This is a genomic window from Wenzhouxiangella sp. YN9 (assembly GCF_056324165.1).
The window spans coordinates 1-112914 of record NZ_JBJNIP010000065.1 but is presented as its reverse complement, the minus strand read 5'-3'; the positions used below and the strand labels follow the sequence as shown (position 1 = coordinate 112914).

The 112914-nt window shown below is 63.2% G+C and carries 106 protein-coding genes (1 of these 106 only partly in view); 64 read left to right on the top strand and 42 right to left on the bottom strand.

Annotation, left to right across the window (positions count from 1 at the left end; all coding sequences use genetic code 11):
* From ACEWQ0_RS03895 to ACEWQ0_RS03885, 3 genes are all read left to right on the top strand, one after another.
* A protein-coding gene (locus tag ACEWQ0_RS03895) for a PepSY-associated TM helix domain-containing protein (RefSeq protein WP_476484571.1) crosses the window boundary here: on the top strand, positions 1-878 show its 3' portion. It extends 616 nt beyond the left edge of the window; only the last 878 of its 1494 coding nucleotides appear in the window; the start codon falls outside the window, past its left edge; the stop codon is at positions 876-878.
* Positions 879-905: 27 nt separating this feature from the next.
* On the top strand, positions 906-1910 hold the full coding sequence (locus ACEWQ0_RS03890) for a hypothetical protein (protein ID WP_476484570.1): 1005 nt from the start codon (positions 906-908) through the stop codon (positions 1908-1910).
* Between the two features lie 211 nt (positions 1911-2121).
* Positions 2122-3048 carry a paraquat-inducible protein A gene (locus ACEWQ0_RS03885; RefSeq protein WP_476484569.1) on the top strand — a complete coding sequence of 309 codons (927 nt, stop codon included), beginning with the start codon at positions 2122-2124 and terminating at the stop codon, positions 3046-3048.
* 6 nt (positions 3049-3054) lie between these two features.
* Here the strand turns inward: ACEWQ0_RS03885 and ACEWQ0_RS03880 are convergent, their stop codons facing one another.
* Together ACEWQ0_RS03880 and ACEWQ0_RS03875 are read right to left on the bottom strand one after the other, a co-directional pair.
* Complete coding sequence (locus tag ACEWQ0_RS03880) at positions 3055-4212, bottom strand: DUF819 family protein (RefSeq protein WP_476484568.1); 1158 nt, start codon at positions 4210-4212, stop codon at positions 3055-3057.
* A 71-nt stretch (positions 4213-4283) separates the two neighbouring features.
* The gene (locus ACEWQ0_RS03875) at positions 4284-6425 is read right to left on the bottom strand and encodes an alpha/beta hydrolase (protein WP_476481988.1); all 2142 of its coding nucleotides are present in this window, start codon (positions 6423-6425) and stop codon (positions 4284-4286) included.
* A 131-nt stretch (positions 6426-6556) separates the two neighbouring features.
* Between ACEWQ0_RS03875 and ACEWQ0_RS03870 the strand changes: the two genes are divergently transcribed.
* From ACEWQ0_RS03870 to ACEWQ0_RS03855, 4 genes are all read left to right on the top strand, one after another.
* Positions 6557-7000, top strand: a complete 444-nt coding sequence (locus ACEWQ0_RS03870) for a hypothetical protein (protein ID WP_476484567.1) — start codon at positions 6557-6559, stop codon at positions 6998-7000.
* A 131-nt stretch (positions 7001-7131) separates the two neighbouring features.
* Positions 7132-9882, top strand: a complete 2751-nt coding sequence (locus ACEWQ0_RS03865; protein WP_476484566.1) for a S9 family peptidase — start codon at positions 7132-7134, stop codon at positions 9880-9882.
* A 118-nt stretch (positions 9883-10000) separates the two neighbouring features.
* Positions 10001-10522 (top strand): hypothetical protein, encoded by a 522-nt coding sequence (locus tag ACEWQ0_RS03860; RefSeq protein WP_476484565.1) that lies wholly within the window; start codon positions 10001-10003, stop codon positions 10520-10522.
* A 52-nt stretch (positions 10523-10574) separates the two neighbouring features.
* A complete protein-coding gene (locus ACEWQ0_RS03855; RefSeq protein ID WP_476484564.1) occupies positions 10575-11216 on the top strand; it encodes a thymidine kinase in 642 nt (213 codons plus the stop codon).
* A 23-nt stretch (positions 11217-11239) separates the two neighbouring features.
* Here the strand turns inward: ACEWQ0_RS03855 and ACEWQ0_RS03850 are convergent, their stop codons facing one another.
* Positions 11240-12187: a LysR family transcriptional regulator gene (locus tag ACEWQ0_RS03850; protein ID WP_476481982.1), complete on the bottom strand. Its 948-nt coding sequence runs from the start codon at positions 12185-12187 to the stop codon at positions 11240-11242.
* A gap of 191 nt (positions 12188-12378) precedes the next feature.
* Between ACEWQ0_RS03850 and ACEWQ0_RS03845 the strand changes: the two genes are divergently transcribed.
* From ACEWQ0_RS03845 to ACEWQ0_RS03830, 4 genes are all read left to right on the top strand, one after another.
* A complete protein-coding gene (locus ACEWQ0_RS03845) occupies positions 12379-12798 on the top strand; it encodes a DUF2141 domain-containing protein (protein ID WP_476481981.1) in 420 nt (139 codons plus the stop codon).
* Between the two features lie 130 nt (positions 12799-12928).
* The gene (locus ACEWQ0_RS03840; RefSeq protein WP_476481980.1) at positions 12929-14074 is read left to right on the top strand and encodes a sensor histidine kinase; all 1146 of its coding nucleotides are present in this window, start codon (positions 12929-12931) and stop codon (positions 14072-14074) included.
* Positions 14074-14706 carry a response regulator gene (locus tag ACEWQ0_RS03835; protein WP_476484563.1) on the top strand — a complete coding sequence of 211 codons (633 nt, stop codon included), beginning with the start codon at positions 14074-14076 and terminating at the stop codon, positions 14704-14706. The genes ACEWQ0_RS03840 and ACEWQ0_RS03835 overlap by 1 nt, the downstream gene beginning before the upstream one ends.
* A gap of 134 nt (positions 14707-14840) precedes the next feature.
* Positions 14841-15860 carry a DMT family transporter gene (locus ACEWQ0_RS03830; protein WP_476484562.1) on the top strand — a complete coding sequence of 340 codons (1020 nt, stop codon included), beginning with the start codon at positions 14841-14843 and terminating at the stop codon, positions 15858-15860.
* On the opposite strand, the gene ACEWQ0_RS03825 is transcribed toward ACEWQ0_RS03830, so the two are convergent.
* The 15 genes from ACEWQ0_RS03825 to ACEWQ0_RS03755 form a co-directional block, all read right to left on the bottom strand.
* Positions 15778-16764: a glutathione S-transferase family protein gene (locus ACEWQ0_RS03825; RefSeq protein WP_476484561.1), complete on the bottom strand. Its 987-nt coding sequence runs from the start codon at positions 16762-16764 to the stop codon at positions 15778-15780. The two genes, ACEWQ0_RS03830 and ACEWQ0_RS03825, sit on opposite strands and share 83 nt — an antisense overlap.
* Positions 16765-16938: 174 nt before the next feature.
* Positions 16939-18150, bottom strand: coding sequence for a hypothetical protein (locus ACEWQ0_RS03820; protein ID WP_476484560.1), 1212 nt, complete (start codon positions 18148-18150; stop codon positions 16939-16941).
* A gap of 3 nt (positions 18151-18153) precedes the next feature.
* The gene (locus ACEWQ0_RS03815) at positions 18154-20139 is read right to left on the bottom strand and encodes a hypothetical protein (RefSeq protein WP_476484559.1); all 1986 of its coding nucleotides are present in this window, start codon (positions 20137-20139) and stop codon (positions 18154-18156) included.
* Complete coding sequence (locus ACEWQ0_RS03810; RefSeq protein ID WP_476484558.1) at positions 20136-25715, bottom strand: hypothetical protein; 5580 nt, start codon at positions 25713-25715, stop codon at positions 20136-20138. Before ACEWQ0_RS03810 ends, ACEWQ0_RS03815 begins: the two co-directional genes overlap by 4 nt.
* Positions 25716-25724: 9 nt before the next feature.
* Entirely contained in the window at positions 25725-25973 is a 249-nt protein-coding gene (locus ACEWQ0_RS03805; protein ID WP_476484557.1) for a hypothetical protein, read from the bottom strand.
* Between the two features lie 86 nt (positions 25974-26059).
* The gene (locus ACEWQ0_RS03800) at positions 26060-26497 is read right to left on the bottom strand and encodes a hypothetical protein (protein ID WP_476484556.1); all 438 of its coding nucleotides are present in this window, start codon (positions 26495-26497) and stop codon (positions 26060-26062) included.
* Positions 26498-26665: 168 nt separating this feature from the next.
* Positions 26666-27340: a hypothetical protein gene (locus ACEWQ0_RS03795; protein WP_476484555.1), complete on the bottom strand. Its 675-nt coding sequence runs from the start codon at positions 27338-27340 to the stop codon at positions 26666-26668.
* 3 nt (positions 27341-27343) lie between these two features.
* Positions 27344-28288, bottom strand: a complete 945-nt coding sequence (locus tag ACEWQ0_RS03790) for a phage tail tube protein (protein WP_476484554.1) — start codon at positions 28286-28288, stop codon at positions 27344-27346.
* A 3-nt stretch (positions 28289-28291) separates the two neighbouring features.
* The gene (locus ACEWQ0_RS03785) at positions 28292-28501 is read right to left on the bottom strand and encodes a hypothetical protein (protein WP_476484553.1); all 210 of its coding nucleotides are present in this window, start codon (positions 28499-28501) and stop codon (positions 28292-28294) included.
* A gap of 3 nt (positions 28502-28504) precedes the next feature.
* A complete protein-coding gene (locus tag ACEWQ0_RS03780; protein ID WP_476484552.1) occupies positions 28505-28927 on the bottom strand; it encodes a phage tail terminator protein in 423 nt (140 codons plus the stop codon).
* Positions 28924-29334 (bottom strand): gp436 family protein, encoded by a 411-nt coding sequence (locus ACEWQ0_RS03775; protein WP_476484551.1) that lies wholly within the window; start codon positions 29332-29334, stop codon positions 28924-28926. The genes ACEWQ0_RS03780 and ACEWQ0_RS03775 overlap by 4 nt, the downstream gene beginning before the upstream one ends.
* 4 nt (positions 29335-29338) lie before the next feature.
* Entirely contained in the window at positions 29339-29806 is a 468-nt protein-coding gene (locus tag ACEWQ0_RS03770) for a ComEA family DNA-binding protein (RefSeq protein ID WP_476484550.1), read from the bottom strand.
* A 101-nt stretch (positions 29807-29907) separates the two neighbouring features.
* Complete coding sequence (locus tag ACEWQ0_RS03765; protein WP_476484549.1) at positions 29908-30837, bottom strand: major capsid protein; 930 nt, start codon at positions 30835-30837, stop codon at positions 29908-29910.
* 19 nt (positions 30838-30856) lie between these two features.
* Positions 30857-31192, bottom strand: coding sequence for a capsid cement protein (locus tag ACEWQ0_RS03760; RefSeq protein ID WP_476484548.1), 336 nt, complete (start codon positions 31190-31192; stop codon positions 30857-30859).
* Positions 31193-31195: 3 nt separating this feature from the next.
* Entirely contained in the window at positions 31196-32383 is a 1188-nt protein-coding gene (locus ACEWQ0_RS03755) for a hypothetical protein (RefSeq protein ID WP_476484547.1), read from the bottom strand.
* A gap of 191 nt (positions 32384-32574) precedes the next feature.
* Here ACEWQ0_RS03755 and ACEWQ0_RS03750 point away from each other — a divergent pair, with 191 nt between their 5' ends.
* On the top strand, positions 32575-33096 hold the full coding sequence (locus tag ACEWQ0_RS03750; protein WP_476484546.1) for a hypothetical protein: 522 nt from the start codon (positions 32575-32577) through the stop codon (positions 33094-33096).
* Here ACEWQ0_RS03750 and ACEWQ0_RS03745 read toward each other — a convergent pair.
* The 5 genes from ACEWQ0_RS03745 to ACEWQ0_RS03725 all read right to left on the bottom strand — a co-directional run bounded on the left by ACEWQ0_RS03745 (position 33074) and on the right by ACEWQ0_RS03725 (position 36581).
* The gene (locus ACEWQ0_RS03745; RefSeq protein ID WP_476484586.1) at positions 33074-33208 is read right to left on the bottom strand and encodes a KTSC domain-containing protein; all 135 of its coding nucleotides are present in this window, start codon (positions 33206-33208) and stop codon (positions 33074-33076) included. The two genes, ACEWQ0_RS03750 and ACEWQ0_RS03745, sit on opposite strands and share 23 nt — an antisense overlap.
* A gap of 145 nt (positions 33209-33353) precedes the next feature.
* Positions 33354-33692, bottom strand: coding sequence for a hypothetical protein (locus ACEWQ0_RS03740; protein WP_476484545.1), 339 nt, complete (start codon positions 33690-33692; stop codon positions 33354-33356).
* Between the two features lie 28 nt (positions 33693-33720).
* On the bottom strand, positions 33721-34662 hold the full coding sequence (locus ACEWQ0_RS03735) for a hypothetical protein (protein ID WP_476484544.1): 942 nt from the start codon (positions 34660-34662) through the stop codon (positions 33721-33723).
* 250 nt (positions 34663-34912) lie between these two features.
* Positions 34913-35755: a BRO family protein gene (locus ACEWQ0_RS03730; protein ID WP_476484543.1), complete on the bottom strand. Its 843-nt coding sequence runs from the start codon at positions 35753-35755 to the stop codon at positions 34913-34915.
* A gap of 415 nt (positions 35756-36170) precedes the next feature.
* A complete protein-coding gene (locus ACEWQ0_RS03725; protein ID WP_476484542.1) occupies positions 36171-36581 on the bottom strand; it encodes a helix-turn-helix domain-containing protein in 411 nt (136 codons plus the stop codon).
* A 74-nt stretch (positions 36582-36655) separates the two neighbouring features.
* Between ACEWQ0_RS03725 and ACEWQ0_RS03720 the strand changes: the two genes are divergently transcribed.
* From ACEWQ0_RS03720 to ACEWQ0_RS03595, 26 genes are all read left to right on the top strand, one after another.
* Positions 36656-37012, top strand: a complete 357-nt coding sequence (locus ACEWQ0_RS03720; protein WP_476484541.1) for a helix-turn-helix domain-containing protein — start codon at positions 36656-36658, stop codon at positions 37010-37012.
* 23 nt (positions 37013-37035) lie between these two features.
* The gene (locus tag ACEWQ0_RS03715) at positions 37036-37278 is read left to right on the top strand and encodes a hypothetical protein (protein ID WP_476484540.1); all 243 of its coding nucleotides are present in this window, start codon (positions 37036-37038) and stop codon (positions 37276-37278) included.
* Complete coding sequence (locus ACEWQ0_RS03710) at positions 37275-37592, top strand: hypothetical protein (protein WP_476484539.1); 318 nt, start codon at positions 37275-37277, stop codon at positions 37590-37592. The genes ACEWQ0_RS03715 and ACEWQ0_RS03710 overlap by 4 nt, the downstream gene beginning before the upstream one ends.
* Entirely contained in the window at positions 37592-38236 is a 645-nt protein-coding gene (locus ACEWQ0_RS03705) for a hypothetical protein (protein WP_476484538.1), read from the top strand. Before ACEWQ0_RS03710 ends, ACEWQ0_RS03705 begins: the two co-directional genes overlap by 1 nt.
* Positions 38233-39306 carry a hypothetical protein gene (locus ACEWQ0_RS03700; protein WP_476484537.1) on the top strand — a complete coding sequence of 358 codons (1074 nt, stop codon included), beginning with the start codon at positions 38233-38235 and terminating at the stop codon, positions 39304-39306. Before ACEWQ0_RS03705 ends, ACEWQ0_RS03700 begins: the two co-directional genes overlap by 4 nt.
* A gap of 5 nt (positions 39307-39311) precedes the next feature.
* Positions 39312-40949 carry a transposase gene (locus ACEWQ0_RS03695; protein WP_476484536.1) on the top strand — a complete coding sequence of 546 codons (1638 nt, stop codon included), beginning with the start codon at positions 39312-39314 and terminating at the stop codon, positions 40947-40949.
* A 28-nt stretch (positions 40950-40977) separates the two neighbouring features.
* Positions 40978-42039, top strand: a complete 1062-nt coding sequence (locus ACEWQ0_RS03690; protein ID WP_476484535.1) for an AAA family ATPase — start codon at positions 40978-40980, stop codon at positions 42037-42039.
* A complete protein-coding gene (locus ACEWQ0_RS03685) occupies positions 42036-42257 on the top strand; it encodes a hypothetical protein (protein ID WP_476484534.1) in 222 nt (73 codons plus the stop codon). Before ACEWQ0_RS03690 ends, ACEWQ0_RS03685 begins: the two co-directional genes overlap by 4 nt.
* Complete coding sequence (locus ACEWQ0_RS03680; protein ID WP_476484533.1) at positions 42247-42702, top strand: hypothetical protein; 456 nt, start codon at positions 42247-42249, stop codon at positions 42700-42702. Before ACEWQ0_RS03685 ends, ACEWQ0_RS03680 begins: the two co-directional genes overlap by 11 nt.
* Positions 42686-42892 (top strand): hypothetical protein, encoded by a 207-nt coding sequence (locus tag ACEWQ0_RS03675; protein WP_476484532.1) that lies wholly within the window; start codon positions 42686-42688, stop codon positions 42890-42892. Before ACEWQ0_RS03680 ends, ACEWQ0_RS03675 begins: the two co-directional genes overlap by 17 nt.
* On the top strand, positions 42889-43434 hold the full coding sequence (locus ACEWQ0_RS03670; RefSeq protein WP_476484531.1) for a hypothetical protein: 546 nt from the start codon (positions 42889-42891) through the stop codon (positions 43432-43434). The genes ACEWQ0_RS03675 and ACEWQ0_RS03670 overlap by 4 nt, the downstream gene beginning before the upstream one ends.
* The gene (locus tag ACEWQ0_RS03665; RefSeq protein ID WP_476484530.1) at positions 43434-43700 is read left to right on the top strand and encodes a hypothetical protein; all 267 of its coding nucleotides are present in this window, start codon (positions 43434-43436) and stop codon (positions 43698-43700) included. Before ACEWQ0_RS03670 ends, ACEWQ0_RS03665 begins: the two co-directional genes overlap by 1 nt.
* A gap of 140 nt (positions 43701-43840) precedes the next feature.
* Positions 43841-44242 (top strand): regulatory protein GemA, encoded by a 402-nt coding sequence (locus ACEWQ0_RS03660; RefSeq protein WP_476484529.1) that lies wholly within the window; start codon positions 43841-43843, stop codon positions 44240-44242.
* Entirely contained in the window at positions 44239-44682 is a 444-nt protein-coding gene (locus ACEWQ0_RS03655; RefSeq protein WP_476484528.1) for a hypothetical protein, read from the top strand. Before ACEWQ0_RS03660 ends, ACEWQ0_RS03655 begins: the two co-directional genes overlap by 4 nt.
* The gene (locus tag ACEWQ0_RS03650; protein WP_476484527.1) at positions 44672-45034 is read left to right on the top strand and encodes a hypothetical protein; all 363 of its coding nucleotides are present in this window, start codon (positions 44672-44674) and stop codon (positions 45032-45034) included. Before ACEWQ0_RS03655 ends, ACEWQ0_RS03650 begins: the two co-directional genes overlap by 11 nt.
* Positions 45031-45468, top strand: coding sequence for a Mor transcription activator family protein (locus ACEWQ0_RS03645; protein WP_476484526.1), 438 nt, complete (start codon positions 45031-45033; stop codon positions 45466-45468). The genes ACEWQ0_RS03650 and ACEWQ0_RS03645 overlap by 4 nt, the downstream gene beginning before the upstream one ends.
* Positions 45469-45576: 108 nt before the next feature.
* Complete coding sequence (locus tag ACEWQ0_RS03640) at positions 45577-45870, top strand: hypothetical protein (RefSeq protein WP_476484525.1); 294 nt, start codon at positions 45577-45579, stop codon at positions 45868-45870.
* Positions 45867-46583 (top strand): transglycosylase SLT domain-containing protein, encoded by a 717-nt coding sequence (locus ACEWQ0_RS03635; RefSeq protein ID WP_476484524.1) that lies wholly within the window; start codon positions 45867-45869, stop codon positions 46581-46583. Before ACEWQ0_RS03640 ends, ACEWQ0_RS03635 begins: the two co-directional genes overlap by 4 nt.
* Complete coding sequence (locus tag ACEWQ0_RS03630) at positions 46568-47005, top strand: hypothetical protein (protein WP_476484587.1); 438 nt, start codon at positions 46568-46570, stop codon at positions 47003-47005. Before ACEWQ0_RS03635 ends, ACEWQ0_RS03630 begins: the two co-directional genes overlap by 16 nt.
* Entirely contained in the window at positions 46887-47174 is a 288-nt protein-coding gene (gene lysC / locus ACEWQ0_RS03625; protein WP_476484523.1) for an Rz1-like lysis system protein LysC, read from the top strand. The genes ACEWQ0_RS03630 and lysC overlap by 119 nt, the downstream gene beginning before the upstream one ends.
* Before the next feature lie 10 nt (positions 47175-47184).
* The gene (locus ACEWQ0_RS03620; RefSeq protein ID WP_476484522.1) at positions 47185-47415 is read left to right on the top strand and encodes a hypothetical protein; all 231 of its coding nucleotides are present in this window, start codon (positions 47185-47187) and stop codon (positions 47413-47415) included.
* Positions 47416-47418: 3 nt separating this feature from the next.
* Positions 47419-47916: a DUF1804 family protein gene (locus ACEWQ0_RS03615; protein WP_476484521.1), complete on the top strand. Its 498-nt coding sequence runs from the start codon at positions 47419-47421 to the stop codon at positions 47914-47916.
* Positions 47909-49522 carry a phage terminase large subunit gene (terL, locus tag ACEWQ0_RS03610; protein WP_476484520.1) on the top strand — a complete coding sequence of 538 codons (1614 nt, stop codon included), beginning with the start codon at positions 47909-47911 and terminating at the stop codon, positions 49520-49522. Before ACEWQ0_RS03615 ends, terL begins: the two co-directional genes overlap by 8 nt.
* Positions 49523-49536: 14 nt before the next feature.
* Positions 49537-51024, top strand: coding sequence for a DUF935 domain-containing protein (locus ACEWQ0_RS03605; protein WP_476484519.1), 1488 nt, complete (start codon positions 49537-49539; stop codon positions 51022-51024).
* Positions 50909-52345, top strand: coding sequence for a phage head morphogenesis protein (locus ACEWQ0_RS03600; RefSeq protein ID WP_476484518.1), 1437 nt, complete (start codon positions 50909-50911; stop codon positions 52343-52345). The genes ACEWQ0_RS03605 and ACEWQ0_RS03600 overlap by 116 nt, the downstream gene beginning before the upstream one ends.
* Before the next feature lie 122 nt (positions 52346-52467).
* The gene (locus tag ACEWQ0_RS03595; protein WP_476484517.1) at positions 52468-52950 is read left to right on the top strand and encodes a phage virion morphogenesis protein; all 483 of its coding nucleotides are present in this window, start codon (positions 52468-52470) and stop codon (positions 52948-52950) included.
* Positions 52951-53342: 392 nt separating this feature from the next.
* On the opposite strand, the gene ACEWQ0_RS03590 is transcribed toward ACEWQ0_RS03595, so the two are convergent.
* The 9 genes from ACEWQ0_RS03590 to rpmH form a co-directional block, all read right to left on the bottom strand.
* Entirely contained in the window at positions 53343-54230 is an 888-nt protein-coding gene (locus ACEWQ0_RS03590; protein ID WP_476484516.1) for a fructosamine kinase family protein, read from the bottom strand.
* A gap of 26 nt (positions 54231-54256) precedes the next feature.
* Entirely contained in the window at positions 54257-54685 is a 429-nt protein-coding gene (locus ACEWQ0_RS03585) for a CBS domain-containing protein (protein ID WP_476481975.1), read from the bottom strand.
* 75 nt (positions 54686-54760) lie between these two features.
* Complete coding sequence (mnmE, locus tag ACEWQ0_RS03580) at positions 54761-56089, bottom strand: tRNA uridine-5-carboxymethylaminomethyl(34) synthesis GTPase MnmE (RefSeq protein ID WP_476484515.1); 1329 nt, start codon at positions 56087-56089, stop codon at positions 54761-54763.
* A gap of 172 nt (positions 56090-56261) precedes the next feature.
* Positions 56262-56723: a hypothetical protein gene (locus ACEWQ0_RS03575; protein ID WP_476484514.1), complete on the bottom strand. Its 462-nt coding sequence runs from the start codon at positions 56721-56723 to the stop codon at positions 56262-56264.
* Between the two features lie 181 nt (positions 56724-56904).
* Positions 56905-58458: a leucyl aminopeptidase family protein gene (locus ACEWQ0_RS03570; RefSeq protein ID WP_476484513.1), complete on the bottom strand. Its 1554-nt coding sequence runs from the start codon at positions 58456-58458 to the stop codon at positions 56905-56907.
* 207 nt (positions 58459-58665) lie between these two features.
* Positions 58666-68544 (bottom strand): DUF7507 domain-containing protein, encoded by a 9879-nt coding sequence (locus ACEWQ0_RS03565; RefSeq protein WP_476484512.1) that lies wholly within the window; start codon positions 68542-68544, stop codon positions 58666-58668.
* 260 nt (positions 68545-68804) lie between these two features.
* Entirely contained in the window at positions 68805-70565 is a 1761-nt protein-coding gene (yidC, locus tag ACEWQ0_RS03560; protein WP_476484511.1) for a membrane protein insertase YidC, read from the bottom strand.
* Complete coding sequence (rnpA, locus tag ACEWQ0_RS03555; RefSeq protein ID WP_476481969.1) at positions 70562-70909, bottom strand: ribonuclease P protein component; 348 nt, start codon at positions 70907-70909, stop codon at positions 70562-70564. Before rnpA ends, yidC begins: the two co-directional genes overlap by 4 nt.
* An 11-nt stretch (positions 70910-70920) precedes the next feature.
* Complete coding sequence (gene rpmH / locus ACEWQ0_RS03550) at positions 70921-71067, bottom strand: 50S ribosomal protein L34 (protein ID WP_476481968.1); 147 nt, start codon at positions 71065-71067, stop codon at positions 70921-70923.
* A 250-nt stretch (positions 71068-71317) separates the two neighbouring features.
* On the opposite strand from rpmH, the gene dnaA reads away from it, so the two are divergent.
* The 4 genes from dnaA (at position 71318) to gyrB (ending at position 77553) form a co-directional block, all read left to right on the top strand.
* Entirely contained in the window at positions 71318-72643 is a 1326-nt protein-coding gene (dnaA, locus tag ACEWQ0_RS03545) for a chromosomal replication initiator protein DnaA (RefSeq protein ID WP_476484510.1), read from the top strand.
* Between the two features lie 265 nt (positions 72644-72908).
* On the top strand, positions 72909-74006 hold the full coding sequence (gene dnaN, locus ACEWQ0_RS03540; protein WP_476481966.1) for a DNA polymerase III subunit beta: 1098 nt from the start codon (positions 72909-72911) through the stop codon (positions 74004-74006).
* 32 nt (positions 74007-74038) lie between these two features.
* Positions 74039-75091 (top strand): DNA replication/repair protein RecF, encoded by a 1053-nt coding sequence (recF, locus tag ACEWQ0_RS03535; protein WP_476484509.1) that lies wholly within the window; start codon positions 74039-74041, stop codon positions 75089-75091.
* Positions 75092-75168: 77 nt separating this feature from the next.
* Positions 75169-77553 (top strand): DNA topoisomerase (ATP-hydrolyzing) subunit B, encoded by a 2385-nt coding sequence (gene gyrB / locus ACEWQ0_RS03530; protein WP_476484508.1) that lies wholly within the window; start codon positions 75169-75171, stop codon positions 77551-77553.
* A gap of 192 nt (positions 77554-77745) precedes the next feature.
* Here the strand turns inward: gyrB and ACEWQ0_RS03525 are convergent, their stop codons facing one another.
* Genes ACEWQ0_RS03525 through glyQ form a run of 3 tightly spaced genes read right to left on the bottom strand, consistent with a single transcriptional unit; the run spans position 77746 to position 81202 of the window.
* Positions 77746-78222, bottom strand: coding sequence for a hypothetical protein (locus tag ACEWQ0_RS03525; protein ID WP_476481963.1), 477 nt, complete (start codon positions 78220-78222; stop codon positions 77746-77748).
* Positions 78222-80303 carry a glycine--tRNA ligase subunit beta gene (gene glyS / locus ACEWQ0_RS03520; RefSeq protein ID WP_476484507.1) on the bottom strand — a complete coding sequence of 694 codons (2082 nt, stop codon included), beginning with the start codon at positions 80301-80303 and terminating at the stop codon, positions 78222-78224. Before glyS ends, ACEWQ0_RS03525 begins: the two co-directional genes overlap by 1 nt.
* On the bottom strand, positions 80300-81202 hold the full coding sequence (gene glyQ, locus ACEWQ0_RS03515; protein WP_476481961.1) for a glycine--tRNA ligase subunit alpha: 903 nt from the start codon (positions 81200-81202) through the stop codon (positions 80300-80302). Before glyQ ends, glyS begins: the two co-directional genes overlap by 4 nt.
* Before the next feature lie 131 nt (positions 81203-81333).
* Here glyQ and ACEWQ0_RS03510 point away from each other — a divergent pair, with 131 nt between their 5' ends.
* Entirely contained in the window at positions 81334-82086 is a 753-nt protein-coding gene (locus ACEWQ0_RS03510) for a glutamine amidotransferase (protein WP_476484506.1), read from the top strand.
* Between the two features lie 126 nt (positions 82087-82212).
* Here ACEWQ0_RS03510 and ACEWQ0_RS03505 read toward each other — a convergent pair whose 3' ends face one another.
* Positions 82213-83574, bottom strand: a complete 1362-nt coding sequence (locus ACEWQ0_RS03505) for a sodium-dependent transporter (protein WP_476481959.1) — start codon at positions 83572-83574, stop codon at positions 82213-82215.
* Positions 83575-83794: 220 nt separating this feature from the next.
* Here ACEWQ0_RS03505 and ACEWQ0_RS03500 point away from each other — a divergent pair, with 220 nt between their 5' ends.
* Positions 83795-85834, top strand: coding sequence for a prolyl oligopeptidase family serine peptidase (locus ACEWQ0_RS03500; RefSeq protein ID WP_476484505.1), 2040 nt, complete (start codon positions 83795-83797; stop codon positions 85832-85834).
* Between the two features lie 235 nt (positions 85835-86069).
* Positions 86070-87596: an amidase gene (locus ACEWQ0_RS03495; protein WP_476484504.1), complete on the top strand. Its 1527-nt coding sequence runs from the start codon at positions 86070-86072 to the stop codon at positions 87594-87596.
* 30 nt (positions 87597-87626) lie between these two features.
* Here ACEWQ0_RS03495 and ACEWQ0_RS03490 read toward each other — a convergent pair whose 3' ends face one another.
* The 4 genes from ACEWQ0_RS03490 to mutM form a co-directional block, all read right to left on the bottom strand.
* Entirely contained in the window at positions 87627-87830 is a 204-nt protein-coding gene (locus ACEWQ0_RS03490; protein ID WP_476481956.1) for a DUF3185 family protein, read from the bottom strand.
* An 86-nt stretch (positions 87831-87916) separates the two neighbouring features.
* Positions 87917-88525, bottom strand: a complete 609-nt coding sequence (locus ACEWQ0_RS03485) for a thioredoxin family protein (RefSeq protein ID WP_476484503.1) — start codon at positions 88523-88525, stop codon at positions 87917-87919.
* 63 nt (positions 88526-88588) lie between these two features.
* Positions 88589-90667, bottom strand: a complete 2079-nt coding sequence (locus ACEWQ0_RS03480) for a protein-disulfide reductase DsbD family protein (RefSeq protein ID WP_476484502.1) — start codon at positions 90665-90667, stop codon at positions 88589-88591.
* Positions 90668-90726: 59 nt separating this feature from the next.
* A complete protein-coding gene (mutM, locus tag ACEWQ0_RS03475; RefSeq protein WP_476484501.1) occupies positions 90727-91539 on the bottom strand; it encodes a bifunctional DNA-formamidopyrimidine glycosylase/DNA-(apurinic or apyrimidinic site) lyase in 813 nt (270 codons plus the stop codon).
* Positions 91540-91669: 130 nt separating this feature from the next.
* On the opposite strand from mutM, the gene ACEWQ0_RS03470 reads away from it, so the two are divergent.
* The 6 genes from ACEWQ0_RS03470 (at position 91670) to ACEWQ0_RS03445 (ending at position 99327) form a co-directional block, all read left to right on the top strand.
* On the top strand, positions 91670-92161 hold the full coding sequence (locus ACEWQ0_RS03470) for a macro domain-containing protein (protein WP_476484500.1): 492 nt from the start codon (positions 91670-91672) through the stop codon (positions 92159-92161).
* A gap of 1008 nt (positions 92162-93169) precedes the next feature.
* The gene (locus ACEWQ0_RS03465; RefSeq protein ID WP_476484499.1) at positions 93170-95164 is read left to right on the top strand and encodes an ATP-dependent helicase; all 1995 of its coding nucleotides are present in this window, start codon (positions 93170-93172) and stop codon (positions 95162-95164) included.
* A 168-nt stretch (positions 95165-95332) separates the two neighbouring features.
* The gene (locus ACEWQ0_RS03460) at positions 95333-97738 is read left to right on the top strand and encodes a S9 family peptidase (protein ID WP_476484498.1); all 2406 of its coding nucleotides are present in this window, start codon (positions 95333-95335) and stop codon (positions 97736-97738) included.
* Positions 97739-97795: 57 nt separating this feature from the next.
* The gene (locus ACEWQ0_RS03455) at positions 97796-98251 is read left to right on the top strand and encodes a DUF192 domain-containing protein (protein WP_476484497.1); all 456 of its coding nucleotides are present in this window, start codon (positions 97796-97798) and stop codon (positions 98249-98251) included.
* Between the two features lie 50 nt (positions 98252-98301).
* A complete protein-coding gene (locus ACEWQ0_RS03450) occupies positions 98302-98517 on the top strand; it encodes a DUF6116 family protein (RefSeq protein ID WP_476484496.1) in 216 nt (71 codons plus the stop codon).
* 99 nt (positions 98518-98616) lie between these two features.
* Positions 98617-99327: a metallophosphoesterase gene (locus ACEWQ0_RS03445; RefSeq protein ID WP_476481948.1), complete on the top strand. Its 711-nt coding sequence runs from the start codon at positions 98617-98619 to the stop codon at positions 99325-99327.
* Positions 99328-99330: 3 nt separating this feature from the next.
* Here the strand turns inward: ACEWQ0_RS03445 and ACEWQ0_RS03440 are convergent, their stop codons facing one another.
* Entirely contained in the window at positions 99331-99483 is a 153-nt protein-coding gene (locus ACEWQ0_RS03440) for a rubredoxin (RefSeq protein WP_476482101.1), read from the bottom strand.
* A gap of 306 nt (positions 99484-99789) precedes the next feature.
* Here ACEWQ0_RS03440 and hemL point away from each other — a divergent pair, with 306 nt between their 5' ends.
* The 3 genes from hemL (at position 99790) to ACEWQ0_RS03425 (ending at position 104191) form a co-directional block, all read left to right on the top strand.
* On the top strand, positions 99790-101076 hold the full coding sequence (gene hemL / locus ACEWQ0_RS03435) for a glutamate-1-semialdehyde 2,1-aminomutase (RefSeq protein ID WP_476481947.1): 1287 nt from the start codon (positions 99790-99792) through the stop codon (positions 101074-101076).
* A gap of 91 nt (positions 101077-101167) precedes the next feature.
* On the top strand, positions 101168-102742 hold the full coding sequence (locus ACEWQ0_RS03430; RefSeq protein ID WP_476484495.1) for a Re/Si-specific NAD(P)(+) transhydrogenase subunit alpha: 1575 nt from the start codon (positions 101168-101170) through the stop codon (positions 102740-102742).
* Between the two features lie 12 nt (positions 102743-102754).
* Positions 102755-104191, top strand: a complete 1437-nt coding sequence (locus ACEWQ0_RS03425) for an NAD(P)(+) transhydrogenase (Re/Si-specific) subunit beta (protein WP_476481945.1) — start codon at positions 102755-102757, stop codon at positions 104189-104191.
* Positions 104192-104487: 296 nt separating this feature from the next.
* Here ACEWQ0_RS03425 and ACEWQ0_RS03420 read toward each other — a convergent pair whose 3' ends face one another.
* The gene (locus tag ACEWQ0_RS03420) at positions 104488-105447 is read right to left on the bottom strand and encodes an integron integrase (RefSeq protein WP_476481944.1); all 960 of its coding nucleotides are present in this window, start codon (positions 105445-105447) and stop codon (positions 104488-104490) included.
* Positions 105448-105707: 260 nt separating this feature from the next.
* Here ACEWQ0_RS03420 and ACEWQ0_RS03415 point away from each other — a divergent pair, with 260 nt between their 5' ends.
* The 10 genes from ACEWQ0_RS03415 (at position 105708) to ACEWQ0_RS03370 (ending at position 112891) form a co-directional block, all read left to right on the top strand.
* Complete coding sequence (locus tag ACEWQ0_RS03415; protein WP_476484494.1) at positions 105708-106244, top strand: hypothetical protein; 537 nt, start codon at positions 105708-105710, stop codon at positions 106242-106244.
* A 577-nt stretch (positions 106245-106821) separates the two neighbouring features.
* On the top strand, positions 106822-107286 hold the full coding sequence (locus ACEWQ0_RS03410) for a hypothetical protein (protein WP_476484493.1): 465 nt from the start codon (positions 106822-106824) through the stop codon (positions 107284-107286).
* Between the two features lie 95 nt (positions 107287-107381).
* Positions 107382-107735 (top strand): hypothetical protein, encoded by a 354-nt coding sequence (locus ACEWQ0_RS03405; RefSeq protein ID WP_476484492.1) that lies wholly within the window; start codon positions 107382-107384, stop codon positions 107733-107735.
* A gap of 102 nt (positions 107736-107837) precedes the next feature.
* On the top strand, positions 107838-108437 hold the full coding sequence (locus ACEWQ0_RS03400) for a DUF6338 family protein (protein ID WP_476484491.1): 600 nt from the start codon (positions 107838-107840) through the stop codon (positions 108435-108437).
* Entirely contained in the window at positions 108434-108616 is a 183-nt protein-coding gene (locus tag ACEWQ0_RS03395) for a hypothetical protein (RefSeq protein WP_476484490.1), read from the top strand. The genes ACEWQ0_RS03400 and ACEWQ0_RS03395 overlap by 4 nt, the downstream gene beginning before the upstream one ends.
* Positions 108617-108710: 94 nt before the next feature.
* The gene (locus tag ACEWQ0_RS03390; RefSeq protein WP_476484489.1) at positions 108711-109136 is read left to right on the top strand and encodes a hypothetical protein; all 426 of its coding nucleotides are present in this window, start codon (positions 108711-108713) and stop codon (positions 109134-109136) included.
* Between the two features lie 607 nt (positions 109137-109743).
* Entirely contained in the window at positions 109744-110259 is a 516-nt protein-coding gene (locus ACEWQ0_RS03385; RefSeq protein ID WP_476484488.1) for a hypothetical protein, read from the top strand.
* Positions 110260-110858: 599 nt separating this feature from the next.
* Positions 110859-111482 (top strand): hypothetical protein, encoded by a 624-nt coding sequence (locus ACEWQ0_RS03380; protein ID WP_476484487.1) that lies wholly within the window; start codon positions 110859-110861, stop codon positions 111480-111482.
* 624 nt (positions 111483-112106) lie between these two features.
* On the top strand, positions 112107-112475 hold the full coding sequence (locus tag ACEWQ0_RS03375) for a hypothetical protein (protein ID WP_476484486.1): 369 nt from the start codon (positions 112107-112109) through the stop codon (positions 112473-112475).
* A gap of 146 nt (positions 112476-112621) precedes the next feature.
* Positions 112622-112891 (top strand): hypothetical protein, encoded by a 270-nt coding sequence (locus tag ACEWQ0_RS03370; RefSeq protein WP_476484485.1) that lies wholly within the window; start codon positions 112622-112624, stop codon positions 112889-112891.
* The last annotated feature ends 23 nt before the right edge of the window (positions 112892-112914 follow it).

The following is a 112914-nucleotide window of genomic DNA, read 5'->3' as shown; positions in this document are numbered from 1 at the left end:
TGGGCCTGGCGCTGGTAGTCGCCGCGGCTTTTGCGCCGGTGGTCAACCACGGCGACACCGCGACCTTTTTCGATCCCGTTTTCGGCTCGGAGATCGAGGGTCGGGCCACGCCGGCGCCGCTGGCCGATATCGAGTCGGCCCTGATCAACTTCTCGCGCGAACAGCCCGGAGCCCGCGCCTGGGTGGTCAGCTTTCATGATCCCGCCACCGCCGGGCAGAGCGCCGAAATTCTGGCCTACCATCCGCGCCGCCTGATCTTCGGCGACTATATCGGCTTCGATGCCGACGGCACGCTGGGCCGTTGGACCGGGCTGTCCAACGGCGAAGTCGGCCAGCAGGTGGTAGCCGCGCTCTACCCGCTGCATTTCGGTTCCTTCGGTGGCCTGCCGGTCAAGATCCTCTACGGCCTGCTGGGCCTGGCCGCCTGCGTGGTGATCGCCAGCGGGCTCAACATCTGGCTGGCCAAGCGCCGCCAGGCCGGCCGCGCCGTGCCCGCTTTGGAGCGGGCCTGGGTCGCGACCGTCTGGGGCGCGCCCGTGGCGCTGGCGGCGGTCGCTTTCGCCGATCTGGCCGTCACCGCCCGAATGGCCTGGCTGGTGGCACTTTTCTGGCTGATTCAGCTTGGCCTGATCGCGCTTGCGGCGGCCGTTCCCGGCCTGCTGGTTCGCAGCCGGCTACAGCTGGCAAGCGCCGCGCTCATCGTGCTGATCGTCGCCTGGCATGCCGCGTTGTGCGTCGGCGACCCGGTAAACGCGGCCGCCTGGGGTGTCAGCCTGGTGCTTCTTGTACTGGCCTTGTTCCTTGGAATCACGGGCCTGGCGGGCGCGCGAGCGACCGGCCGGAGTCGGCTGTCAGATTCTTACGCCCGATTGCGTTAGGGCAGGGAGAATTTCAAGGATCCCAGCATGCAACAGACTCTGCGCAAACCCGGCTTCGGCGAACGGCTCAAGCAGCTCGCCTATCTGCTCAAGCACACCTTTACCATCGTCGGCCGCGATCCGGGCATCATCCGGCCCTGGGTGCGCATGACGATCTACGGGCTGGTGCTGACCTGTCTGTTCTTCTCCGCCGTCACGGCATTCATCGTGGGCGCCGGCGGTACGGGCGCGCTACTGCTGCTGATTGCCATCATCGGCTTCGTCTATCGCTACTTCTTCGACACCCGACAGGAGCTGCGACAGGCCTGGTTGGTCAGCGGTGCGCTCAAGGGCGAGAAACGCAACGCCGTGCAGGCCGGTGCACGGGTGAAAGAGCTCGCCTGGACGGCCCGCAAGATCGCGCTGATCGACCTGCTGGTGGCCTGGTTGATGGCGCTGGCGAGATCGTCCGGCAAGGCCGGGGCGCTGGTGCGGCTGTTCATGAAGGGGCTCGAGGAAGTCTGGGACCTGCTCAACAACTACCTGCTGCCCTCAGCGGCGGTCGATGGCTACGGCATTCGCGAGTCGGTCTCGCGCATGGGCACGCTCAAGGACAACGTGCCCGAGACCCTGGCCGGCGTGTTCGGTATCGACATCGCCGCGCGCGCGGTCGGCAGCATCATGGCGCCGATCTATCTCGTCTTGTTCGTCGGCGCGCTGGCGCTCGGCCTGTGGGTGGGCGATACCTTCCCTGCGTTCTATGCCGGCGACCTGCGCGAACTGTTCGCCAGCGTGGAAGCCGGCTTCCTGCCCGACGAGCTGCACTTCTCCTGGCTGCCGGTGCTGGTGGCCATCTGGCTGGGCAAGCTCGGCGGCGTGGTGCTCGACCGGCTGACCAACTCGGTCAAGGTGATCTATTTCTCGATCTTCTACATGCGCATCACGCACGCCGAGGACATCATCCCCGAAATTCGTGACGAACTCGATGCCTACCTGCGCATGGAAGCCGACGATCCCGATCCAGTGGCCGATCCCGCAACCGATCGCTATTAACCCGGCATCAAAGCAGGTTGCACTCAGGGCTCCAGGAATGGCCCGAATCAAGGCGTCGCTCGCTGGGAAGGGTCATTCCCTTTCCAAGAGCGACAACGCCGAGTCGGGCCATTCTTGGAGCCCCTGACATATTGATATTGAACGACAGGCCGCGCCCGTGTCGAAAACATCGCCAAGCCCGCTTTTCCGCGAACACCCGCGCCGGATTGACGTGCCGCTGCTGATCGCCGCGGCGGCGATCACCCTGATCGTCGGTCTGTTCATGCCCATCGTGCGCATCGAATCGGCGCTGGCGGCGGATTCCTCGTACTCGATCCTCGGCGGCATCGCCGGCTATTTCGGCGACGGCAAGATTTTCATCGGATCGATCATCCTGCTGTTTTCCTGCATCTTTCCCGGCACCAAGCTGGTGGCGCTGGGCTGGCTGTGGTTTGCGCCGACGGTGCGCGAGAACCGGCGCCGCAGCCTGCGCATCATCGAGCCGCTGGGCAAGTGGTCGATGCTCGACGTGCTGGTGGTGATCCTGTTTGCCGGGGCAGTCAAGCTGGGCCTGATCGCCGACGCCTCGGTACTTGCCGGCGCCTACGTGTTCAGCGCCGCCATCCTGCTGTCGATGATCGTGGTGATGCTCATTGCCGCCCTCGCCGGCCCGGAGCATCGCTACCTGTCGTCACCGCGCAAGCGCTCGTTCCTGCTGCCACCGCTGGCCGTTGCCGGCCTGGGGCTGCTCGCGCTCGGTCTGCTGCTGCCGATGATGCGGGTCGAAAAGTGGCTGCTGTGGAAAGAAGACTACTCGGTGCTTGCCGGCGCGTTCAAGCTGGTCGCCGACGGCGAGTGGCTGCTGGCCGCGGGCTTTTTCCTGTTCGTGATCACGCTGCCGCTGCTGGTCGCCCTGGCCCTGGTCGTGCTCTCGTTCGCGCAGCTGTTCGGCAGCGGCAGCAAGCGCGCGATCGCCACTCTGATCGAGTTTCAGCGCTGGGCCATGGTCGACGTCTTCGCGCTGGCGCTGTGCATCGGGCTGATCCGCCTGGCCGACATGGCCACCCTCGAGCCGCGGATCGGACTCTACTGCTTTGCCGGTGCTGTTTTGCTGAGCCCGATCGTATCCTTCCGGCTGCGCGCCCTGCACAAGCGCTAACCACTCTCAAGCCCCGACCCAGTGGGCGAGTTGGGCGGTCACGATGGCCAGATAGTTGCCCAGGGCGTAGCCGATCAGGGCCATGAGAATGGCGACCGGCACGAGCGCCTTGCGATGATAGGCGGCGACCACCGGGGCCGAGGCCGCGCCGCCGACGTTGGCCGCCGAGGCGATGGCGGCCGAATGCACGTCGACCCGGAACAGCCAGGCACCGAACAGGCAGAAGGCACCGTGGATGAAGATCCAGATATAGGCGCCGAGTAAGAACAGCGGCGCCTGGTCGAAACCGGCCAATGAGGCGCGCGCACCCATGCCGGCGACAAAAACGTAGATGATTGCCATCGCCAGGGGATGCGATCCCGGCAGGTGCCGCACGGGCGTGGCCGAAAGCGCCAGGGCAAAGGTGGTCACCAGCAGTACCGTCCAGGTCGAGGTGGTGAGTACCTCGCCGACCTCGGGCAGCAGCGGCGCGAGGAACCGGGCGGCGCCGGCCACCAGCAGGGCCCAGAACAGCAGGTAGAGATAGTCCTGCATGCGCGGCACGACCTCCTCGCGGGCCTCGCGGGCGGCCGCGGTTTCCATCTGTTCGAGGCGCTCTTCGGGCACTTTCGCCCAGCGGTTGAAGCGATCGGCAAAGGCTTTGGAGCCGAGCAGGATGGGCAGCCAGACGACGTAGACCAGGTTGTCGGCCAGCACCGCCAGGCCGAGCATCTCCGGCGGCGTCTCCAGCGCGCCAGCGACGCCGGCCATGTTGCCGGTACCGCCGATCCAGCTGCCGGCAAGCGCACCGTAGCCGCGCCAGGCCTCCGCATCGAGCCCGGCATGGACGATGGCGTAGGAGACCACGCCGCCGACCACGATGCCGAGCGTGCCCAGCAGCATCACCAGCACGCCCTTGCCCATGATGCGCACCGCCGAGGGCACGTTGACGTTGAACAGCATCAGCGCGATGAATACCGGCAGGGCGTAGTCGCCCAGGCCCCCGTAGATCGGCGAGTCGGAGGGGATCACGCCGGCGTTGTTGAGCAGCACCGGCGTGGCGTAGATGAACAGAAGCGGCGGGAAGTAGTTGAAACCCTTCCAGCCAGTGCGCTGCTCGAGATAGAAGAACAGCGCGGCCACCCCGGCCAGCACGGTGAGCACCGCCATCGGTGATTCGATCATCGCTCCCTCTCCCGAAGAATGAGTCGGGCCAGTCTAACCGCCAGGCGCAAGCGCTCCCGGAACCCCGGCAGCTAGAACGGCCACAGATCCCAAACCAGACCGAAGATCGACAGGCTGATCGTGGCCAGCGCCGTCAGTATCAGGCCGATGCGGCTGGCCGGTGCGATTCGGCTGCGGTAACGCCAGGTCTGAATCAGGCCGAGCAGCCCCAGAAGCAGGCTGAGCGGGCCGAACCAGGCGATCAGGCTGGCCCACGACACCAGGCCGAACAGCATCAACGCCTCGTTGACTTCCACGGTGGCCTGCACAGCCGCGCCCAGACCGCCGGCGTAAACGGCAGTCGCAAGCGTGGCCAGCCAGACCATCAGGCGGGCCCCTCCGGCCGCTTCCAGACGCCGGCCATCCAGGCGGCGTGCCAGCCAGCCCAGCAGGATCACGAGCAGTCCGAGCGCAGACAGCGCTGTTGACACCCCGCCCCAGGCCATATGCGCCTTGAAGCGCTTTTCGTGTTCCTCGTTGAGCACCACGCCCTCGATAAGGGCGCGGGTGGCGTAGTGGGGCGCAACGTATGTGGCCGCCTCTTCACCCGCTTCCACGCACTCGGTGTCGAGTTCGGCAGACGGGTCATCGTAAAAGCTGTTGAGGAAATCGCCGGCGCAGTCCAGCGAGCGCGTCGGGCCATGGCCGGCATGCGGGAACACCGCCAGCCGGCCGTTGCTGAAGCCGGGCATGATCGCCTCGGCCAGGGGCACCGGCGTGATCGGATCCCAGGCGCCGTTGGCCACCACCACCGGCAGGTCGGTTTCTACCAGCTCGAACTGTGCCGGGTCGCGCGGGGCCAGCCCGGCGTCGCGGCAGCGCTCGGGCATTTCCTCGATCACTTCCAGGGCGCCGAATGCGCGCGCAATGGTCGGATAATCGCGAAAGTCGGCGGGCGCCGCTTCGGCCTGACGGTCGACGTAACCGTCCATGCAGCGCACCGCCGTGGACATGCCCATGCTGACCCCGGAGCCGCTGTCGAACTCGCCCAGGGCAAGCGCCCGGAAAAAGGTTTCGTCCTCGTCCTCGACCGCGCTTGTCAGCCCGGCGATGATGGCCGGAATGGCCGGGTGGTTGGACTGCTCGTAGAGCAGGCTGAAGGGCAGGCCGGCAATGACATCGCCAAAGAACCACGCCTCGCCGTTGGGATAGCGCTCGCCCGCGGGCACCTCGACGCGCACCGGGTTTTCGTTCATGTTGGCAATCGCAGCGCGATAGCGACGCTCCAGGCCCTCGAAGGCGGCGGCGCAGCCCGGCTGCTCCTTGCAGGCGGCAAACAGGCGATCCAGGTTCTGCTCGTGCCAGTGCGGAATACGCATCAGATCACGCAGATCCAGCGGCACGATGGCGTCAATGACGGCGGCGCGGATGCCCTCGGGATCGACCTTCATGTAGGCCTGCCCGAGCACCGAACCATAGGAAATGCCCCACACGTTCCAGTCCGTGAGACCCAGGGCCAGGCGCAGCGCCTTGACGTCGCGTGCGTTTTCGAACGTGTGATAGCCGGTCACGTCGACCCCGCTGGCGCGGGCGCTGTCCATGCAGGCGCGAACCTGTTCGAACATGGCGCGCTGACTGTCTACGAAGTTGTCGGCCTGAAGCTCGGCACGATTGCGATCGGCGAAGAACGGGCAGAAATCGCCCGAGTAGCCGACGCCGCGCTGCTCGAGAATGTAGAGGTCGCGGCCGTTGACCACGCTGTGGTCCTTGAGCCGCTGGACATAGCCCTCGACCACGACGCCGGGGCCGCCGGTCAGGTAGATCACGGGATCATCGCGCACCTCGACCTTGTTGCCGTCTGCGTCCTTGCCGCGCGCCGGAATGTGCACAAAGTGCAGCTCGATGGTGCGGCTGCCTTCGACCTCGCGGTTTTCCGGCACCTGGATCAGGCCACATTCGACCTCGCCGGGCTCGTAGTCGATACGGTCGCGAAAGGGACAAACCACGCTGTCGTGACCCGGCTGTCGCAGCCACTCGAATTCATCCGCCAGCTCCGGCGCCGCAGAAGTCTGATTCGCATCGGGCTCGAGCTCATCGGTTGCCGGTTCTCCGGGCTGCAGCTCTGCCGTCTCGCTGATCACCACCGGATCGACATCAACGGGTGGGGATTCGTCCTCACGGGCGACGGCGGGCAGCACGACCAGGCAGGCCAGCAGCAGGCTCAGATAGCGCATGGATGTTCCCTTTCTCGAGCGTTTGGCAAGATGGTAGCGTAGCCGCAACTGGCCAGCCAGTGCCAATAGTCAGGGGCTACAATGGCCTTGATGTGAATGATTGTTATTTACCGCTGATTCCGGAGCCACCCATGAAAGCACCGCTGTCCCTTTTTCTGATGCTCGCACTGAGCATCGCCGCCGGCCGCGCCCTGGCCGATGACGAGCCCGAACTGATCGACACCATGGGGCAGCTGCAGCTGTTCCTGCACAAGCTGAGCCTGTCGGTGGACGCCGGCAACATCGAGCTGGCCGACTTCTACGCCCACGAACTCGAGGAGGCCATCGAGGCCGCCGAGTCGATCGAGGCCTACCACGACATTCCCGTCGGCCGGCTGACCGGCTCGATTCTGACGCCGACCTTCGAACAGCTCAAACAGGCGCTCGACAGCGGCGACATGGAAACGATCGAGCCGCGGCTGCGGGGCGTGGTCTCCGCGTGCAACGGCTGCCACGAGGCCACCGGTTACGGCTTCATCTCGATTGCGCCCACCGCTGCCAACCCCTACATGCAGCGCTTCGAGCCCCGGCACTGAGCAGGTCGTGCGCGTGACCAACGGGCTATTGGCGCGCAAACTGCGACCAGTATAAAGTACTTGGCGGTTAATATTGAACTGCTCGCGCCGGCCTTCCCGGAGCGGCGGTATTCCCCAAGGAGCAATTGCCGATGAGTTTCCGACTGCTGAAATCCGCGCTGGCCAGCCTGGCCGCGCTCGTGGCGCTGTCTGCCGGCGCCGCCGAACAAACCGAGCCGCTGGACTATCTCGACGAGCTGCCGCCGCTGCTCGATCGCCAGCTATTCTTCGGCGACCCTGAAATTTCCGGCGCCCAGGTTTCGCCCGACGGCGGTTTCATGACCTTCATGCGGCCCTACCAGGGCGTGCGCAATATCTGGATCAAGGGCGTCGACGAGCCGTTCGACCAGGCGCGGCCCCTGACCGATGACGAACGTCCCGTGCCCGGGTACTTCTGGAGCCACGACAGCGAATACGTGCTCTATGTTCAGGACAAGGGCGGCAACGAGAACTATCACGTCTGGGCCGTTGAGGCCGACGCCGAACCCGCCGGCGACAACGGTGTGCCGGCTGCACGCAACCTGACCGATATCGACGGTGTGCGCGCCCAGATCTACAGCGTGCCCGAATCCACGCCCGGCGAGATCATCGTCGGCCTCAACGATCGCGACCCGGCCCTGCACGACGTCTATCGCGTCGATATCGAATCGGGCGAGCGCGAACTGTTGATCGAAAACCACCAGAACATCGTCGGCTGGGTGGTCGACCTGGAAGGCCAGGTCCGCCTGGCGGTGCGTCAGACAGAAGACGGCGGCACCGAAACCCTGCGCGTTGCCGGCGGCAAGGTCGGTGAAACGCTCTACACCTGTTCCTGGCGCGAAACCTGCGGCCCGACCCGCTTCCACGCGGACAACGAGCGCGTCTGGTTCCAGTCCAACAAGGGCGAAGACAACGACCTGGTCGGCCTCTATCTGATGGATGTCGCCAGCGGCGAGCTCGAGTTCGTCGAGCGCGACCCCAAAGGCGAAGTCGACTTCAGCGGCGCCATCTACGCCAACGCCAACGATGAGATCCTGGCCACCGTCTACGTCGGCGACAAGCCGCGCATTTATCCCAAAGACGAGAAATTCGAGAACGCCCTGGCCTTCTTGCGCGAGCAGCTGCCCGACGGCGAGATCAGCTTCCGGCCGCAGACCGCCGACGACCGTCTGGTGCTGGTCGGCCTGTCGCGCGACGTCGATCCCGGCACCACCTATCTGTTCAACTGGGAAGACATGGAAGTCAGCGAGCTCTACCGCTCGCGCCCGGAGCTGCCGGTCGAACACATGGCCGCAATGCAGCCGATCCGCTACCAAGCGCGCGACGGGCTGGAAATTCCTGCCTATCTGACCACACCCAAGGGCGTCGAGAACCAGGACCTGGCCCTGGTGGCGCTGATTCACGGCGGCCCCTGGGCGCGCGATACCTGGGGCTACAACGCGCTTGCCCAGTTTCTGGCCAACCGCGGCTACGCCGTGCTGCAGCCCAACTTCCGCGGCTCCACCGGCTACGGCAAGGCGTTTCTCAACGCCGGCAACAATGAGTGGGGCGACGCCATGCAGGACGACATCACCGACGGCGTCAAGCATCTGGTCAAAAAGGGCGTGGTCAACGCCGACCAGGTCTGCATCATGGGCGGTTCCTACGGCGGCTACGCCACGCTTGCCGGCATGACTTTCACACCCGATCTCTACGCCTGCGGCGTCGATATCGTCGGCCCGTCCAACCTGATTACCCTGCTCAACTCGATTCCGCCCTACTGGGGTCCGATCCGCAAGCTGTTCACGCTGCGCATGGGCGATCCGGGCACCGAAGAGGGCCGCGCCGAACTCGAGCGCAAGTCGCCGCTCAATCACGTTGCCAACATTGCCGCACCGCTGCTGGTCATCCAGGGCGCCAACGATCCGCGCGTCAAGCAAGCCGAATCCGACCAGATCGTGGTCGCCATGCGTGAAGCCGGCCTGCCGGTGGAGTACATCGTCGCCCCTGACGAGGGCCACGGCTTCCGCGGCCGCAGCAATCGCCTGGCCATGTTCGCCCGCACCGAAGAATTCCTGGCCACCCACCTTGGCGGGCGGCACCAGCAAGAAATGGAAGACGAGATCGCCGCAAGGCTCGGCGAGATCACCGTCGACGTCGACTCGGTCACGGTCGAGAACGTCGCCGATGAACTGGACGCTGCCAGAACCCGGCCGCTGCCCAACAGCGACCCGGCGAAAATCGCCAAAGGCCGCTTCGGCTACACCACCACCCTGAGCATGCAGGGCAACGAGATGGAGATGCAGGCCGTGCGCACGATCAGCATGGAGCAGAATGAAGACGGCCAGACTCTGGTGATTACCACCGACACCTCATCGACCATGGGCGCCGCCGGCGACCGCATCGTGCTCGACGGCGAAACCCTCCGGCCCATCAGCCGCAAGCTCGCTCAGGGCCCGGCAGCCATCGAGGTGGAATACGGGGCGCGCGCGGTCACCGGGACCATCAAGGCGCAGCAGGAAATCCCGATCGACATCGAGCTCGATGCACCGGTCTACGGCGGCGATGCCGCCCTCGAGGCCGTGATTCTTGGCCTGCCGCTGGACGCCGACTACAGTACGCCGATCCGGATTGCCGAAGTCGGCCTGCAGCAGCGAGTGCGCTTCTTCAGGCTGAGCGTGGCCGGCGAGGAAAGCGTCGCCGTGCCGGCTGGTGAATATCCGGCCTGGAAGGTGAACCTCGAAGCCCTGGATGGCGAAGGCGGCGACATGACGCTTTGGGCCTCGACTGAAACACCGCGCACCATGCTCAAGGTCGAAGGCAGGCTGCCCGCACAGATGGGCGGCGGCGACTACACCACCGTGCTGACCGAAGACAGCGAATAGGCATGGCGGACTCCGCGCCCGGCCCGCGATCACCGGGGCCGGGCGCGGAATCGTCGGATCGGCCTTTCTTTTGGCCTCCCGGACCGGTCACGGCCCCGGAAACGATATACTCTCGCCCATGCGACTCGTCCTTTGCTTCAGCTTTCTCCTGACCACCCTTGCGGTCGCCCCGCCGACGCTCGGCGCCAACGTCACCCGGGTGGAGCTGCACCAGCGCCAGGAAGTGCTTCTCAAGCACGAGCGCTTCGTCGGCAACCTGCGGGCACAGGCCAAGCGTGAAGGCATCATCCAGCACGTGCCGCAGCTTTATGCGTATTTCACCGACCTCAGCCCGGCCTGGCATCTGCACGGCTACCGGCGTGGCTTCAAACGCAAGCTGGCGCTGACCTACGAACACGGCCGGCGCGAGCGCTCGATGGTGGCCATCGACACCCTGCTCGAACGTACCATCACGCCCGAAGGCGGGGAATACGCCGTCGAAGACCTGCCGGCCGCCGACATCTACCTGTTGCTCTACCAGCAGGGCGACTGCGAAAAGTGTCAACAGGTCGAATCGACCCTCAGCGAGTGGCTGGAAGAATCGCCGGAACTCGACGCCGTCCGCTTCGACATCTGGATTGATCGCCACCAGGCCGAATAAGGCCGCCGGCCGCCGGCCCTGAAGCATTCGCGAGTGCGCACGGAGCGTGTTGATGGCCAAGCTCTATTTCTACTACTCGACCATGAACGCCGGCAAAACCACGCTGCTGCTGCAATCGGCGTGGAACTACCTTGAGCGCGGCATGCGCCCGCTGCTGCTCAGCCCCGGCATCGACGACCGCGCCGGCCGCGGGGTGATTCGCTCGCGCGTGGGCATCGAGCAGCCGGCCCTGGCCGTTGACGCTGGCGACGACCTGTTCGAGCTCGTACGCAACCGTCTCGAGGCGGGCAACATTCACTGCGTGCTCACCGACGAGTCGCAGTTCTTCACCCGCGAACAGGTCTACCAGTTAAGCGAGATTGTCGACCGTCTGGGTATTCCGGTGCTGGCGTTTGGTCTGCGCACGGACTTTCGCGGCGAGCTGTTCGCGGGCAGCCGCCATCTGCTGGCGTGGGCGGACGAGCTCAAGGAGCTCAAGACCATCTGCCACACCGGCAAAAAGGCGACCATGGTGGTGCGAGTGGATGAAAACGGCTACGCCGTCACCGCCGGCGAACAGGTGGAGATCGGCGGCAACGATCGCTACGTGCCGGTCTCCCGCGCAGAGTTCAAGCGGATGTTTTGCGGCGGCAGCAAGGTGCGCGACTTCCGCGCCGGGCTGGCCCGAAACGAACCCGACCTGCTCGACAACTGACCTCCCTGGGCGCCGCTACCGGATCAGTCGCCCCGCTCCCAGCCCGAGGCTTCAGCCTGCTTGACCAGCCATTGGCGCAGGTGGCGGACGCCTGGTTCATTGGCGCGCGCGGTTTTGCAGGCAAAGTGAAATTCATCGCCGGTGCGAAGCTCGTGCGCCGGCAGGCGAACCAGATCCGGATCGGTGGCGGTGTCGAGCATATAGTCGTTGGACAGCGCAATTCCCTGGTGGTGACGGGCGGCCTCGTGGGCCAGCAGCATGTGGGAAAAGTGCTGCACGTGGGCCTCGTCGGGGAGCACGGCGTCGCCGGTGGCAAACCAGCGTCGCCAGTCCTCGCCCGGGCGATTGAACACGCTGGCGGCCGAAAGCAGCGTAAAGCGTGCAAACCATTCCGGGCGCATATCCAGCCCGCTGCCGATCTTTCTCAGCCCAGCCTCGTCGAGGTCTTCTCGAATGCGGTTCCAGTACTGTCGCGAGCACACGGCGAACAGGCGCTCGACGTAGAGACGCTCGGTCAGGTAGCCGCGCTGATTGAAGCGAAACGTGATGAAGCAATCCGCCAGCCGCTCGGACATCAGCGGCATGTCGGCAACCATTTCCAGGTCCAGATCCAGCTCGGGGTGCTGGCGCTGCACATGCGGCAGGCGTGGAATCAGCCAGCCAACGGCAAATGAACTGGGCACGGCAAGGCGAATGCGCGAATCCTCCACGCCGCGCAGCTGCTGGCTGGCGCGCTCGATCTGCGCCAGTGCAGGGCCAATGGACTCCAGATAGCGCTCGCCCTGCTCGGTCAGCGCCACGCGGCGACCGCCTCGGTCGAACAGGGTCTCACCGAGATCATCCTCGAGCTGGCGAATCTGGTGCGAAACCGCCGACTGGGTGACGTGCAGCTCCACGGCGGCAGCGGAAAAACTCAGCGTTCGGGCCACGGCCTCGAAGACCGGGAGGGCCCTGAGCGGGGGCAGGCGCATTATTCAATTCGCTCATGGTCAATCTTGATGCATCAGCGCTGATATTAACCCGGCATCGGTGAAAGATGACTTTCGGCCGACGATTCGATGACAAATGGCACCTGTCGCGATGCCGCGTGGCTCCGAGAATGAATCCTGCCGGCACCCACTGACTTACCTGCCGGCATCCACTCACTTAACGGAGCAAACACATGAAAGCTATCTGCAAAGGACTGATCGTTTCCGCCCTGATCACTTGCTCGGCCGCGCACGCTGCCGACCTGACGGTCAACCTTTCCAACATCGACAACACCCGCGGCACCCTGCATATCGGCGTCGCCGACTCGCAACAAGCCTGGGAAGGCAAAAGCGACTTCGCGGCCGCAGCCTCGCGCAAGCCCTCGGGCAGCGAGGAAGCCGTCTCCTTTACCGACCTGGCCCCGGGCATCTATGCGATCAAGGTCATGCACGATGAAAATGACAACGGCAGGCTCGATGTAGGCCCCAGCGGCGTCCCGGTCGAAGGCTACGGCTTCAGCAACAATCCGCAGGTCATGCGCGAGGCCACGTTCGAAGAAGCCGCATTCGAAGTCGGCGAGAACGGTGCCGAAATCAGCATTCGGATGCGCTGAAAGCGCCAGTCGAACGGCGGACGGAAAGCCCCGCACCGGTCATGACCGGTGCGGGGTACACCAGGTGCCGAAAGTCATGACTTGCGCTTTGACAGTTGTCGTCGCCGCCCGGCACCGTTATACAGGGGGCATGAAGCAATTGTGGAAAGACGGCGCGCACGAGCTGCTGACCAATCCGCTGGCCTGGGCCTCGTATGCCGCCTGGGCGGCGGTCTGGCTGACGGTCACCGGTGTGTTCGGCTGGCGCGACATGAACTGGTGGGTCGACGGGCTGCTGCTGCTTTTTCTTGTCGCCTGGCTGGGCTGTCTGCTCGACGAGCTTGTCGGCCGGCGGATATTCGACCTCTTTCTGATCGCGCTCACGGGCCTGACCTTCATCATTCTGTGGTTCGTGCCCTCGGGTGCGACGCCCATCCTGATGATCCTGCTGGTGACCCAGTTCGCGCAGCGATTGCGCACGCCGATGCTGGCAGCCGCCCTGGTGGCGATCAATCTTGTCTTTGCCGGCATCCTGATCCTTGGCTGGAAAATCGGTCCGGCCGACGCCGGCTTCTCCCTGCTGAGCTTTATCGGTTTCCAGATGTTTGCCGTGCTGGTGATGCGCTATGCCATCCGCGCCGAGGACATGGCCGAGGATCTCCGGTCGGTCAACGCGCGCCTGCTGGCCACGCGCTCGCTATTGAGCGAGACAGCCCGCGACCAGGAGCGTCTGCGCCTGTCGCGCGAGCTCCACGACGTGGCCGGACACAAGCTCACCGCCCTCAAGCTCAACCTGCGCGGGCTGACGCAGCGGCTTGACGACGCCGCGGCCGCCATGGAAGTGGAGCGGGCGACCAGCCTGGCTGACGAGCTGCTGCAGGACCTGCGCTCGGTAGTCAAGCACCTGCGCCAGAGCGAGGGCATCGAGCTGGCGTCGAGCCTGCACGAACTGGCTCGGCCCTTTCCGCGGCCGAAGCTGAAGCTGCGCCTGGACCAAACCGCGCGCGTACCGCGGGCCGACCAGGCCGAGGCGCTGCTGCGGGTGGTCCAGGAGGCGCTGACCAACGCCGCGCGCCACGGCCCGGCCGAAACGCTGGGCGTGCAGCTTCGGCGCGAGTCCGATGACCTGATTCTCACCGTCGAAGACGACGGGCGCGTCAACGGCAAGGTCCGGCCAGGCCACGGCCTGACCGGCATGCACGAGCGCCTGGCCGAGCTGGACGGATCGCTGGCAATCTCGCAGTCGGATTCCGGCGGTCTGAAACTGACTGCCACCCTGCCCCTGGAGCTGCACTGATGCCCAGCCGCATCGCGCTGGCCGACGATCAGGCCCTGATTCGCGAGGGTCTTAAGTCCGTGCTTAACGACCTGCCGGGCGTGACCGTCGCCGTCGAAGCCGCATCCGGCGCGCCCCTGCTTGAGGCGCTGGATCACGACACGGTCGACCTGATCGTATCCGATATCCGCATGCCGGGCGTCGACGGCATCGAGCTGTGCCGACGCCTGAAGCACCGGGAAAACGCGCCGCCGGTACTGTTGCTGACCACTTTCGACGACAGCGAGCTGATGCTGGCCGCCGTGGATGCCGGCGCGCAGGGTTTTGCGCTCAAGGACATCTCGCCCGAAGACCTCGCCGGGCTGATCGCCGCCATCCTGCAGGGCAAGCGCCGGCTGCAGCCGATCGATACCACGGGGGTGGCCGAGCGCTACCCCTACCGCGATGATTCGCCGCCGGCGGACACCTTTTCCGGTCGGGAAGTCGAAATTCTGCGCCTCATCGCCGGCGGCTACTCCAATCGTGAAATCGCCCGCTCCATCCACCTGGCCGAAGGTACGGTTAAAAACTACGTTTCCGACATTCTCGACAAGCTCAACACCGGTGACCGCACGCGAGCCGTGCTGAAAGCCATCACCTTGCGAATCATCTGATTCCGGCATCCCGCCAGGCTGTTATTTAATTTTTTCATGGGGGATGAGCATTGATCATTTTACATAATGACGGTGCGCTTCCACAATGACAGGCTCGCGACACTGTCACTCAACCGTATTCGAAGGCGAAAGCGATGTCCGGACGCACCGTCAACAGCGCGATCTTTCTGCTGGTCGTCGGCAATCTGCTGGCGATCTTCTCCGATACGCTGATCAAGTGGGCCAGCGGCGACCTGGCCATATTTCAATTTGTGGCGGTGCGCTTCGTGTTCACGGTGCTGCTGCTGGTGCCTTTTCTGGGGCAGGTCGACTGGAAGAATTTCTGGGGCGGAACGCGCGTTCATCTGCTGCGCTCGCACGTCGGCCTGGGCGGCATCCTGTGCATGGTCGTCGCCCTGGGCGCCCTGCCGCTGGCCACCGCCAACGCCATTTTCTATGCCGCCCCGGTGCTGGTGATGATCATGGGCGTCTTGTTCTTCGGCGAGCGGCTCAATCGCAGCAGCGTATTCGCCGTAGTCGGCGGCCTGATCGGCGTGCTGATCATTCTGCGCCCGACCGAAATGACGACGGCCGGCTTCACGGCGCTGGGACTGGCCGTGGCGCTGGCGATCAACGCGCTGCTGGTGCGCAAGCTCCCGCAAAAACAGACCGTGGTGCACAGCCTGCTGCTGAACTACCTGTTTGCCCTGCCCGCAGCGACGGTGCTGGCCTTCATCGAGGGCGCGCCGCTGGATTATTCCTCGCTGGGGGCGGCGTTTGGTTCGGCGCTGTTCATTCTCGGCTACAACATGACCGTGATCCTGGCCTATCGCCATGTGGACGCCAATCAGGTCACGGCCTCCGAGTACACCGGAATCGTCTGGGCTTTCGTGATCGGCTGGCTGCTGTTTGCCGAAGTGCCGGACCTGTGGTTCTGGGTGGGCACCACCCTGATCGTGGTGCCGCTGCTGGTGCAGGCACTGATGTCAACCCGTCCGGCCGGGCGCCGCCGTCTGGCCACGCAGGTGGGCGGCTCGCGGCGCGCAACCGACCGACTGTCGGCCGCCGGCAGGCAGCATGAGATCAGGGCAATCAATCAGCCGGCAGACGCGCGCGATCGTGCGCCCGATGAAAGTCCAGCGCTGGCCCCAGCGGCACGATGCGGTTCGGATTGATGGTGTCGTGGCTGCCGTAGTAGTGCAGCTTGATGGCCTCGAACTCCACGGTTTCGGCGATACCCGGCATCTGGTAGAGCTCTGTCAGATAGTTGGACAGATTGGGGTAGTCGTCGATGCGTCGGATATTGCACTTGAAGTGGCCGTGATAGACGGCGTCGAAGCGCACCAGCGTGGTGAACAGGCGCCAGTCGGCCTCGGTCAGGCGTGAGCCGCACAGGTAGCGATTCTCGTCGAGCCGGGCCTCGAGCTCGTCCAGGGCTTCGAACAATGAGATTACGGCCTCTTCATATGCCTGCTGGCTGGTGGCAAAGCCTGCCTTGTAGACGCCATTGTTGACGTTGTCGTAGACAACTGCATTGATCGCGTTGATATCTTCGCGCAACGCTTCAGGATAATAGTCACCCGGCTTCGCGCCGGCCTCGTCGAAGGCCGAGTTGAACATGCGGATGATATCGGCCGACTCGTTGCTGACGATGGTGTTTTGCTGTTTGTCCCACAGCAGCGGCACCGTCACGCGGCCGGTGTAGTCACTCTTCGCGGCGGTATAGACCTGGTGCAGATAGCGGGCATCGTGAATCGGGTCGGGCGTGACCTTGTAGCCGTCCTCGAAGGTCCAGCCGTACTCGCGCATCAGCGGGTTGACCACGGAGACGGGGATGACCTCTTCGAGACCCTTGAGCTTGCGGAAAATCAGCGCCCGATTGGCCCAGGGGCAGGCGTAGGCAACGTAGAGATGATAGCGTCCGGGCTCGGCCTTGAAGCCGCCCTTGCCCTGCGGGCCGGGCGAACCATCGGTGGTGATCCAGTTGCGGAAGGCGGCCCGGTCGCGCTCGAAACGCCCGCCGGTCGACTCGGTGTCGTACCACTGGTCGCGCCATTCGCCGTCAACGAGAAGTCCCATTCCTCACTCCCAATTGGTTTCTGATGTAACCAGTTTAACAAGTGGTGATCGGCTCGTCCCGGATGCGCTCGATCAGTGGAGGAGTGATTCAGGATGGTCAGAACACTGGAAGCACGGAAAACTGTAACGCGCCACTTAGTTTGAGACAGTGCGCCCGTTGGTTTGAGACGCGGATTATAGGGCTTCCTCAATGCTCATTGAAAACCGGTAATAATCCGCGGTCTGATGTTGGATCCGCACGGGGTCAGTGATATACCCGTAGATTCCGGTCGCCTGGTTCATGGGCGGGTTCGACGGTCTAATCAAGACCACTACCGGCCTGGAGGTGCCGTGCCGTGCCGCAATGTTGCGGATGCACGGCAGGGAAGTGCCGTAATGCATCGGCCAGCCGCTTGAGTCTAGTTTATAGATGTCAAGAATCTTGATCCAAGCTTCGCCTGGACTATGCATACACGTAAATTGCAATTTTTGGTCCTGACCGAAGCCGTAAACTGAAGAAACGCCTGTGACGGCGCCGCCCTGTTGGTCCACCAGGCTCGAAATTGCAAACGACCATCTGGGATAGGCTGGCACTTCTGGCGGCATCACTGTCTGCACCTGCTGATAGTCAATTCGATAGAGCGCATCAAACTCCAGAACATTTCCGAGAAGGACGAAGCCCTGACTGTTCGGCCCGCACTTGTACCAGCCGTCCTCATAATACACATCGCCGGTCAACCTACTATCCACACCGTCAACATTGAGTTTGCTAGCGACGGGAACCACGCCCCACGCGGAGCTCTCGTTAACCACCGCGCCGCTAATCGACAATCGGCGCCCGATGTTCGTGGGGTCCTTGAAAACCTGCCCCCCAGCCGAGCGGATACCGGACGCTCGATCACCGAACTCCATAGACCAGCCACGATCAGCCAGTTCGGCGCCGCGCACCGCACGACCGAGAATCACGTGCCCCAGCGTTCCGCCCGCCGCGGAATCCCATCGGACCGTGATTATTCGGTGCCGCAAGGGCGCGTCAAACAGAATCACAAGCGTGCGCGGCGATCTCGGCGAGTTGATCTCTAGCACTTCATAACCTGATATTGGTATATTCTGCCCGGCGGTACAGGATATAGAGTAAATGTTGTCCGGCAGGTAAGGCCCGCCTAACTGAACCTGCCCGATGGTCGTGCCAACCAGAACAATCGCATTGTACGCGGTTGGTGGCGTTATGCTGGAATTAAAACTGATCCCAGTTTCCGGGTAACCGTCCCCGGAGTAAGACGCGCGGGGCTCAAGCTGCGGGCTTTTCAGGTTTTCGCCGCCAGTCCAGTCGCCGATCAGACCCAAGTGGCTAAACCAGCGCTCGTCCAACAAGTTCTCTCCGATGATGATCGCGCCTTCCTTCATGTCTCAGCCTCTCGCAATTATTTGTACGCGTCCGGAGACGGGGAGGAGTCTCAGGTCCAGGATCTGTACTTGCTTGCCTGCGGATAGCCCTAAGCGCTCGCTGTACAGGGTGACGTTTTTCATGGGTTCGATTTCGGCCTGTTCTTGCGTGGACAGCACGCCCTCGATGCGCCAGTGCTGGATGCGCTCGGCGTGGTCTTGCAGGCGGCGGTTGGCTCGGGCCGGCTGGGCGCCGCCGCCGGGGCCGACCAGGGCTGTTTCGTCCGGCTCGGCGCCGATGGCGTGGTGGTAATCGGGATGCAGGTTGTTGCGCACGTGCTGATATGCGGGCCTGGATGAGCGAAACTCACGAGCGCCGACGGCTTTGTTGGTCTCATTGACCGATGCCGCTGCTTCGCCTTCGGGCACGGGTTTGAAGTTTCTATTGTAGCGATACGCATCGGTGAGGCCCTTGGCTGGCGACGGCACGACCTCGATCCGGGTGGTGCGGTTAGTGTCGTCGAAGGTGGCGACAGAGGCGTCGGCGGTGAGCAGGAAGGGCGCGCAAGTTAAGTTGCCCAGGCGATTGATCCACCAGACCGAATCCGTGGACCGGAACAGCAAATCCAGCAGGTCGCGGTGGGTGCTGCCGTCCTGCCAGTAGTGCGCCAGCTCCAGGTGATCGGTGGCCGCTGTCGTGGCCTCGAGCGCGTCATGGTCGACGTCGGCATAGTCAAACGGGCCGGTTTCGTTGGTACCGTCTATTACGCCGCGCTCGCACACCAGATAGGGGACGATCTGGTCGAGGGTTTTGGCCGGCTCATCGAGCTTCTCGACCCAGAATGCATCAAACAGAGCCGATAGATATGGGCCTAGGCTATCTCTGTAAAATACCACCACCAGATGTTTGGCGGTGCCAAACGGCATCTGGAAATCGACCGACGTGATTGCCGAAAAATCGACACTCCCGAAGGACTGGATGAGCGACACTGCCCCGCTTATCGTCTCGCGGCTATGCAGCGACAGACGCAGCCAATTGTCGTGGCCTTCGGCGCTGATGGCGCGCCAGTGCAGCCGGTAGCCTCCACCACCCTTCAGTTTCACGGCGCTGGTCATGCGCACCCAGCCGGTCGTGCTATTGTTGACCAACACCTCCAGCGCATTGGCATTGCCCCAGCGCTGTGCGAATCTAATCCCAAGCTCATAGTTCTCAGGATAGGCCCAGCCCGTCGGCAGATCGAATTTCCCTGACCGGTACCAGCTCAGCAACCGCCCGGTCGCCACCCCCAGCGGCTGGTGACGAGGCCCCTCACCCTGCACGGTAATCGGTAAAGTGGGCTGGCTGTTGAGCTGAAAGCCATACGGCGGCCAGTTCTGGAACTGGCCGGGGCTGGTGCCTTCGTAGATGGGTGCCAGGCCTTCGCGCACCCAGCCGACGCCGGCCGGCACATGGAAGTTGTCGGCCACGTAGTAGTAGATTTCGCTGCTCGATACCTCGTCGTAGAGCAACGCGGGCAACTGCAGGCTCTTGCCGACCATCATGGGCTTGTGCTGGCCGTCCAGATCCGAATTCGGCGCACCGTCGAAGAAGTGCTTTTGCACCGCGCCTTCCAGGTCTTCGATGCGGTCGCGGAATTTCAGCCGGATCAGGCGCCCGTCGATGTATTCGGGATGCTCCATCCGGGCCACGCCCACAAGTGACATGTTCGACCAGCTCTGGCCCGGGGTGCCAACACGAATCTCGGCCTGCTGCCGCGTCCAGATGCCGTCCATCCAGTGATCCAGCGCGCCGTCCGGGTTGGCGACGTCGATCGAGCCGTAACTGGCGGTAATGCGCCCGCGCGACCACGGCGCCTGTACCGCCAGCCTGATCTCGGGGTCCGACCCGGCCACGATGCGCGGCAGCCACTGGTCGCTGCCGGAGCTATACGGCCGCGACGAGACACGCACGTCAACCAGTTCATCGGTCTGCGGGTCGAGATACCGGGCATGCACGCCGATCAGGATCATTGGCCCATCCCTGCTGTGGATCTGGCTTCGCGCGCGGCATCGTCCATCGATCGGGCGATGTCGACCGTGGCGTCGTGCTGGCGCCGGCCGAGCTCGTCTCGTTGCTCGATTGCCCGGCGCTCGATGTCTATCAGCTCTTCCAGACGCTCGACCACGCGCGGGTCGCCGCGGCCGGTGTTGACCGGCACGCCGGAGCGCTTAAAGAAGGTGCTCACATCGTGTGGCAGCACCAGCTCTGGCCCGCCGCCGTCGCCGGTCTGGATGATGCCGCTGGCCCAGCCGCCGGCGGCAAACTTTGGCGGTGGCGGCGTCGGGTCGGTCGGGATGGGCGGGTTGTCCGGCGGAATCTTTGGCGCAGGGGCGCCGGCCAGCGCGCGAGCGATGATGGCCAGATACGCCGCGCTCTCGTCGCCCACAGCGCGGATCTGGTCGAGCAGGCCGATCTCCGACAAGTGCAGGCTCGTGGGATCGATCTGATCGAAGAACGGCGCCAGCGCGTTCTGATAGTCGGCCGGCAGCTTCCTGGTCGCGCCAATCAGGTCGGCCAGCGCATCGTTTGCATCCGCATCGGTGGTTGCCTGCCATACCCGATCGAGCGGGCCCCACAGTTGCGACTGAATCTCCATCGGCATGCGCAGCACCGCCGCCTCGAGCGCCTGGCTCATCAGCGACTCCTGATCGGCCAGCGCGCCCACGTGCAGGCCGATGGCCTCGGCCACATTGCTCAGATCCATGCCCAGCGTGTTGGCTACCGCAATCAGCTGCTCGACGGTCTCGAGCGTGCCCTGCTCGGTCTCGCCGATCAGCGCCTCGATCACCTTGCCCAGGTCGACGCCCAGGCGCTCAGCAATGTCGGGAGCCTGGCCGCCGGAGATCTCGACCAGCGCCCCGACCTGCTCCAGAATGCGGCCGGCCAGCGCGGTCTGGTCACGCTGCCCGCTCGAAATCGAGTCCACGCCGCTGCCGATATAGCCCACCTGCGTACCGGTCACCGGGTCGTGCGCGGCCGGCACGTCGATGCCCATCACCTGCTGCATGGCCTCGACAATGCCGCTGCGGAACTCCTGAAACGGCTCGGTAGCGCTGCCGTGCACGCGCACGCCAAGCGCCTCGAGCTGATCGGCCAGCTGCGGCAGCGCGCTGATGGCGTCGGCACGCTCCTGGCCGCTGCCGGTCAGCGCCACGCTGATCAGGCGGTCGAACTCCGACTGCATGGCCTGCAGCCGGGCCACCGGGGTAAGGCTGGGGTCGGTAAACCCGGACCGGTTCAGCCAGTCTTCCACGCCCTCAAGCGCGCGGATGATGCTGTCGCGCACCTGGTCGGCCGCGCTGTCGATCGAGCGGGCAAACCCGCTGCCGAAACTGCCGCCGGCGCGCTCGCCACCGCCCTGGAACTGGTCCCAGAGCGAGCGGACGGATTCCTCGAGCTCGGCGGTCAACTGCCGAATCTGCAGCTGGTGGCGGTAGCGCAGTACCGCCAGCTGCTGCTCGCTCATGCCCAGCTCGTGGGCGCGGGCCATCAGCTGATCGTGAGCCACCTGCAGCTGGCGAAACTCGTTGACCAGCGGATCGAGGCTCAGGCTGGCGATCTCGTCGCGGGCGCTTCCCATGATGTCGGCAATTTCGTGCTCGCGCGCAATCTCTTCTTCCAGCGCCCAGATGCGCTCCTGCAACGCCCTGTTGCTCTCGTCGAGCTTGTTCAGCTCCATCTGGCGCAGCGCGGCCGAGTCGCCCTGCAGGTCGAGTAGCTGGCGCTGAAGACCCATGCGCTCGGACTCAACGGCCTCAAGATGGCTGTAGTAGGTGTCAGCTGCATCGGTGAGTTCGAGCAGCATGGCGATCTGGCGGCGGCCTGACTCGGTCGAGGCGTCGAGCGTGCCCATCAGCGCCCACATTTCATCTCGGGTACCAGGCACGGCGAGGCCGACTTGCTCGAGCGCTCGGCTCAGGTCGTCGGTGGCGATGGCCACCTGGTGGGATTGCGGGGCGAACTTGTCGACGAAGCTCTCCATACCGCTGATGAACTGCTCGATGCCGCCCACCGCTTCGACCAGGCCGACGCTGATCTGCGCCAGCCGCTCGGGATCGGTCTGGTCGATGGCCAGCCCGAGCCGGCTGATGGACTCCTGCACAACCTGCACGGAGGTCGCCACGCGCACCAATGTCTCCCCGAGCCCTTCGCCGACCTTCTGGAAGTCATCCACAAACGGGATCACGCTGGCCACCAGGTCGTCGAAGATTGCGCTGAAGACGGCCTCGAGCTCAGCCCGCTGCTCTTCCGGAGAGAGATCCTCGAGGCTGATCAGCTGCTCTTGAATCTCGAACTCGGCAATTGCGCGCTCGATCTGGTCGCGAGAGAGCCCGAGCGCCTCGGCCCCCGCGGCCACCGTGTCTGCGATGCTCTGGAAGATCAGTTGGAACTGTCGGGCGACATCGTCATCCAGCGCCTCGGTATAGAGCTTGATGTCGGTGTCGTCGAAGATGTGCTTTTTCTCGGCGACCTCCTGGAAGGCCTGCACCATCACCTCGTCGATCATCTGCTGGAAAGTGCCGGCCAGAATCCGCAGGCCCTCGTCGCGGACCTTCACGGAGCCGCCCAGCAGGTCGGCCAGCGGGCCGCCCAGCGGATCGAAGATGTCCTGCAAGGCCTTGCCGAATGCATTCGTGCCCATGCCGGACAGATCGACCTCGAACTCGCCGGCGCCGCGTGCCAGGAAATTGCTCGCGCCGGCAATGCCCGACTCGAGCTGCTGCAGGGCGCGAAGCATGCCGCGGTTGATGCCGACCAGCTCCCGCGTCGCATCGGCAGTGATCTTCGTGGCCTCGGCGATGGACTCCGACTTGGCTTCCGGGTCGCCCAGCACCGTGCCCGCGCCCTGTACCTCCTGCCGGCGCTCGGTCGGGTCCGAGCCGCCCGAGAGGCTCCCGATGCCGTCGACCAATTGGGCGACCATCGCCGCCATCGCGATCATGCGCGGAATCGCCGTGTAGGGGTCGCCCATGCCCTGCTGCAAAATGGCCGCCACGCCCAGAGCGACATTGACCGCCCGCTGAGCCACCTCGAGCTGTTTGTATTCCTTCGATGACCGGTCGACGCCGGCCATCATCGCGCCGAATGCTGCATCGGCCGTCGCGCCCATCTTCATGAACCCGGCCTGGGCATTGCCGATCACGCCCTCGCTGAGCGCCCTATCGATGAAAGCGATCTCATCGCCCAGCCGGCGCATCTGACCGGCCAGCGGGTGGAAGGAGTCGATCAGGTCGTCGATGCCCCACTCGATATCGGCGATCTCGCCCATCTTCGACTTCACATCGTCGAGCAGGTCCAGGTAACTTTCGACATCCGCGCCCGGCAGCACGGAAGAATTGCCGCCCAGGCTGGCGATCTCGTCCTGAAGCCCGGCGATGACCTGCTGCAGCAGCTCCGCGTTGATGCCCATATCCGCCAGCTCATCGGCACCCAGTGCCGCGAGCTGCTGCATGCCGGCCAGCTGCTCGTTGAGTTGTGCCTGTTGCGCCGCCAGCGGGTTGATGGCTGTCAGCAGCTGGCGGTAGCCGCCGGCCAGCCCCTGAATCTTTTGTCGATGCTCCTGGCGAGCCTTCTCGGCTGCCTGCTCCGCCCGGATTGCCGCCTCCTGTTCCTCGCGCGCGGCGACCAGCTGCCCCTGCAGCGTGCGCAACGTCTCAAAGTGCTTGATCACCGCCTCGGTGTTGCGCGTGGTACCGTTGGCTGCGTCTTCCTGCGCGGCGGCGGCCAGCGCCTGCGCCTGCTGATAACTCAGCAGCGCCTCTTCACCGGCGGTCATCTCGATCAGCTGCTCTTGCAGCTTGTGCACCTGCTCAGTGAGCGGGCCGATCAGCTCCGCATTCGCCGCCGCCATCTCACCAAACCCGCCTGCGGCATTGCGGCTGACAATGCCGAGGCGCTCGAGCATGGCTATGGTGGCCTCGCCTGCGCTTTCCATGAGCGCCAGGCCGTTGGCAATGTCCTGATAGGAAGAGATTCCGGCAAGATGCTCGGTGAGCCGAACCTGCTCTTGCAGAGCTGCGAGACGCTCCCTCTCTCGATCTTCAACCTCTGAGCTGTCTCCCGGTAGCGTTTCCCTGATGCCGAGATAAGAAGGATCAGACTGCCTATCCTGCCTCAGTCTATCCAGAGTGCTTTCGATTCGCTCCGCCTCGGCATTGAGCGCTTGTAGTTCTTTGTGAACTGCGGGCAGAAAATCACCATCAGGCTGGCCTCTCAGCAACTGGCTGAGACGAGACAATGATTCTTGGAATTCCTCAGATGGGCCGACGGCTGCTTCTAACTCTCTGCGGGCTTTGATGGTGCTCGCAACAATTGCGGTGAGTCCGATCACGACCGCCCCCACCGGCCCGCCCACGAGCGCAAATGCTGCGCTTGCGGTGCGAGTGGCGCCGGCCAGAGCCAATTGGCTTGCAGCCGCCGTGCGCGACAACCCGGCCATGCTGGCCAGCGCCGCCTGGTAACGAATGCTCTCCACCAGCGCCGCGCGCTGAGCCAATGTCCACGTGGCCAGCGCCGCCACCAGGCGCGCAGTAATGACCGTTGCCAGAGCCTTGATAACCACTTTGATCAGATCGGCATGCCGCGCTACGGTCGCTAGCAACGGCACCAGTGTTTCGAGGGCTGTCACCCCGGCATTGACCGCCGGCGGAATCAGGCCCAGCGCCTGGGCAATGCCCTCGTCCATGCGCTCACGCAGCTCCGGGTCGCGCAGGCGCTTGCTGATCGCCTCTATTTCGGCGGTCAGGGCCGGCATCTCGCCGGTGTACTTCAGCAGGTCGTCAAAATCGTTGCGCAGGGCCTTGAGCGCGCCGCCAAACGTATCGCGCGCCGCCGCGGCCGCGCCGCCAAAGCTCTTGTCCAGCTCATCGAGCAGCAGGTTTTGCGCAGCAACCAGGTCGCCCGACTCCACCAGGCTCTTCACCGTTTCGCGCAGCGAAGCGCTCAGGCTGATGCCGGCCTGGCTGAGCCGGCCCATGCCCTGCAGTGGGTCGTTGATGGCCAGCGCCAGGGTGCGCACCGCCTGGCTGGCATCGCGCCCCGTCAGCTCGGCAAAGTCCAGCACCAGGCTCAGGGTGCGATCGAATACCTGGTTGGAGATGTTGCGAAAGGCCAGCAGCTGAGCCATCACCGACTCAACAGCCTCATTGGAATACGTGGTGGTGTCCTGCAACTGCGAGCTCATGCCCTGCAGCTGCATCAGCGACCGGCCGGCCGCACCCTCGGTCGTTTCAATGCTGGCGGTCAGCTGCCGCCACAGCCGCTCTTGTTCCAGCGTGTTCTGCGTGATCTCGCGCAGCACGCCCAGGCCGGCACGCAGCGACAAATACCCGGCGGCCAGCCCGGCGACGCGCCGTGCAGCCGTGCGGGTGGTGCTGCTTAGCCGTCGGGTTTGCCGCTCGGTGCCACGCAGCGCGGCCGTGCCGCGTTTTGCGCCGCCCTCCAGATTGCTGGAAAACTTCGCGACCTCGCCCGACGCCTTGCGCATCTCGCCCTGCAAGACGCTGCCGTCGGCATTCAGGCGTAACGTAAGCTTCAGGTCTGACAAGGCCTCATCCTATTTTCCTGCCCGCTGCTGCTGCCGGTTCTTCTCCTTGCCGAAGGCCGACTCCAGTACCCGAATCCGCCACAGAAGGTTTTCGTTACACGGCCTATCCAGAATCTCGGCGATCGACTTGATCTCCATCCCGCTCAGCCCGTGGTAAATGGCCGCACTGAAGCCGAGCAGATAATCAGCGCGGGCAAAGCGAAAGACATCAACGGCATCGGCATTGCACTCGAGCACCTCCAGTACTTCGCCGGCCAAGTGATCGTCCGGCGTACTGCGGGGCCGGATGCCCAGCGCCGCCAGCTCCTCATCGGCATCCGAGCCCAGGTTGATCGTCGGGCGCGCTAGCGCGAGCCCGACGTCGCGGAGTTTTTTTCCGCCGCCTGTGCCATGCGGCCGGTAAAGGCCTGAATGATCGGCACCGTGAAGTCGGTATGATCCTTCACGTAGTCGAGCGTCTCGGCAGAGCTCAACGCGTGGCCGTCGGCATCCTCGAGCTCCAGCTCGTGCACGGCAACGAGAATCCGGTCGATCAGCGCCTGGTCGGCGTTGGCCGCCCGGTCTTCCAGCGCGGCGAGTTCGTCGTCAGACAGCTCGCCGGCCTGCGCACTGTCGAGCTGGCGCTGCAGCCGGCGGCGGTTCTTGTCGATTTCCTTGATCTCCGAGATCGGCAGGGCGCGGAACTCGACCACGAACTGCCCCTCGATGGTCTCGTCCACGCCGGGGCCGGGGATGGCCACGGCAACCTTGGTCTTCCAGGTGTTGGTCAGCTTGATGCGCATGGGTGATGAATCTCCTCAAGTGGTGGTCAGGCTGCAGGCGCGGGCCGGCAGTAGAAGGCTAAAAAATCAATGCCGGTCTCTCCCGACTGTCACGCCCACTGATTCGTCACTGTTGCTTGCCGCGCCGCGGCTCATGACTGGTCACGGGGACGTGTAGACCGCTGCCTCTCAGCCGTCGCCCGGGGGCGGCTCGGCTGGCGGCTCGGTAATACTGCATTCGCCGCCGTCGCGGCAGTCGCCGCCGCGGTCGATCGGGCCCGGCGAGGTGTCCCGGTTGTCGCCGGGGCTGCGCCACCGCCCGTCGTTGCGGATCTGGTCGCGGCCGGCATCGTCGCCATCGGAGCCGATGCGGCCTGAGTTATCGGCAATGTCGTCTCCGCCCGAGCCGATGCGCCCGGAGTTGTCGATGCGGTCGCCGTGGATCAGGTCGCCGCCGGCGCTGTCGCCTGGGCTGCCCATGCGGCCAGAATTGGCAATCGTCGTGTTGCCGCCGGCGTGGGTCACGGCCGAGGTGGCAAATTCAGCCAGCTGATACACGCCAAACCCTTTCAGGCCCACGTCACCCAGAATCTGCAGCGACTGCACCCAGGGGTTCGGGCCCGCCTGATACTGGCGGATGCCCTCGCTGCCCTCCGGTGCGTACACGGCAAAGCGCTCCACGCCCTGCAGCGTGATGGCCTCGCCCGGCTGCGCCACCAGCTCGACAATCGGCGCGCGCGAGGCCTGGGCGCGGGCCTGAGCGTTGTAATACGCCGCCTCGGCCGTGGCCCGGTGGCTGTTGTGGGCGCACCCGGCCAGCACCAGGCTGGCCAGGGCAAGTATCACGGCGGCGGCGCGGATCATCGCTCAGACCCGGCTGCCGAAGCGCAGGGTGTAGTCGTCGTTGCCGGCATCGGGCAGCAAGCGGATGGGAATGTCCCACACCCGCAGGCCGTCCAGGTCGGCATTCTGGGGCTCGCCGATCTGCACCGACGGCGCCTGCAGCGACAGATTCTTGGCCGCCGTGCCAGTCGCGTAGTCGACCAGCAGCGCCTGCTGGGTCTGGCCCTGCGCCATCGAACGGATATCGGCCGTGGCCACAAGCGGGCGATAGACCCGCAGCGTGCCAGTGACCGAGCGTGACGACTGACGGCTGATGGTCGCTTCGGTGTGGTAGACCAGCCCCAGATCAATACCGGGATCCAGGCTCAGGCTCACCGCCTCGAGCGCAACTCCGCCCAGTTCGACGGTCATGTTGGCCTCCACCCCCACAACAGGCGACTGGAAGGCGCTGAGATCATCCGTGGGCACCGGTTCTTCCACTGCGCCTTCCACCTTGCCCAGCAGCTCGATACCGGCTTTGGGGAAATCGTTGATCGCCAGATCGATCGACGTCAGTCGGCCGCGGCCGCCGACCGCCTGCAGGGTCTCACCGCCGTGGTAGAAAAAGAACGTGGCCGACGGAAAATTGTTGAGCACCGGCGTGTATTCGGCGTTGGCCGGCGGGCCGGCGTTCAGGGTTTCGGTGTGGCCCATGTTGCGCAGCAGGCCGCTGATGGGAGCTGCATCGCCGGCCGTGGCCGCACCGGCCAGCTCGATGTTGCCGGTCACGGTAATGCGTCGGCGCACCGGCACGAACGGCCGCGCACCGCCAGCCGGCCGGTCGAGCTCGCGCTCGATCTGGTCGGTGGCAATCTGGCCCTCGCCGTTGAGGATCTGAACAGCGTCACTGGCCGCCAGCGTTTCGGCGGTGCCTTCCACCGCCTCGATCTTGTGGCGCAGTGCGCGTAGGCTGAAGATATCCAGAGGCATGATTTACTCCTTCTTGCCGTCGCGCAGATCGCGCACGTTGTTGGTGGGCTTCGAGCCCTTGCCGGCACCCTTGCCCGGCTGTGCAGCGCGACTGGTGCGCGTGCTCTTGCCCGGGTCGGGCTTCTGCGGCGTGTCAAGCCGCGTATAGCTGCCGTCGCTGTCGTGGCGGTAACTGCCACCGTCGTTCGGTCGGGTCTTTAACTTCTCAGGCATGGTTCATCTCCACACGGAGGTCTCGAATCGTTCGCGGAACCACATGGCATTGCTTGCCATGCTCAGCGGCTCCCCGCCCTTGGGAATTACGGGCACCAGCGCATCGGGTGGCTGCCAGCCGATCAGCGCCGTGCCGATACCCAGGCGCAGTGCTCGCAGCGCGTCGGTGGCCTGGCCGCCCACCGTGTCGCCGTAGTGGCGCATGGCAATCACGATGTCCACCTGGCAGCGCATGCGGTAGCGCAATTGCGCGCTGGCCTCGCTGGCGGCCACGTTCTCTGGGCCCGGCATCACCCAGGCGGCGGGCACTGCGCGCAGAATGTTCTGCACCTTCTGCAGATCGCCGGCCAGGCCCACCTTCTTCAAGTCGGCCACCTGATCGCCCAGGCGACTCACCCAGTGCGTCAGGTCCAGCGGCCCGCTCATACAACGTGTGCATCCCAGTCAAATCCGCTTTTGCCGGCGCGGCGCGCCACCCGGCCGCTGCCGGTGATGGAGGTGTCTTCTTCGCCCAGGCTGGCACGGCCCGCGGCAATGTCCTTCAGCCACTGGATGGTGGCCTTGTAGCGCTCGGCCACTTCCTCGGGCGCGTGGTCGTCATGCAGCTTGAAGCGCGCGATATCGGCGCAGGCGCCCACAAGAACGTCGGGAACCGGGTCAACCGGTACCGATCGGCGCAGGCGCAGATAGGAGTCGATGTGGCGGGAAGCGTCGGACAGGGCTGTCTCGACGCGGGATTCGTCGAGCGTACCATGCGTTTCCGATTCCGCAACCCCCAGCAATTCATCCTCGCCGAAGCGCTCGATCAGGTCGTTCTGGGTGGCGTAGTTCATGCCCCTACACCGTCAGCCGGTCGGCCAGCTTCTTCACCGAGGCAGGGCCGATACCGCTGATGGCCTCGAGGCCGGCCAGCGACTCGAACGGCCCGTTGGCCTCGCGGTGAGCAACGATAGCTGCGGCCAGTTCCTCGCCCAGACCAGACACGCCGGCAAGCTGCTCGGCCGTGGCCGAGTTGATGTTGAGCGGCCCGTCCGGCGCGGGCGGAGCACCGGCGCCCTTGCCATCATCCGAGCCGCCACCGTTCTCGCCTGCCTCGCTGGTGGCACCGGGTGCCGTGCCGTCCGGGTCATCGGGCCTCGCGTCGTGGGTATCCGAGTAGTCGCGGGCCAGCACCGCTTGAACTTCGAGCAGGGGCGCGGCCTCGGCGATGGTCAGGTCCAGCTCAGTGCCGGGCGCGACGCGCTTGCCGTTGCGCTTGAGCGGCGTGCAGACGATGACCGTGATCTCTTCGCTTGCCTGGTTCATGACTTCGTGTCTCCTGGTGCTCGTTATGGCAATTCGAGGCCGCGCTCTCGCGGCAGTCACGCCTGGTTGCCGTCGGCGTTCACGTGCCCACCAGGGAGGGGTCAGGCAACTGCCGTCTGGATCAGGAATCCAGACTCGATTCCGGACAGGACCGGGGCGCGCTCGTAAGCCATGCCGTACACCCAGCTCTTGTGGGTGTTGTCCCAGTACGGTTGCTCGACCATCGGGTGGCCGTCCATCGTGTAGGTGTAGCCGTAGCTCGGCTGACGAACGCCGGTGATCTGCGTCGGCACGTAGGCCAGGATCGCGTCCTTGCCCCAGATGTCGAACTGGGTGTCGTCGTCGCCCAGGGCCACCGCCTTGCCGACCACCACCTTGCCGATCGAGAAGATGTTGGCCAGCAGGTCTTCGGTCAGCACGCCCGTCTGGGTGTGCTTGATCTTGTCGACGATGGTCGGGTGGTGCTTGAGCTGGTCGAACACCGGTGCACCCAGCAGCAGCACGTTCGGGTAGAGCCCCACCTTGGACCGCACGGCGTTGCGTGCAGCCTCGACGTCGCCGATCGGGTCGGAGTTGCTGTAGTCGCCCCAGCGGTCCGTGCCCGACAGCGCCACTTTGTTTGCCGCGTCGTAGTTGTTGGTATCGCGCGCCATCGTGGCCTGCTGGTATTCCAGGTACAGGCTCATGGCACTCATCACGTCGTTGGTGGACTCCGTGGCCAGGTCGATGCCAGGTACCTCTTCGGCTTCGCGCAGATGCTCGCGCGGCACCAGCGCATCGAGCGCGTGGTTCTCCAGGGCAAAGGGCTTGCCTTCGTAGCCGGTGGTCATCCGACGCGTGGCCGCACCCGGCGCGCGGGCCGTGTTGTACAGGCGGAAGCTCTCGCGCCCGAACTCGATCACCTTGCCGCCCGAGGTCCGCACCGTCACGCGCGGAAACAGGTTCAGGCCCACGTGCTCGGGGTGCTGATAGCCCTGGACGACCGTCGAAAGGATCGGGTCGATGACCCGGCGTTGTGCAGTATTCGGCATGACTCGTTGACTCCTTTGCTCAGGCCGGGATCAGAAGAACTTCGATGGGCTGGCCGGCGTCGCCACCGGAAAGCGCACGCGCCACCTGGGTGCCGGCATTCAGCGGGATGAGCTGGCCGTTGGCGCCCACTTCCAGCGCCTGGCCGACGGTGACCGTGGCACCGGCCGTCGCGATGCCCGTGCCCAGCACGTCCACGGCGAAGTGGTCGTCGGCCGCAGCGTCGCAGGTGGCCAGGCCGAACATCGCGTCGCCGGCACTGGCGACATCGCCGTCATGGCCCACGGCCTGGCGCTCGGTAATCGCCGCGGCCGCCAGGGCCGTCAGCGTCAGAACGGGAATCTTGGTTGCAGGCATGGTTCAGGCCTCCTGTTCGACGGCGCGCACGGCGTCGTAGTAAGTGACGTTCTTCTCGCGGGCGTAGGCCAGCGCCTTCTCGTGCAGGTCCAGCCGGTCGCTGTCCACCACCGTGCCGGTCGGCGCGTTGAAGCGGCGGGCCGGGCCCGCGGGCGGCGCGTCGTCCTTGCGAGCGCCGATCTCCACCTGCTTGGGCAGAGCCTTGACGAACTCGCGGAACCAGTCGAGTCGATCCTTCTTGGCCGTCGACTTGCCATCAGCCGCAGAAAACTCGAACTCCTGCGGCTCGGCCGCCAGCGAAAGCATGAACTCCAGCGCGCCTTCTGCCTGCGCCGGGGTGAGCTTGCCCTCGCCCTGCAGCTTGTCGAGCTCGGCGGCGAACTCCGCCTTGTAGCGCTCGGCCCGGGCCGTGCTCAGCTCGGCTTCCAGGTCTGCGCTCTTGCGCTCGAACTGCTGGCGAACATCGTTCCTGGCCCGCTCGACCGCGCGGTCGAGCTCTTCCTGCGTGAATTGCTGTGGCACGTTCCTTCCTCCACGATTGAATTGAGCCGCCGGCGCAGTGAATGCCGGCTCGGGTTCTGAATCTCTCACGCGTTCGCGATTGCGCAAGTCGTCGGCGTGCTCGTCCAGAAACTCGATGTCGCCGTCGGGCATCACCCGGTCGGCGGCATCGCGGCCGAACTGCTCGATCAAGAACTCGCGCAGGCGGCGCATGGCCCGCGAAATGACGTTTGGGGTCTGCCAGTCGGGCTCGGCCTCGAACTCGAACACGCGCTCCACATCGTCGGGCCGTGCATAGTTCATCGGCGCCAGATCCAGCGCCGGCGGCTTGGCGCCCAGAAAGCCGACGTGAAGCAGCTTCCAGCCGTCCCGGCCCTTGCCGATGGAAACCGACCGCTTGCGATAGCGGCCCGTCTCCACGGCCCGCTCGAACTGCGGCACCACATCCTTGAACTTGGCCATCAGGGACTTGCCGGCCCGCTGCAGCGACTCCACCCAGCCATAGGCCGGGTCGTTGGTCTCGGGGTGGCCGATCACCAGGGGGGCAGCAGTGGCCGCATTGTGGTTGGCCACCATCTGGTCCAGGTCTTCCTCCGTCCAGGTGCCCGAACGGCCGTGGCCGTCGGTGTGATCACCGGCCTGGAAGATCTCGACCCAGTCGTTGAAACCTTTGAAATCGCGCTTCGCCATGAAGCGCATCTTCGAGGAAGGAAGGAGGGGGGTTCAGCGTGAAGTGCTTCACGCGGCCATGCAGGTATGGCCATAGATAGCATGAACTACGCGCCGCGAGGCGTCAATCATCACTACCGGGAGACGACCGTGACCGTCATCGTCTTAATGCTGCTGTCTCTGGGCTACTAGATCCGACTGGAGGGCATCAAATGCAAGCGCAATTCTTCAGGCGATTCACCGTCAACGACCGCGCAGTTCTTGTGGTGCAACACGAGAATGATTTCAATCCCGTCATCCAGTGGCTCTATCAGCCGGAAGGCTGTGGCACCTGCTCTGTCTTGCATGAGTATGAGGGTGACTTTGCGGGCTTTGAGAAGCGGCAGGAGGTGTTCGAGAAGTTGGGCCAGCAAGATGCAGAGCGGGTAGTTAAGCTGTTCGAGTCGGCCCTGGCAGAACGAAACGAGCTGGCCGACCAACTGCAGGCCGCGAGTCACCCAGACGCTGTGCAGGCAATGCCCTTGCAGGAATCTCAGGCAAATGTTGACTCTGAAATTGAACGGGCGATCACTGCCATAGGGCTTGCGCTTGAATCCTGCAACAACTGCGTCGCTACAGATTTGCCTGAAGTCGAACCCGAAGAAACGAGCTGGCGCATCGACAACACGGGTGCGCTAAAGCAGCTCAAGAAACTGGCCCGTCGCCTCGAGGTCAGCACTGGTAGCGATCCTTAATGTGCCGGTCGAAGTACGAGCCTTTTGAGGATGCCGACATCAGACCATCAAAGATGTGTTGCGGCACCCTGCAGTAGGTGTATGTGCCACCGCTTGTAAATCGAATCTTCATCCTTTGGGCCGCGGCATTGTATCCCACGGCGCTAATCGCCGAAGAGCGGACCCGGATCATCTCCATCATCGATTCCTCCCTGGTGGTGGGAAGTCTTGCAGTCGAGCACTCGGCGAACACTCACTCATCAGACACTGGCAGCTGGTTAGTGTTGAGTGGCACGCTTGGCTAGATTGCACAAAATGATTGTGACGACTGCCACCAGCACGCAGGCATTGGTGAATGTGACCATCATTACGACAAAAGTCAGCTCGGTCGCTTCTGCAGCCAGGTTGAGCACAGCCGCACCAGCAGTAACGAATAACATGAAGATGGTTGCGAAGTACGTCGCGAAGAACAGATTGGCAAAATCTCTCTCGACGTACAGTCGGTAGGCCTCTGATTGAGAAACAGCGAACAAGATCGTGATTACGGCTGCCAGAAACCCCAGCATTGTGAAAGCGAAAGTGGCAACGATTCCAGCTATTGCCTCGCGCCCTGACATCAGGCCAACCGCGAGGGCTGGGTGAAAGCTAACTACCGTCTTGTATATCGCCCACAGAATCATCCCAGGCAGCACTATCAGACAGCCGATCAAGGCGCGCAATCCGTTTCTGTGTGATCGCTTTATCTGCCTCATGGTCCTTCACCTTCTTCTTCAGTGCCTCGTTGCGTGAAATATTATCGTCGATCTGGGCAGCCACGGTTTTTGAGTCACTGATATCCACATTGTCACCCAATACGCCGCCTTGGATTAGGTACAGGTCTGTCAGTCTGTCGTGAACATCTTCTTTGCCGCGAACAATGAACTTATCGACATCTTTTGTGCCGAATTGCTTCATTGCCGCTCTACCTACTTCGGCAATGTTCTTCCTGGCTATTGGCTTAAGCACCACCTCTACTGCACCCATCTCTTCGAATGCATCATCGGGTAGCCCAAGATACTTCTGTATGTTCTGATAGAAGCTATGGCTCGGAGTCACCTCGATCTTAGCCGTTCCCAGAAAGTTCATCTTGGCAGCTTCAGCCGGCGTCGTTTGTAGCTGAAGCGGCGTGGTTCCAAACGAGTACTCGAACAAACCGACAGATTCCAAAATGCTGTCTACAAACCGGCAAAACGATTGAATGCGTGGCGCCTTGATGGTGTAGCCAAAGCCCATATAACTACGCTTCACAGTCAGATAGGATGCAGCACCCAATGACTCACTCCGCTCAAGCAGCTCTCTCACATCGGCTAGTGAAAGGTCGTCCCTGTTCACGCGCATCATTACGTCGTTCTCCTGGGTCATGATGTACAGAAATAGCCCCGGAACGCTCTGAAGTAGGTAGACGTTTTCGCCCTTATCCGTGAAGCTATTCTTGTATTTCCGGTTCTCAAAACCTGAGAAGGCAGCGAAGAACCTTCGCAAATCGACCCGAATCCGCTGGTTGGTCTCCTTCTCAACCAAGTAGTAGCCGAAGTAATTCATCTTCATGATGGAATCCCCTGGTGGTAGCTCTGCCCAGCCCCCATGACCGGGCTTCAGCGCCAATTTACCCCGGCCGGGGCGGCGGGCGCAAATTGGGGCGGGCTGGACGGTTCAGGAATTGGCGGCGCTGCGATGTCAGACCGGCACAAGTGGGCGGCAAGGGTGCAAAAATCGCCTGTAGCACTCTCACGGGCGTTTTCCGGGTGTTTTCCAAACAGGGGCGCGGGTGCGGATTGCGCTGGGCGGGGGAGCCTCTCTACTTTCCGGCCGATTTCTTCCTTGCGGCCTTCTTCTTCGTCGCCTTCTTTTTGGGCGAGTCGAGCTTCTGCATTTTCCGGTTCGTGGCCTTGATTTGCGACTTGACCTTGCTGATCGGCCCCTCGAGCTTCAGCTCTTCAGGCCGCACGCCGGATGAGCGGATCATAATATCGCGCACCTCTTTCCCAACATCGGAGGCAGTCACCGTGGCCTGGCTTAAACCCCGAACCTGATTGCGCCGCATACGCTCGGCCGTCTGGGTCACTCGGAACGTGTTGGCCGCCAGTTCGGTCAGGCCCATGTAGTCGTAAAGCGTCTTTCCCGCAGGAGAGCCCTTGAGTCGCTGCAGGTTGCGCAGTGGCATGTTGTACATGCCGCGAAAACCGGCGTCACGAAAGATTGCGTGATCCTGGCCGCTAGTCAGGCCCGCCTCCTTGGCTGAACCGCCAAGCTGTTTTTCTGCCTCTGAAAGCTTGCCCCGCTCCTCGAGGCGCGCCAGGCTGTTGTCAGAAATGCGCTCCTCGACCAGCGCCTCGGCAATTCTGGCAAGAGCCACCTGGGCTGCAGCGACCTCTGGCTTTTTAGCATCGGCCTGCATGGCCACCAGATAACAAGCAAAACGGGTCAGCTTGTAGGACTTGGTACCGTCTTCCAGATCGTGCCGGATAAAGGCGTCGTCGGCATCAATGCCAAGCTGTAAACAGCTCGACTGGGCACGTTGAATGACCTGGCGAAAACTCGCCCAAGAGCTGTACCCCAGCGCTTCCATAAAGTCGTGCGCCAGCCAGTATCGAATCCCGTTGTCGCGGCCAGCGTCTTCGAATTGGGCAATGTCAAACATGGGGGAATCTCCGGGGCCCGCGCGATTGACCGCTCATTATAAGCCCTGAATCAGCCCAATCACAGAGCCGGGGCGGCAAGCCGTACCGCCGCCTATATATAAGGAGTCGCCAGCGCTGGCGATTTGTATCCCGGCTTCGGGCGCTTCAGCGCCAATTTACCCCGGCCGGGGCGCCGGGCGCAAATTGGGGCGGGCTGGACGGTTAGCTCATACAGGCCGTTTGACCCCCGACCCAGTAGGGTAGGCCGTCTTTTGGCTAAAACGGGCTGTTTGATCCGCGTGGAGGTGTTTTCCGGGTGTTTTCTGGATGGGGGTCCAACCCCGCCGGGCGCGCTCGGGTGATTTCTGGGCCGGACGGGACCGGCCGGGCGCTGAGTGCGCCCTATATACAAGGTGTCGACCGCAGGCGGGAACTCTAGCGCTTGTCGCCCTTGCTGATGGGGGTCATCTTGCCGGTGACGGTGTTGCCCTTGCCCTCCCGCATGCGCTGGCCGGGGCGCGGCTTGTCCCGGCCTTCCTCGATGAACAGATCCAGCGCCTTGGCCATCAAATCGCGCTGGCGATCTTCGTTGAGCCCGGCATACATGTCTACCAGCCGGCGCTGCTCTTCCGAGAGTAGCTTGGGGTCTCGTAGACCGGTGAGCAAATAGAGCACGTCACCACCAGCACTGGCCAGCCGCTCCAAGTAATCGATTGTCGGCCTTGTCCTGTTCTGCTCATAGCTAATCTGAGTGTGCTTCCCAACGCCGCATAGAGCCGCGAACGCTTCCTGATTCAGGCCCTTCGTCTGCCTGATCTCTTTCAGGCGGGCTCCATAGTCGGTCATTTTCTACTCCATGCTTGCAAAGTAGAGAAATCTCTACTATGCTTTGCGCTAGTCGAATATGTGAGACACAGGAAATGAAGGATAGCACCCAGGAGAAACTTCTCCGAATCTTCGACGGCGAGTCGCCCGTCACGGGCGCCGACCGCGCCTGGGCGCTGAGCATGGTCGGCTCCTCTCAGGCTGATCTGGCCGAACGCCTGGGTGTTTCCCGCCCGACCGTCAACGGTGTTCTGCACGACCGCGAAACCTCAGCCAACGTCGCCACCAAGCTGGCCGAAATTACCGGCCTGACCCTCAACCGCCTGTGGCCGGACGGAAAGTATCAATCTTTGCTGGGCCCTGCGAGTCGGCGCAAGGCTACGCGCGGCGAGTCTCGCCCCGGCGCTGCGAACCACTCCAAGGCTACTTCGCAGACCAAGAAGGCCGCTTAAACCCCCACCACCAGGAGACACCAATGGACCGATCCATCACCCCCAAAACCAACCCGGCCGATCGGCTTGACGAAGCCTGCTACGCGCTGGCCCGGCACAAGTGCAGCATCAGTGCCGACCGGGTGCACCTGAGCACCTACCAGATCGTGCTGCTGCTCGAGGCGCTGCGCGACCAGGCCGAACGCGACGCAGACTTCGCCGCGGCCCTGCACCAGTTGGCCGAGAAAGTCGAAACCCGCTACGACCACCAGCCGGAGGCGGCATGAGCCACACCAACTCACCCACCAGGGAGCACACCATGACCCGAGAAGAACTGCGGGATTTCTCGCCCGCCAAACGCGAGATCGTCGACCACATCACCCACCGCCTGCGCGACGTAGCCGGCGCGGCGCCGATGCATGTGCGCATCCTGATGCTCAGCACCATGCCCCGCGCGCCCAGGCCATCAGCGCCACAGACCGAGTGGGACACCTACCAGGACCAGGCCGAACAGCACTGCGATGCCTTCGCCGGCTTCGTCAGCGCGCTGAACCGCCTGCGCACCAGCTTGGAGCGAAACGTGAGTGGGAGGGTGCATTGATGAGAAGCGAAAGCGGTTTTATTAACGAAATGGAACGGCAGCGAATAGAGCGGGTGCGCAGAATGCGCGAGCAGAAAAAGCGCGAACTTGGAGCGAAACGTGAGTGGGAGAGTGCACTGATGAGCGACAAAAAACAGAAACATGACCAGCCTGACTGCGGCACATCCGTTCAGGGCAAAGGCTTCCTGAAGAACTATCCGGAAGAGCTCTACATGCCGGCCTATGTGCCTTTTGGCGCGATATATCACCCGCTTTACTTCCAGATCTCGATCCGTAAAGAGATTGAAGACTATGACGAAGATCAAATGCTGAGGGAAATGAAAAAAGTCGTGGATTGCTACAAGGCATTCCGCGGCGAACTCGGCCACCTGCTGTACTACCTCGAAGGTTTCATTGCCGATCGGATCATCCAGCGCAACGGTGCTGGCAAGACAGTGAGCTGGCAGGCGGTGGCCGATGAAATCCAGGCCGAAATGGATAAAGCAGTAGTTCGGTTGGGCCTGCCTGTTCAGGACTGGCGACCGATGGTTGTCGATGCCCAAAACATGGCGACGGCCCAGACCACTGATGAAAACCGCCAATACGAGGAGGAAGGCTCAGCAACCCGGTGGGGCGATCCTGGCGGAGAGCGGGGCTGGAAATGAGCAAGAGCGAAAAGAAGGAAGCGCAGGAATTGCAGCTGCCCGCCGAACTCGCGGAGGCCGTCGCCACCGTCCGTCGGCTGCAGCAGTCCGGCCAGGACATCGATCTTCCAGAGCCCCCGTCGACCGATGACCCACAGAGTCTTGCGAAGTACGCGGTCGATGTCGTCGTTAGATGCCAGGACGGTATTGACCGGTTCTACGCGATTCAGGGCTACTACTTGCTGTGGCTTAAGGACAACACGCAGCACGGCGAGCTGCAAGTTGCCTACGAGCGCGCTGGGATCAATCCGCGAACGGCCAGATCTCGAATGCAAGTCGCACGGCTCTTGCTGTCGTTGAAGGGGCAAAACGGCAACGCCGTTTCCGCTTTGCCATTTCGTCGCCAACTCAAGCTGGCGCAGCTTGGGGAAGATCAGCTTGAGTTGCTCGCGGCTCGAGGCGCGCTAGAGAACATCAATCAACGCTCAGCTAGTGACTTCGACGCCCTGATCAAGGCCCAGAAGGAAGCCGAGCGCAACGCCCAGGAAGCCGCGCAGGCCCGGGAGGAGCGCGACGAGGCGGTCGGCCGACTGGAGAAGTTCGTTCATCACAATCCCATGACCTTCCTCAACCAGGCCCGCCTGGTGGTGGCCGAGCATGTCTCGGCGGTTCGGCTGCTAGCCGCTTCCGCCTTCCGGGCCCTGGAGAAAGAGCTTCAGGAGTGCCCCTACGACGACGACGAGACCAAGGAAATGATCGTCCGTCACCTGCTGCAGGGCTACCGGGAAGTGGGCATGACCATGACGGCCTTCGAGGCCCGCGTGAAAGACCGCTGGGCGCACCTGCTGCACGACAACGACGCCGGCCTACCGGTGGAGCTGACCGACGCCCAGCAGCGAGAGGCGCGCGACTACATCGAGGCGCTGATGAACAACTGGCGCGCCTTCGACAAGCCGGCCGGCACCCGGCTGGAGCGTCTGTTCGAGCTCGATCCACTGAACCCTGAATTCGACCCCGCCACGCAGCAGCACGGCAAGGACCGCAAGCGGCCCGGAAGCAACCGCCAGAAGGGCCGCAAGAAGACCCGGTGATGAGCATGAGCGAGCGCAATAAGGATCAGATTCGCAAGGACTACCGGATGCGCATTGTTCGGTGGATCGACAAGACCTATGAAGGCCCTTCGATTTTGTCCAAGGCGCGCAAGTTCGATAAGGACCAAAAGGCCGGCAATGTACCTGACTTCTTCAGGCAGTGGGCGGCCCAGGCCGTATGCCGCCAGTCGACCACCACAGTCAGTCCCTCGACCGTCGACCGCTGGCACGACAAGATGAAGGAAGCAGGATTCGTCGGGCTGGGCACCAACTACAAGGGGCGCACGCGCACGGTCTGGGGCTGGGAAGATGCTGCGCTCAAGGCCTACCGGGTGCCGACCAAGCCCGGCTACGGCAAGGTGGCGCGGGACCTGAGAAAGCAAGGCCACGAGACGGCCACGGCCAAGCGCGTGGAGCGCTACCTGAAGTCCATTCCGCTGGCCGAGCGCGAGAAGGGTCGGCGCAGCGCCGACGAGCTGCGCAAGGAGCTGCTGCCGTTCATCCGTCGCAGCCTGGAGAACATCGGCTCGAACACGATCTGGATGGCCGACGGCCACACCCTGGACGTGCGGATGTTGCACCCGCACGGCCGCAAGCTCTATCGGCCCGAGCTCACCGTATTCATGGACGTCAAGTCCCGCATGGTGGTCGGTGCCTTCGTCTCCGAGAAGGAAAACCAGTACGCCGTGATGTGGGCCTTCTCGCGCGGCGTGAAGCAGTTCGGCATGCCGCTGTTCCTCTACACCGACGGCGGCTCCGGCTACGTGGCCAAGGCGATCACCGCCGCCGGAAGCGGCCTGCTCGATCGGCTGGGCATCGAGTGGCTGAAGGCCCTTCCATATAACGCACGCGCCAAGGCCCAGGTGGAACGCTTCTTCCGCTTCCTGAAGGAAGACTTCGCGAAGGATTGGCCGACGTACTGCGGCGACGACGTGAGCAAGGATCACGAGAAGCGCATCGTCACGCCGCGGGCGGCGGAGCGCGAGAAGGTCCAGTCGCTCTACCCCGAGCAGGATGAGTTCGTCGAGCGGCTGAAGACCTGGCTGCACTGGTACAACACCGAGCGCATTCACCCGGAGTTGGGCTGCACACCGCTGGAGTACTGGCAAGCCCACGCCGGCGAGCTCTACAAGGCCGACCACGAATCGCTGATGTGGCCGCGCGAGAAGCGCGTGGTCCAACGCGGCGAGATCAACTTCAACACCCTCATCTACCGCTCGATCGAACTGAACACGATCGACCACGGCACCGAAGTGTGGGTGGAGTACGACCCGTGGGACGGCCGCAAGATCCGGGTGCTGGATCTGCACAGCGAGGAATGGCTGTGCGACGCCGAGATCGACCAGGGCACGCCCATCATCCCGACCGCGCGCGTCGAGCAGGCGCGCATCAAGGCGCGCGAGCGTGCTGCACGCCTGCATCATATCCGTGCGATGGAGCACGACCGGCGCTTCCAGCAAGGCCGCGACACCACCGAGGTCACCGACGAGATTCATCGCCTGGAAACCCAGCACAACGACCTGAACGATCTGCACGCCGCCGGCCTCAAGCGCGCGGCGGCCGGCGGGCAGCCGGCGCATCGTGATGACGGCGGCGACGACACCGACGATCCAGAGATCGACATCTTTTCCACCGACTACTGAACCACCCACCACCAGGAGAACCAGGGCAATGCCACAACCGGAAATCGAAACCAAGATCAGCGAAGCGGCCAACCGCACCGAATGGCCCAGCGTCTACACCAGCGAGCACCGCATGCAGGTGCGCTCCATTCTGGCCATGATGGCCACCGCCGGCCTGTCGCAGCGGCGCCTGGGCCGGCTGGCCGGCATCAGCGCCAGCACGGTCAACCTGGTGCTTTCGGGCACCTACACCAAAAACGGCCTGGACAAGTTCCTGGGCGACATGCGCACGGCCCTGGACGGCTACCTGGGCCACGACCTCGAGCTGGGCGACTGGGACCAGAACGTGCCGGAACACGATCCAGTCGACGGCGCCTATGTAGAAACCAGCGTGCACCGCGCCATTGTGGCCGCCTGCTACCGCGCACGCCGCTACGGCGGCTTCGGCGTGGTTGCTGCGTTTGTCGGCACGGGCAAGACCACCGCGCTCAAGCGCATTGCCGAGCAGCAGGAAGGCGTGTACCTCATCGAGGGACTGCCGGCCATGACGCACAGCGTGCTGCTCGACGAGCTTGTCAGCCAGATCGGCTGCCCCGTCAAGACCGCGCGCGGCACCACCGGCGGCACCAAGGCTGAAAAGCTGCGCGCCATCATCAGCGCGCTCAAGGGCAAGCAGGCGCTGATTCTGCTCGACGAGGCCGAGACCTGCTCGGCATCCACCCTGGAATACCTGCGCCGGGTGCGCGATCTGGCCGGCGCCGGCGTGGTGCTGTGCGGCACCGAGCGGCTGCTGCCGATGGTGCGCGACCCGCGCGGGCGCTTTGGCCAGATTTCCAGCCGGGTGAACTACTGGCCGCCGCTCATCAAGCGTTGCAGCAACGACGACATCCGCGACCTGACCCGCGCCTACCTGCCCGATATCGAGCTGACCGACGAGCTGCTCGAGGCCTTCGAGCGCGCCAGCGACGGCTCGGCCCGCGTGCTGTGCGCCGGCGTCATTCCCGGCGTGCTCGACTACGGCATCAACAAGGGTCGCGAACTCACGCCGGCGCTGGTCAAGAAGATCAGCCGCGATTTGCTCGGCTTCACGCCGGCGAGGAGGCAGGCATGAGCAAGGTCGTGAACCTGCCTGTTTCGTGCGCCCTGGGCGAAGCCAGCAGCGAAGACGGCCGGCGCTACAAGCTGGCCGTGGGCCGCGAGCGCCTGATGGTGCATTCGCGCCAGACCGGTCGGCAAACCGCCATCAGTTGGGACGAGCTGGTCCGCGTTGCCAATCGCGCCGGGCTGGATCTCGACGGCGAATATACCGGAGGGCCCAATGCAGCTTGATCGCGAACTGCTCAAGGAACGTGCGCTGAGCGTGTTGCAGCGCCACGTTGGCAAGGCCAACGCCATCACCATGACGCAGCTGACCGCCGCCATCCAGGGCGGCGCCGTGGTGCCTTCGGCGAGGTATGAAGAAAGCCGCGTGGTGCGCTCGATCATCTCGCAGCTGCGCGCCCAGGGCCACCCGATTGCGCACCACAACGGCCGGGGTGGCGGCTACTTCTGGGCGGCCAATGAAGAGGAGCTTGCCGAGACCGCAGCCTGGTTCCGATCACGGGCCATGTCCGCATTCCGCCAGGAGGCAAACCTCAAGCGCATTTCCTTATCCGAGCTGGTCGAGCAGCTCAAGCTCGACATCGAACGCCCGCGCATGGAGCAGCGCTTGGGCGAGCTGCGCGAGCAGAACAACACCACCAAGGAGGAATCTGCCGATGCCAACACAAGGTGACCCCTTCATCACCGGCCAGTGGGGCGGCCATCCCTGCGGCGCTGTCAGTGCGCCCGACCGAATCAGCATGGTCAAGAATTTTGATCTGGATGAGGTCGAGGCCGCGATGAAGCTGCCGCACCTGCAAAAGACCGTGCGGGCCACGCTCCAGCGCCGGCGCCGCCAACTCATCAAGGAGCAACAACCGTGATCGACAAGACGCAATCCATTGACCTGGGCACGATCGAGAAGCTGTGCCGAAACTACCGCGAGGCCTACGATTTGCTGGCCGAGCGCTGCCAGACCCTCAACGAGGAAGTAGAGGCTGCCAAGCGCCGGCGGCTGCAGGGCATCAAGAATGCCGTGGCCAAGGCCAGCGATATCCGCAGCGAACTGGAGCAGGCCGTGGAGCTGGGCCCGCACCTGTTCGAAAAGCCGCGCACGCTCGTCATCGCCGGCATCCGCGTGGGCTACACCAAGCAGAAGGGCCGGCTGGTGTTTGAAGATCCCGCCCAGGTGGTCAAGCTGGTACGCAAGCATTTTCCGGAGCAGTTTGACAATCTTGTCTCCACCAAGGAAACCCCGCTCAAGGGGGGCTTAAGCCAGCTCAGCGGCGCGGAACTCAAGAAGATCGGCGTGCAGATCGAAGCCGATGTGGACCACGTGGTCGTCAAGAGCACCGACACCGAGGTCGACAAGCTGGTCAGCAAGCTGCTGGCCGAGGCCGAAGACCTGGAAAGGAAGGCAGCGTGATGGCCGGTGTGGAGAAAAGCGGCACCGGCATCACGCAGGCCGACTGGTTGTCGGTACACCACGCGCTGCCGCCGCAAGCCAAACCGGTGCTGATCGCCTACCGCTTCGGCGGCGACGACGAACTGACTGTCGACATGGGCGAGCGCGATGGCGATCAGTGGCTGTACCTGGGCGGCGGGCCGATCGAGCACGGCGAGGTGGTGCTGTACTGGGCCAATGCCCCGGTTGCCCCCGCGCTGCCGCTTGAACTGGCAGAAGCCGCATGAATTCACGTCTAGGCCAGGCCTTGCAAGTCCTGGCATGGCCACGTATGGCGCAGTGAGGCAAAAGCATGGCTAACCAAGGGAATTGTGAAGTGAGAAATTATCAGTTGCGATTGATCCACATGGCTCGCCGGGATCTCGGCATGTCCGACGAGGATTACCGCGCGGCCGTGTCCGGCGTGACCGACGGCCGCACGGATTCGTCCGGCGACTGCACCGATGCCGAGCGCCGGCGCCTGCTCAATCATTTCCGGCGGATGGGCTGGGCGCCGAAGAAGCCGGGGCGGCGCCAGTACTCTCCGGCCAGCCGCCAGAAGAAGGCCGGCGAAAAGACGCAGGCCGACAAGATCCGCGCGATGTGGATCAGCCTGCACCGGGCAGGCGTGGTGCGCAACCGGTCCGAAGCTGCACTGGGCAAGTTCTGCCACCGGCTGACCGGCAAGCACACGCCGGACTGGCTGACCCATCGCGAGGCGGTGGTCGTGATCGAGGCGCTGCGTGCCTGGGCCAGGCAGGAGCACGTCGAGGAGGCGGTGCAGGCATGAACCTGATCTGCCCGCAGTGCAACAGCCGCCTGGAGCTGGCCGGCCTGGCCGAGGATGCCGAGGCGCGCAAGCTGTTTGGCCTGCTGGCCCAAACCGGCCCGGCCGGCAGCGCGTTGATTGCCTATCTGGGCCTGTTCAAGCCGCCCAAGCAGGCGCTGCGCTGGGCCCGCGCCCATCGCCTGGCCGGCGAGGTGCTGGCCATGAGCCGGCAGGTGGAAGCCAGCTTCGACGAGCTGGCCACCGCTTGCCTGCGCACGGTGGCCGCCCTGGACGAGCGGCGCAAGGGCAGCGACTGGCAGCCCTTGAGCAATCACCGCTATCTGGCCCGGGTGCTCGACGCCGTGCTCGAGGAGGCCAAGCCGGTGGCACGTACACCCGCGGCCAATACCGGGCCCAAGTCCAAGCGGCTCTCGGCGCTTGAGGTGCTGGATGAAGACTGAAGCGCCGCAGTGGTTCAGGCGCACCGTGGCCGACGGGCTGAAGGTGCTGGTGGCGCTCAGCCTGCCAAACGAGCCGGCGCTGGACTTGATGCCGGCCACCAAACGCCTGTGGATTCATCTGCTGTGGAACTGCGGAAAGGTCTGGCAGGAGGGCGCAGACGAGCCGCGCATCCTCGAGGCCTTCACCCGCCTGGCCACGCGGGTGGACCGCTGGCCGGCGCCGAAGCAACTGCTGGAAGTGCTGCCGTCAAGACCGCAGCCGAAGGCCATCGAGCCGCCGCCGGCCGACCGCGAAGAGGCCCGGCGCCACCTGGCCGAGATACGCGCCATGCTCAAGGGGGTAAAAGCGTGACTGAAATCGAGAAACACCCGGTGGAACTGTCCAGCCTGCCGCCGCAGCTGAAGATGCTGGTGCAGCGCATCGGCTATGCTGCCACCCTCAAGTTGATCCGCGCGCGCGGTGGTCAGCAGGTGTGGGTGCCCAAGAAGGCAACGGCCGACCGGGTGCTGGCGCAGATCATCGGCCACGGCGCGCTGGCCAGGCTGGCCGAACACCACGGCGGCGAGCGCCTGGAGCTGCCCAAGGAAGACAAGATTCTCATCCAGCTGCGTGATGAGGAACTCATCGCCCGGCGCGAGGCCGGCGCCACCGAATCCGAGCTGGCACGAGAGTACAACATCACCCGGCGCTGGGTGCTCGAGATCTGCGCGCGCAAGCGCCGCGAGAAAGAAGACCGCGAACGGCAGGGCCGGCTGTTTGATGCTTGCGCCAACGGCAACTCTTAGTGCACACTGATTATCGGCCACGGCGCCACCCCGCGTGAATCCCTTCACGCTGAAACAATCCCCGCCTCACGCTGAACATGGCACTACCTGTACCCAAGGGTTTTTGCCATGCAGTTTTTCAACAAGATCATCGACAAGATTCGCGGCCTGGAGGTCTGGGCCATTGCCCTGCTGGTCGTCGCAGTGCTGCTGATCGGCTTTGCGGCTTCGGGCTATCTGTCGCGCTGGCTGGGCTCCATCGGCCAGGTGGCCACCGGGGCGCTGATCGGCTGGATCGTCTCGCGCCGGCTCATGAAACTTAAACTGGGCGACTACACCGAGCCGCTGCATCGCTGCCTGGCGGGCTTGAGCCAGTCGCTGGTGATTGCCGCCGGCATGATTGCCGTGGCGGTGGCCGTATGAACCCGGCGCTGTTCTCACGCATGGGCGTGCTGCGCGCTGAGCACCGGCGCGGCCGAGCGCTGCTGTTCGCGGGCCTGGCCTTTCTGGCGCTGGGCATTGTCAGCGCGCTGTTCGCCTGCCAGCCGGCGGCCGCCCAGGTGCCGGCCGGTGCCTGGGAGCATCAGCGCTATCTCACGCAGGTAGCTCAGGCGCGCTTTGGCGTGACCGCCCCCGTGGCCCGGCTGGCCGCGCAGGTGCATCAGGAGTCAGCCTGGCGGTCCGAGGTGTGTTCATGGGCCGGTGCCTGCGGCCTGACGCAGTTCATGCCCAAAACGGCCGCCTGGATGGCCGAGATCTATCCGCGACAGCTGGCGCCGGCCGATCCGACCAATCCCCGCTGGGCGCTGCTGGCGCAGGTGTACTACAACCACTGGCTGCTGCAGCGCATCGAGGCAAAGAACGACTGTGCCCGCTGGGCCATGACGTTGAGCGCCTACAACGGCGGCATCGGCTGGCTTGGGCGCGATCAACGCCTGACGGCCGCCGCCGGTGGCGATTCGCAACGGTGGTTCGGCCACGTTGCCCGCTACACGCAGCGCGCCGGGTGGGCGCGTGAAGACAACCGCGGCTATGTCACGCGCATTCTGCTCGAGCTCGAACCACGCTACGCATCCGCGGGCTGGCCCGGCCGGCCGGTGTGCCTGCGTCAAGACCGGCAATGCTCAAGGGACTGATCGCATGCGCGGCCGCCATCGTGCTGTTGCTGGCCGGGCTGGGTTGGCAGACCTGGCAACTTGGCCAGGCGCGCGAGAATGCCGGGCGCATCGGCGAGCGGCTCGAGACCTGCCGGCAGGCGACACACGCCAATCTGGCCACTGCACAGGAGCTGCGCGATGAACTCGACCGCTGCGTGGGCGAAGAAACCTTTATCGACACCGAGCACGCGGTTGACCGCGAGCGGCGTGCTCATCGGGCCGAACGACTGGCGCGCGAGGTCGAGTCGCTGCAGGCGCAGATCGAGGCCGCGCTGCGGCCCGATGATTGTGCCGGCCGTCCTGTGCCTGGCAGTGCTGTTGAGCGCCTGCGCGAGTCAGCCGATCGTGCACACCGTGCCGGTCGAGAAGAAGGTGCGTCAGTGGGTGCCGGTACCGGCTGAGCGCATCGCGCCGCTGGACGTGCCGCGGCCACCGCCAGGGTTGCTGTGGGGCGAGTCGCTGCAGCTCAACGCCATCCTCTACGGGGTGGTCGAGCAGTGTCAGGCAGACCGTTTGGCAATCAGGAGGCTCAATGAGCGCACCACGAAACACACGACACAGAAAGAATAGGCGGCGGCCAATGCATAAAGTGACCGACCCGGATATCGCCCGGGCCCTGGGCCGGATCGAGGGCAAGATCGACGGCATCCAGCACACCCAGGCTGAGCAGAGCGTGAAGATCGGCAAGGTCGACGAGCGCCTGCGCCACGTGGAGCAGCGATCGTCGGTGCATGGCGCGGTCGGCGGCCTGGTCAGCGGCGCGGGCGTGACGATCATCATCGAGTATCTGCGCCGCGGACTGGGCGTGTGAAGCATGGCGTATTCACAAGCGATTCGGGATGCAGTGCGCGACGCGTTCGTGCACGATCGGCTGCCGCTGGAGGCAGCAGCCGAGCGGGTGGGTGTCAGCTACTCGGCGGCACAGAGCTGGAAGCGCAAGGCCCGGGCTGAAGGCCAGTGCTGGGACAAGGCGCGGGCGGCCTCGCGCATGTCGTCAGGCGGGCTGGGTGACCTGACCAGCCAGCTGCTCGAGGATTTTGCGATTCTGTTCCAGTCGACCGTCGAGCAGATCCGCGACGCCGAGGTGGACCCCATCAAGAAGGCCGAGGCCATCTCGAGGCTCAGCGACGCCTACACCAAGACCATGCGCGCGGCGACCAAGGGCGCGCCCGAGATCGGTCGGCTGGCGATGGCGCTCGAGACCATCGATCTGCTGGCCAAGTTCGTGCGCAGCGAATACCCCGAACACGCCGAGGCGCTGATCACGGTGCTGGAACCGTTCGGCCAGGAGGTGGCGCAGCGATATGGCTGATCTGACTCGACGCGAATTCGAGAAGCGCCTGGCCGAACTGGGCTCGGAGCTGCGCCGACAGATCGAAACGGAGGTAGATGGTTTTGCCCCCGACCCGGCTGCCGCAGACCAGCGCCGGCAGCAAGCAGCCGACGATTTCGAATTCTTTGCGCGCACCTACTTTCCGCACTACGTGCAGTTCGACAACTCCGGGCTGCATGCCTATCTGTACGAGACGCTGCCGGCGCTCGTCGCCCGGGCCTCGGGCGTGCATCAGGCCATCGCCGCCCCGCGCGGCGAGGCCAAGTCCACCATCGTCGGCATGATCTTCGTCATCTGGTGCGTGGTCACCGAGCGCAAGCACTACATGTGCCTGATCATGGATGCCTTCGAGCAGGCCGCCGAGCACCTCGAGGCCATCAAGGCCGAGCTCGAGGTCAACCCGCGGCTGGGCAACGACTGGCCCAGCGTGTGCGGCCGCGGGCGGGTGTGGCAGCAGGGTGTGCTCATCACCCGCAACAACCGCAAGATTCAGGCCTTCGGCTCGGGCAAGCGCATCCGTGGCCGCAGGCACGGGCCGCACCGCCCCGATCTGGTCATCGGCGACGATCTGGAAAACGACGAGAACGTGCGCAGCCCCGAGCAGCGCGACAAGCTCGAGAACTGGCTGCTCAAGACCGTGCTGCAGCTCGGCGATGCCAGCGGCAGTATGGATGTCATCGTCATCGGCACGGTGCTGCACTACGATTCGGTGCTCAACCGCCTGCTCAAGAACCCGCTGTGGCGCCGGCGGCGCTTCCAAGCCATCGTCGACTGGCCGGCGCGAATGGATCTGTGGGACCAGTTCGAAGAACGGCTGCTCAACCGCGGCGAAGATGCAGCGATGCGTTTCTACCGGCAGCATCAGCCGGCAATGGACGCCGGTGCGCGGGTGAGCTGGCCCAGCGCCCGGCCGCTGGTGCGCCTGATGATTATCCGCGCGCGAGATGGCCACGAAACCTTCGATGCCGAGTATCAGAACGATCCGATCAGCGCCAAGGACGCGCCGTTTGCCAGCGTCATTTACTGGGTCGAGCCGTGCCCGCGCTGGATCTACTTCGGCGCCTGCGACCCGAGCCTGGGCAAGCACGGCAAGGGCCGCGACCCCAGCGCGATTCTGATCGGCGGGTTCGACCGCGAAGAAGGACGACTCGACGTGATCGAGGCCGAGATCGGCAAGAAACTGCCCGACCTGATCATCGAGCGCATCATCGAGCTGCAGCGACACTACCACTGTCTGGCCTGGGCCATCGAGGCGGTGCAGTTTCAGGAGTTCATGCGCCAGACGCTGGTCGCGCGCTCGGCCAGGCGGGGCATTCCCGTGCCGGCCGTCGGCGTGACACCGCACAGCGACAAGGAGCTGCGCATTGCCAGCCTGCAGCCGCACGTGGCCAACGGCCTGATTCGTTTCGACAACCGCCACAAGACACTGCTCGAGCAGCTGCGCCACTGGCCCAAGGCCGACCACGACGACGGGCCCGATGCGCTGCACATGCTCTGGACAATGGCCAACAGCCGGGCCGGCGGCAACACGCAGATCGTGACGCGCCGGCGGCGCTTACACACCGACTTGAGAGGCTACGCCTGATGGAGATTCGCAAAATGGCACGATCGAACCTCGCCCAGGCGATCGCAACGCGCAGCAGCGATCCGTACTTCACCAATGCGCTGCGCTTCTTGCCGAACCCGGACCCGGTACTGCGCAAGCTCAACCGTGGCCAGGAGGCATTCGAGGGCATCGCGATGGACGCCCACGTGCTCGGCGAGCTGCGCTCGGTTCGTGCCGCCCTGCTGGGCTTCGAGTGGCGGCTGGAAGCAGGCGGTGATTCGCCGGCCGATGTGCGCGCGCTGGAGCTGTGCGAAGGGGTGATGGCAAGGCGGCCGGCGCCGGGCATGCATTGGTCGGACGTGATCTGGTCGATGGCGCAGGCTGTGTTCCGCGGCTTCGCCGTGCACGAGGTCGTCTGGGAGCGGCAGGACGGCTACTTGCTGCCCGCCGCCGTGCTCGATCGGCCGCAGCGGCGCTTTCTGTTTGGGGCTGACAACGACCTGCGACTGAAAACGCGCAGCGCGCCGCTCGAGGGCATTCCCCTGGATGGCAAGAAGTGGCTGATGACCCGGCACATGCCCAGCCAGCAAAACCCCTACGGCACGGCGGTGTTTTCCGCCTGCTTCTGGCCCTACACCTTCAAGCACTCGGGCTTTCGGTTCTTCGTCAAGTTCGCCGAGAAATACGGGCTGCCCTGGGCCATCGGCAAGTACCCGCAGGGTGCGCCCAAGGAGGATCAGGACAACCTGGCCGATGCGCTCGCTCAGATGATCGAAGATGCCATCGCGGCCATCCCGGAAGGCTCCGGTGTGGAGCTGCTGAGCGCCGGCGACGGCAAGGCGGTGGTGCACGAGAATCTGATCAACCTGTGCAACCGCGAAATGTCGAAGGCGCTCACCAGCCAGACGCTGGCCACAGAAATTCAGGGCGAAGGCAGCCGCGCTGCCAGCGAGACGCACCGCGACCGGGAGGTGTCGGTCAACGAGTCCGATCGCAAGATCATCGCCGACACTTTCACCGAGCTGTTTCAGTGGATCACCGAACTGAACGTGCCCAACGCAATCGCACCGAAATTCGAGTTCTGGGAAGAGGGTGAGGCCCGCAAGGAATGGGTCGAGGTGCTCGATGGCTCCAGACACTTCCTCGACATTCCGAAGCAGTTCGCCCACGAGCGGCTGCAAATTCCGATGGCCACCGACGGCGAAGACGTGCTGCCGCGTAGCGGCGGCGAGCCATTGCAGCCGCCGCAGTTCGAGCGCCATCGCTGTGCCGGCTGCGGCGAGCACCACAGCTTCGCCGCCCTGGCCTTCCCCGATCAGGCCGACCTCGAGCGCATGATGGACAACATCGACGACGAAACGCTGCAGGCACAGGCCGAGGCCATGCTCCGGCCGCTGTTCGACCTGATCCAGAAACATGGGGCCGATGAAGCCCTGGGCCATCTGGCCGAAGCCTATCCGGACATGGACGATAGCGTCCTGCAGGATCTGCTCGCGCGCGTCATCTTCGTCGCTGACGTATGGGGCCGTCTCAATGCCTGAGCAGGTCAGTCTCGCCTACGCCATGCGGCTCGAACCGGCCGATGCAATCGCCTATTTCGAGTCGAAAGGCTACGCGATCACCTGGAACTGGTGGGAGGCAGCGACCGACGCGCACGCGCGCGCCTTCACGGTGGCCAAGGCCACGCGCATGGACGTGCTTACAGACATTCGTGAGGCCATGCAAGAGACCCTCAATGAGGGCGTCACAGAGCGTGAATTCATCCGCGCCCTCGAACCCAAACTCAAGGCAAAGGGCTGGTGGGGCAAGCAAATCGTCGTCGACCCGAAAGGCGGGGCGGAAGTCGTGCAACTCGGCTCGCCGCACCGCCTGCGCACCATCTACCGTACCAACAAGTTCAGCGCCTACCAGGCCGGGCGCTACAAGCGCCAGAAAGAGCAGTCCGAGGCACGGCCCTACTGGCAATATCTGGCCATCATGGACTCGCGCACCCGCCCCAGCCACGCCGCGCTGCATGAAAAAGTGTTCCCGCACGACGACCCGATCTGGGAGCACATCTACCCACCCAACGGGTTCAACTGCCGCTGCCGCGTGCGGACATTATCCGAGGATCGACTCAAGGAAGAAGGGCTCAGCGCCGACAGCTCGAAAGGCCAGCTGCGCCAGGAGATGGTCGAGGCCGGCGTCGACAAGCGCACCGGCGAGGTAATCGAAAAACCCGCTACCGTCTGGCGCGGAAAAGACGCCCGGGGCCGCGATGCAGTGTTTCGCACCGATGCTGGGTTCAGTCGGAATCAGGGCCAGCTGGCTTACGGGCTCGATATTGAGGTCATGCGCAAAATCTCGCAGGTAAAGGATCGCGCGATCCGGGCGCAGGCTGTGCAGGCCATCAACAACTCCAGCCTTCGGCAGACGCAGTTTGCCACCTGGGTCGATAATGCTCTGCCGCGACGGGGTGCGGGCCACTCCGCCCAGACACTGCACCTGATGGATGAGCGCGCCGCGGCAGCATATCGAGCCCGCGGCCAGGAGCCAGCCCGGGTATTGGTGATCGACGAAAAGCGACTAGCACATGTTGACAGCCCGAAGCATTGGGAAGCAGGCATCGCGCTGAGCGCTGACGAAATCAAGGCTTTGCCTGGGCGGCTTGCGAGCGGCCAGGCCACACTCTACTGGGACAAGAAGCACCGGAATCTGGTATATGCGCTGGATGCCGGGGCCGATCAGTCAATAGTGGTAGCTGCGACCGCTGACCGAAAGCTGAAGAAACTGGAGGGCCGACTCGACCAGCTGGTCAACGCATTCCTCGTGCCCAGCAGCCGACTTGATGACCGTGGCCGATTCGAGCCGATTGATGATTGAGCCAAGCGGGTGGCCGACTGTCCACCATCACCCCGCTTTTCCGGCAGTTGCCGGTAGGTTACTGGTCGCTGGCTCGCCGTCTAATTTCCAGCGGTCACTTGGCTCAACTTGGAGAATATCACATGGCTGACCAGTTCCGCATCGAAGTCGACGACGAGAGTGTACTGGCCGCGCTGCGGCGCACCGAAGAAAGCGCCCGAAATCTGACACCGCTCATGCAAGACATCGAGGGCATCCTCGTCGACGCCATCGAGCGTGCCTTCAAGAAGGAGCAGGATCCTGAAACCGGAGCACCCTGGGCCGAGCTTTCACCCGTCACAAAAGCTCGCCGAGGCCCGGGCGCAAAGAAACTCCAGGACTCCAGCAGCCTGGTGCAGAGCATCGGCGGCAACCACGACGCCACCAGCGCCGAAGCCGGCGTCGCCGAAAAATACGGCATCACCCACCAACTAGGCGCCAAGAAAGGACAGTACGGAAAGACCTCGCGCGGCACCCCAATCCCTTGGGGCGACATCCCCGCCCGCTCATTCCTCGGCTTGGGTGAAACTGACCGAAAAGAGATCCTGAGCGCAGTTTCCCGCTATATTTCCGGCAGTTTCCGCTAGCAAAACAGCCCCTTTAAGCTAGAATCCGTATCAAACCAACTGACTTTGACAGCGTGCTCGAAACCCGCTGAAACGCCCGCCACAACAGGCTTTCCCGCGATTTTCCACGCCATCCCCCCTTTCTCAAACTAAATGACCCCCCACAAAAACACGGAATTCACGGAATAAACCGGAAGCGGTGAAAGCAGGAGATTGATCCGCCGCAGCGCTTGCAGTGCTTTGCAGTGAAGCACACTGTGAAGTCCTTGTAATCTTTCGGTCCGTGTCTTCCGCGCCTTCCGTGGCTCCCGACCGGAGCACGCCACTGAAGAAGCGACAGGCGATCAAAAAGCCCTGGTAAAACGCTGCTTCTCTCAATCTGCGTCCACCTGCGATATCTGCGGCTTGATTCTTTAACCGGGTGAGGCTTTCAGAATTCGTCGGCATAGCTGCGCGCAGGCATCGACGTAGGGGCCGCCGAACAGGTTGGCGTGGTTGAGCAGGTGATACAGCTGGTAGAACAGCCGCCGGGTTTCGAAGCCCGGCGGCAGCGGCCAGGCTTGTTCGTAGGCCCGGTAGAAGGCCTCGCCGAAGCCACCGAACAGATGCGCCATGGCCAGATCGCATTCGCGGTCAGCGTAATGAATCGAGGGGTCGAAGATGACCGGCGTGCCCTCCGGCAGTGCCGCGACATTGCCGCGCCACAGGTCGCCGTGGATCAGCGACGGCTGCGGTTTGTGTCCGTCGGAGGCCTTGCGCCAGGCCACAGAGATGTCTTTTTGGCGACGGCTCCAGCCCTGACCGGGCAGATGGCGGTGCAGCCGGTCGAACTGCGGGGCCAGGCGGCGATCTGCGAAAAACGCCGTCCAGTCATCGACCCGCGTGTTGTTCTGTGGAGTCAGTCCGATGTAGTTGCTGCGGTGCCAGCCGAAGGCCTCGGCGCCGTGACGGTGCAGCGCCGCGAGCTGGCGCCCCAGCCGCTGGTCGGCACGATCGCCTGGCTGCTCCATTTCAAGATATTCCAGCGCCAGCCAGGCATGGTCACCCAGCGTGCCGCGGCGGATGAATTTCGGTACCCGAACCTCGCCGACTTCAGCCAGTGCCTCCAGGCCGTCGGCCTCGGCCGAGAGCAGGCCGGCCCGCTCCAGCGGCAGGGTCTTTACAAAGACCGTCGCGTCGGCCGCCTGCAGCACAACGGATTCGGCAATGTCGCCGCCGGGCGCCGACGCGACGCGCAGGCCGTGTTCGTCAAGCCCGAGGGCGCTGGCAACAGCTGCGGCTTGTTGGATATCGAGCAGCATGCAGCTGGCCGGGTGCCTGACAGGCGTCAGCCGGTGACGTAGCGCTCGAGCTGCTCGATCAGCTGCTGCTGGTCGCCGAGCACGGCGTTGACCAGGTCACCGATGGAGATCACGCCCAGCAACTGCCCCTTTTCGACGACGGGCAGATGGCGGATGCGCTTGCGCGTCATCAGGGCCAGACCCTCTTCAGCGGTAGCCCGAGGAGAAATGGTGATCGCGGGGCTCGAGCAGATCTCGCCCACCCGCGTCTCGCGCGACGAGCGCCCTTCGAGGATGACCTTGCGAGCGTAGTCACGCTCGGAGATGATGCCGTGCAATTCCTCACCGTTCATCACCAGCATGGCGCCGATGCTGCGCGAGGCCATCAGGCGAATGGCGTCATAGACGGTGTCTTCCACGGCAACCGACCAAATCTGATCGCCCTTTGTCGAGATAATCTGTCGAATCGTTTGCATTGACGCCATCCTCCTGCAGTTCGGTTGACGTTTTCGAGTATAGGCTGCGATTGCCGCAATCAGCAAACGCCGCGTTTACTTGCCGATGCAGAAACTCGAGAAGATGCGGCCGAGCAGTTCGTCGGAGCTCATGCGACCGGTGACCTCGCCCAGAGAGTCGGCCGCCAGGCGCAGCTCTTCGGCCAACAGCTCGCCCGACTGGCTGGCCGCCAGCTCGGCCTGGCCGCGGCGAAGGTGTTCTCCGGCCCGGCTGATGGCGTCGACATGGCGCTGGCGGGCAGAGTATTCTCCGCCGCCGGCGTCGTCGAGGCCGAGCTCTTCGATGACCACCTGCTCCAGCAGTTCCAGCCCCTCGCCGGTGACGGCCGACACGCGCACGTGACGACCGTCCCGCGATGGTCTGGCCCCCACCAGGTCGATCTTGTTGTCGATGCGGATCAGCGGCACGCCTTCAGGCAGGCCCGGCAGCGGATGTGCTTCGCCTTCGGTGGCGTCGACCACCCAGAACACCAGGTCGGCAGCTTGCATCTCGCGCTCGGCGCGGCGCACGCCTTCGGACTCCACCCGGTCGACGGTCTCGCGGATGCCGGCGGTGTCGGCCAGGGTCACCGCCAGACCGGCGATGGTAATGGTTTCGCGCAACACGTCGCGGGTGGTGCCCGGCACTTCGGTCACGATGGCAGCATCATGGCGGCTGAGCGCATTGAGCAGGCTCGACTTGCCGGCGTTGGGCCGACCGACAATGGCAATGCGAACGCCGCTGGTCAGCAGCCGCCCGGTGCCGGCGCGCTGAAGCAGCGTTTCCTGGCGGGAGCGTAGCCCGGCCACTCGCTCGGCCACCTGGCCTTCGGCGAGAAAGTCGATTTCCTCGTCAGGAAAGTCCAGCGCCGCCTCGACCCAGACCCGCAGCTCGACCAGGGCTTCGGCGAGTTCGTCGACCTCTTCGGAGAACGCGCCTTCCAGGCTGCGATGAGCGGCGCGCGCGGCAGTATCAGTGGCAGCCGCGATCAGATCGGCCACGGCCTCGGCCTGGGCGAGGTCTATGCGATCATTGAGAAAAGCGCGCTGGCTGAACTCGCCGGGCGCTGCGCGGCGGGCGCCGAAGTCAACACAGGCCGCAACCATCATTTCCAGCACCACGGGTGAGCCGTGGCCCTGCAGCTCGACGACGTCCTCTCCGGTAAACGAGCCGGGTCCAGGAAAGACCAGCACGAGCCCGGAATCCAGGGTTTCGCCCTGATTGTCGCGGAAGGTCCGAAGCGCGGCCTGCCGGGCGGGCGGCAGCTCGCCGCACAATTTCCGGGCAATCGCGCGGCTATCCGGCCCGGACAGGCGAACCACGCCAACGCCACCGCGCCCGGGCGGCGTGGCGATGGCGCAAATCGTGTCGTTGACGGTAGTCATGGCAGCATTCTGCCATCCAGACGCCCGGCAACGCTCGGTGATGACGCCTCTTCAGGCTCATCTCTGCATTGCACAGGACTGAGGAACCCATGCGCTTGTCGGTCACGGGACGCGCCGCGACAGACATGGACGGGACGGACCCTTTCCACTTTGTTCCGGCGCGCCACCAATCTCAGGGAGAGGACCAGCCGAGGCGTTCACGCACGGATTCGGGCGTATGCTCGCGCACCACGTCCACCTGTCCCGACACCGTGATGATCAGGTTTTCCGGATGCAGATACTTGCGCGCCGCGGCGTTAACGTCCTCGAGCGTCAGTGCCCGCAGCGCGGCGACCTGGTCGGCATCCCAGTCCTTGGTTCCCGCGATGTGGTCACCCTTGAACAGGTGGTGCTCGAGCATGTGCACCAGGCCGACCGTTCCCGGCCGCTCAGCGGCAATGTCCACCCGGTAGAAACTGCGGGCACCCACGCGTCCAGCTGATTCCCGTTCCCAGACCAACACGGTGACGCCGTTGGCCAGAACTTTCTTTTGCACGTCGACCTCCAGGTCAGCGGCATTCACGGTCAAGCTGGCAAGCAGGATGTATGGCAAAAAGAAGAAGGCAGGCAGGCGTCGACGAGAGTTTTCAGGCATGGACATTCGATTCCGGAATCAGAGACAGGCGTAGATGGAGTATAAGCGTCATGGCCCGCAGTTTCGCGCAGCGCCATCAACCGGGGAAGTCCATTCGAAAACCCACTATCAACCTGGCACGAACGCAGATGACATTCGTGCCAGGTCAATTAAAGAATAGCCCTCCGGTTACTGACCGGCGTCACTGGCCAGCAAAGAGCTTGACCCATTCAGTCAGCAGTCTGGTGCCGTAACCGGTGGCACCTTCGGGGTGAATGCCGTCGGGACTGTCGACGAGGGCATCGCCGGCCATGTCGATATGCAGCCACGGGGTGTCCGCCGCGAAGTGCTGCAGCAAAATGGCACCGGCCTGAGCGCCGGGCGAGCCGGTATTGCGGATATCTGCTATACGACTGTCGATAATGCCCTCATAGGGGCCGAGCGGCAGTTGCCACACGCGCTCGCCGGTCAACTCCCCGGATTTGCGCACGCTCTCGAGCAGATCCTCGTGTTCGCTGAACACGGCGGCATAGTCGGTGCCGAGGGCACGCACCTTGGAGCCGGTCAGCGTGGCGATATCAACGATGGCACGCGGGTTGAAGTGCTCGCGCGCATACCAGATACCGTCGGCGAGGATCAGGCGGCCTTCGGCGTCCGTATTGGCAACCTCGATGGTGGTGCCATCGCCGGCAGTCACGACATCACCGGGCAGCTGTGCTTCTGACGAAATCGAGTTCTGCGACAGGGGCATCACGCCGACCACGTTGACTGCCGCCTGCTGGGCCGCCAGGGCAGCAATGGCACCCATCACCGCCGCCGCACCCGCTTTATCCGTCTGCATGCGCAGAATCGACGCGGAATTGGTTTTCAGGTTGTAGCCCCCGGTGTCAAAGGTGTTGCCCTTGCCGACCAGGGCGACGGGCTGGTCGTCACTGCCTTCCCAGTGGGCAACCACCAGGTGGGCCTTGTGCTGGCTGCCCTGGCTGACGCCGTAGAGCGAGCCCATACCCGCTTTAAGAACCTGCTCCGGACGCAGAATGGTCACTTTTACCCCCAACGGCTCCAGCACCTTGCGCGCGTACTCGGCGAAGGCGGCCGGGTGGCCATCACTGCCGGGCAGGTTGGTCAGCTCGCGGGCATGGAAGACCCCCTCGGCCAGGGCGCGCAGCTGCGCGTATTGCTGCTCGGCCTGCGACTGCGCGCGCACCGTGAAGTGATAGTGCTGCGATGGACGCGGCTCGGGGTCACTGAAATGACGATCAAAACGATAGTTGCGCAGATCCATGCCGTGGGCGATGGCGGTCGAGATCTCGACATTGAGCGCATCATCCGTGATCAGTGAGGCATTCACCTCGATACGCTGCGCCGAGCCGGTATTGATATGGCCTGCCAGGTTCGCGCCGATCAATTCGGCGGCATGACGCTCGAGCTCCGCCGGATTGCCAACGCCAACCAGGATGATCCGGTTTGCATTCAGCTCGGCCGGCGCCAGGATTTCCACTCGTTGCTCTTTTTCGCCTTCAAAATCGGCTGCGGCAAGCGCGCGCGCGACCTGGCTTGCTGTGCGCTCATCCCAGTCGGGCCGTCGCACTGCCTCCTGCCCTTCGGGCACGAGCAGCACCAGAGTGTCAGCTTCGCGGTCAGCCGTTTCCGAGAATTCGGTACGAGTCTGCAAAAACTCTGCGTTCGCTGCAGTGAACAGCAATACGGTGGCCACGAACAAAAGGCAGCCCAGGATCACGCGCGACATATGCATTGAATATATCTCCGGTTTCTGAATCTGAAATCCCGAACAGTATAGAAGAGCTTGTGTCCGCTGCGGCCGGCTGCTGCGATCAGCGGGCGGCTTTGGCTGCCTTTGGGTTCGTCGCTGGTTGTGGCCTCAGGCGTTGTTGCCGCGCTAAAAAAACCCGCGCCCGGAGTCCGGGCGCGGGCGGCGTCTTTCAGTGCGTCTGCCGAGGCATCAACTGCGCTGGAACGGGCCGGCCCACAGGCCCAGACCTGCCATCGAGGCAATCAGCAGCAGCAGCATCCACAGCGAGCTTGCCGGCACCGGGATCGGCGGTGTGGTGGTCACGATCACGCTGTCATCGTCGCCGACCACATTGCCGTCGTCGTCTTCGCCGGAGACCGTGGCAACGTTTTCCACCTGGCCACTCGCCTGATCGCTGGCGGTGAGGATGTAGTCAACCGGCCCACAGGCAGCCGATTCACCCGGCGCCAGCGCATCCGGCGTACAGCTGATGGCGCCGCCGAGCATGGGGTCGTCGACGACGACATTTTCCAGCGGATAGCCGCCGGTGTTGGTGACTTCAAACGTGTAGGTCACCGTATCGCCCGGATCGTAGGGCCCGGTGGTGCTCACCGACTTGACCAGCACAATGCTGGATTCGTCGTTGAGCGGCGCGTCGGCCGAGTCCTCGTCTTCCAGCGGGTTGCCGTCGGGATCATCACCGGTCGCCGTGGCCGTGTTGGTAAACGGGCTGCCGGCGTCGAGATCGGCCTTGGTGATCACATGCTCGGCCTCGCAAACCAGCGTGGCACCCGGTGCCAGCGTGGTCGGCTGGGCCGGCGTGCAGGCGGTAATGACCGCATCGGGGTCGCTGATCTCGACATTAGCCAGCGTCACTACGCCGGTGTTTGTGGCCGTCAGCTGGTAGCTGATGGTGTCATCCTGGGCGTACGGCTCACCGCTGGAGGTGATGGTTTTCTCCAGCCGGAGGCCGCTGTCGGTATCCAGCGGCGCATCGGCAGAATCGTCATCTTCCACCGGGTTGTCGTCCGGATCATTACCCGTCGCCGTGGCGGTGTTGGTAAACGGCGTGCCGGCATCCAGATCCGCCTGGGTCACCACATGCTCGGCCTGACAGGTCAGCGTTTCCTGCGGTGCCAGCGTGGCCGGCTGCGATGGCATGCAGCCGGTGATGCTGGCGTCGGGATCGCTGATCTCGACGTTGGCGAGCGTACGGCTGCCGCTGTTGGTGGCAATCAGCTGGTAGGTAATGGTGTCACCTTCGCCGTAGGGCGCGCCGGTGGAGGTCACCGATTTGACCAGCGTCAGGGCGGAATCGTCTTCCAGCGGTGCATCGACGGAATCATCGTCTTCCACCGGGTTGCCGTCCGGATCGTCGCCGCTTGCGGTGGCCGTATTGGTAAACGGCGTACCGGCGTCAAGATCGGCCTGCGTGACCAGGTACTCGGCCTGACAGGTCAGCGTTTCCTGCGGCGCCAGCGTGGCCGGCTGCGATGGCATGCAGCCGGTGATGGTGGCGGCGGGATCGCTGATCTCGACATCGGCCAGGGTCAGCGTGCCGGTGTTGGTAGCCACCAGCTCGTAGGCGATGGTGTCGCCCTCGCCATAGGGCGCGCCGGTCGAGGTGACGGTCTTGTCGAGCACGATGCCAACGTCGGTGTCGAGTGGCACGTCGGCGGAATCATCATCGGATACGGGGTTGCCGCTCGGGTCGTCACCCGAAGCCGTGGCCGTGTTGGTAAACGGCGTGCCGGCGTCCAGATCCGCCTGAGTCACCACATGCTCGGCCTGACAGGTCAGGGTCTCGGTCGGGGCCAGCGTGGCCGGCTGGGCCGGGGTGCAGCCGGTGATGACCGCATCAGGATCGCTGATCGCGACGTTGGCCAGGGTCAGCGTGCCGGTGTTGGTTGCAATCAGCTCATAGGTGATGGTGTCACCCTCGCCATACGGCGCGCCAACGGAGGTCACGGTCTTGTCGAGCACGAGACCAACATCGGTATCCAGCGGCGCATCGGCCGAATCGTCATCGGAAACCGGGTTGCCGTCCGGGTCGTCGCCCGAAACCGTGGCCGTATTGGTGAACGGCGTGCCGGCGTCCAGATCGGCCTGGCTGATCGTATGCTCGGCCAGGCAGATCAGGTCATCGCCGGGGGCCAGGCTGGTCGGCTGCGCTGGCGTGCACGAAGTGATGGCGACGTCGTTGTCGACAATCTGCACGTTGGCGAGCGTGACGTTGCCGGTATTGGTGGCAATCAACTCGTAGCTGATGGTGTCACCTTCGCCATACGGCGCACCGGCCGAGGTGATCTGCTTGACCAGGCCGATGCCCGGGTTCTGCGCGATCGGCGTGGTCACCGTGTCGTCTTCGTCGGGCGTCTGATCGCTGCCGGCCGTGGCGGTATTGACGATTTCGCCGGTGTCGACGTCGGCCTGGGTGGCCGTATAGGTGCCGATCAGCGTGCAGGTGCCGCCCGGTGCCACGCTGGCGCACGGCGTCGTGCCGCCGGTCGGCGTGATCATCGGGTCACTGACAATCACATTTTGCAACGTGACGTTACCGGTGTTGAGCGCGGTGACCGTATAGGTGAGCACGCTTCCCGGCTCGATCGGGTCGGGCGCGTTGGTCAGCACCTTGTCGATGGCCAGCTGCGGCGTGACGGTCAGCGGCGTGGTCTCGTCGTCTGCGTTGTTGCCCGGGGTCGGATCAGAACCGTTGTTGCCGTCGTCGTCGACGCGGGCAACGTTATAGATCGAGGTCACGCTTGCGTCGACCGGGTCATCGACGATCACGGCAAAGGCCGCGCTGCCGGAATCGCCCGCAGCCAGCGCGCCGATGGCCAGCGTGCAGGTGCTGCCGGCGCTGGCGTCGGGCACGCAGCTCCAGCCGCCCGTGCTGGCGCCGGCATCGAAGCTGGAGTTGGCCGGCACGGTCTCGGTGATCTCGACGCCGGTGGCGTCCTGGCTGCCGATGTTTTCATAGTCCAGCGTGTAGGTCACGCTGCCGCCGGGCACGGTCGTCGCGCCGCCGTCGCTCTTGCTCAGAGTCAGATCGGGTGCGGCGTCGATCGGCGTGGTCTCGTCGTCCTGGTTGTCGTTCGGCGTCGGATCCGGGCCGTTGCTGCCGTCGTCTTCGATCAGCACCGCGTTGAGAATTTCGCTCACACCGGCATGCAGGGGCGAGTCGACATCGACGGCAAAGACCACGCTGCCCGAATCGCCGGCGGCAAGGTTGCCGAGGGTCAGCGTACAGCTGCTGCCCGGCGCGGTGCCGGCGCAGCTCCAGGCCGGATCGCTTGCTCCGGCATTGAAGCTGGTGTTGGCCGGTACCGTCTCGGTGATTTCCACGCCGGCGGCGTCCTGGTTGCCGTTGTTGGCGTAGTTCAGCGTGTAGGCCAAGGTGGCGCCGGGGGCGGTAGCGGCGACCCCGTCGTCCTTGACGATGCTCAGGTCGGGTGCAGCGTTGACCGGCACGCGGGTGGGATCGTCCGGGCCGGGCTCGCCGGGATCGTCGCTGGGCACGGGTGGCAGTTCATCGCTGTCGGCAACGGCCTGGTTTTCAACCTCGGTCACGCCCGCCGGAAGCGGCGAGTCAATCACCGTGTCGTACTCGATGATGGCCGTATCGTTCGCCGCCAGGCTGGCGATGGTGACCTGAACAGTACTGTCGCCGGCGGTATTGCCGATGGTCACCGTGCCGGTGCTGGTGGTCACGCTGCCGGACACCAGCGCGCTGTTGGCGTCGGGCACGTCGTCGATGACGATGTTGGTGGCCGGCGCCGCGCCAGTGTTGTCCAGCGTCAGGGTGTAGCGCAGCGTGTCGCCCGGTGACACATCGCCGGAACCGTCGGCATCAACCTGCAGGCTCGCGGTCTTGCTCAGAGCCAGGTCGGGCAGGCCGATCTGGTCGCTGTCGCTGACCGGCGGCAGATCGCGCGCTTCATCGCGCGGCGAGCCGTTCTTGGGCGGCAGGCTGTCGCCGCCGACCAGGTCGGCGGTGTTGCTGATCGGATTGGGGTCAGGCGGCAACACGGCCAGCGGCATGTCAAAGCTGGCCGTTACGCTGCTGCCGGCCGCAAGGCCCTGGCCGCCGCTGCTGGCAAAGCTGACGGTGTGCTGCCCGACCGCCGGAGTGTCGTTATCAATCACCAGGGTGTAGCCCGAAGGCACGGTCGCCGGCGCAAAAGCGGCGACGTTCCAGTCGGCCTGGTCAAACACGTCTTCGACAATCAGGTTGTAGGCCGTGGCATTCCCGGTATTTTCCAGGGTGAGCTCGATGCGCACCCCGCCGTTGCTGACCGGGCCCATGGACTTGCTCAAGCCCACATCCGGCTCGATCACGTAGACCTCGGCATCGTCAGTCATTGAGCCACCGATGCCGTAGGTCAGCTCGGCCAGGTTGGTCAGCGTCACGCCATCAGTGTTGGCCGGGTTGTCGACGACCAGCGCCACGATCTGTACGGTCAGGCGGTCGTTGGCGTCGGAGACACCGTCGATGGTGTTCGTCACATCACCAAAATCGAAGGTGACGGTGTCGTCGATGCCGTCACTGTTGGCGTCGGTGATGACCGGGGTGCTCGGGCCGGTGGTCGACAGATTGCCGCCAATGCTCACGACCGAGGCACCGATGGCCTGCATGTAGCCATCAGCCGCGCTGGCCGGCAGGGCGTCGACAAGCACCGCGTCGGTGGTCACCCCTTCCGGGAATTCGATCACCAGACTGTAAGTAACGGTCTCGCCAATCGACACGTCGGGCAGCGCCATGATGCCGCCGCCGGACATGATGCTCATCATGCCCGAGCCTTGCGCGGTCTTGGTCAGGCCCGGCCCCTTGACGGTGACGTGCGCGTTATCGGCGCTGTCGCCGGGGCGATTGTGGTCGGCGTTTTCGTCGGGCAGCGTGAAGTATTCCAGCGCCGCGGAGTTGGTCAGATCGGTACCGGCCTCGACACTCTGATCGACGTTGACTTGATAGGTGATGTAGCAGCTGCCGGTCGCCAGTTCGAGCTCGGGAATGGTAAAGAAGATGTTCGGGTTGCCGCTCGAGTCGACAGCCTGGCTGGCGCAAGTTCCGCCCACGCTGCCGTCGCCGCCCCAGATCAGGCCGGCCGGCAGGCTGTCGGTAATTTCCAGGTTGAAGACATCGGCGGTGGAACCGGATGCATGCTCGATATCCAGGCGCACGGTCACGGTGTTGCCGGCTTCGACGTAGCCGTCGGCCGGGTCGACAATGCTCTTGGTCAGATTCAGATCCGGTGCGACTAGATCCACGCCGACGCTGCCGCTGATGGGATCGCTGCTGGCGGTCTCGAAGGTGGCGCGGTTGAGCTGGTTGGTGATCCCGCTCTGGTTGGCGGGCACGTCGACCACGACGGCGACCACCTCGAAGGTGATTTCATCATCGCCAACGCTCGGGCCGGCGGGATCATTAACGACGGTGTCCAGCTGCCAGCGCACGCGGTCGTTGTGACCGTCGCTGTTGGTATCGCTGTGTACGCCGGCAGCGCCGACGGCCGGCAGCGAGGTACCGGAAAGGTTGGCGCCAACGCTGATGACTCGCGAGGAAACCACCGCCAGGGTGCTCGAGCCGGTCGGCAGCTGATCGGTAATGACCACGCCGTCGGTGGTGCCCTGCGGGAAGGTCGCGGTAAAGTGGTAGGTGACTTCCTCACCGATGGTCAGGTCTTGTTCCGGGCCGAACTGGCCGCTGCCGGTGCTTGGCTCGCTGGTGGCGACAATGACCTTGTCCATACCCGGCTGAGTAACCGTGATGGTGTGATCATCGTCGGCGCTGTAGCCGCGCTGGTCAGCGTTGGTACCGGCGATCGAGTCCCAAAGCAGTGTGGCGGTATTGATCAGCTCTTCCTGAGGCTGCACGTCGACGGTGAGCCGGGCCTGATACTCGAGCACCACCTCGGCACCGCGCGCGAAATTAGTCCAGCCAAGCGAAATCGTGTTGCCGCTGCTGTTGTCGACATCGAAACCTGTCCCGCTGATGACCTGCAGGCTGCCGGGAACGAGCGCCAGCTTGGGCGGCAGGGGATCGTCGAAGACCACATCGTGGGCATCCGCCGTCGATCCGGCCGCGTGCTGGAGGGTAACGGTATAGGTCACCACATCGCCGGCCTCGCCCCCGGTGATGTCGCCGGACTTGCCGATGGTCAGCTGCGGCTCGACCACGTCCATGGGCGCGCTGGCCGAGGCGTCCAGGCCGGGGCCGAACTGCACCAGCACGTTGTTGCTCAGCTCGTCGCCGTTGACGTTGGCGGCGGCGGCGTCGATCAGGGTGGCGGTCACCTGAATGACGACCTGGTCGTCAGGGCCCAGGGCGCCGCTGCCGCTGTTGACCACCTGGCCGAAATCAAACTGCGCGGTGTCGTCAATGCCGTCGCCAAGCTGCGCGTCGCTGATGACCGCCGCCGGGTTCGGGTTGGCGGGCGCCAGGTTGGCGCCAGTGGCAATGACGCTGGCCGAATCCAGGCGCATGAGGCCGTTGGTCCAAGGCACGGTATCGGTCACGCCCACCTGCGGGGTGGTGCCGTGGGGAATGGTGACGGTGATATCGAAGGTCGCAGACTCGCCGATGGCCAGGTCGTCGATACCCGAGCGGTGCTCGTTATCTCCGGTGGCCGGCTCCGAAGTACTGCTGATGACCTTGGAGACAACAACCGAATCGATGGTGACGGTGGCCGAGTCGTCGGCAACGTAATCGTTCATGCCGCCGCCCGAGCCGTCGCGCTCGCCGGTGTCGCTGCCCGGCGCGCCCGGCGTGGTCGAGCCGGTCGGGTTGGGGGCCGTGCCGCTGGTGGCCGGCAGACTGGTCCAGCTGGCCTGGGCATTGTTGACGATGCTGGTGCCCGGGGCGACGCCGATTTCGAGCGTTGCATCGAAGCTGATCTGGAGTTGGCAACCGGGCTCCATGACGTCGACCGTGATGTCGAGGTTGTCTCCGACCGTATTGTCGGTGATGCCGCTGCAGCCGCCTGACGGCGTGATGGTCAAACTTGTCAGGTTGGTCAGACCCGCCGGCAGGCTGTCGGTAATGTGGACATCGTAGGCGTCGCTGCGATTGGCGCCCGCGGCGGCAGTGACGTCCAAGGTGAAGCTGATGGTGTCGCCGGCCTGCCCGGTGCCCGGCGAGGCGGACTTGGTCACGCCAATCGCAGGCTCGGCGATGCGGATGCGGGTATTGTTGGAACTCCCGGCCAGCGGCGAGCCGGCGCTAAGCGTGGTGAACGAATTGTCACGGTTGTCGCCGCGGGTGTTGTTGCCCGCGCTGGAGTTGTTGACCAGGGCGTTGAATTCGACCACCAGCCAGGCGTCGTTGTTGTCGCTGTTGGCGTTGGTGACGTCGCCGAAGGCAAAGATCGGGTTGCTGCCGTTGCCGAACGGTGATCCGGATATGGCGCCGGCGGGCAGACCGAAGGTGATCGCGCTGCTGGCCACGCTGCCCGGATCGGCGGCGGTGCCGGGCAGGTTGGGCACGGCCAGCGTGCTCGAGCTCAGGCCCGGGGCGCTGGCGCTGACGAAGGCAGCCGTCGTTGTGCCGTCGTCAAGAAAGGTCAGGCCCGAGGGCAGGTTGTCTTCCAGGCTCATCTGAGCGATCTCGCCTTCGGGAATGCGCACGACCAGGCGGTAGCGGACGATCTCGCCGATGGTGGCGCGCGGCGGATTGCTGGTATCGGACGTGCCGGGCTCGGACGAGGCGACGAAGTACTTTTGCTGGGCGATGTTGGCGCTCTCGACCGTAGTGGAGTCGCGCCGGGTCGGGAACGTGGTAGCCCCGCTCTGGCTGGCAAAGTCCAGCTCGGCGGTGTTGGTGATACTGGTCATGGGTGCGATGTCGGCCGCCACCTGACAGTCCACGGTTACCAGCGCAGTGTCGGCACCGTATGGCGCGCCGGGTGAGCCGTCGTTGGCCGCGAGCGGATCGTCGAGCAGCAGGCCGCCGGCCAGCGTACCGCTGTAGCCCAGCGCGCTGCCTGAGCCGTCGGTCACGCCGGTGACGCTGCAGCCGGTCAGATCCGCCGGGAAGGCATCGGTAATGGTCACGTCATAAGCCGGGGCACCGCCCTGATTTTCGGCGGTGATGACGAAGGTGATGTTGTCATGGGCATCGACGCCACTGATGTGACCATCCTCCGGCTCGTTGCCCGGCCCGGGACTGATCGTGCCGTTGCCGTCGGTGGCCGACACGCCTTTGGTGATGACCATATCGGGGGCGCCAACCTGGAAGTGCACCGGGCCGGTCCCGGTGGCTGCCTCACCCGGGGTGTTGTTGGTGCTGGCCAGCAGGATATTGGTCAGAAAAAGGCCGTCGGCAAACGGATCATCGGTAATCGGGGCCGTCAGGTCGACCTGAATGGTCTGTGCGGTCGGACTCGACACGTCCGGCCAGTCGATGATCAGCGCGTTCTGCGCGGCGTTGACGGTGATGGCATCCGGCGTCAGGCTGGCAGTATCGCCCGGGCCGTAGGCGAGGTTGGCGCCGGGGAAGCTCGTGTCGATATCGGTCACGTCGATTACCGGCAGCGGCAGGAAATCCTCGAAGCGGATATCACTGGTGCTGCCGGCGGGAATGTCGAGGGTCAGCCGGAAGACGATGTTCTCGCCCGGGAGATATGCAGGCTGCGGATTGACGATTTCCTTGTTCACTGCAATGGGCGCGATGATCACGGTGGCGCCGCTGCCGTCGCTGCAGGCGCTGGCGCCCTGGGTCAGGCTGTAGTCGGCATCCACCTGGTTGGTCAGCGAATCCGAGGCCAGCACGGGCGAGCCGCTGCCCTGGTAGTCATTGCGGACCTGGGCGTCATAGCTCAGGGTCACGGCCGTGCCGGCCACGAGCGTGCCGGCGGCCGCGCCGATGTCGTAGACGATGGTGGTGGTGGAATCGGGGTTGACGGTCACGCTGGGTGTGATGGTGACCGGCGAGCCGCCGACCACGAGGCTGGCGTGTGCGACGAAGTCGATGCCGTCGGGCAGGAGGTCGGTCACGATCAGGCTGTCGGCATCGCCGAAGTCGGTCACCTGGAAGTTCAGCGTGTAGCTCAGGCTCTGTCCGGGCATCGCTGCGGCCGGAGAAACCGATTTCTGCACCGCCAGATGGCGGGCGGTGACGGTGGTCTGGTCATTGGCCGGAGGCAGCACGATGGCGGGGCCGGAAGTGGGCTGATAAGTGCCGCTGGCTGCGGCGCCGTTGATCACCGGCGCAGTGGTGCACACGGTTTCGTCGAGAATGTCGACGATATGACCCTCATAGCTGACGACGACGTCATCGTCGGCACCGGTACCGACCGTGTTGCCGCTGCAGGTCACCTCGAGGCTGCCACCCGGCGTGCTGGTCGATGGCTGGGTGGTGACGCTGCAGCTTGTACCGCCGGTAATGGTGACGTTGCCGTTGAACTGGAAGTCGGCCGGCAGTTCATCGCTGATCACCAGCGGGTTGATGGTCGCCTGATTGGCGATATCAACGGTGAGGTTGTAGCTGTAGGGCCAGCTCGGACCGGGGGTGCGCTCGCTCTCCGGCGCGGTGTCGGTCTTGGTAAATCGCATGACCGTGGGCGTGACCGGATCGTTGATCGGGCTGCCGATGATCGGGCCGTTGTCGCCGGTCGGCGTGTCGCCGAATTCGTACACCGGGGTGATGATGATATCGAGGGGGTCGCCCAGGACGGCGTCAGGATCGATGGTCGCACACAGCTCGGCCGGCAGATCCGGTCCGCCGTCGACGACCGAGCCGACCGGGTATTCGAGCACGTAAAGCGCGGCGCCGGGGGTGCCGGTAACCGGCTGGTCGATTACCGGATCGGTGAGCTGGTTGCCGGGCGCAGGCGGAAAATCGCCGACGTAGCTCAGCGTGCCGCCACCGAAGATGTCGGCCGAATCGAGCGTCAGGCCGTCGGCCAGCTCGAGGCGCAGGTAGGGCCCGTAGCCGGGCGCGCCGCTGTTGTTGAAATCAACGTCGAAGCAGAACTGCTCGCCCAGAAAACTTTCCGCAGGGACGGTCGGGCTGGCGACCGGAGTCTGGGCAACGGCAAACTGTGCACATACGAAGGCCAGTACGCCGGTAACGAAAACTGCAATCTTGTTCATCGAGCTCTAATTCCTTTGCGGCAAGCCGCCAGGGTCGTTAAACGATGCGCCTGTGCGGTCACAAAGGAATGGCCCAGGCAATACAGCGCCTCCGTATCGAGGCGTCACTCTGCAAGGGGCTGGATACAACTGAACCAGCACTTCAAAAAAGTGCCGTAAAACGGTGGGACCCCCCTTGGAAGTCGACCGATTATGCGAAGTCGGTCAAATTCCGCTCCAGATTACCATATTCAGGTCGGTCTGTTAACCAACCGACCGGATCAACGCTTGCGGCGTTCTTCTTCCTTGTCCAGGCGCCTGAGGATGTACCACTGCTGGGCCAGCGACACGCCTGCGTTGGTGGCCCAGTAGAGCACCAGGCCGGCCGGGAAGAGCGCGAACAGAAAGGCAAATGCGACCGGCAGAACCTGCATGATCTTGCGCTGCGTCGGATCCATGCCCGCGGCCGGCATCAGGCGCTGGGTGATGATCATGAACGCGCCGTTGAGAATCGGCAGGATGAAGTACGGATCGGGCTGGCTCAGATCAGGCACCCACAAGAACGAGGCCTGGCGCAGTTCGACCGACTCGAGCAGCACCCAGTACAGTGAAATGAAGATCGGGATCTGGACCAGGATCGGCAGGCAGCCGCCGAGCGGGTTGACCTTCTCCTTCTTGTAGATCTCCATCATCGCCTGGCCGAACTTCTGGCGGTCGTCGCCGTAGCGTTCCTTGAGCTGCTGGATGCGCGGCTGCAGCTTTCTCAGCTTGCCCATCGAGCGGAACTGCTTTTCGGTGAGCTTGTAGAACAGCAGCTTGATGAGCAGCGTCAGCACCACGATCGAGAAACCCCAGTGGCCGATCAGGGTATGGATGTGGTCGAGCGCCCAGAACAGCGGGCGCGAGATGATGGTGAAGAAGCGGTAGTCGACGGTCAGGCGCAGGCCCGGTGCGACCTCGTCGAGGCGGTTCTGCAGTTTGGGGCCGGCGAACAGGCGGGCGTTGAATTCATGCCGGCTGCCCGGCGGCACCATCACCTGCGGTGAAGTGGCGGCAATCAGGTAGCGTGGCAGCTGCCCGCCGCTGCTGACCTGGCGCGTGGTGTAGCGATGGCGCTGGCCCTCGGGCGGAATCCAGGCGGCCAGGAAATAGTGCTGGATCATCGCCGCCCAGCCGCCGCTGAAGGTGGCCTGGAACGGCTTTTTCGCCATATCATCCCAGCCCAGCTTGGTGAGCGCGTCTTCCGGCGAGTGAACCGCAGCACCGTCATAACTGATGCGTTCGGGGTTGGTGAAGGCCCAACCGCTGCTCGATTCCGGCCGCGTTTTCTGCAGCTGGAGGTAGCGCGCACCCTGCCACGGCTCAGCGCTGTTGTTGATGACCTCCACCTGCAGATCGACAACGTAGTTGCCGCGATGGAAAATCCAGGTGGCAATCACTTCCAGGCCCGACTGATGCCGCCAGGTCAGTGGCACTTCGAGGGTATCTTCTCCCGGCTCGAGCGTGTAGGAGTCGCGCTCGTACTCCCAGTCGCTGCGGTGATTCGGCGCCGGTCGGTCGGCGCTGATCAGACCGGCCTGGGCGACAAACAGCCGCGGCAGATCCTCGACCAGCAGCTCGAAAGGCGTATCGGGCTGGTCGACGCTGACCGGATAATCCTTGAGGCGCAGATCAACCAGGGTGCCACCGTTGGCATCCAGATCGACGTTGAGCACGTCGGTATCGATGCTGATGCGGCGGCTCGCCCGGAGCGCAGGCTGTGCGTCCGGCTGACGGTTCTCTGCTGCGGGTTCGAGCCGGCCGGAAGCGTCGGAAGTTTCAGCGTCATCGGCAAAATCCGGCACGTCGGGCAGATCGGCAATTTCGCCGTCGTGCTCGGCGGGCGCCTTGCCCGCTGCGGCCAGGCTGCCGTTATCCGTGGTGGACTGCTGCGGGGTGCGGGCCTCGGGCTGCGGTGGCGGTGCATAGTCCTTCTGCCACTCGAGGTACGCCATGAAGGCCAGCAGGCCGATGAGTAGAAGAAGGAAACTGCGCGTATTCATGGATTGTCGCTAAACCGCTGCCAGAGTTGTTCGAGTTTTGCGTTCAGGACGCGGGGATCGGCATGGCGAGCAGCCGATCGAGCCACGACCACGTAGTCCATCGCTGCAAGACGATCGCGCCGCAGGCGAAAGGTCTCGCGTATGCGGCGGCGTATACGATTGCGATCGATCGCCTTGTTCGACACTCGGCGCGACACGGCCATGCCGAGACGCGCCTGGTCGGACGGAACGAAGTGCACCCGGAAGAGTTCGTTACCGCAGGAGCGACGACCGGCAAAAACCGCCTTGAACTGCGCACCGCTGAGCAGGCGTGCAGTTCTGGGCAGGCGCTGCCGCCGTGGCATTTGCCTGCGGACTACCGGCCCGGGTTGGCGGCCAGGCGTTTACGACCCTTGGCGCGGCGCGCGTTGATGATCGCGCGGCCTGATCTGGTGGCCATGCGCGCACGGAAGCCGTGGCGGCGAAGGCGCTTGATTCTGCTGGGCTGGAATGTCCGTTTCATGACTGAATCCGTAAGCTGTTGGTGTTTTGGCGATGGCTTTGACGATAGAATGGCCGGCCGGTTCGCTCCGGCGCCGGTTTTGCCCCGACCACGACATCACGCTTCCGTCAACGCCACGCCGCTCAGGAAGGCCTGACAAAAGACGGAAATCATAACTTCAAGATTGCTTGCGTGTCAACGCTCTGATATCGGGGGCGGCCGCGACGCGCAGGGTGAATTTAGCCCACATGAGGATTAGACTGAACCACTTATGACCGAGCAGCAGCCCAATCATCCGGTAGGTGCCCTTTGGCAACAGTGCCTCGAGCGCCTTGAGCGGCAGATTCCGCTGGAGGAACTCAACACCTGGATTCGTCCGCTGCAGCTCGATGGCAGCGACGGCAGCCGCGTGCGGCTGAGCGCGCCCAATGATCTGGTGCGCGACCAGGTGCGCCAGCACTACCTCGAAATGATGCGCGAGTTCTTTGCATATCACGGCTTCCGGCGCGAGGCCGTGAGCATCGAGGTGGGCAGCCGCGAGGCGCCGCGCCTGGAGCCGCAGGCCGAGCGCGGCGGCGCCTGGGGTCTGGACGAGCGCTATCATTTCGACAACTTTGTGCTGGGCAAGTCCAACGAACTGGCCTTTGCCGCCGCCAACCAGGTGGCCAACAGCCCCGGCACCGTCTACAACCCGCTGCTGCTTTACGGCTCCACCGGCCTGGGCAAGACCCACCTGCTGCACGCTGCCGGCCACTTCATCGCCGAGGCCAACCCGAATCGACAGGTCATGTACCTGCACGCAGAGAAATTCGTCAGCGAAATGATTCAGGCGCTCCGCCGCGACAGTATCGATGCATTCAAGCGACGCTACCGCTCGGTCGACACCCTGCTGCTCGACGACATTCAGTTTTTCGCCGGCAAGGACCGCTCGCAGGAGGAATTCTTCCACACTTTCAACGCCTTGCTCGAATCACGTCAGCAGATCATCCTGACTTGTGATCGCTACCCCAAGGAGGTGGATGGCATCGAGGCACGGCTACGCTCGCGTTTTGGCTGGGGGCTGACGGTGTCGATCGAACCGCCGGACTTTGAAACCCGGGTGGCCATTCTGCAGAAGAAGGCCGGCGAGCGCGAGCTCGAGCTCAGCGACGACGTGACCTTCCTGATTGCGCGCCGCATGCGTTCGAACGTTCGCGACCTGGAGGGCGCGCTGAACTCGCTGATCGCCAACGCCCGCTTCTCGGGCCGCAGCATCGACGTGGACTACACCCAGGAGATTCTGCGCGACGTACTGGCGGTACACGATCGTCTGATCACCATTGAAAACATTCAGAAAGTGGTGGCGGATTTCTATCAGCTGCGGGTTGCCGACCTGCTCTCACGCCGGCGCAACCGTTCGATTGCACGGCCGCGGCAGATGGCGATGTATTTGACCAAGCAGCTGACCGAACACTCGCTGCCGGAAATCGGCAACGCCTTCGGCGGTCGCGATCACACGACAGTGCTGCACGCCTGTCGTAAAATCGAGAGTCTGTGCGAGTCGGACGGGCGCCTGCGTGAGGAACACGCCCGTCTGACCCGAGAATTGACCAGTTGAAGGGCCGCATGAATCATCGCTTGCCGGAACAAGCTGTGGGGAGAGCCTGAACAAGCTGTGGACAAGTTTTCGAGGGCGAGTTATCCACAAAGACTCAACAGGTTTCACCGCCGGTTATCCTTGCGGTTATGGAGTGGCAAGTAATTGATTATGAGGGGAAAAATGTTTCTTCAACAGTTTCAACAGGCCCTACTGTTACTGCTTATTTCTTTATATAAACAAAACAGAAACAGTCATCCGACTGCTTCGACATGAAGGAGCAATCATGAAGTTTTCGATTCCACGTGAGACGCTGCTCGCGCCCATTTCCCAGGTCGTCAACGTGGTCGAGCGCCGGCAAACGCTGCCGGTTCTGGCCAATTTCCTGATCGAAGCGGTCGACGAGGGTCTGCGCATCACCGGTACCGACATGGAAGTCGAGATCGTTGCGCGGGCCCAGGCCGAGGTCGCTCAAACCGGTGCCATCACGGTACCGGCGCGAAAGCTGGTTGATATCTGCCGGGCCTTGCCGGAGGGAGTGCAGGTCAACGTTCAGCTCAACGAAAACAAACTGGCGGTGCACGCGGGTCGCAGCCGCTTCAGCCTGGCAACGCTGCCGGCCAGCGAGTTCCCCTCCAGCGATCAGGCCGAAACGCTGCAGACCTGGCAGATCAATCAAGGGCGGTTGAGATGGCTGCTTGAAAAGGCTTCGTTTGCCATGGCGCAGCAGGACGTACGCCATTATCTAAACGGCCTGCTGCTGGAGTTTCGCGACGGCCAGCTGCGCGCGGTGGCCACCGACGGCCATCGCCTGGCGCTGGCGGAAACGGATGCGGAAATCAGCGGCGAGATGCGCAGTGTGATCGTGCCGCGCAAAGGGGTCATGGAACTCAACCGCATTCTCGAAGACATCGACGAACCGCTCAAGATCATGCTCGGCCAAGGGTTTCTCAGGGTCGATCGTGAGCGTATCGTGATGACCACCAAGCTGATCGACGGACGCTTCCCCGATTACGAGGCGGTGATTCCGCTGCTTTCCGAGCAGCCGATGCAGGTCGCTCGCGAAGAGTTCATTCACGCGCTGCAGCGCGCGGCGATCCTGTCGAACGAAAAGTACCGCGGCGTGCGCCTGGAAATGCTGCCCGACACTCTGCGCATCGTGGCCCACAATCCGCAGCAGGAAGAAGCCACCGAGGAGATCGAAGCTGAACACACCGTCGACAAGCTCAAGGTGGGCTTCAATGTCAATTACCTGATGGACGCGCTCAACTCGATGGCGGGCGAAAAGGTGGCGATATCGCTCAAGGATGCCAATAGCTCCTGCCTGATCACCGACCTGGACAGCGAGGACGTCCGCCAGGTGGTGATGCCCCTGAAGCTGTAGCCGACGCGGATGACCACGCCGCGCGAGTCTTCTTGAGCCTGGACCAGCTGTCGATCCGGGGGGTGCGCAACCTCGAGCCGGTTGAGCTGGCACCGGCGTCCGGCATGAACTGGTTTTGCGGGCCCAACGGGGCCGGCAAGACCAGCGTGCTGGAGGCGATCTATCTGCTGGCGCGAGGACGGTCGTTTCGCTCGGCGCGAATGGGCCGGGTGATTCGCAGTGGTGAACAGGCGCTAACCGTGGTGACCCGCCGCGGCGACAGCGGCCAGAGGCTGGGCGTCGAGCGTGATTCCGCAGGATGGCGCGGCCGTATCGACGGTCGCGACAGCCAGCGAATCAGCGAGTTCGCCGCCCTGCTCCCCCTGACCCTGATCGAGCCCGGCAGTCACGAGCTGATCAACGGGGGGCCGGCTGGTCGGCGTCAATTCCTGGACTGGCAGTTGTTCCACGTGGAACCATCCTATCTGGCCGGTTGGCAACGCTTCGCCCGTCTGCTGCGTCAGCGCAATGCCGCGCTGAAGACCCGCGCTGCCGACGGGGTGCTCAACGCGTTGGAGCCGGATTTTCTGCGCGCCGCCGAAGCAATCAGCCACGCCCGCCACGGTCTGATCGAGGCGCTGTCAGGGCACGTGCGCGCCATGGAAGGCGAGCTGGAGTTTCGCCTGCCGGGGCCGCTGGCACTGCGCTACCGTGATGGCCAGCCGTCCGGCACCGAGCTGGCCACCGTGCTCCGTGACCAGCGTGATCGAGATCGCGAGCGTGGATTCACCCGTTACGGCCCGCATCGGGCCGAGCTGGTGCTTTCTTGCGCGAACCGGGTGGCTTCAGAGCTTTCCCGTGGTCAGCAGAAGCTGATTGCCATCGTGCTGTTGCTGGCCCAGTACCGCATGCTGGCCGACGGCCAATCACTTGCCCCACTTCTGCTGATCGACGATCCGGTCTCGGAGCTGGACGCGCAGCATCTTGACGCTTTGCTGAGCTGGCTCGAACGCGAATCCGTCCAGAGCTGGGTGACCGCCACCAGCGAAGCACCGGCGGCGGCGAGAGTGTTCCACGTGGAACATGGCCGAATTTCACAGCAGTGATATAATCAAACGAATAAGTCGCCGGCCGGCAAGTTGATGCCCCGGTGTGCGCAAACCTTCCTGGAAACTCCATCCACATGGCGCAAGAAGATTACGGTTCTACCAGCATCAAGGTTCTCAAGGGCTTGGATGCTGTTCGCAAGCGCCCGGGCATGTACATCGGTGACACCGATGACGGTACGGGCCTGCATCACATGGTTTTCGAGGCCGTCGACAACTCGATTGACGAGGCTCTGGCCGGTCATTGCGACCGCCTGCGGGTGATTCTGCATGGCGACGGCTCGGTCAGCATCTGTGACAACGGCCGTGGCATTCCCGTCGATATGCACGAGGAAGAAGGCCGTTCAGCCGCTGAGGTCATCATGACCGTACTGCATGCCGGCGGCAAATTCGACGACAACTCCTACAAGGTTTCGGGCGGGCTGCATGGCGTTGGTGTGTCGGTTGTCAACGCGCTGTCGGAAAAGCTCGAGCTGGTCATTCATCGCCAGGGTCAGCGCTGGTACCAGAGTTATCGCAACGGCATACCGGAGGCACCGCTGCAAGCCACCGGCGAGAGCAGCCGCAGCGGGACCGAGATCCGCTTTACCCCCAGCCGGGAGACGTTTTCGGATACCGAGTTTCACTATGAGATACTGGCCAAGCGCCTGCGCGAGCTGAGTTTTCTCAACTCCGGCATCGAGATCGAACTGATCGACGAGCGCAGCGGCAAGCGGGACCGTTTCATGTATGAAGGCGGCATTCGCTCCTTTGTACAGCACCTGAGCCAGAAGAAGAGCGCGCTGCATCCCACGCCCCTGCACTTTGTCGCCGAAGTCGACGGCAACACGGTGGAAGCCGCCCTGCAGTGGACGGATTCGTTTCAGGAGTCGGTGTTCTGTTTTACCAACACCATTCCGCAGAAGGACGGTGGCAGCCACCTGTCCGGGTTTCGTGCTGCGTTGACGCGCACCATCAACCACTACATCGACGAGGAAGGCCTGGCCAAGCGGGCCAAGGTCCAGACCACTGGCGACGACTGTCGCGAAGGGTTGATCGCGGTATTGTCCGTCAAGGTGCCGGATCCCAAGTTTTCATCGCAGACCAAGGACAAGCTGGTTTCCTCCGACGTCAAGCCGGCGGTGGAGTCCGCGCTGTCGAGCCATCTGCGCGATTTTCTGCTCGAGAATCCCAACGATGCCCGGGTGATTGTCGGCAAGGTCATCGAGGCCGCCCGAGCGCGCGAGGCCGCGCGCAAGGCACGCGACATGACGCGCCGCAAGGGCGCGCTCGACGTGGCCGGCCTGCCCGGCAAGCTGGCGGACTGCCAGGAAAGGGATCCTGCGCTGTCAGAACTCTTTCTGGTCGAGGGTGATTCCGCCGGCGGCTCTGCCAAACAGGGCAGAAACCGCAAAAACCAGGCGATCCTGCCGCTCAAGGGCAAGATTCTCAACGTCGAGAAGGCGCGCTTCGACAGGATGCTGAGCTCGGTCGAGGTCGGCACCCTGATTACCGCTCTGGGAACGGGTATCGGCAAGGAAGAGTTCGATATCGATAAGCTGCGCTACCACCGCATCATCATCATGACCGACGCCGACGTTGACGGTTCGCACATCCGCACCCTGCTGCTGACCTTTTTCTACCGGCAGATGCCCGAGCTGGTCGAGCGCGGCCATGTCTACATTGCCCAGCCGCCGCTGTACAAGATCAAGCAGGGCAAGCAGGAGTGGTATCTCAAGGATGAGGGCGAGATGAATCAGTACCTGCTCGAGCGCGCGCTCGACGGTGCTGCCCTGTATCCTTCGACGGATGCGCCGGCGATCGATGCGGCCGCACTGGGCGAGCTGCTGAAGAACTTTCAGCAGGCGCGCATGATCGGCGAACGGCTCAAGCTGCGTTACGATGTCGATGTGGTTGAGCAACTTGTTGATTTCAAACCACTTTCAGAGGAAACCAACTTCGACGTCTGGGCCGAGGCCTTCAGCACCCGGCTGGAGCAGGCGACGCCGGCGGGCGTCACCTGGCACATCAAGCCGCTGCCCGGCGGCGGCGTCGCGATTTCACGTCACTCTCAGGGCGTGGTGCAGGATACGGTGCTCGATACTTCGTTCTTCAATTCGCCGGAGTATCGACAGCTGGCCATGGTGGGCGAGGCGGTGCACGATCTGTTCGAAGAAGGCGCCCGCATCGAACGCGGCAACAACCGCCGGCCGGTCACCCGCTTTGCCGAAGTGTTCGACTGGCTGATGGAAGAATCCCGCAAGGGCCGCAGTTTTCAGCGCTTCAAGGGCCTGGGTGAGATGAATCCGGAACAGCTGTGGGATACCACCATGAACCCGGAAACCCGCCGCCTGCTGCAGGTCACTATCGAGGACGCCGTTGCCGCCGACGAGATCTTTTCGACCCTGATGGGCACTGAAGTCGAGCCACGGCGTGAATTCATCGAAGCAAACGCCCTTGAAGTCGCTCACCTCGATATCTGACGCTATAGTTTTTGAGTGTGAAGTGTTAAGTGTGAAGTGTTAAGTGTTAAGTGTGAAGTGTTAAGTGTTAAGAGGCGGGCGTTCAAGACGGTTGGTGAGGTTTTATATCCTGGAGCTTTTGCCTCCTGGGGTCGTCAAGCGTTAGCGTGAATTCATCTTTTTTCTTCACACTTCACACTTCACACCTAACACTTAACACTTAACACTTTTCAGCGCAGTGTCCAGGTCGTCAAGATCTGGCGTGGCGCCGGGATCGGCTACGATCTGCAGCTTGATTCCGGCCTGGCGGGCGGCTTCCATTAGTGCTTGATCGGTGCCGATGAGGGTTATATCGACGACGTTTCTGCCATATCGCTGCGCAGTCCGCTCGAACTCGTTTTTCTGCCGCTGCTTGCGGCTGAACAGGCCACCGCCGAGGTAGAGAACGCCGTCGAGCTCGGCGCCGGCGCGGCTGAACATCTGATGAAGCTGCTGCTGCAGGGCCAGATCGCGATCGACGCTGCGGCGCGTGGGTCGCCAGCCGGCGGGCCGGGCGGCAACCAGAAGCACACGATGTCCGCTGCGCTGAAACGCCACCACGCGCTCGACCCGACCGGCATCCGGCAAGCGCCGGTCCCGGTTCAGCAGCAGGCTGCGCTCGATCAGGACGGGTGCGGGCGGGCCTCCCATCAGCGCCCCAGGCGGGCAACGTCGGCAATGCGCAAGAACATCGCCCTGAGCTGCGCGAGCACGGCCAGGCGGTTGTGTCTGAGCGTCTCGTCGTCACACATCACCATGACCTCATCGAAAAACGCGTCGACGGGTTCGCGCAGCCGGGCCAGCGCCGCCAGCGCGGCCGGGTAGTCACCGGCCGCCAGCGCTTGATCCAGCTCGTCGGTGGCGGTATCGATGGCCGCCACCAGGCGCGATTCGGCGGCGTCCTGGAGCCGTTCGCGATCGATGTCGGGAACCGATTCCATTCCGGCCTGCTTGAGCAGATTGCTGGCGCGCTTGTTGGCGGCCACCAGCGATGCCATGGCGGGATCATCGGCAAATGTCTGCACGGCGCGGCCGCGGGCGAGAAAGTTGGCAATCGATCCGCTCTCGCCGGCGGCCACGGCGTGGACCGTATTGGTCTCCATGCCCTGCTCGCCGGCCCAGGAGCGCTGCCGCTCGAAGATGAAGTGTTCGACCTCGTCGAGCAGCGCGGGCGTCACGGCAACGGTTTCCTGCAGGGCGCGCCCGGTCGCCGCCAGTGCTTGCTGCAGCGTCAGGTCGGTGCCCGATTCGCCCAGCAGTCGAACAATGCCCAGCGCCGCTCGTCGCAGCGCGAAGGGATCCTTGCCGCCTTTGGGCTTCTGCCCGGCGGCGAATACCCCCAGTACCGTATCGAGCCGGTCGGCCAGGGCCAGCGCGCGCCCTGCTTCATCGGCCGCCAGGCCGTCGCCGGCGTGGCGTGGGCGGTAGTGGCCTTCGATCGCGTTGGCCACCGCCGGCAGCTCACCGTCGGCCAGCGCGTAGTAGCGGCCCATGATGCCCTGCAGTTCGGGGAACTCGCCCACCATCTCGGTGACCAGGTCGCACTTGCACAGTTGCGCTGCCCGAGCGGTGGCTTCCAGGTCGGCACCCAGCGCGGGCGCCGTGGTTTCAACCAGCTGTTCGATGCGACGCACCTTGTCGCCGATGCTGCCGAGCTTTTCCTGAAACAGGATGGCGTCCAGGCGCTCGCGCTTGTCAGCGAGCGATTCGCGGCGGTCCTGGTCCCAGAAAAATCGGGCATCGGCCAGGCGCGGCCGGATAACGCGCTCGAAACCCGCCGTCATCACTTCAGGATGGCTGCTCCGGATGTTGGCTACGGCAATGAAGCGCGGCGCCAGGCGGCCGCCACTGTCGCGCAGGGCAAAGCATTTTTGATGCTGCTCCAGCGACGAAATCAATGCTTCCTCGGGAACCTCCAGAAAGTCGGCATGGAATCGCCCCATCACGGCCACCGGCCATTCCGTCAGCCCGGATACCTCGTCGACCAGGCGTTCGTTGAGCACGGCTTCAAGGTCGGCTTCATCGGCGAGCCGGCGGACCTGAGCGACAATCTGCTCGCGGCGGCGATCCGGATCGACCATGACGCAGGCCTTCTCCAGCACCGACTCGTAGGCAGCAGCGTCCGCAACCGAGTGCCAGCCGGGCGCATGGATGCGATGTCCCCGGGTATCACGACCGGCCTGCAGGCCGAAATGCTCCAGCTTCAGCGTCTCGTTGCCGTGCAGCGCAAGCAGCCAGCGCACCGGGCGCAGAAAGCGCTCGTCGCGATCGGACCAGTGCATCGAACGTGCGCCCACCATCGAACGGACGGTGGCGTCGAACATGTCCGGCAGCAGCTCGGCCAGGCGCTTGCCGGGCTGCTCGACGCGAGTGAAAAGCCAGCGCCCCTGCTCGTTTTCGAGCCATTCGAGCTCGTCGAAAGCCTTGCCGACGCTGCGGGCAAAGCCTTCTGCGGCACGGGTCGGCTGGCCGTCGGCGTCCAGCGCCACCTTTTCGGCCGGGCCGCGGCGTTCGAGCACCTGATCGGCCTGCCGGGCCTTGACGGCGGCAATGCGCACCGCCAGGCGGCGCGGTGTTCCCATGCGCGAGACGGCATCGGCATCATCGATCAGTCCGGCGTCGGCCAGACGTGAGCCCAGGCCCCGGGCCAGCAGCTCGAGCTGGCCGTGCAGCTGCCCGGCCGGCAATTCTTCACAGCCGATTTCAATCAGCAGGTCGGCGCGCTCGCTCATGCCGCACCCTCCTGGTCTCGACCTTTGGCGCCGGGAAATCCCAAGGCCTCACGGCGGGCGTGATAAGCCTCGGCCACCCGCCGGGAAATATCGCGTACCCGCAGGATGTAGCGCTGGCGTTCGGTTACCGAGATTGCCTGGCGCGCATCGAGCAGGTTGAACGCGTGCGAGGCCTTGAGCACCTGATCATAGGCGGGCAGCGGCAGGTCGGCCTCGACCAGGCGCACTGCCTCGCTGTAGCAGGTATCGAACCAGTCGAATTGGCTCGCCACATCGGCCTGCTCGAAATTGTAGATCGACTGCTCGACCTCGTTCTGATGAAATACGTCGCCGTAGGTCACTTTGCCGAACGGACCCTCGGCCCAGATCAGATCGTAGACGCTGTCGACACCCTGCAGATACATCGCCAGGCGTTCCAGACCGTAGGTGAGTTCGCCCATGACCGGCTTGCAGGCCAGCCCGCCGGCCTGCTGAAAATAGGTGAACTGCGTGACCTCCATGCCGTTGAGCCAGACCTCCCAGCCCAGACCCCAGGCGCCCAGCGTGGGCGATTCCCAGTTGTCCTCGACAAAGCGGATATCGTGTACTTTCGGGTCGACGCCGACCGCATCGAGCGAGCCCAGGTAGAGCTCCTGAAAATCCAGCGGCGAGGGTTTCATCACCACTTGATACTGGTAGTAGTGCTGCAGGCGGTTGGGGTTTTCGCCATAGCGCCCGTCGCCCGGGCGACGGCAGGGCTGCAGGTAGGCGGCGTTCCACGGCTCGGGGCCGATGGAACGCAGGAACGTGGCCGGATGGAACGTGCCGGCGCCCACCTCCAGATCGAGCGGCGCGGTCAGCACGCATCCCTGATCGGCCCAGTAGCGATCCAGGGCGCGAATGAAATCCTGAAAATACACGGTTTAGGTCGACTCTTTCGGGCGAGTTGGCAAGTATAACGGCCCGGCAGCCGTCCGTTGGCCTGCAAACGGTTATCATGACCGGTTCGATGCCTCTTTTTCAACACAGTCAAAACAGAAATAGCAACGCCATGACCCCTCGCCTGCTGATCATCAAGACCGGTTCCGCCTGCGCTCAGGCGCGTGAGCGCTTCGGCGATTTTGAAGCCTGGTTTGCCCGCGCCTTCGGCCCGCAGCGCTTCGACTATCACACGGTTACCGTTTCTGACAATGAAAGCCTGCCCGCGCCGGAGGCGTTGCACGAGTATGCCGGCGTGGTGGTCACCGGGTCTCCGGCCATGGTGTCGCACCGGCTTGACTGGTCGGAGAACACCGCCGCCTGGCTGGCGCGTGTGACCAGGGCTGATCTGCTGCCGGTGCTTGGCATCTGCTACGGACACCAGCTGATGGCCCATGCGCTGGGCGGCAGCGTGGGGCCCAATCCACAGGGCCGCCGAATGGGTACGCGGCGCTTCGAGGTTCAGGCCGAAGACGATGCGCTGATAGGTCCGCTGGCGCCCGAGAGCCGGGTGCACGTCACCCATGTGGAAGTGGTGCTGACGCCGCCCGCCGGTGCCCGCGTGCTCGGCCGAACCGAGGCCGATGAGCACCACGCCCTGCATTTTGGCGGCCGCAGTTGGGGCCTGCAGTTCCACCCCGAGTTCGACGAGCACATCATGCGCTGCTATGTCGAAGCCCGCAGCGAACAGCTTGACGGCGAAGGCCTGGACAGCCGGGCGATTATCGAAGCGGTCGAGCCGAGCCCGGCCGGCGAAGGTGTGCTGCAGCGCTTTGCCGGTATCTGCGAGGCGCATGCGCAACATCGATTCGCGCCGGTGGACTGAGTTCGCCACCCCAGGGGCAAGCGGCGACGGTCGTCGCAGCCGCCGCCTTGTACCCTCAGATCGGCCGCGCCCTCGAGCCTGCATGACGCGCTTTCAAACCACGGACTGAGCGGCAGGGTGCAGTCACTAGATCAGGCCGATCAGGCTGGCCACCACCACCAGAATCAGCGCAGGCGTGACCACGCGCACCAGCCACAACCAGGCCGTGAAGGCCCAGTCCGGCATGCGCTGATCGAGCTCTTCGCGGGTCACCTTGTTTGACAGCACCCAGCCGGCGAACACGGCAATCAGCATGCCGCCGACCGGCATCATGAAATCATTGGCGGCGTGTTCGATGGCGCTCATGATGTCGCGCCCGCCGATGGAGATATGCGACCAGAGGTTGAAGCTGAACACCGAGGCCATGCCGGCCATCCAGGCCAGTGCGCCAACGGTCATGGCGGCGGCCTTGCGGCCCATATTGGTGCGCTCGACCAGGTAGGCGGTGCCCGGCTCGAGCAAGGAAATCGAGCTGGTCCAGGCGGCCACCGACAGCAGCAGGAAGAACATCATCCCGTAAAGAATGCCGAAAGGCATTTCATTGAAGGCCAGCGGCAGTGAGGTGAAGATCAGCCCGGCGCCCCCGCCGGCGGGGTCGATACCGTAGGAAATCACGATCGGGAATATGGCCAATCCGGCGATCAGCGCCACCGCCGTATCCGCCCCGGCCACGGTGACGGCCACGCGCGGAATGCTGATATCCGCCGGCAGATAGGCGCCGTAGGTCATGATTGCGCACATCCCCAGGCTGAGGGTAAAGAAGGCCTGCCCCATCGCGGTCACGATCATGCCGCCAGAAACCTGCGACCAGTCGGGGCTGAAGAGGAAACCGACCGCTTCGGAGAAATGCCCCGTGCTCATGCCGTAGCCAAGCAGAATCAGCAGCAACACCAGCAGCAAAGGCATGAGGACGCTGACCGCGCGCTCCAGACCCCGTTCGACGCCGAAAGCGACCACGCTCAGGGTCATGGTCATGAAGATGGCGTGCCAGATGGTCAGTTCTCCGGGTGCGGCCAGCAGGCTGTTGAACGTGGCCTCCGGATCGGTGATCGCGGCGCCGCCGAGCAGCTGCTTGAGATAGAGAAAACCGTAGTGCAGGGTCCAGCCTGCCACCACCGAATAGAAAGACAGCACCAGAAAACCGGCAATGATGCCCATCCAGCCAATGCCGCTCCACGCGCGGCTGGCGCCGACGTCGTCGGACAACTCCCTGAGCGAGTTGATCGGGCTCATGCGTCCGCGCCGGCCGATGACGATCTCCGACATCATTACTGGCAGGCCAACAATGGCAATGCACAGCAGATAAATGAGCACGAAGGCACCGCCGCCGTTTTCGGAGGTGATATAGGGAAAGCGCCAGATGTTGCCCAGGCCCACGGCCGAACCGGTGGCGGCGAGAATGAAGGCCAGGCGTGATGACCACATGCCGTGAATGGAGGTGGTTTTCATTGTTTTCTGATTCCGGATAGTTCTCTGAATCGTGCGATTGTGCGCCAAGCTTCGTGGCGGTGCAAATGCCGCAGATCGGTTGATTCGGTCGGATTGAATCCTGATGACCGAAGCGATTGGCTTTCAAGTATGCTGTTTTGACGGCACTTTTCGAGTACTGCGCTGCGGTGCTCCGGCAGGAAAGCGCCACAGACAACGAACCCGATAAAGAGGGCATCCAATGCAAAGATCTCTGCTTACGTTGCTGCTTTTGCTTCCCATGATGGGAGTGGCTGCACAAAACAACGATGAAAGCGATAGTCAACCCATGTCGGCCGAGGTGCTGTGGCAGCTCGACCGCATCGGTTCACCGGTGATTTCACCCGACGGTCGCCGGGTGGTTGCACCAGTGACCGACTACGACATCGACAAGGACGAGGGAGAAACCCGCCTGTGGCTGTTTGCCCCTGATGGCTCGGTGGAGCGGCCGCTGACCGCCGAGGGCCAGTCCGCCTCCAGCCCGGTATTTTCGCCGACGGGCGATCGGCTGGCCTTCGTTGCCAAGCGCGGTGATGACGACGCCGGACAGATCTACCTGATCCACATGGACGGCCCGGGCGAGGCGCAGCGCCTGAGCGAGGTCCCCACCGGCGTCAGCGCCCTGAAGTGGGTTGGCGAGCACATTTACTTCATCTCCAGCGTTTATCCGGAAATGGACTGGGACGAGATGAAAGAAAAACTGGAGCAGGAAAAAGAGTCGAAAGTCTCCGCGCATCAGTGGAATGCCCTGCCCTATGCGTCCTGGGACCACTGGATCGATGAGGCGCGTCAAAACCACGTTTTTCGCATTCCCGCTGATGGCGGTGACATCGAGCCGATGACGCAGCCGCTGGACCGCCAGCTTTCCCGATCGGGCGCCGGTGCGGGCAGCTACGACGTCCATCCCGAAGAGGCTTACATCGCTTTTGTAAGCGACCGCCATGACGATGCAGTTCAGCCCGACTACGATATCTATCTGGCCGGGATCGGATCGGACTCGGCCCGCAACCTGACCACCGCCAATGAAGCCGGCGACAGCAGCCCGCTGTTCAGCCCCGATGGCAAGACCCTGGCTTTTCTGCAGCAGAGCATACCGGGCTTTTATGCCGACACCAGCAATATCATCCTCCACGACCTTGACTCCGGCGATCAGCGCAGCATTACCGACGACTGGGATCGCGCGCCTTCGGGTCTGGTCTGGGCGGCAGACGCCAGCGGTTTTTATGGCGCGGTCGATGATGCCGGCACCGTGCGCGTGTTCTTCATCGGCGCCGATGGAGATCAGCCGCGGGCGATTACCGGCGAGACCAGCTATGGTGACCTGGCAATTGCTGACAACGGCACCCTGGTCGGCACCAACCAGAGCTTCCTGTATCCGCCACGCCTGGTACGCATCGACACCGACAGCGGCAAGGCCACGCGCCTGAGCACCATCAACCGGGAACTGCTCGACTCGCTCGATACCGGAAGTTACGAATCCGTGACCTATACCGGCCACGACGGCGCCGACATCCAGATGTGGGTCAACTATCCGCCGGGTTTTGACAAGAGCAAGGAATACCCGCTGTTCCTGTTGATTCACGGCGGCCCGCACGGCTCGATCAACGATGTGTTTCATTTCCGCTGGAACGCCCAGACATTTGCCTCCTGGGGCTACGTCACCGCCTGGCACAACTTCCACGGTTCTTCCGGATTCGGCCAGGATTTCGTCGACTACATCAACCCCGACTGGGTGACGGCGCCCTACAACGACACCATCGCCGCGGCCGAATGGTTTGCCGACAAGGACTGGATCGATGCCGAGCGCATGGTCACCGGCGGCGGCAGCTACGGCGGTTACCTGTCGTCCATCCTGCTCGGCAAGGCGCATCCGTTCAACGCTTTGATGATCCACGCGCCGGTCTACAACATGTACTCGCAGATGGCCTCCGACTTTGCCGTGCACGCCGAGCGCTTTGGAAACTTCTGGGAAGTGCCGGAGATCTATCAGGAAATCTCGCCGCACTACCAGGCCGAGAACTTCGATACCCCCGCGCTGATCATCCACGGCCAGCAGGATCTGCGCGTGCCCGTCGGCCAGGCTTTCGAGTTGTTCCGCACGCTGCAGAGCAAGGACATCGAGTCGCGCCTGATCTACTTCCCCGACGAGAACCACTGGGTACTGAAGCCCAACAACTCGCTGTACTGGTATGACGAAGTGCGCAAGTGGTTCGCCGGCTTTGCCGAGCCGGGCGGCAAGTAAAGAAACCCTGTAACCACGGAAGACACGGAAGACACGGAAAGATAATCACGCTTCATCAAGCCTGTCTGTCTTTACTTTTTCCCGTGCCTTTCGTGTTTTCCGTGGCCATGGTTTTCAGTTCCACGCTCTCTTTGCGTCTTCGCGGTTCAAGGGTTCCGCCTTTGATCCCCATGCGCCGCCCACATGGCATGATGGTGTCTCCGCATCGAAGCTTCGGAGATCGATGATGAAATTCATGCTGACTGCCCCGTTCATGCTGGCCGTGCTGCCGGCGCTGGCCGGCAAGCTGCCCGATGTGGCCGAGCTGGACGTGGCCGCCATCCAGGCCGGCTACGAGCGCGGCGACTTCACCGCCGAACAGGTGACCGCTGCTTATCTCGAGCGCATTGAAAAAATCGATCGCAGCGGCCCAAAGCTCAATGCCGTTCGTCACCTCAACGAACACGCGCTGGAACAGGCCGCCGAGCTCGATCGCGAGCGCGCCGCCGGCAAGCTGCGTGGGCCGCTGCACGGCATTCCCGTGCTGCTCAAGGACAATATCGGCACTGCCGATATGCCGACCACCGCCGGCAGTATCTGGCTTGAGGGCGTGATCCCGCCAAAAGATGCCTTTATCGTCGAGCGCTTGCGCGCGGCCGGTGCAGTTATCCTCGGCAAGACCAATCTGAGCGAGTGGGCCAACTTTCACTCCAGCACGTCTTCAAGCGGCTGGAGCCGTCTGGGTGGTCAGGTCAGGAATGCCTACGATCCGCGGCGCAACCCCTGTGGTTCGAGCTCCGGATCGGGCGTTGCCGGCGCCGCCAGCCTGGCCACACTGAACATCGGCACCGAGACCAACGGCTCGATCGTGTGCCCGGCCAACGCCAACGGCATCGTCGGGCTCAAGCCCACGGTGGGGCTCTGGAGTCGCAGCGGCATCATTCCGATTGCGCCCACCAGCGACAGCCCCGGGCCGATGACGCGTACGGTACGTGATGCAGCGGTGCTGCTCGGTGCGCTGGCAGTCGAAGATCCGGATGATGAACGCACTCTGATCGACAGTGCCCGGCGACATGAAGACTACACGCAGTTCCTCGATGCCGAAGCACTCGATGGCAAGCGACTGGGGCTGTGGACCGGACCCACGCAGCGCAACCATCGCGTCGAAGCGCTCGTGCGTGAGGCCGTTGCCGCGCTGGAAGCCGCCGGCGCCGAAGTGGTCGAGATCGACGCCATCAGCAAGGAAAGCATCAGCGGCGACGCCATGGAGGTGCTGCTGACCGAATTTCATCACGCGATGGACGCCTATCTCGCCGCGCTGGGCGAGCGCGCGCCCTTCGACAGCTACAAGGCCCTGGTCGAGGCGATAGGAGACGACCCGGAAGAGACCGCCCGCTTTGATCGTTCGCTGCTGTTCCAGGCGGCCGAGCGCGACGACATCGAAAGCGAAAAATACCGCAAGGCTCTGGAACGCATGCTCGAGCACAGCCGCGAGAAAGGCATCGATCGGGTGCTGGCCGAGCATGAACTCGACGCCATCATCGCGCCGAGCGGTTCGCCGGCCTGGCTCACTGACCCGGTGCTGGGCGACAACTTCCAGGTATCGAGTTCATCGCCTTCGGCACATGCCGGCTACCCCATCATCAGCGTGCCGATGGGGCAAATGGACAACCTGCCGGTCGGGCTGTCTTTCTTCGCCTCGGCCTGGAGCGAACCAACCCTGCTGGCATTGGCCTATGCCTATGAGCAGGCAAGCAACAAGCGCGTGCCGCCGGCGCTGTAATTCGTTATGAAGGTTTTTCAGTGCTGCCTGTCAGCGGCCCCGGGCCAGCATGATGATGCCTACGATCAAGGCGGCGCCTCCGCCAAGCAGATACCAGGTCGTGGTGTCGGTGAAGCGCCCGGTCAGCGTCTCGTGGACTTCCTCGGTCAGCGAGCCGGTGGCCTGCATGCCGAAAAACAACAGCCCTGCACCGATGATGAGCAGAACGATGCCGATGATTCTGTTGGTACTCATGGCGTGCTCCGTGTTTCGGTAAGAGCCTGAAGCATAGCCACAGCCCGCTCCGCTGTACAGCAATTGATACCCGCCGGAGCGGCGCTTCAGTACTTGATCGTGCAGCCATAGGGCCGCGTGGTCGCTTGTGAAATCTGTTTGCCCGCCGCCATTTCATCAAGCGCGGCCGTCACGTACTGCGTGGCGTCGGGAATGTCGTCCTGGCTGGCGCTGGGAATGGAATCTATGCCGCCCATGTAGCGCAGAATGCCGTCTTCATCAATGATGTACATGTGCGGGGTCACGCGCGCATCGTAAGCGCGGCCCATGTCGCCGGATTCATCCAGCAGTACGGCGCTGGGGTAGGCATTGCGCGAGCGGGTGAGTTCATCGGCCTGTTCTGGGCTGACGTGTCCCTGCGAGTCGGGCCTGGAAGAAATCACCGTCAGCCAGACGGCACCATGTTGGTTGCGGGCTGCGCGTTGCTGCTGTTGCATGTTGCCGGCGCCGTAGTGCGCCGCCACGAATGGGCACTCGTGGTTGGTCCACTCCAGCACGACCTTTTGTCCGGCGTAGTCCGACAGTGAGTGCAGGTTGCCCTGAGTATCCATTACGCTGAACTCCGGCGCAGCCTCGCCGACCTGCGGCGCGGCTGCGACGGCGGCGGTTGCGGTCAGCAAGATCATGACGGTCAACAGGATGATTCGATGGATCATGAGTTCGTTCCTTCTTCTATTCGAGAGTGGTTCGTCAGGTCACAACATATCAACCTGGCAAGACTACAGTGACTCGATGGCCCCGATGACCAGGCCAGGACTGAGCACCTGGGGCAGCACCCGCGGCTTGCCCCCGTCGTGCGGATAGAGCACGTAAAGCGGCACGCCGTTGCGTCCGAATTCTGAAAGATAGGCGGTGATGGCCGCATCACGACGCGTCCAGTCGCCCTTCATGTAGGCCACGTTATTGGCCTCGAGTGCTGCGCGCACGGCTTCGGTGCTCAGCGCCACGCCTTCATTGACCTTGCAGGTGATGCACCAGTCTGCGGTCATGTTGACGAGCACGGCGCGCTCGGGATCGTTTCTCAATTCATTCAGGCGTTCGGCCGAGTAGCTTTCCCACCAGACATTTTCAACCTCTCCCGGTGTCTGCTGCATGCGAACGCCGGCGCCAAGCGCGGCAACCACCGTTACCGCGCCCAGTGCCAGCGCCACGTGGCGGATACTGGCCAGGGTGGCGCCACGCCCCGGCCGGCCGGCCAGCCAGAGCAGGAAAGCCAGCACAACCATGCCGAACAGCACCGCCCCCAGCCCATCCGCTCCGACCTGGCGCCCCAGCACCCACAAAAGCCAGACGACGGCCAGGTAGAGTGGAAACGCCATCAGCTGCTGAAAAGTTGCCATCCAGGGTCCGGGTTGCGGCAAGCGGCGGGCCAGCGCCGGCGAGAAGCTCAGCACCAGCACCGGTAGCGCCAGGCCGACACCCAGGGCGACGAATACGGCCATGGCCAGCGGCCAGGGCATCAACACGGCCGCCCCCAGCGCGGTGCCCATGAACGGCGCGGTGCAGGGGCTGGCCACGACACAGGCCAGTATGCCGGTGAAAAATGAGCCGGAAACTCCCTCGCGCTCGGTCAGTTGCTGGCCTGCGCCCATCAGCCGCTCACCGAGGGTGAACAGGCCCGAGAGCGAAAGCCCGAGCGCAAAAAGCAGATAGGCGAGCACGCCAACCACCCAGGGTGACTGCAGCTGGAAGCCCCAGCCAATGGCCTCACCACCGGCGCGCAGCGCCAGCAGAACGCCGGCGACAGCCGCAAAGCTCAGCACGATGCCGGCGGTATAAGCCAGGCCGTGTGCGCGCTGGTCATGGCCCGCGCCGCTGACAAAACTCATGGCCTTGATCGACAGCACCGGAAACACGCAGGGCATCAGGTTGAGCAACATCCCGCCGGCCAGCGCCAGCAGCAGGGCCGGGCCCCAGCCGACCGGCGACTCATCGGCGGTGCTGACCTCGCCCGCGCCGGTGTTCTGAAGCGAGCCCGCCTGCGCATTGACCTCGAAGGCGTCGCCTGAGGAGTGATCGACGAAAACCACCGGCATGGTTTCTGGTACGCGGTCGAGATAGGGAGACAGCGGCTGCCCCGCCTGCAGTACGCCGTCAACGGCTGCGGTCTGGGCCGGCTGGGCGTGGTCGACGATGTTCTCGGCGGCGACAAACATGTTCCAGTCAGCGCCGGCAGGCAAGGCCGCGGATTCGACCTGAACGGCCAACTGGCCACCGTCGGTGTCAAAGCGCGCCGGCCAGTCGACGACTCGCGGCCGGCGTTCGTCGGCCCAGGCGAACAGGTCGGCCACGTCATCGTTCCCGGCTGCGCGTTGATCGCGTACCGGCAGGTTCAGCGACAGCACGGCATCGCCGGGCACGCAGATTTCCTCACAAACGAGCCATTCTGCGGCCACCGTGATCGGGAAGGTGTCGCCGGAGACGAGATCCTCCGGCGGCGTGATGGTAACCGGCAGCAGATGTTCGCCGCCGTAACCGTAGTTGACCAGATGGCCCATCGGCACGCGTTCCGGATAGGGCCACTCGATGGCCGACACGCTGGCGTCAGCCGGCAATGTCCATTCCATCTCGGTGCTCAGGCCGGAGTCACCCGGATTCTTCCAGTAGCTGTGCCAGTTGCTGTCAGGCAGCATGCGCAGGCCCACGCGAAAGGCCTCGCCGGGCTGCACGTGGCGAACCTCGCTGACCAGCTCGACTTCGATATGCGGCCGCTGCACGGGCCCGGGCTGGGCCAGTGCGGCCGCCGTAAGAACCAGCAGGCCAAGCGCGAGTGCAGTTTGCAGGCGGTGTCTACGCATCAGGATCCTGGTTGCCGTCAGCCGGCCTGCGCCGGGTGAAGTTCGGAAATGCCGGGTCTTCAACGTTGACACCCGGGACAGTAAAAGGTGCTGCGCTGGCCGATCACTTCGCGTCGAACCGGTCTGCCGCAGCCCGGACAGGGTTGGCCACTGCGCCCGTAAACCTTCAGCGACTGAGCGAAATAGCCGGGCGTACCATCGCCGATGGTGAAGTCGCGCAGCGAGGTGCCGCCCACTTCGATGGCGTCATCGAGAGTCTGCCGAATGACTGCCGCCAGCGCCTCATAGCGCGCGTGGCTGATGCGCCCGGCCGGCCGGCGCGGGTGAATGCCGGCGGCGAACAGGGCCTCGGAAGCATAGATGTTGCCAACGCCGACAACGGTTGCGGCATCCATGATGAACGCCTTGACCGGTTGCCGGCGGCCGCGGCTGCGCTGCCACAGCCAGTCGCCGTCGAAGTCCGGGCCCAGCGGCTCCGGCCCCAGGCGGGCCAGGCGCACGTGTGCATCCGGCTGCTTGCCGCCCCACAGCAGTGCCCCGAAACGGCGCGGATCGGTATAGCGAATCAGATGGCCGCCCTCGATCTGCAGGTCGACGTGATCGTGCGCACCCGGCCGGGGCGCCCGTTGCCAGGCGCGAAACGAGCCCGACATGCCCAGGTGCCACAGCAGCGATCCCGACTGCAGTCGCCACACCAGCCACTTGGCGCGACGTTCCAGCGCCGTGATCTTCTGCCCGGCGATCGCGTCAACCGCCCCGGGAATCGGCCAGCGCAGCTGGCGCTGCCGGATGGTGATGGCCGCGATACGCCGCCCCTCGACCAGCGGAGCCAGGCCGCGGCGAGTGGTTTCGACTTCGGGTAACTCGGGCATGGCTTCTTCACCAGTTGATCAGGACCTGCAGGCAGACATTATCGCGCAGGCCGGTTATCGCCTGTGTTTGACGGCCTCTCCGCCCCTCATGGCATTATTGATAACGGGCCTGAAATCATGAGGACACAGCATGCCAATCGAAATCGTGGAAGGCGATATTGCGGCGCAGCCTGATCTGGACGCGGTGGTCAACGCCGCCAACGCCCAGCTCATGCCCGGCGGCGGCGTCGCCGGCGCCCTGCACCGCGCCGCCGGTCCGAAGCTGGCCGAAGCCTGCAAACCCCAGGCGCCGATCGAGCCGGGCGAGGCGGTCATCACCGCCGGCTTCGAGCTGCCCAATCAATGGGTCATTCACGCGCTCGGCCCGCGCTACGGTATCGACCAGCCCTCTGATGAACTGCTGGCGGCAGCCTATCGCAACGTGTTGTCGCTGGCCGCTGATAACAACATCGGATCGCTGGGCTGCCCCGCGCTTTCCGCCGGAGCTTTTGGCTATCCCCTCGAGGAAGCGGCGCGCATTGCCGTCGAGACGGTGAAGCAACACGCGTCCCCGGAGCTGGTCTTCCGGTTCGTCCTGTTCGATCAGAGGACGAAGGACGTCTTTTCGCGTCTGGTCGAGTAATGCGTCAGGCGCGGGGTGCGCTTGTGATTGATCCACCGCGCCCTGCGCGCCACCGGCAGGGCGCCGGCGCCCCCCGTTGTGGGAGCGATCTCCAGATCGCGATACAGAGCTGATCGAAGCCGGCTGCCCGGCTGCCTTGTCACGGCGAGATACCCATCTTTCAGCTTTGAAGTCGAGCAATCTCATGCGGGCTTCGACAAGTCAAAGGCGTTTCGCCCGCCTGCATCGCAGGCTGATGGCGAGTGACTTTTTTCCAGAGCCAAAAAAGTAACCAAAAATCGCTCTTTAACGTCAAGGTCAAGATCCCACGCTTGGTTGACTCAGGATTCGGTTGCTGTGCGGGCTGACCCCTTCGGTGCGGGGGCTTCGCTCTGGCCCGGCTGGTCGCGTGGTGCCCGGGATGGCTTCCGAAAGTGGCCATGGGAGGGATCCGGCGGCTTGTGCTCGTGATTGCTCCACCGCGCGTTGCGCGCCACCGGCAGAACTTTGGCGCCAGCACGTGTGGAAGGAAAGCGACTCTCATGGGGGGTGGGAGCGATCTCCAGATCGCGATACAGAGCTGATCGAAGCCGAGCCTTCGTCTTGCGGGTTTCGTCCCATCCGGACTACGGCCACCAGATCCACCGACCGAGCTCTCGCGAAACCCGCTCCCCGAAGGGGCCAGCTACCTCCCGGTGCAAGTCCTGAAACCCCGGAACGTAGGATCTTGATGTTGATTTTAAAAAGCGCGATTTTTCGTGCCTTTTTTCGCGCTGGAAAAAAGGTACCCGCCCAAAGAGCTTGCGAAGCAAGCCGGGCGGAACGCTTTTGACCTTGACGTGTCGAGGCCACCAAAGCGCCCGGTGGCACCAACCTCATCCAGGCCGGAGCGAATCAGCCCACGGCGTATCGCGGTCTGGAGACCGCTCCCACAGCGTTGGACGTTTACCGGCCGCATCCAGGTCCCAACGAGCGCCCCCCATTAAACCCGGGCGGGTAGAATCTCCTTTCCGCTACAATGCCGCCCCCATGTCGAAAGCCCCCATCAAACTCAACCCGGCCCAGCAGGCCGCGGTTACGCATATCGATACGCCCTTGCTGGTGCTGGCAGGTGCCGGTTCGGGCAAGACGCGGGTGATTACCGAAAAGATCGCCTGGCTGATCGACCAGGGTCACTATGGCGCCCGCGAGATTGCCGCCATCACCTTTACCAACAAGGCCGCGCGCGAGATGAAGGAGCGCATCAACAAGCGCCTGGGCCGCAGCAGGACGAAAGGTCTGACAATCTCGACCTTCCACTCGCTGGGCTGGCAGATTCTGCGCTCCGAGCCCGAAGCCGCCGGGCGGCGCAAGGGTTTGAGCATTCTCGACCAGCACGGCAGCGGCGATCTGGTCCGTGAAATGCTGCCGGCAGGCGCGCCCAAGGACATGGTCTATGCGGTGCTCTCTGCCATCGGTCGTTACAAGGACGCCGGCCTTGATGTCGAGCAGGCGCATGCGGCGGCGAGCAGTGAAGATGCCGCGCGCGCCGCTGAAATCTACGCCGGCTACCAGGAACGTCTGGCAGCGCTCAACGCCGTCGACTTCGATGACCTGATCACCCTGCCGGCGAAAATGCTTGAAGACCCGGTGTTGCGCACGCGCTGGCGCCACCGGCTGCAATACCTTCTGGTCGACGAATACCAGGACACTTCCGAGGCCCAGTACCGCCTGCTCGGAAGGCTGGCCGCCGATACCGGCGCCTTCACCGCGGTAGGCGACGACGATCAGTCGATCTACGGCTGGCGCGGCGCGCGACCGGAAAACCTGGTCAGCCTGAAATCCGACTGGCCCGATCTGACGGTCATCAAGCTCGAGCAGAATTACCGCTCGACCGGCTACATCCTGACCGCCGCCAACGCGGTGATTGCCTGCAATCCGCACGAGTTCGAGAAAAAACTCTGGAGCGAGCATGGCCCGGGCAACCGGATCGAGGTGGTCGAGTACGCCGACGAGGCCGATGAGGCCGAATCGATTGCCCGCGCGATCGTTACCGAAGTTCACGGTGGGCACGCGCGCTTTGGTGGCTGCGCGGTGCTCTACCGCTCCAATTTCCAGGCCCGCGCCATCGAGCAGCAGCTGCGCGAATACGGCGTGCCCTACGTGGTTTCCGGTGGCCCGAGCTGGTTCGATGCCCGCGAAGTACGCGACTGCCTGGCCTACCTGCGATTGCTGGTCAACCCCGACGACAACCCCGCTTTCATGCGCGTGGCCAACGCGCCCCGGCGCGGCCTGGGGTCGGGCGCGATGTCGCGCCTGGCCACCTACGCGGATGCCACTCACAAGAGCCTGTTCGAGGCCGCCATCGAGCCGATGTTCCAGGCCGATCTGCCGGGCCCGGCGCAGCGCGGTTTTCGCGCTTTCACCAACATGCTGATCGACTTCAACGATCGGGCCGAGCGCGGCGATATCGGCGAGGTCTACGCCGAAATGCTCGACCATATCGGCTACCTGGAGTGGCTGATCGAGACCGACGACGACCCGAAAAAGGCCGACCGCCGGCGCCGATCGATCAAGGACCTGACCGGCTGGGTCGAGCGCCTGAGCGCGCAGGTGCAGTCGGGCGAGGAGCTGATTGCGCGCGTCTCCCTGGTTGCCGGGCCCGACGATGACCGCAACGACGGTGCCGACATGGTGCGCCTGATGACCCTGCACGCGGCCAAGGGCCTGGAGTTCTCGCGCGTGTGGCTGGCCGGCTGCGAGGAAGGCCTGATGCCGCACAGCCGCTCGGTGGAAGAAGACAGCATTGAAGAAGAACGTCGCCTGATGTATGTCGGCATCACCCGCGCGGAGCGAAAGCTGCAGATTTCCTACGCGCGACGCCGTCGTCGCGGTGGCGAACAAGTCGAGACCACGCCCAGCCGCTTTCTCGACGAGCTGCCCGAAGAGGCCATCTCCTGGCCGGCCCGCCACGGCAGCGAAGAAGCTACACCCGAAGACGCCATGGACAACATCGCCGCGCTCAAGGCCATGCTCGACGGCTGAGCACTGGGGCCGCCGCTGGCTTTTCCTGTCTGCCCTCTGCGGCTCTGCGTGAACGAGCTGCTAAGGTCTCCGAAGTTCGCTCAATGCCCAGTCGGGACTTCTGGCACGTGCAAGGCGCCCGGGGACTGTGGCTATACTGGACGCCTTTCGAATTTCGAGGTAGGCACGATGCAACGAGCAATCGCTGCTCTTCTGCTGGTCTTTGGCCTGGTCGCTGTGGCCGCGGCGAATGAAAATTATCGTCAACCCGATCCCGCGCTGACCGCGCTGGTGGATGCGCCGCTGCAGCCGGCCTCGAGCGTTTCGCCGGACAAGCGCTGGCTGGCGGCGCTTGAGTACAAGTGGGTGAAACCGCTTGAGGAGCTGGCCCGCGACGAGCTCAAGCTTGCCGGCTTGCGCATTGATCCGGTTACCTGGTCGCGTTCGCGCTCGACCCTGCTGGAGTCCATCGTGCTGCACGACCTTCAAACCGGCGAGAAGCGCCAGGTCGATGGCCTGCCCGAACCTGCGCGCATCGCATCGCCGTCCTGGTCTTCGGACTCGCAGCACCTGGCCTTCATCGTGGAAAGCGAGGGCAAGCACACGCTCTGGCTCTACGACGTTGCGGCCAATGAAGTTCGCCGGCTGTCCAGGCGCGCGCTCAACGGCGTGCTTACGGCCCGACCCTACCGGTGGCTGCCCGACGGCAGCGCGCTGCTGGTCAACCTGGCCGTCCACCACGGCGAGCCCCTGCCCCAGCCGGGCATCCAGGCAGTGGCTCCGGTCATCCAGGAAACCGACCCTGAAAACAAGGCGCCGGTGCGCACTTACCAGGACCTGCTGGCCACCCCGGCTGACGCCGAGCAGTTCGAGTTTCTGGCCACCGGCCGGCTTGCCCGTGTTGAGCTCGACGGCACGCTCTCCGAGCTGTCCGAACCGGGCCTGATCGCCGCCTTCGATCCGTCACCAGACACTGACTACATTCTGCTCGAGACCCTCGAGAAGCCCTTTTCATACTCGGTGCCCTATTCGCGCTTCCCGCGGACCTCGGTGGTGCTCGACACCGATGGCGAGCGGGTCAAGACCGTGGCAGAACTGCCGCTGGCCGAGACCATTCCCAAGGGCTTTGATTCGGTGCGAACCGGGCGGCGTAACATCCAGTGGCGTGCCGATGCGCCAGCCACTCTGGTCTGGGCCGAGGCCCAGGACGGCGGCGACATGAGCGCCGAAGTCGAGATCCACGACCGCGTCTACGCCTGGCCCGCGCCCTTCGAGGCACCGCCTGCAGAACTGATCGCCACCGACCGGCGCTATGCCGGTCTGCAGTGGGGCAGCGACGAGCTGGCGCTGTTTGTCGACTGGCGTTTTTCCGACCGCAAGCAGCGCACCTGGCGCTTTGAGCCGGGCAACCCGGAGGCCGAGCCGGCGCTGTTCAATGAGCGTTCCTACAATGACGCCTACAACGATCCCGGCCGCCCGGTGACCACGCGCAGCGAGTTCGGTACCCCGGTGATCCACGTCTTCGACGGCGACAGTGTGCTGCTGACCGGGCGGGGTGCGTCACCGCAGGGCAACATTCCCTTCCTTGACCGTCACGATTTCTCCACGGGTGAAACCGAGCGGCAGTGGCATTCCGAAGCCCCGTACTATGAGCGCGTGGTCGCGGTGATCGACGACCGCGGCCGTCGCCTTCTGACCCTGCGCGAAGCGCGTGAGGAGCAGCCCAACTTCTTCCTGCGCGATCTCGACGCCGACGCGCTCGACCAGATCAGCGATTTTCCGCATCCGCATCCGCAGTTGACCGGCATTTCCAGGGAGCTGGTCCAGTATCAGCGCGATGATGGCGTGGATCTCAGCGGTACGCTTTACCTGCCGCCGGGCCACAAACAAGGCGACGGCCCGCTGCCGTTACTGATGTGGGCCTACCCGCTGGAGTACAGGGATTCGTCGGTGGCCGGCCAGGTGCGCGATTCGCCCTATGAGTTCAGCCGAATCAGCTTCTGGGGTCCGCTGCCCTACCTGGCGCTCGGCTATGCGGTGTTCGACGACCCCAGGATGCCGATCATCGGCGTTGGCGAGGAGCTGCCCAACGACAACTTTCGACAGCAATTGGTAGCGAGCGCGCAGGCGGCTGTGGACGCGCTTGTCGAGCGCGGCGTCGCTGATCCAGAGCGCATCGCCATTGCCGGGCATTCCTACGGCGCCTTCATGGTCGCCAACCTGCTCGCCCACAGCGATCTGTTCGCCGCGGGTATCGCGCGCTCGGGCGCCTACAACCGCTCGCTCACGCCCTTCGGCTTCCAGGGAGAAGAGCGTGACTTCTGGGAGGCACAGGACGTCTACGGGACCGTTTCGCCGTTCTTTCACGCCGACAAGATTGACGAACCCATGCTCATGATCCACGGCATGGAAGACAACAACTCCGGTACCTACCCGATGCAGTCCGAGCGCATGTTCGACGCCCTCAAGGGCCTCGGTGCCCAGGCGCGGCTAGTAATGCTGCCCTATGAATCCCACGGTTACCGCGCACGCGCATCGCTGCTGCACATGCTCTGGGAACAGCAGGCGTGGCTGGAGACCTACCTTGGCGACTAGCGCTTTTTTCTCGATCCGGAAGAAATTACGGATGCCTGTCTTTGTAAGATGTTTGCCATGAGAAATACGCTGATCAAGGCGATGGTGGCGCTCATGACGATGCTGGCGGTTTCCGGCTGCGATGCCGGCAAGCCTTACGTGGAAGTCCAGGGCCAGCGCTTCAGCGTCGAGGTTGCCGACGATGACGCCAGCCGTGCGCGCGGTCTGATGTTTCGCGACACGATGGATGAACATCGCGGCATGTTGTTTGTTTTTCCCGACGAGCGTTCGCGTTCTTTCTGGATGAAGAACACCCGCATTGCGCTCGATATCATCTACATCGACCGCAACTTCAAGGTGGTCAGCATCAGCGCCGACACCCCGCCGTGCCGCTCGCGCAACCGCCGCTGCCCGGGCTATCCCAGCGACGGCCCGGCGCGATACGTGCTCGAAATCAACGCCGGTCTGGCGGCAAAGTACGGCATCGAGCCGGGAGATGTGGTCGAGATGGGCCATATCGCCGCGCTGGAATAGCCCTTTTTGCCCGCGCCGGGCACACCGACCCAGCTTCAGGAGCAGCAGGCATGTGGATCTTCAGAAAGCTTTTCGGCCCCGTCCAGCGCTTTCTCGAGCGCCGGCGCTTTCGCACGCTGTTCATGATTCTGGCGGGGCTGTTCGTTGCCAACGTGCTCATCCCCGACCCCATTCCCTTTATCGACGAACTGCTGATGCTGGTTGCCACGGTCATCGTCGGCTCCTTCGGCAAGCGCGGTAACCACGACGATTCGCCCGGGCCCTGATCGCTTGCGCGCAGCCGACGGGCCACGCCCGAGAGCGGGCCTGCGTTATCCTTGCCTGTCATGAACATGCCTTACGCACTTCCCCAACAGCCGATCACGGTGCTTCAGCTCTCTGATAGCCACCTGGCGGCAGACCCGCAGGCGCGCTATCGCGACCAGCCGGCCGACGCCAATCTGGCCGAGCTGCGCCCGGCGATCGTTGATCTGGCCCCCAACGCGATCGTGCTCTCCGGCGACGTGTCCGAAGACGCCTCGCCGGCGTCGTACTGGCGCATGGGTGGCTTTGTCCGCGACCTGGCACCGGTGGTGGCCTGGGTTCCCGGCAACCACGATGAGCGCTCGGTGATGGCCGAGGTGTTTGATGAACTGGGCTTCGAGGCCGGCCCGATCGTGCTGCTGGGCGGCTGGCAGCTGGTGCTGCTCGATTCGGCCCGCTCGGACCGGCCCGAAGGCGCGCTGGACGATGATCGGCTGGCCGCCATCGAGCAGATGGACGAGCAGCGACCGGCGCTCGTCTTTCTGCACCATCAGCCGCTGCTGATAGGCTCGCCATGGATCGACAAATATCCGCTTGTCGAGCCCGAACGGCTGTGGCAGCGGCTGGCCGGGCGGCCCGTCAAGGCGGTGGCCTTTGGCCATGTACACCAGGTGTTCGAAGGTGAGCACCAGGGCGTTGCCTGCCTGTCGGCGCCGTCAACGGCGGCCAACAGCCAGCGTCAGGTGGAAAAATTCACCCCCGGCGAGCAACCTCCGTCGGCGCGCTGGTTCCGGCTGTGGCCGGACGGCCGATGGCAAACGGGGTTGCTTTAAAGCCTAGACTTCCACCATTTCGAAGTCTTCCTTGCCCGCGCCGCAATCGGGGCAAACCCAGTCTTCGGGTACGTCTTCCCAGCGTGTGCCCGGCGGGATGCCGTCATCCGGCCAGCCGTCCTCCTCATCGTAGATGAAGCCGCAGACGATACACATCCAGGTTTTGAAGGGTTGCTCTTCGCTCACGCGTTCAAGGTTCCGTATATGAACAGGCCCGCATTCTAAATGATTGGCCGGGTCTCGGGGTGGCGCTCGCGGGCTGCGGCCCGGTGCCGCCGCCGGGCAACCGGCGTGCCCGCTCTCGCCCTGCCCGCCGGATGTCTTACACTGTCGGTTGAAGCTGGCGCCAGCCCCCGGGGCCGTTGCCGATGGCCGGCCGGGTTTTCCGGTCGCCAGCGGCCGCACCAGCTGTATCGCCGCAAGCACTCACCGCAAATATTGACAGGAGTTGTCCACAACGCCATGACCGCCAGCCACGATCTGTTCGACCGCGCCCGCGCCCGCATTCCCGGCGGGGTCAATTCGCCCGTCCGCGCTTTCTCGTCGGTGGGCGGCGAGCCGGTCTTCTTCGAGCGCGCCGAAGGCGCTTACATGTTCGACGTCGACGGCAAGCGCTACATCGACTACGTCGGCTCCTGGGGACCGATGATCTGCGGCCACGCACACCCGGCCGTCATCGAGGCGGTTCAGAAGGCCGCTGCCAGGGGACTGAGCTTTGGCGCGCCGGCGCCGGGCGAGGTCACCATGGCCGAAATGCTGTGCGAGATGGTTCCGTCGCTTGAGCGGGTGCGCATGGTCAACTCCGGCACCGAGGCCACCATGTCAGCGCTCAGGCTGGCGCGCGCGGCCACCGGGCGCGATCGTTTCATCAAGTTCGAGGGCAATTATCATGGCCACGGCGACAGCTTTCTGGTCAAGGCCGGTTCCGGCGCCCAGACCCTGGGCGTACCGACCTCGCCGGGCGTGCCGGCGGGCCTGGCCGAGCTGACGCTCAACGCCCGCTACAACGACCTCGATAGCGTGCGCGCCCTGTTCGATCAGTATCCCGACGAGATCAGCTGTGTGTTCGTCGAGCCGGTGGCCGGCAACATGAACTGCATCCCGCCGCTGCCCGGCTTTCTGGAAGGCCTGCGCCAGATCTGCGACGAGAAGGGTGCCATCCTGATCTTCGACGAGGTCATGACCGGCTTTCGCGTTGGCCCAACCGGGGCCCAGGGCCGCTATGGCGTCACCCCTGATCTGACCACCTTCGGCAAGGTCATCGGCGCGGGCATGCCCGTGGGCGCCTTCGGCGGCAAACATGAAATCATGAAGCTCATTGCCCCGGAAGGTCCGGTCTACCAGGCCGGCACGCTTTCGGGCAACCCCGTCGCCATGGCCGCCGGCATCGCCAACCTCGAGCTGCTCACCGAAGACGGCTTCTACGAGCGTCTGGAAGCGCGAACCAAGCAGCTGGCCGAAGGCTTCGAAGAAGCCGCAAGCCAGGCCGGCATTCCCATGGCCACCGTGGCGGTGGGCGGCATGTTCGGCTACTTCTTTACCGACGTCAAAGAAGTCACCAATTTCGAGCAGGCTGCCGCCTGCGACATCGAGCGGTTCAAGACGTTCTTTACCGCGATGCTCGAGGCTGGTGTCTACCTGGCGCCCTCGGCTTTCGAGGCCGGCTTCGTGTCGAGCGCGCATACGGAAGCCGACATCACCGAAACCGTGGCGGCCGCAGGCGAAGTGCTCAAGAAGATGGCCGACTGAGCATCCCGGGCCGGTTACACTGACCGCCTGACAGCGTCCGCGCGGCCCGTGAGCGCCGAATAAAGCAACAGAACACCCAGGAGCGCATGGAATGAAGGTAGGTGCACCGAAAGAAACCGCAGCGGGCGAGGCGCGGGTTGCGCTCACGCCCGAGAGCGCGGGCCGGCTCAAGAAGCTGGGCTACGAATGTCTGGTCGAGACGGGCGCCGGCCTGGCCGCTTCGTTTACCGACGAAGCCTATCAGGCCGCCGGCGTCGAGGTCGTTGACTCGGCCGATGCGCTCTGGCAGCAGGCCGACGTGATCGTGAAGGTGCGCGAGCCCTCGATGGAAGAAATCGACAGCGCGCCCGAAGGTAAAGTCCTGATCAGCTTCGTGTGGCCCGCCCAGCACGAAGACCTGCTCGAGAAGATGAAGGCAAAGAGCATGTCCGTGCTGGCCATGGACATGGTGCCGCGCATCAGCCGGGCGCAGAAGATGGATGCGCTCTCGTCGATGGCCAACATCGCCGGCTACCGCGCCGTGGTCGAGGCCGGCAACCAGTTCGGTCGCTTCTTCATGGGCCAGATGACCGCCGCCGGCAAGGTACCGCCGGCGAAGGTACTGGTTGTCGGCGCCGGCGTGGCCGGGCTGGCGGCGATCGGCACTTCGGTGTCGCTGGGCGCGATCACCCTGGCGTTTGACGTGCGCCCCGAGGTGGCCGAGCAGATCGAATCGATGGGCGCCGAGTTCGTCTATCTGGACTTCGAAGAAGAACAATCCGACGGCGCCGAGACCGGTGGCTACGCCGCGCCTTCCAGCCCGGAATTCCGTGAGAAGCAGCTCGAGAAATTCCGCGAGCTGGCGCCGGATGTCGATATCGTCATCACCACCGCGCTCATTCCCAACCGCCCGGCGCCCGAGCTGTGGACCGAAGACATGGTCCAGGCGATGAAGCCCGGCTCGGTGATCGTCGACCTGGCCGCCGAGCGCGGCGGCAACTGCACGCTGACAAAAGCCGACGAGCGAATCGTCACCGACAACAACGTGACCATCATCGGCTACACCGACTTCCCCAGCCGCATGGCCACGCAGTCGTCGAGCTTGTATGCCACCAACGTGCGCCACATGCTCGACGACCTCACGCCCGATAAAGACGGCCAGCCGGTCATCGACATGGAAGACGACGTCATCCGCGGCGCCCTGGTCTGCCACCAAGGCGAAATCACCTGGCCGCCGCCTCCGCCGAAGACCAAAGCCATCGCTGCGGCCAAGCCGAAGAAGAAAGAGCCCGCAGAGACGGCCGAAGAAAAGGCCGCGCGCGAGGAAAAGGCGCTCAAGGCCTCGCTCAACCGCACCGGCGCCATGCTCGCGGTCGGCGGCCTTGCGCTGCTGGGTATCGGCGCGGTGGCCCCGGCGAGCTTCATGCAGCACTTCATCGTTTTCGTGCTGGCGGTGTTCGTCGGCTACCACGTGATCTGGGGCGTGGCCCACTCGCTGCACACGCCGCTGATGGCCATCACCAACGCCATCTCGTCGATCATCATCGTCGGCGCCCTGCTGCAGATTGCCTCCGGGAGCGTCGTCGTCTTCATTCTGGCCGCGATCTCGATCCTGATCGCCTCGGTCAACATCTTCGGCGGGTTTCTGGTGACCCGCCGCATGCTCGCCATGTTCAAGCGCAGCTGAAGGGAGTAGTCAATGAGCATCGGACTGATCACCGCCGCCTACGTTGTCGCGGCCGTCCTCTTCATCCTTGCGCTGGGCGGGTTGTCCAACCAGGAGAAAGCCAAGCGTGCCATCTGGTACGGCATCATCGGCATGGTGCTGGCGGTGCTCGCCACCATGGGCACGCCCGGCGTCGGCCAGTACATCGCCATTGCCCTGATGGTGATCATCGGCGGAGTCATTGGCTGGATCATCGCCAAGCGCGTGCAGATGACGCAGATGCCCGAGCTGGTTGCCGGCTTTCACAGCCTGGTCGGGCTGGCGGCCGTGTTCATCGGCATCAACGCCCACCTCGAAATGGGCCTGGCGCTGGCAGCAAAAGACGCCGGCACCGCGGCCGAGCTGGCCGGGTTTGCCGCCACCATCGCCGGCAAGTCGATCGTCGAGCTGAAGATCCTCAAGGTCGAGCTGTTTCTGGGCATCTTCATCGGCGCGATCACCTTTACCGGTTCGATCGTCGCCTACGGCAAGCTGGCCGGAAAGCTCAGCTCCGCCGCGCTGACCCTGCCGGGCCGCCACCTGCTAAACCTCGCCGCCATCATCGCCTGCCTGGCGCTGGGCTGGCTCTACCTGGGGGGTGCCGGTCTGTGGACGATGCTGCTGGTGGCGCTCATCGCCGGTGCCATCGGCACGCACCTGATCATGGCCATTGGCGGCGCGGACATGCCCGTGGTTGTTTCCATGCTCAACTCGTATTCGGGCTGGGCCGCCGCCGCCATCGGCTTCACCCTGGGCAACGACCTGCTCATTGTCACCGGGGCGCTGGTCGGCTCATCGGGCGCGATCCTGTCCTACATCATGTGCAAGGGCATGAACCGCAGCTTCGTCTCGGTCATCCTCGGCGGCTGGGGCGGTGAGTCCAGCAGCGCCGCAGCCGTCGACGGCGAGATGATCGCCGCCGATGCCGATGCGGTTGCCTCGGCGGTCAACGACGCCGACAGCGTCATCATCGTGCCCGGCTACGGCATGGCCGTCGCCCAGGCGCAAACCGCCGTGTCCGAACTGACGAGAAAGCTGCGCGATGGCGGCAAGAGCGTGCGCTTTGCCATCCACCCGGTCGCCGGGCGCCTGCCCGGGCACATGAACGTGCTGCTGGCCGAAGCCAGAGTGCCCTACGACATCGTGCTGGAAATGGAAGAGATCAACGAGGACTTTCCGGACACCGACGTGGTCATCATCATCGGCGCCAACGACATCGTCAACCCGGCCGCCCAGGACGACCCCGGCAGCCCCATCGCCGGCATGCCCGTGCTCGAAGTGTGGAAATCGCGCCAGGTGTTCGTTTGCAAGCGCGGCCAGGGTACCGGCTACTCGGGCATCGAAAACCCGCTGTTCTTCAAGGACAACACGCGCATGTTCTACGGCGACGCCAAGGCCTCGATGGAAGCCTTGCTCAAGGAGCTGGGCTGACTGGGCCCAGTTTCACCCCAATCCTGAAAAATCGCCTGGAAACCAATCTTCCCGGAAGATAGCCCAAGCCCCCTCTTCCCGGAACACAGCCGGGCCTCCCGTATTCCCGGAACACAACCGGGCCTCTCGTATTCCCGAAACACAGCCCGGCCTCCCGTATTCCCGGAAATCGCGAAGCGATTATCCGGGACCTCAGCCACTCAGCCACCCCGAATTTGAACCCCCACACCCGGCAGGCTAGACTGCGACCGGGGACGCGACTTCGGCACGGGCCATGGCGGTAGCGTGCCCGAAGCTCACATTCCGTCCATCGGGCTCCGCGCCCCCATTGCGCCGCGATTGATCACGTGCGTGTAGATCATCGTGGTGCGCACATCCGAATGCCCCAGCAACTGCTGCACCGTGCGAATATCTGCCCCGAACTCAAGCAAGTGTGTCGCGAAACTGTGTCGAAAGGCGTGGCAGGTCACCGGCTTGTGAATGCCGGCCCGACGCGCCGCCTGCTTGACCGCACGCTGCACCGAACTGTTGAACAAGTGGTAGCGACGAACCTGGCCCGTCCGCGGATCCGCAGAAATCCGCCGCGCCGGAAACACCCACTGCCAGCCCGGCTCGAACCGGGCGTTGGGGTATTTGCGCGCCAGCGCATGGGGCAGCACAACGCCGCCTCGGCGGCGGGCTGCATCATCGGCTGCTACGGTCAGCGCCCGATCCACCTGAACCTGCAACGCGGGAATCGTCCGGTCGGCCAGAACGGTGATCCGGTCCTTGTTGCCCTTGCTGTCGCGCACGGTAATCGAGCGTCGACTGAAATCCACGTCCTTGATGCGCAGCCGAACCGCCTCGCCAACCCTGAGCCCGGACCCGTACAGCACCGAAACCACCAGATCGTGCGGCGGCCTCAGGTTGGCCAGAACCGCCCGCACCTCGTCGGTGCTCAACACCACCGGCACACGCGTGGAGCGCTTCGCGCGCACCACATCCTCGAGCCAGGGCAGCTCCATTTCCAGAACCTCCCTGTACAAAAATAGAATCCCGTTCAGGGCCTGATTCTGGGTCGCAGCCGCCACGTGCCGATCAACGGCCAGATACGTGAGAAACGCCTCGACCTCCGCCTTGCCCATCTCGCGCGGATGCCGTCGATCATGAAACAGAATGAACCGCCGCGCCCACTGAACATAGGCCTTCTCGGTTCGATGGCTATAGTGCTTTGCCAGAATCAACCGGCTCATCCGATCCAGCAACTTCTCGCCCATGCTTTGCATCCCGGCACAATTTGCGCCAGTATCAAACAGGGCGACGGACAGGCGAAATCGGAATTGAACCCCGAAACATGTGGGAAATCCGCAGGCTATCCAGCAAGAATGCAAGATAGCGCCAGAAAATATTTCCGCACAAAACGGCAGATTCAGTACGTTACCGCCACTTCACACGCCGCGCCCACAAACTATTCAGCAAATTGTTCATGTATTCACTACACCAACATATTGCTCAAGACTTATTAGTTAGGTGAATAATGGCAGTCAAGTTTCGCGCCTTTAGAACAGATAGGCTAGCTAGCGAACTTTCTCAAGAGCAGCCATCTGAGAAGGTACAGTTTCTCTATTTGCTCGGGACCGAATTGCTTTTAACATTCCTCCTCTATTACTCGTTACTATTTGGTGCCTACCTTGACTGGTTGTTTTTCCTTGAAGTCCCAATCATTCTGCTTATTACCTTTATTGGGATCTACGAGGCATATCGGGCGAATGGTGGCGCCAGTGGTAATAACTTTCTTATAAAAGCCTTCTGTCTTCTGTTCCCAATCACTGTCAATCTGGCTATAGCCTCGGAGGTCTTGAACTGGGCCTATATCTATTTAACGCCTTTCATAGCAGACCCAGCGGTATTCGTTGACCCCACTCGGCCTCTAGCGCTCATAGACTTTGTCTGGAACCCTGCATTTACCGCCTTTATGTTTTGGCGCCTTAATGTCCACATTCGCCGTGTCGCAAGCGCCGAATCACCTAACAAATCGCTCAACGCGGACGCCGGTAAAGCCGGCGCCGGTTAGCTCAGACGTTATGTTCCGTTGTATAGAGTCCCATGCTTACTAAGCTACAGATAAGAGCTGTCCTTCTTGGTATCGTCGCCTATATCGGCTCCTTTCTGATAGCTTCCATATTGCTGACGGTCGACGCTAACCTCCGTGGTAGTACGGCCTCTGATTCGGCGCTATTTTGGCTTGCGTTCTGGCTGGGAGGCATAGTCATGCTGAGTGCGGGCGGCTTCGTTTCGGGCTGGGTCGCAGGGGAGCGGGGTCTGCTACACGGTTTCATGGTGGGGCTTCTGGGCGCTCTAAGCGTTGGAGGAGCCATCGAACTAATGCTGTCCAGCTTCGCTGTCGACATTGGGGTTTCCGTAATTGTTGGTTACCTGCTACCCAGCGCCGTTTTAACCACTATGGGGGGAGGAATTGGTGAACTATTCAAGCGGAGGCACCAGTCCCGTACCGGGCAGTAGGCTTATGAGCCGGAAACATAACAAGTCGCTCAAGTGCGTTCCGGCCCTTCGGGCCTCCACCGGACGCGGCTAAAGCCGCGCCGCTTAGCTCAGACGTTAGACATCAATACAAAAGTAGGAGTCAAGCTATGCGAGCCACTATGAACGTTGCAATTATTTTCGCCATGTCGCTGATTGCGTCCCCAACTATTGCATGCGATGTAGATTCTGGCGAGCGCCAGCAACTCGTATTCCTATCTTGGGGTGGGCAGAAGATCGCCGACTGGGTGGTAAAAACAGAAGAAATCGAGCAGATTTCCTTACCAAATGGTTTTGAGCTCGGAATTAGCCTCAGCGAACCGGGGCCGGACGTATACAAACAGCAGGCCAGGGGCCACGACTACGTCTGGGAACTGGCGGAAATCAAGCTGTTCGATCTGAGCACCGAGAAGCCGCGGCTTCTGTCACGTACGTATGGTGGCACAAACTCCATGCAAGGCTTTGGTGCCAGTGGCGGCGCAAACCGCGTTGCTGAATTAGGCGATCCTGGCATTCTACTTACGCTTATAAAGCCGGTATGCTTGAAATCAGCATCGGTAGCCTCCGCCCCTTGATGTCTAACAAGCCGCTCAAGTACGTTCCGGCCTTCGGCCTCCACCGGACGCGCTTGCGCGCGCCGCTTAGCTAAATCGTTAGCACTTGAAAGTATATGAAACCAACTGAGTCCTGGATCAAAGACTGGAAATACGGCGTTGCCCCAGCGAAGGAACGTGAAATTTCGGCCGCGCTCCTGGAAATTTTCCAGCGGTTTTGGGATTGGGCTGAACTGGACCAGAAGTCAAAAACTACGCAACAGAGATACAGTAATTCACTTCACGCGCTTGGTGGCTGGGCGGTCGAAAAGGCCGCGGAGGATGATGCCAAACTTGAAGCACTTGAGATTCTTGTCCAGGCCACGTCCGCAGGAGATGGGCCATTGATCTATTGGGATCGAGAGGAGTGGCAAAAAGAACTGGACACGGTCTGTCGGAAACTGTACAAATTCCTGGCATCACAGTGCTAACAAAGGGTTCAACCGGACGCGGGGTAACTTCCGGGCCGGCAAAGCCGGGTTGGCTCAGTGGCCGCGCCGGTTAACCCAAACGTTATACAAAAGGAGCCTCTCGTGGATATTTGGGAAGCCGATAAGCTGATTCTCTTTCTAGCTTTCTTTATTCCTGGCTTTATGAGCATTAAGATTTATCAGCTCATCTATCCGGCAACGGAACGACCCAATGCAGACCAGGTCACGGATGCGATTGCATATAGTTGCATTAACTACGCAATATTAGCTGCACCAATTCTAATAGTCGAAAAGAGCAGCCTATCATTTGACCATCCTTACTTGTATGCCACTTTTTATGCAGTAGTACTTTTCCTTGCGCCTATTGTCTGGGTCTTAATCTGGAAATGGATCCGAACTCGGGACATGTTCCAGCGAAACGCTCCACATCCAACAGCTAAACCATGGGACTACGTGTTCTCTAAACGAAAGAAATATTGGGCCAAGGTAACGCTACAGGACAAGACCGTGATAGGCGGGCTTTATGGAAGTAATTCTTTTACTTCGAGCGCTCCAGCCGAAGAACAGATTTATCTGGAAGAAACGTGGGTTCTGAACGACAAGGGAGGCTTCGAGAGGCCCAAGAATGATACAGAAGGAGTCATTATTCTTGGGAAAGACATTTCCTACATTGAGTTCCGAAAGCATGGAGATTCACTATGAGTAAAGAAAAGCGACCCATCAATGAAGGTTATCAACCCGAAACGCTGAAGAAAGGATATCAGCCTTCGGATCCCAAAGATATTCCTACTGGAGATCCTAAACCGAAGGGCGGATACCAACCGACGAGTACAGGAGATAATCCCGCAAATCAACCAAGTGAAGCACCGGGCGACGAGTAGCGTATAACAAATCGCTCAAGTACGTTCCGGCACTTCGGGCCTCCACCGGACGCGGCCAAAGCCGCGCCGCTTAGCTCAGACGTTAAGCCCCAGAATGCGCTTTCTTAGACAACTAATCGCCACAGAACTAATCGCTTTTGCAGGGCTTCTGGTCTGTGCGCTGATTGTCGGCATATTCGCGCTGGCCTTAGCGCTCTTAAGCACCAATTCAGCAATACCCCCCACGCATGCAGCCATCCTTACCGGCCTCTATACTCTGGGCTTTGGAGCTCTTCCTGTCGCTATCTTTGGCGCCCCGCTGTTCTCCCTGCTCCATTACCATGGCCGAGCGAACTGGTTTATCGTGCTGAGCCTCGGAGTCGCGCCTGGCATCCTGACAGGAATCTTGTTTAAGGACTTGGAGGTCGCCTCCATGGGTGTCGTCTGCGGTGCAGCGGTAGCGCTCGTCGTTCGTGCCATTCTCGGCAAAGGGCCTAACAAATCGCTCAACTCGGACGCCGGCAATGCCGGCGCCGGTTAGCTCAGACGTTAGAACAATTATGTGCCGAACAGCTTTGCTCCCTTTAGCTTTATTGCCGACAGTCCTCTTGGCAAGCCCCTGCGACGATACGTGTGCGCGGATCAGCTTCTACGAATCAAGTGATGGGTTTTATGAGTACGTAGTTAGCAGGGAAGAATATATCCGAATCATGGAAGCGTCTAGAGTTGCAAAACGATCTCCCCCATTCACACAACAGAAAGCTATTTCCATCGCAGCCGAAGCCGTCTCCTCCATCGCGATAGATTCAGAATTACTAAACTCTGGTAGCGCTCGGTTATCTGAAGGAGATATTTGGTTTTATATGGTGCGGCTCCCGGATCCAAAGATCACCGAAGATATCGTCGTTGGGCCAAAAGGGACAGTAATTCTGCCCACTCTTATAGAGGAGGGCTTCACGGCTAAGCCGGACTGTTCTAACTATCGCTTCAACTCGGACGCCGGCAAAGCCGGCGCCGGTTAAGCTAATCGTTAAACGGTAAGTATGGATAGTCGAACCCGGAGAAAATACGCATCACTAATGTGGGAATGTCGGTATCGCTTGGAGACGTTGCGGGATTTTGTCGAAGGTAGAACTCATTGCACATACTTGCAGACGACGATCGAATCTGAGGCGCTACAGTTGCGAAAACTGCTAGAGCTGATTGCGTTTGCGTCCTTGGTCTCTTACCAAGATGCCTATCGTTCAGTCCGCGATGATATTGCTAAGGACTGGCATGCGGCTCGAATACTTAAAAAAATTGAAGGTATTAATCCAGACTTCTATCCCACACCAGTGAGAGGGCATGACGGAAAGCGCTGGAGAAAACTGAGCGGTGGATACCTTACTCGCCATCAGTTTTCGCAATTGTATGACAAGTGCGGTGCAATGCTTCACACCAAGAATCCTTTCTCAAAGGGCAAAAATTCTTTGGCATTCCATAATCAGGTGCCAGAGTATTTGCGACGCATCGAACAGCTCTTGTCAGAACATTATGTGAGATTGGCCAAGACCAATGAGCTTGTCCACGTTACAGCACCTATGGACCCAGAGTCGTCAATCCAAGTTCGTGTTTTCGTGGAGCTTCAGAGTTCGTTTAACAAGTCACGGAAGGCGGACGCGTGAGACGCGCCGCTTCGTTCAGCGTTAGGCATCAATCCAAAAGGGAGAAATATATGCACACTTTCAAAAATCTAGTCCGCTTGTCCACTTTCGCCATTGCGGGGGTGGCTCTAGCCGGCTGTGCTTCCATGATGGGAAGTGCCGGCGTCGATTGGGAGGCTCAGGATCCTGGCCCAGTTCCTGACTATGAAGATGCGAAGTCACAGGCTATATCCGTAATTAAAGACAGGCTTAAGGACCCGGACTCAGCCCAGTTTAAAGACTGGACTCCCTTCTTTAAGACGTTGTACAACTACGGTCTGGGGGCCGCGGGAAACTATGAGCCCCTCTGGGCGATTTGCGCTCAAGTCAACGCGAAGAACTCCTTTGGTGGCTACACTGGATATGAATGGTGGTACGTCAAATTTCGAGACGGCCAAGCTGTTCGCCACCACTTGGGCACAAACCAGGGATCTTATGATTGCATCAACGGCCCTGATGACCCGGCGAGACGCGCACCAAGTGATGCCTAACAAATCGCTCAAGTACGTTCCGGCCCTTCGGGCCTTCACCGGACGCGGCTAAAGCCGCGCCGCTTAGCTCAGACGTTATACGAGAAAATCATGAAACAGAGCTTGACGCCATATCTTTTCTTTATTTTACTGAGTACGGCTAAGGCAGGAGAAGTTGAGGGCGTAGTTTCGGCCGAAGGTTTTGAGATTCACCTTGCGGGGGTCCATCAGCGTGAGGAGAAGGTTGCTGAAGTATTGGTCGGCCTTTCGCAAGACCATGATTTAAGTCCTTGGCTTTTTACCAATCGGGTACGCATTGAGTCTGGTGTGATACCACAAAGCCACCCAATCCTGACGCTGAACACCCTATATATTGAGGAATCGAGCCAGCTATTAGCTGTCTTTCTACATGAACAGATTCATAGATTTCTAGCAGCTCCAGAGAACAAAAATACGCTAAAGAACGCGATGAGTGAGTTGAGGGAACTGTATCCTCAAGTGCCGGATGCGGAGAATGGGGGAGCCAGTAGCAAATATAGCACTCACCTACATTTTCTCGTGAACTGGTTGGAGTTTGATGCTCTAAGAGCTCTCTTGGGGCAAAATAAAGCTCAGGAAGTGATAGAGGATAGACATGTTTACCGATGGATATATGACAAAGTTCTCGAAGACAGCCCCCAATTGCAATCCATTGTTACGCGCAACGATCTTAGAATTGCCCATGACCGTAGCTAAGTCGTATAACAAATCGCTCAAGTAGGTTCCGGCCCTTCGGGCCTCCACCGGACGCGGCTAAAGCCGCGCCGCTTAGCTCAGACGTTAGATGAACAACGAGGAAATTATCGAGTTCGTGGCGCCAGTGACCGTTGGATGGTACTTGCACCCTTTAGAGGCAGAGATCGCCCGTGGTCGGCTTGAAAGTGAGGGTATTCCGGCATTTCTTCATTCGAACAACCATTCACAGGTAAATTGGCCTATTACACTTGCGCTTGGAGGCATTAGGCTGCAGGTGCCGTCGTGCGCGGCCCGAGAGGCGACGGAGATCCTGCAATCTGTGGTTCCGCTTCCAGATAGTGAGGAGGAGATAGCTTGTCCTTCTTGTGGAAGCTTAGATACTAAATCCGAAGAGACATCTTGGGAAATTGCCTTCTTAGTGGTGCATTTTCTCCATTTGCCACTGCCATTTAGGCGCGGTGGGAGAAGGTGCCAAGCGTGTGACAGAAAATGGCATTAGAGACGCTGTCATCTAACAAATCGCTCAAGTACGTTCCGGCCCTTCGGGCCTCCACCGGACGCAGCTAAAGCTGCGCCGCTTAGCTCAGACGTTATCCATACACCACGATATTTGGATCTGACGCGGTGAATCAACACCTGGCTCTTTTATTTGCATTGTTGCTCGCTGTTGGTGCCGGCGCAGTTTGGCTCTTTTTACCTTATCCAAGGACTGAAATGGGGGCTCTTATGGCGCTAGGAGGGGCCGCTGTCTCCGCACTCTCACTAAGTGCTGCTCTCTATATTGCCTTTGGGGCATCTAGAGCTGGAGCGATATCCGCTCTTGTCTTCTGTCTGTTTGCGCTTGGAGTTTCGGCTCTTGGTGACGTTCTCCTACCGGTAAAGTGGAACGAGGTCTGGGGCTACGTGGTGAACGTACTGATTCTCCTCATGTCGGCCGCAATCCTCTATGTTGGCCTATCACAACTCGCAGGCACACCGGCGAAGAAAAATTGATGGCTATGGACGTGTTGGAAGAGCCAGGGCGCGAAGCTTCCCAGCAGCGCATGGATAACAAGTCGCTCAAGTACGCTCCGGCCCTCCGGGCCTCCACCGGACGCGGCTAAAGCCGCGCCGCTTAGCTCAGACGTTAGGCTTATAGAATGGGAGCAGAAGCCGCAGTAGCAGCATTGCTAATCTTGTATGTCTCCGGCGCAATTGGATATACGGGGTACCTGGCTTTTTCTTTAAAGAAGCCGGAGCGCCGCAAGGCGGCACGTAAAAAGTTGGCCTTCGCTCTTCTTATTGCCGTCTTTAGTAAGTATCCCCCGGCAAAGCCGGGGGCTTTAATTGTGAGCCGCTCAAAGCGGCCTGTGACGGAGCTTGCGCTCCTTGAGCCCCCTAAAGGGGGCGGCTACATCAAGTTTAGCTGATCCAGTCGGCGGTCCTCGGCCTC

Excerpts from the sequence above, each read along its gene's own strand:
- ACEWQ0_RS03835 (WP_476484563.1), top strand. The coding sequence starts at position 14,074 with ATGCCCAGCCGCATCGCGCTGGCCGACGATCAGGCCCTGATTCGCGAG.
- ACEWQ0_RS03455 (WP_476484497.1), top strand. The coding sequence starts at position 97,796 with ATGAGAAATACGCTGATCAAGGCGATGGTGGCGCTCATGACGATGCTG.
- mutM (WP_476484501.1), bottom strand. The coding sequence starts at position 91,539 with ATGCCCGAGTTACCCGAAGTCGAAACCACTCGCCGCGGCCTGGCTCCG.
- ACEWQ0_RS03890 (WP_476484570.1), top strand. The coding sequence starts at position 906 with ATGCAACAGACTCTGCGCAAACCCGGCTTCGGCGAACGGCTCAAGCAG.
- ACEWQ0_RS03635 (WP_476484524.1), top strand. The coding sequence starts at position 45,867 with ATGAACCCGGCGCTGTTCTCACGCATGGGCGTGCTGCGCGCTGAGCAC.
- ACEWQ0_RS03590 (WP_476484516.1), bottom strand. The coding sequence starts at position 54,230 with ATGCTGCTCGATATCCAACAAGCCGCAGCTGTTGCCAGCGCCCTCGGG.
- ACEWQ0_RS03785 (WP_476484553.1), bottom strand. The coding sequence starts at position 28,501 with ATGCCTGAGAAGTTAAAGACCCGACCGAACGACGGTGGCAGTTACCGC.
- hemL (WP_476481947.1), top strand. The coding sequence starts at position 99,790 with ATGACCGCCAGCCACGATCTGTTCGACCGCGCCCGCGCCCGCATTCCC.
- ACEWQ0_RS03490 (WP_476481956.1), bottom strand. The coding sequence starts at position 87,830 with ATGAGTACCAACAGAATCATCGGCATCGTTCTGCTCATCATCGGTGCA.
- ACEWQ0_RS03495 (WP_476484504.1), top strand. The coding sequence starts at position 86,070 with ATGCTGACTGCCCCGTTCATGCTGGCCGTGCTGCCGGCGCTGGCCGGC.
- mnmE (WP_476484515.1), bottom strand. The coding sequence starts at position 56,089 with ATGACTACCGTCAACGACACGATTTGCGCCATCGCCACGCCGCCCGGG.
- ACEWQ0_RS03480 (WP_476484502.1), bottom strand. The coding sequence starts at position 90,667 with ATGCGTAGACACCGCCTGCAAACTGCACTCGCGCTTGGCCTGCTGGTT.
- rnpA (WP_476481969.1), bottom strand. The coding sequence starts at position 70,909 with ATGCCACGGCGGCAGCGCCTGCCCAGAACTGCACGCCTGCTCAGCGGT.
- ACEWQ0_RS03510 (WP_476484506.1), top strand. The coding sequence starts at position 81,334 with ATGACCCCTCGCCTGCTGATCATCAAGACCGGTTCCGCCTGCGCTCAG.
- ACEWQ0_RS03680 (WP_476484533.1), top strand. The coding sequence starts at position 42,247 with ATGCAGCTTGATCGCGAACTGCTCAAGGAACGTGCGCTGAGCGTGTTG.
- ACEWQ0_RS03655 (WP_476484528.1), top strand. The coding sequence starts at position 44,239 with ATGAACCTGATCTGCCCGCAGTGCAACAGCCGCCTGGAGCTGGCCGGC.
- ACEWQ0_RS03740 (WP_476484545.1), bottom strand. The coding sequence starts at position 33,692 with ATGTCAGGGCGCGAGGCAATAGCTGGAATCGTTGCCACTTTCGCTTTC.
- ACEWQ0_RS03840 (WP_476481980.1), top strand. The coding sequence starts at position 12,929 with ATGAAGCAATTGTGGAAAGACGGCGCGCACGAGCTGCTGACCAATCCG.
- ACEWQ0_RS03830 (WP_476484562.1), top strand. The coding sequence starts at position 14,841 with ATGTCCGGACGCACCGTCAACAGCGCGATCTTTCTGCTGGTCGTCGGC.
- ACEWQ0_RS03440 (WP_476482101.1), bottom strand. The coding sequence starts at position 99,483 with ATGTGTATCGTCTGCGGCTTCATCTACGATGAGGAGGACGGCTGGCCG.
- ACEWQ0_RS03710 (WP_476484539.1), top strand. The coding sequence starts at position 37,275 with ATGAGCCACACCAACTCACCCACCAGGGAGCACACCATGACCCGAGAA.
- ACEWQ0_RS03855 (WP_476484564.1), top strand. The coding sequence starts at position 10,575 with ATGGCCAAGCTCTATTTCTACTACTCGACCATGAACGCCGGCAAAACC.
- ACEWQ0_RS03470 (WP_476484500.1), top strand. The coding sequence starts at position 91,670 with ATGCCAATCGAAATCGTGGAAGGCGATATTGCGGCGCAGCCTGATCTG.
- ACEWQ0_RS03395 (WP_476484490.1), top strand. The coding sequence starts at position 108,434 with ATGAGTAAAGAAAAGCGACCCATCAATGAAGGTTATCAACCCGAAACG.
- ACEWQ0_RS03880 (WP_476484568.1), bottom strand. The coding sequence starts at position 4,212 with ATGATCGAATCACCGATGGCGGTGCTCACCGTGCTGGCCGGGGTGGCC.
- ACEWQ0_RS03505 (WP_476481959.1), bottom strand. The coding sequence starts at position 83,574 with ATGAAAACCACCTCCATTCACGGCATGTGGTCATCACGCCTGGCCTTC.
- ACEWQ0_RS03405 (WP_476484492.1), top strand. The coding sequence starts at position 107,382 with ATGAAACCAACTGAGTCCTGGATCAAAGACTGGAAATACGGCGTTGCC.
- glyS (WP_476484507.1), bottom strand. The coding sequence starts at position 80,303 with ATGAGCGAGCGCGCCGACCTGCTGATTGAAATCGGCTGTGAAGAATTG.
- ACEWQ0_RS03575 (WP_476484514.1), bottom strand. The coding sequence starts at position 56,723 with ATGCCTGAAAACTCTCGTCGACGCCTGCCTGCCTTCTTCTTTTTGCCA.
- ACEWQ0_RS03720 (WP_476484541.1), top strand. The coding sequence starts at position 36,656 with ATGAAGGATAGCACCCAGGAGAAACTTCTCCGAATCTTCGACGGCGAG.
- ACEWQ0_RS03800 (WP_476484556.1), bottom strand. The coding sequence starts at position 26,497 with ATGCGCATCAAGCTGACCAACACCTGGAAGACCAAGGTTGCCGTGGCC.
- yidC (WP_476484511.1), bottom strand. The coding sequence starts at position 70,565 with ATGAATACGCGCAGTTTCCTTCTTCTACTCATCGGCCTGCTGGCCTTC.
- ACEWQ0_RS03615 (WP_476484521.1), top strand. The coding sequence starts at position 47,419 with ATGGCGTATTCACAAGCGATTCGGGATGCAGTGCGCGACGCGTTCGTG.
- ACEWQ0_RS03870 (WP_476484567.1), top strand. The coding sequence starts at position 6,557 with ATGAAAGCACCGCTGTCCCTTTTTCTGATGCTCGCACTGAGCATCGCC.
- ACEWQ0_RS03665 (WP_476484530.1), top strand. The coding sequence starts at position 43,434 with ATGGCCGGTGTGGAGAAAAGCGGCACCGGCATCACGCAGGCCGACTGG.
- ACEWQ0_RS03750 (WP_476484546.1), top strand. The coding sequence starts at position 32,575 with ATGCAAGCGCAATTCTTCAGGCGATTCACCGTCAACGACCGCGCAGTT.
- ACEWQ0_RS03865 (WP_476484566.1), top strand. The coding sequence starts at position 7,132 with ATGAGTTTCCGACTGCTGAAATCCGCGCTGGCCAGCCTGGCCGCGCTC.
- ACEWQ0_RS03620 (WP_476484522.1), top strand. The coding sequence starts at position 47,185 with ATGCATAAAGTGACCGACCCGGATATCGCCCGGGCCCTGGGCCGGATC.
- ACEWQ0_RS03735 (WP_476484544.1), bottom strand. The coding sequence starts at position 34,662 with ATGAAGATGAATTACTTCGGCTACTACTTGGTTGAGAAGGAGACCAAC.
- ACEWQ0_RS03425 (WP_476481945.1), top strand. The coding sequence starts at position 102,755 with ATGAGCATCGGACTGATCACCGCCGCCTACGTTGTCGCGGCCGTCCTC.
- ACEWQ0_RS03795 (WP_476484555.1), bottom strand. The coding sequence starts at position 27,340 with ATGATCCGCGCCGCCGCCGTGATACTTGCCCTGGCCAGCCTGGTGCTG.
- ACEWQ0_RS03650 (WP_476484527.1), top strand. The coding sequence starts at position 44,672 with ATGAAGACTGAAGCGCCGCAGTGGTTCAGGCGCACCGTGGCCGACGGG.
- ACEWQ0_RS03745 (WP_476484586.1), bottom strand. The coding sequence starts at position 33,208 with ATGAAGATTCGATTTACAAGCGGTGGCACATACACCTACTGCAGGGTG.
- ACEWQ0_RS03660 (WP_476484529.1), top strand. The coding sequence starts at position 43,841 with ATGTCCGACGAGGATTACCGCGCGGCCGTGTCCGGCGTGACCGACGGC.
- ACEWQ0_RS03700 (WP_476484537.1), top strand. The coding sequence starts at position 38,233 with ATGAGCAAGAGCGAAAAGAAGGAAGCGCAGGAATTGCAGCTGCCCGCC.
- lysC (WP_476484523.1), top strand. The coding sequence starts at position 46,887 with ATGATTGTGCCGGCCGTCCTGTGCCTGGCAGTGCTGTTGAGCGCCTGC.
- ACEWQ0_RS03780 (WP_476484552.1), bottom strand. The coding sequence starts at position 28,927 with ATGAGCGGGCCGCTGGACCTGACGCACTGGGTGAGTCGCCTGGGCGAT.
- ACEWQ0_RS03715 (WP_476484540.1), top strand. The coding sequence starts at position 37,036 with ATGGACCGATCCATCACCCCCAAAACCAACCCGGCCGATCGGCTTGAC.
- ACEWQ0_RS03465 (WP_476484499.1), top strand. The coding sequence starts at position 93,170 with ATGTCGAAAGCCCCCATCAAACTCAACCCGGCCCAGCAGGCCGCGGTT.
- ACEWQ0_RS03875 (WP_476481988.1), bottom strand. The coding sequence starts at position 6,425 with ATGCGCTATCTGAGCCTGCTGCTGGCCTGCCTGGTCGTGCTGCCCGCC.
- ACEWQ0_RS03585 (WP_476481975.1), bottom strand. The coding sequence starts at position 54,685 with ATGCAAACGATTCGACAGATTATCTCGACAAAGGGCGATCAGATTTGG.
- ACEWQ0_RS03690 (WP_476484535.1), top strand. The coding sequence starts at position 40,978 with ATGCCACAACCGGAAATCGAAACCAAGATCAGCGAAGCGGCCAACCGC.
- ACEWQ0_RS03705 (WP_476484538.1), top strand. The coding sequence starts at position 37,592 with ATGAGAAGCGAAAGCGGTTTTATTAACGAAATGGAACGGCAGCGAATA.
- ACEWQ0_RS03565 (WP_476484512.1), bottom strand. The coding sequence starts at position 68,544 with ATGAACAAGATTGCAGTTTTCGTTACCGGCGTACTGGCCTTCGTATGT.
- ACEWQ0_RS03600 (WP_476484518.1), top strand. The coding sequence starts at position 50,909 with ATGAAGCCCTGGGCCATCTGGCCGAAGCCTATCCGGACATGGACGATA.
- ACEWQ0_RS03410 (WP_476484493.1), top strand. The coding sequence starts at position 106,822 with ATGCGAGCCACTATGAACGTTGCAATTATTTTCGCCATGTCGCTGATT.
- ACEWQ0_RS03770 (WP_476484550.1), bottom strand. The coding sequence starts at position 29,806 with ATGAACCAGGCAAGCGAAGAGATCACGGTCATCGTCTGCACGCCGCTC.
- ACEWQ0_RS03370 (WP_476484485.1), top strand. The coding sequence starts at position 112,622 with ATGGGAGCAGAAGCCGCAGTAGCAGCATTGCTAATCTTGTATGTCTCC.
- ACEWQ0_RS03630 (WP_476484587.1), top strand. The coding sequence starts at position 46,568 with ATGCTCAAGGGACTGATCGCATGCGCGGCCGCCATCGTGCTGTTGCTG.
- ACEWQ0_RS03760 (WP_476484548.1), bottom strand. The coding sequence starts at position 31,192 with ATGCCTGCAACCAAGATTCCCGTTCTGACGCTGACGGCCCTGGCGGCC.
- ACEWQ0_RS03845 (WP_476481981.1), top strand. The coding sequence starts at position 12,379 with ATGAAAGCTATCTGCAAAGGACTGATCGTTTCCGCCCTGATCACTTGC.
- ACEWQ0_RS03755 (WP_476484547.1), bottom strand. The coding sequence starts at position 32,383 with ATGGCGAAGCGCGATTTCAAAGGTTTCAACGACTGGGTCGAGATCTTC.
- ACEWQ0_RS03390 (WP_476484489.1), top strand. The coding sequence starts at position 108,711 with ATGCGCTTTCTTAGACAACTAATCGCCACAGAACTAATCGCTTTTGCA.
- ACEWQ0_RS03725 (WP_476484542.1), bottom strand. The coding sequence starts at position 36,581 with ATGACCGACTATGGAGCCCGCCTGAAAGAGATCAGGCAGACGAAGGGC.
- ACEWQ0_RS03820 (WP_476484560.1), bottom strand. The coding sequence starts at position 18,150 with ATGAAGGAAGGCGCGATCATCATCGGAGAGAACTTGTTGGACGAGCGC.
- dnaN (WP_476481966.1), top strand. The coding sequence starts at position 72,909 with ATGAAGTTTTCGATTCCACGTGAGACGCTGCTCGCGCCCATTTCCCAG.
- ACEWQ0_RS03675 (WP_476484532.1), top strand. The coding sequence starts at position 42,686 with ATGCCAACACAAGGTGACCCCTTCATCACCGGCCAGTGGGGCGGCCAT.
- ACEWQ0_RS03825 (WP_476484561.1), bottom strand. The coding sequence starts at position 16,764 with ATGGGACTTCTCGTTGACGGCGAATGGCGCGACCAGTGGTACGACACC.
- ACEWQ0_RS03605 (WP_476484519.1), top strand. The coding sequence starts at position 49,537 with ATGGCACGATCGAACCTCGCCCAGGCGATCGCAACGCGCAGCAGCGAT.
- ACEWQ0_RS03570 (WP_476484513.1), bottom strand. The coding sequence starts at position 58,458 with ATGCATATGTCGCGCGTGATCCTGGGCTGCCTTTTGTTCGTGGCCACC.
- ACEWQ0_RS03695 (WP_476484536.1), top strand. The coding sequence starts at position 39,312 with ATGAGCGAGCGCAATAAGGATCAGATTCGCAAGGACTACCGGATGCGC.
- ACEWQ0_RS03380 (WP_476484487.1), top strand. The coding sequence starts at position 110,859 with ATGAAACAGAGCTTGACGCCATATCTTTTCTTTATTTTACTGAGTACG.
- rpmH (WP_476481968.1), bottom strand. The coding sequence starts at position 71,067 with ATGAAACGGACATTCCAGCCCAGCAGAATCAAGCGCCTTCGCCGCCAC.
- terL (WP_476484520.1), top strand. The coding sequence starts at position 47,909 with ATGGCTGATCTGACTCGACGCGAATTCGAGAAGCGCCTGGCCGAACTG.
- ACEWQ0_RS03790 (WP_476484554.1), bottom strand. The coding sequence starts at position 28,288 with ATGCCTCTGGATATCTTCAGCCTACGCGCACTGCGCCACAAGATCGAG.
- ACEWQ0_RS03685 (WP_476484534.1), top strand. The coding sequence starts at position 42,036 with ATGAGCAAGGTCGTGAACCTGCCTGTTTCGTGCGCCCTGGGCGAAGCC.
- ACEWQ0_RS03430 (WP_476484495.1), top strand. The coding sequence starts at position 101,168 with ATGAAGGTAGGTGCACCGAAAGAAACCGCAGCGGGCGAGGCGCGGGTT.
- ACEWQ0_RS03450 (WP_476484496.1), top strand. The coding sequence starts at position 98,302 with ATGTGGATCTTCAGAAAGCTTTTCGGCCCCGTCCAGCGCTTTCTCGAG.
- ACEWQ0_RS03460 (WP_476484498.1), top strand. The coding sequence starts at position 95,333 with ATGCAACGAGCAATCGCTGCTCTTCTGCTGGTCTTTGGCCTGGTCGCT.
- ACEWQ0_RS03640 (WP_476484525.1), top strand. The coding sequence starts at position 45,577 with ATGCAGTTTTTCAACAAGATCATCGACAAGATTCGCGGCCTGGAGGTC.
- ACEWQ0_RS03595 (WP_476484517.1), top strand. The coding sequence starts at position 52,468 with ATGGCTGACCAGTTCCGCATCGAAGTCGACGACGAGAGTGTACTGGCC.
- ACEWQ0_RS03775 (WP_476484551.1), bottom strand. The coding sequence starts at position 29,334 with ATGAACTACGCCACCCAGAACGACCTGATCGAGCGCTTCGGCGAGGAT.
- ACEWQ0_RS03485 (WP_476484503.1), bottom strand. The coding sequence starts at position 88,525 with ATGATCCATCGAATCATCCTGTTGACCGTCATGATCTTGCTGACCGCA.
- ACEWQ0_RS03815 (WP_476484559.1), bottom strand. The coding sequence starts at position 20,139 with ATGATCCTGATCGGCGTGCATGCCCGGTATCTCGACCCGCAGACCGAT.
- dnaA (WP_476484510.1), top strand. The coding sequence starts at position 71,318 with ATGACCGAGCAGCAGCCCAATCATCCGGTAGGTGCCCTTTGGCAACAG.
- ACEWQ0_RS03730 (WP_476484543.1), bottom strand. The coding sequence starts at position 35,755 with ATGTTTGACATTGCCCAATTCGAAGACGCTGGCCGCGACAACGGGATT.
- gyrB (WP_476484508.1), top strand. The coding sequence starts at position 75,169 with ATGGCGCAAGAAGATTACGGTTCTACCAGCATCAAGGTTCTCAAGGGC.
- ACEWQ0_RS03525 (WP_476481963.1), bottom strand. The coding sequence starts at position 78,222 with ATGGGAGGCCCGCCCGCACCCGTCCTGATCGAGCGCAGCCTGCTGCTG.
- ACEWQ0_RS03415 (WP_476484494.1), top strand. The coding sequence starts at position 105,708 with ATGGCAGTCAAGTTTCGCGCCTTTAGAACAGATAGGCTAGCTAGCGAA.
- ACEWQ0_RS03860 (WP_476484565.1), top strand. The coding sequence starts at position 10,001 with ATGCGACTCGTCCTTTGCTTCAGCTTTCTCCTGACCACCCTTGCGGTC.
- ACEWQ0_RS03500 (WP_476484505.1), top strand. The coding sequence starts at position 83,795 with ATGCAAAGATCTCTGCTTACGTTGCTGCTTTTGCTTCCCATGATGGGA.
- ACEWQ0_RS03850 (WP_476481982.1), bottom strand. The coding sequence starts at position 12,187 with ATGCGCCTGCCCCCGCTCAGGGCCCTCCCGGTCTTCGAGGCCGTGGCC.
- ACEWQ0_RS03420 (WP_476481944.1), bottom strand. The coding sequence starts at position 105,447 with ATGGGCGAGAAGTTGCTGGATCGGATGAGCCGGTTGATTCTGGCAAAG.
- ACEWQ0_RS03765 (WP_476484549.1), bottom strand. The coding sequence starts at position 30,837 with ATGCCGAATACTGCACAACGCCGGGTCATCGACCCGATCCTTTCGACG.